This window comes from Planotetraspora phitsanulokensis, from assembly GCF_016863295.1.
GTDB lineage: Bacteria > Actinomycetota > Actinomycetes > Streptosporangiales > Streptosporangiaceae > Planotetraspora > Planotetraspora phitsanulokensis.
The window spans coordinates 57672-171239 of record NZ_BOOP01000001.1; the positions used below are offsets into that span (position 1 = coordinate 57672).

The 113568-nt window shown below is 69.4% G+C and carries 104 protein-coding genes, 4 tRNA genes and 2 pseudogenes (2 of these 110 running past the window's edge); 59 read left to right on the forward strand and 51 right to left on the reverse strand.

What is annotated here, in order from left to right; all coding sequences use genetic code 11:
• From Pph01_RS00260 to Pph01_RS00280, 5 genes are all read left to right on the forward strand, one after another.
• On the forward strand, positions 1 to 609 hold the final stretch of the coding sequence (locus Pph01_RS00260) for a galactose-binding domain-containing protein (RefSeq protein WP_204070839.1). Its footprint begins 2697 nt before the window's first position; the window shows 609 of its 3306 coding nt (coding positions 2698-3306); the start codon falls outside the window, past its left edge; it ends in the stop codon at positions 607 to 609.
• Between the two features lie 596 nt (positions 610 to 1205).
• Positions 1206 to 2492 carry an L-fuconate dehydratase gene (locus tag Pph01_RS00265; RefSeq protein ID WP_204070840.1) on the forward strand — a complete coding sequence of 429 codons (1287 nt, stop codon included), beginning with the start codon at positions 1206 to 1208 and terminating at the stop codon, positions 2490 to 2492.
• 153 nt (positions 2493 to 2645) lie between these two features.
• Complete coding sequence (locus Pph01_RS00270; protein ID WP_204070841.1) at positions 2646 to 3692, forward strand: sugar ABC transporter substrate-binding protein; 1047 nt, start codon at positions 2646 to 2648, stop codon at positions 3690 to 3692.
• A complete protein-coding gene (locus Pph01_RS00275; RefSeq protein ID WP_204070842.1) occupies positions 3692 to 5188 on the forward strand; it encodes a sugar ABC transporter ATP-binding protein in 1497 nt (498 codons plus the stop codon). The genes Pph01_RS00270 and Pph01_RS00275 overlap by 1 nt, the downstream gene beginning before the upstream one ends.
• Positions 5185 to 6198, forward strand: a complete 1014-nt coding sequence (locus Pph01_RS00280; RefSeq protein ID WP_204070843.1) for an ABC transporter permease — start codon at positions 5185 to 5187, stop codon at positions 6196 to 6198. Before Pph01_RS00275 ends, Pph01_RS00280 begins: the two co-directional genes overlap by 4 nt.
• A gap of 109 nt (positions 6199 to 6307) precedes the next feature.
• Here the strand turns inward: Pph01_RS00280 and Pph01_RS00285 are convergent, their stop codons facing one another.
• The 7 genes from Pph01_RS00285 to Pph01_RS00315 form a co-directional block, all read right to left on the reverse strand.
• Positions 6308 to 8110, reverse strand: coding sequence for a discoidin domain-containing protein (locus Pph01_RS00285; RefSeq protein WP_204070844.1), 1803 nt, complete (start codon positions 8108 to 8110; stop codon positions 6308 to 6310).
• Between the two features lie 131 nt (positions 8111 to 8241).
• Positions 8242 to 9219, reverse strand: coding sequence for a substrate-binding domain-containing protein (locus tag Pph01_RS00290; protein WP_204070845.1), 978 nt, complete (start codon positions 9217 to 9219; stop codon positions 8242 to 8244).
• A 28-nt stretch (positions 9220 to 9247) separates the two neighbouring features.
• Positions 9248 to 10240 (reverse strand): ABC transporter permease, encoded by a 993-nt coding sequence (locus tag Pph01_RS00295; protein ID WP_204070846.1) that lies wholly within the window; start codon positions 10238 to 10240, stop codon positions 9248 to 9250.
• Positions 10237 to 11724, reverse strand: a complete 1488-nt coding sequence (locus Pph01_RS00300; RefSeq protein ID WP_204070847.1) for a sugar ABC transporter ATP-binding protein — start codon at positions 11722 to 11724, stop codon at positions 10237 to 10239. The genes Pph01_RS00295 and Pph01_RS00300 overlap by 4 nt, the downstream gene beginning before the upstream one ends.
• Positions 11721 to 13130: an aldehyde dehydrogenase family protein gene (locus Pph01_RS00305; protein WP_204070848.1), complete on the reverse strand. Its 1410-nt coding sequence runs from the start codon at positions 13128 to 13130 to the stop codon at positions 11721 to 11723. The genes Pph01_RS00300 and Pph01_RS00305 overlap by 4 nt, the downstream gene beginning before the upstream one ends.
• Before the next feature lie 13 nt (positions 13131 to 13143).
• On the reverse strand, positions 13144 to 13971 hold the full coding sequence (locus Pph01_RS00310) for an IclR family transcriptional regulator (protein ID WP_204070849.1): 828 nt from the start codon (positions 13969 to 13971) through the stop codon (positions 13144 to 13146).
• Positions 13972 to 14749: 778 nt separating this feature from the next.
• On the reverse strand, positions 14750 to 15502 hold the full coding sequence (locus tag Pph01_RS00315; RefSeq protein WP_239116311.1) for an AAA family ATPase: 753 nt from the start codon (positions 15500 to 15502) through the stop codon (positions 14750 to 14752).
• An 88-nt stretch (positions 15503 to 15590) separates the two neighbouring features.
• Between Pph01_RS00315 and lepB the strand changes: the two genes are divergently transcribed.
• On the forward strand, positions 15591 to 16127 hold the full coding sequence (gene lepB, locus Pph01_RS00320) for a signal peptidase I (protein ID WP_204070851.1): 537 nt from the start codon (positions 15591 to 15593) through the stop codon (positions 16125 to 16127).
• 3 nt (positions 16128 to 16130) lie between these two features.
• Here the strand turns inward: lepB and Pph01_RS00325 are convergent, their stop codons facing one another.
• Positions 16131 to 16823: a putative DNA-mimic protein gene (locus Pph01_RS00325; RefSeq protein ID WP_204070852.1), complete on the reverse strand. Its 693-nt coding sequence runs from the start codon at positions 16821 to 16823 to the stop codon at positions 16131 to 16133.
• Between the two features lie 133 nt (positions 16824 to 16956).
• Here Pph01_RS00325 and Pph01_RS00330 point away from each other — a divergent pair, with 133 nt between their 5' ends.
• The 8 genes from Pph01_RS00330 (at position 16957) to Pph01_RS00365 (ending at position 25337) form a co-directional block, all read left to right on the forward strand.
• Positions 16957 to 17832, forward strand: coding sequence for an FAD binding domain-containing protein (locus Pph01_RS00330; protein WP_204070853.1), 876 nt, complete (start codon positions 16957 to 16959; stop codon positions 17830 to 17832).
• A gap of 1 nt (position 17833) precedes the next feature.
• On the forward strand, positions 17834 to 18319 hold the full coding sequence (locus tag Pph01_RS00335) for a (2Fe-2S)-binding protein (RefSeq protein WP_204070854.1): 486 nt from the start codon (positions 17834 to 17836) through the stop codon (positions 18317 to 18319).
• Entirely contained in the window at positions 18316 to 20706 is a 2391-nt protein-coding gene (locus Pph01_RS00340) for an aerobic carbon-monoxide dehydrogenase large subunit (RefSeq protein ID WP_204070855.1), read from the forward strand. The genes Pph01_RS00335 and Pph01_RS00340 overlap by 4 nt, the downstream gene beginning before the upstream one ends.
• A 15-nt stretch (positions 20707 to 20721) precedes the next feature.
• Positions 20722 to 21636, forward strand: a complete 915-nt coding sequence (locus tag Pph01_RS00345) for an XdhC family protein (RefSeq protein ID WP_204070856.1) — start codon at positions 20722 to 20724, stop codon at positions 21634 to 21636.
• Entirely contained in the window at positions 21623 to 22537 is a 915-nt protein-coding gene (locus Pph01_RS00350; protein WP_239116312.1) for an AAA family ATPase, read from the forward strand. The genes Pph01_RS00345 and Pph01_RS00350 overlap by 14 nt, the downstream gene beginning before the upstream one ends.
• A 122-nt stretch (positions 22538 to 22659) precedes the next feature.
• Positions 22660 to 23529: an SRPBCC family protein gene (locus Pph01_RS00355; protein WP_204070858.1), complete on the forward strand. Its 870-nt coding sequence runs from the start codon at positions 22660 to 22662 to the stop codon at positions 23527 to 23529.
• Between the two features lie 63 nt (positions 23530 to 23592).
• A complete protein-coding gene (locus Pph01_RS00360; protein ID WP_204070859.1) occupies positions 23593 to 24795 on the forward strand; it encodes a vWA domain-containing protein in 1203 nt (400 codons plus the stop codon).
• A gap of 5 nt (positions 24796 to 24800) precedes the next feature.
• Positions 24801 to 25337 carry a hypothetical protein gene (locus tag Pph01_RS00365; RefSeq protein WP_204070860.1) on the forward strand — a complete coding sequence of 179 codons (537 nt, stop codon included), beginning with the start codon at positions 24801 to 24803 and terminating at the stop codon, positions 25335 to 25337.
• A gap of 6 nt (positions 25338 to 25343) precedes the next feature.
• Here Pph01_RS00365 and Pph01_RS00370 read toward each other — a convergent pair whose 3' ends face one another.
• The 6 genes from Pph01_RS00370 to Pph01_RS00395 all read right to left on the reverse strand — a co-directional run bounded on the left by Pph01_RS00370 (position 25344) and on the right by Pph01_RS00395 (position 30009).
• Complete coding sequence (locus Pph01_RS00370) at positions 25344 to 26300, reverse strand: LysR family transcriptional regulator (protein WP_204070861.1); 957 nt, start codon at positions 26298 to 26300, stop codon at positions 25344 to 25346.
• Positions 26301 to 26380: 80 nt separating this feature from the next.
• Positions 26381 to 26839 carry a hypothetical protein gene (locus Pph01_RS00375; RefSeq protein ID WP_204070862.1) on the reverse strand — a complete coding sequence of 153 codons (459 nt, stop codon included), beginning with the start codon at positions 26837 to 26839 and terminating at the stop codon, positions 26381 to 26383.
• Between the two features lie 69 nt (positions 26840 to 26908).
• A complete protein-coding gene (locus tag Pph01_RS00380) occupies positions 26909 to 27493 on the reverse strand; it encodes a hypothetical protein (RefSeq protein WP_204070863.1) in 585 nt (194 codons plus the stop codon).
• 10 nt (positions 27494 to 27503) lie between these two features.
• Complete coding sequence (locus Pph01_RS00385) at positions 27504 to 27827, reverse strand: nuclear transport factor 2 family protein (protein ID WP_204070864.1); 324 nt, start codon at positions 27825 to 27827, stop codon at positions 27504 to 27506.
• Positions 27824 to 29032, reverse strand: coding sequence for a hypothetical protein (locus Pph01_RS00390; protein ID WP_204070865.1), 1209 nt, complete (start codon positions 29030 to 29032; stop codon positions 27824 to 27826). Before Pph01_RS00390 ends, Pph01_RS00385 begins: the two co-directional genes overlap by 4 nt.
• Before the next feature lie 170 nt (positions 29033 to 29202).
• A complete protein-coding gene (locus tag Pph01_RS00395; protein ID WP_204070866.1) occupies positions 29203 to 30009 on the reverse strand; it encodes an IclR family transcriptional regulator in 807 nt (268 codons plus the stop codon).
• A 272-nt stretch (positions 30010 to 30281) separates the two neighbouring features.
• Between Pph01_RS00395 and Pph01_RS00400 the strand changes: the two genes are divergently transcribed.
• From Pph01_RS00400 to Pph01_RS00420, 5 genes are all read left to right on the forward strand, one after another.
• On the forward strand, positions 30282 to 31352 hold the full coding sequence (locus tag Pph01_RS00400) for a polyprenyl synthetase family protein (RefSeq protein WP_204070867.1): 1071 nt from the start codon (positions 30282 to 30284) through the stop codon (positions 31350 to 31352).
• A gap of 87 nt (positions 31353 to 31439) precedes the next feature.
• Positions 31440 to 32375, forward strand: a complete 936-nt coding sequence (locus Pph01_RS00405; RefSeq protein WP_204070868.1) for a 4-hydroxy-3-methylbut-2-enyl diphosphate reductase — start codon at positions 31440 to 31442, stop codon at positions 32373 to 32375.
• Between the two features lie 62 nt (positions 32376 to 32437).
• Positions 32438 to 33829: a family 2B encapsulin nanocompartment shell protein gene (locus tag Pph01_RS00410; protein WP_204070869.1), complete on the forward strand. Its 1392-nt coding sequence runs from the start codon at positions 32438 to 32440 to the stop codon at positions 33827 to 33829.
• Between the two features lie 11 nt (positions 33830 to 33840).
• Positions 33841 to 36084, forward strand: coding sequence for a family 2 encapsulin nanocompartment cargo protein terpene cyclase (locus tag Pph01_RS00415; protein ID WP_204070870.1), 2244 nt, complete (start codon positions 33841 to 33843; stop codon positions 36082 to 36084).
• Positions 36081 to 37487 (forward strand): family 2B encapsulin nanocompartment shell protein, encoded by a 1407-nt coding sequence (locus tag Pph01_RS00420; protein ID WP_204070871.1) that lies wholly within the window; start codon positions 36081 to 36083, stop codon positions 37485 to 37487. The genes Pph01_RS00415 and Pph01_RS00420 overlap by 4 nt, the downstream gene beginning before the upstream one ends.
• Before the next feature lie 86 nt (positions 37488 to 37573).
• On the opposite strand, the gene Pph01_RS00425 is transcribed toward Pph01_RS00420, so the two are convergent.
• Positions 37574 to 38095 carry a TrmH family RNA methyltransferase gene (locus Pph01_RS00425; RefSeq protein ID WP_204070872.1) on the reverse strand — a complete coding sequence of 174 codons (522 nt, stop codon included), beginning with the start codon at positions 38093 to 38095 and terminating at the stop codon, positions 37574 to 37576.
• A gap of 210 nt (positions 38096 to 38305) precedes the next feature.
• Between Pph01_RS00425 and Pph01_RS00430 the strand changes: the two genes are divergently transcribed.
• Genes Pph01_RS00430 through Pph01_RS00440 form a run of 3 tightly spaced genes read left to right on the forward strand, consistent with a single transcriptional unit; the run spans position 38306 to position 43194 of the window.
• Entirely contained in the window at positions 38306 to 40144 is a 1839-nt protein-coding gene (locus tag Pph01_RS00430; protein WP_204070873.1) for an HSP90 family protein, read from the forward strand.
• A complete protein-coding gene (locus Pph01_RS00435; protein WP_204070874.1) occupies positions 40141 to 42750 on the forward strand; it encodes a hypothetical protein in 2610 nt (869 codons plus the stop codon). The genes Pph01_RS00430 and Pph01_RS00435 overlap by 4 nt, the downstream gene beginning before the upstream one ends.
• Positions 42751 to 42810: 60 nt before the next feature.
• Positions 42811 to 43194 (forward strand): VOC family protein, encoded by a 384-nt coding sequence (locus Pph01_RS00440; RefSeq protein WP_204070875.1) that lies wholly within the window; start codon positions 42811 to 42813, stop codon positions 43192 to 43194.
• 200 nt (positions 43195 to 43394) lie between these two features.
• On the opposite strand, the gene Pph01_RS00445 is transcribed toward Pph01_RS00440, so the two are convergent.
• Complete coding sequence (locus Pph01_RS00445) at positions 43395 to 43946, reverse strand: hypothetical protein (RefSeq protein ID WP_204070876.1); 552 nt, start codon at positions 43944 to 43946, stop codon at positions 43395 to 43397.
• A gap of 73 nt (positions 43947 to 44019) precedes the next feature.
• Positions 44020 to 44568, reverse strand: coding sequence for a hypothetical protein (locus Pph01_RS00450; RefSeq protein ID WP_204070877.1), 549 nt, complete (start codon positions 44566 to 44568; stop codon positions 44020 to 44022).
• Positions 44569 to 44662: 94 nt separating this feature from the next.
• On the opposite strand from Pph01_RS00450, the gene Pph01_RS00455 reads away from it, so the two are divergent.
• On the forward strand, positions 44663 to 45136 hold the full coding sequence (locus Pph01_RS00455) for a GNAT family N-acetyltransferase (protein WP_239116313.1): 474 nt from the start codon (positions 44663 to 44665) through the stop codon (positions 45134 to 45136).
• A 26-nt stretch (positions 45137 to 45162) separates the two neighbouring features.
• Here the strand turns inward: Pph01_RS00455 and Pph01_RS00460 are convergent, their stop codons facing one another.
• A complete protein-coding gene (locus tag Pph01_RS00460; RefSeq protein WP_239116314.1) occupies positions 45163 to 45630 on the reverse strand; it encodes a MarR family winged helix-turn-helix transcriptional regulator in 468 nt (155 codons plus the stop codon).
• Between the two features lie 87 nt (positions 45631 to 45717).
• Here Pph01_RS00460 and Pph01_RS00465 point away from each other — a divergent pair, with 87 nt between their 5' ends.
• The 4 genes from Pph01_RS00465 to Pph01_RS00480 all read left to right on the forward strand — a co-directional run bounded on the left by Pph01_RS00465 (position 45718) and on the right by Pph01_RS00480 (position 48491).
• Positions 45718 to 46134, forward strand: coding sequence for an SRPBCC family protein (locus Pph01_RS00465; protein WP_204070879.1), 417 nt, complete (start codon positions 45718 to 45720; stop codon positions 46132 to 46134).
• 243 nt (positions 46135 to 46377) lie between these two features.
• On the forward strand, positions 46378 to 46902 hold the full coding sequence (locus Pph01_RS00470; RefSeq protein ID WP_204070880.1) for a HEAT repeat domain-containing protein: 525 nt from the start codon (positions 46378 to 46380) through the stop codon (positions 46900 to 46902).
• Positions 46903 to 47077: 175 nt separating this feature from the next.
• Complete coding sequence (locus tag Pph01_RS00475) at positions 47078 to 47845, forward strand: MerR family transcriptional regulator (RefSeq protein ID WP_204070881.1); 768 nt, start codon at positions 47078 to 47080, stop codon at positions 47843 to 47845.
• A 106-nt stretch (positions 47846 to 47951) separates the two neighbouring features.
• Complete coding sequence (locus Pph01_RS00480) at positions 47952 to 48491, forward strand: hypothetical protein (protein WP_204070882.1); 540 nt, start codon at positions 47952 to 47954, stop codon at positions 48489 to 48491.
• 40 nt (positions 48492 to 48531) lie between these two features.
• Here the strand turns inward: Pph01_RS00480 and Pph01_RS00485 are convergent, their stop codons facing one another.
• The 3 genes and pseudogenes from Pph01_RS00485 to Pph01_RS00495 all read right to left on the reverse strand — a co-directional run bounded on the left by Pph01_RS00485 (position 48532) and on the right by Pph01_RS00495 (position 50921).
• Entirely contained in the window at positions 48532 to 49602 is a 1071-nt protein-coding gene (locus tag Pph01_RS00485) for a M48 family metalloprotease (protein WP_204070883.1), read from the reverse strand.
• Between the two features lie 293 nt (positions 49603 to 49895).
• A pseudogene (locus Pph01_RS42555) lies at positions 49896 to 50429 on the reverse strand (hypothetical protein); the annotation flags it as partial.
• A 126-nt stretch (positions 50430 to 50555) separates the two neighbouring features.
• Positions 50556 to 50921, reverse strand: coding sequence for a MerR family transcriptional regulator (locus tag Pph01_RS00495; RefSeq protein ID WP_203882966.1), 366 nt, complete (start codon positions 50919 to 50921; stop codon positions 50556 to 50558).
• Between the two features lie 210 nt (positions 50922 to 51131).
• Here Pph01_RS00495 and Pph01_RS00500 point away from each other — a divergent pair, with 210 nt between their 5' ends.
• From Pph01_RS00500 to Pph01_RS00510, 3 genes and pseudogenes are all read left to right on the forward strand, one after another.
• Positions 51132 to 52349 carry an alpha/beta fold hydrolase gene (locus Pph01_RS00500; protein ID WP_204070884.1) on the forward strand — a complete coding sequence of 406 codons (1218 nt, stop codon included), beginning with the start codon at positions 51132 to 51134 and terminating at the stop codon, positions 52347 to 52349.
• 238 nt (positions 52350 to 52587) lie between these two features.
• A pseudogene (locus Pph01_RS00505) lies at positions 52588 to 53025 on the forward strand (transposase); the annotation flags it as partial.
• A 256-nt stretch (positions 53026 to 53281) separates the two neighbouring features.
• Positions 53282 to 53737, forward strand: coding sequence for a VOC family protein (locus Pph01_RS00510; protein ID WP_204070886.1), 456 nt, complete (start codon positions 53282 to 53284; stop codon positions 53735 to 53737).
• Between the two features lie 50 nt (positions 53738 to 53787).
• Here the strand turns inward: Pph01_RS00510 and Pph01_RS00515 are convergent, their stop codons facing one another.
• The gene (locus Pph01_RS00515; protein ID WP_204071264.1) at positions 53788 to 54213 is read right to left on the reverse strand and encodes a VOC family protein; all 426 of its coding nucleotides are present in this window, start codon (positions 54211 to 54213) and stop codon (positions 53788 to 53790) included.
• 171 nt (positions 54214 to 54384) lie between these two features.
• Complete coding sequence (locus tag Pph01_RS00520; protein WP_204070887.1) at positions 54385 to 54579, reverse strand: DUF1737 domain-containing protein; 195 nt, start codon at positions 54577 to 54579, stop codon at positions 54385 to 54387.
• A gap of 204 nt (positions 54580 to 54783) precedes the next feature.
• On the opposite strand from Pph01_RS00520, the gene Pph01_RS00525 reads away from it, so the two are divergent.
• Positions 54784 to 55248, forward strand: coding sequence for a hypothetical protein (locus Pph01_RS00525; RefSeq protein WP_204070888.1), 465 nt, complete (start codon positions 54784 to 54786; stop codon positions 55246 to 55248).
• Between the two features lie 352 nt (positions 55249 to 55600).
• Positions 55601 to 57253 (forward strand): ATP-binding protein, encoded by a 1653-nt coding sequence (locus Pph01_RS00530; RefSeq protein WP_204070889.1) that lies wholly within the window; start codon positions 55601 to 55603, stop codon positions 57251 to 57253.
• Between the two features lie 139 nt (positions 57254 to 57392).
• Here the strand turns inward: Pph01_RS00530 and Pph01_RS00535 are convergent, their stop codons facing one another.
• The gene (locus Pph01_RS00535; protein WP_204070890.1) at positions 57393 to 57647 is read right to left on the reverse strand and encodes a hypothetical protein; all 255 of its coding nucleotides are present in this window, start codon (positions 57645 to 57647) and stop codon (positions 57393 to 57395) included.
• Between the two features lie 300 nt (positions 57648 to 57947).
• Between Pph01_RS00535 and Pph01_RS00540 the strand changes: the two genes are divergently transcribed.
• On the forward strand, positions 57948 to 58163 hold the full coding sequence (locus Pph01_RS00540; RefSeq protein WP_204070891.1) for a hypothetical protein: 216 nt from the start codon (positions 57948 to 57950) through the stop codon (positions 58161 to 58163).
• A gap of 419 nt (positions 58164 to 58582) precedes the next feature.
• Here the strand turns inward: Pph01_RS00540 and Pph01_RS00545 are convergent, their stop codons facing one another.
• The 5 genes from Pph01_RS00545 to Pph01_RS00565 form a co-directional block, all read right to left on the reverse strand.
• Positions 58583 to 59113 carry a GNAT family N-acetyltransferase gene (locus Pph01_RS00545; RefSeq protein ID WP_204070892.1) on the reverse strand — a complete coding sequence of 177 codons (531 nt, stop codon included), beginning with the start codon at positions 59111 to 59113 and terminating at the stop codon, positions 58583 to 58585.
• 273 nt (positions 59114 to 59386) lie between these two features.
• The gene (locus tag Pph01_RS00550) at positions 59387 to 59749 is read right to left on the reverse strand and encodes a hypothetical protein (protein WP_204070893.1); all 363 of its coding nucleotides are present in this window, start codon (positions 59747 to 59749) and stop codon (positions 59387 to 59389) included.
• Positions 59750 to 59829: 80 nt separating this feature from the next.
• Positions 59830 to 59906 (reverse strand) — tRNA-His (locus Pph01_RS00555).
• A gap of 2 nt (positions 59907 to 59908) precedes the next feature.
• Positions 59909 to 59981, reverse strand: a tRNA-Arg gene (locus tag Pph01_RS00560).
• 9 nt (positions 59982 to 59990) lie between these two features.
• Positions 59991 to 60063: transfer RNA gene (locus Pph01_RS00565), tRNA-Met, on the reverse strand.
• A 280-nt stretch (positions 60064 to 60343) separates the two neighbouring features.
• Here Pph01_RS00565 and Pph01_RS00570 point away from each other — a divergent pair.
• On the forward strand, positions 60344 to 61138 hold the full coding sequence (locus tag Pph01_RS00570) for a class I SAM-dependent methyltransferase (protein ID WP_204070894.1): 795 nt from the start codon (positions 60344 to 60346) through the stop codon (positions 61136 to 61138).
• Here the strand turns inward: Pph01_RS00570 and Pph01_RS00575 are convergent.
• Positions 61131 to 61961 (reverse strand): helix-turn-helix domain-containing protein, encoded by an 831-nt coding sequence (locus Pph01_RS00575; protein ID WP_204070895.1) that lies wholly within the window; start codon positions 61959 to 61961, stop codon positions 61131 to 61133. The genes Pph01_RS00570 and Pph01_RS00575 overlap by 8 nt on opposite strands.
• Positions 61962 to 62262: 301 nt before the next feature.
• Positions 62263 to 62511 (reverse strand): hypothetical protein, encoded by a 249-nt coding sequence (locus Pph01_RS00580; RefSeq protein WP_204070896.1) that lies wholly within the window; start codon positions 62509 to 62511, stop codon positions 62263 to 62265.
• Between the two features lie 250 nt (positions 62512 to 62761).
• Between Pph01_RS00580 and Pph01_RS00585 the strand changes: the two genes are divergently transcribed.
• On the forward strand, positions 62762 to 64018 hold the full coding sequence (locus Pph01_RS00585) for a serine hydrolase domain-containing protein (RefSeq protein ID WP_239116376.1): 1257 nt from the start codon (positions 62762 to 62764) through the stop codon (positions 64016 to 64018).
• Positions 64019 to 64079: 61 nt separating this feature from the next.
• Here Pph01_RS00585 and Pph01_RS00590 read toward each other — a convergent pair whose 3' ends face one another.
• Together Pph01_RS00590 and Pph01_RS00595 are read right to left on the reverse strand one after the other, a co-directional pair.
• Positions 64080 to 65447: a sensor histidine kinase gene (locus Pph01_RS00590; protein ID WP_204070898.1), complete on the reverse strand. Its 1368-nt coding sequence runs from the start codon at positions 65445 to 65447 to the stop codon at positions 64080 to 64082.
• On the reverse strand, positions 65444 to 67060 hold the full coding sequence (locus Pph01_RS00595) for a sensor histidine kinase (RefSeq protein ID WP_204070899.1): 1617 nt from the start codon (positions 67058 to 67060) through the stop codon (positions 65444 to 65446). The genes Pph01_RS00590 and Pph01_RS00595 overlap by 4 nt, the downstream gene beginning before the upstream one ends.
• A 324-nt stretch (positions 67061 to 67384) precedes the next feature.
• Here Pph01_RS00595 and Pph01_RS00600 point away from each other — a divergent pair, with 324 nt between their 5' ends.
• On the forward strand, positions 67385 to 70219 hold the full coding sequence (locus tag Pph01_RS00600) for a helix-turn-helix transcriptional regulator (RefSeq protein ID WP_204070900.1): 2835 nt from the start codon (positions 67385 to 67387) through the stop codon (positions 70217 to 70219).
• Between the two features lie 28 nt (positions 70220 to 70247).
• On the opposite strand, the gene Pph01_RS00605 is transcribed toward Pph01_RS00600, so the two are convergent.
• The 3 genes from Pph01_RS00605 to Pph01_RS00615 form a co-directional block, all read right to left on the reverse strand.
• Entirely contained in the window at positions 70248 to 70973 is a 726-nt protein-coding gene (locus Pph01_RS00605; RefSeq protein WP_204070901.1) for a hypothetical protein, read from the reverse strand.
• A gap of 137 nt (positions 70974 to 71110) precedes the next feature.
• On the reverse strand, positions 71111 to 71821 hold the full coding sequence (locus Pph01_RS00610) for an IclR family transcriptional regulator (RefSeq protein ID WP_204070902.1): 711 nt from the start codon (positions 71819 to 71821) through the stop codon (positions 71111 to 71113).
• Positions 71822 to 71945: 124 nt separating this feature from the next.
• On the reverse strand, positions 71946 to 73214 hold the full coding sequence (locus Pph01_RS00615) for an MFS transporter (RefSeq protein ID WP_204070903.1): 1269 nt from the start codon (positions 73212 to 73214) through the stop codon (positions 71946 to 71948).
• A 51-nt stretch (positions 73215 to 73265) separates the two neighbouring features.
• Here Pph01_RS00615 and Pph01_RS00620 point away from each other — a divergent pair, with 51 nt between their 5' ends.
• Positions 73266 to 74162, forward strand: coding sequence for a winged helix-turn-helix transcriptional regulator (locus Pph01_RS00620; protein WP_204070904.1), 897 nt, complete (start codon positions 73266 to 73268; stop codon positions 74160 to 74162).
• 61 nt (positions 74163 to 74223) lie between these two features.
• Here the strand turns inward: Pph01_RS00620 and Pph01_RS00625 are convergent, their stop codons facing one another.
• Positions 74224 to 74808 carry a GNAT family N-acetyltransferase gene (locus Pph01_RS00625; RefSeq protein WP_204070905.1) on the reverse strand — a complete coding sequence of 195 codons (585 nt, stop codon included), beginning with the start codon at positions 74806 to 74808 and terminating at the stop codon, positions 74224 to 74226.
• A 319-nt stretch (positions 74809 to 75127) separates the two neighbouring features.
• Here Pph01_RS00625 and kdpA point away from each other — a divergent pair, with 319 nt between their 5' ends.
• The 9 genes from kdpA to Pph01_RS00670 all read left to right on the forward strand — a co-directional run bounded on the left by kdpA (position 75128) and on the right by Pph01_RS00670 (position 86204).
• Positions 75128 to 76807, forward strand: a complete 1680-nt coding sequence (gene kdpA, locus Pph01_RS00630) for a potassium-transporting ATPase subunit KdpA (protein ID WP_239116315.1) — start codon at positions 75128 to 75130, stop codon at positions 76805 to 76807.
• Positions 76808 to 76883: 76 nt separating this feature from the next.
• Positions 76884 to 78971, forward strand: coding sequence for a potassium-transporting ATPase subunit KdpB (kdpB, locus tag Pph01_RS00635; protein ID WP_204070906.1), 2088 nt, complete (start codon positions 76884 to 76886; stop codon positions 78969 to 78971).
• Positions 78971 to 79501, forward strand: coding sequence for a potassium-transporting ATPase subunit C (locus Pph01_RS00640; protein WP_204070907.1), 531 nt, complete (start codon positions 78971 to 78973; stop codon positions 79499 to 79501). The genes kdpB and Pph01_RS00640 overlap by 1 nt, the downstream gene beginning before the upstream one ends.
• Positions 79498 to 80745, forward strand: a complete 1248-nt coding sequence (locus Pph01_RS00645; protein WP_204070908.1) for a universal stress protein — start codon at positions 79498 to 79500, stop codon at positions 80743 to 80745. The genes Pph01_RS00640 and Pph01_RS00645 overlap by 4 nt, the downstream gene beginning before the upstream one ends.
• A 20-nt stretch (positions 80746 to 80765) precedes the next feature.
• The gene (locus Pph01_RS00650; protein ID WP_204070909.1) at positions 80766 to 82292 is read left to right on the forward strand and encodes a sensor histidine kinase; all 1527 of its coding nucleotides are present in this window, start codon (positions 80766 to 80768) and stop codon (positions 82290 to 82292) included.
• Between the two features lies 1 nt (position 82293).
• Entirely contained in the window at positions 82294 to 82983 is a 690-nt protein-coding gene (locus Pph01_RS00655; protein WP_204070910.1) for a response regulator transcription factor, read from the forward strand.
• Positions 82984 to 83101: 118 nt separating this feature from the next.
• Positions 83102 to 83623 (forward strand): nucleotidyltransferase domain-containing protein, encoded by a 522-nt coding sequence (locus Pph01_RS00660; RefSeq protein WP_204070911.1) that lies wholly within the window; start codon positions 83102 to 83104, stop codon positions 83621 to 83623.
• Between the two features lie 639 nt (positions 83624 to 84262).
• On the forward strand, positions 84263 to 84766 hold the full coding sequence (locus tag Pph01_RS00665; RefSeq protein ID WP_204070912.1) for a SigE family RNA polymerase sigma factor: 504 nt from the start codon (positions 84263 to 84265) through the stop codon (positions 84764 to 84766).
• On the forward strand, positions 84753 to 86204 hold the full coding sequence (locus Pph01_RS00670; RefSeq protein WP_204070913.1) for a hypothetical protein: 1452 nt from the start codon (positions 84753 to 84755) through the stop codon (positions 86202 to 86204). Before Pph01_RS00665 ends, Pph01_RS00670 begins: the two co-directional genes overlap by 14 nt.
• A gap of 346 nt (positions 86205 to 86550) precedes the next feature.
• Here Pph01_RS00670 and Pph01_RS00675 read toward each other — a convergent pair.
• Positions 86551 to 86627 (reverse strand) — tRNA-Ile (locus Pph01_RS00675).
• Between the two features lie 442 nt (positions 86628 to 87069).
• Here Pph01_RS00675 and Pph01_RS00680 point away from each other — a divergent pair.
• Positions 87070 to 88149: a substrate-binding domain-containing protein gene (locus tag Pph01_RS00680; protein ID WP_239116316.1), complete on the forward strand. Its 1080-nt coding sequence runs from the start codon at positions 87070 to 87072 to the stop codon at positions 88147 to 88149.
• Positions 88150 to 88333: 184 nt separating this feature from the next.
• Positions 88334 to 88804 carry an ester cyclase gene (locus tag Pph01_RS00685; protein ID WP_239116317.1) on the forward strand — a complete coding sequence of 157 codons (471 nt, stop codon included), beginning with the start codon at positions 88334 to 88336 and terminating at the stop codon, positions 88802 to 88804.
• 225 nt (positions 88805 to 89029) lie between these two features.
• Here the strand turns inward: Pph01_RS00685 and Pph01_RS00690 are convergent, their stop codons facing one another.
• Genes Pph01_RS00690 through Pph01_RS00700 form a run of 3 tightly spaced genes read right to left on the reverse strand, consistent with a single transcriptional unit; the run spans position 89030 to position 91699 of the window.
• Complete coding sequence (locus tag Pph01_RS00690) at positions 89030 to 89449, reverse strand: nitroreductase/quinone reductase family protein (protein ID WP_204070914.1); 420 nt, start codon at positions 89447 to 89449, stop codon at positions 89030 to 89032.
• Between the two features lie 52 nt (positions 89450 to 89501).
• The gene (locus tag Pph01_RS00695) at positions 89502 to 90329 is read right to left on the reverse strand and encodes a patatin-like phospholipase family protein (protein WP_204070915.1); all 828 of its coding nucleotides are present in this window, start codon (positions 90327 to 90329) and stop codon (positions 89502 to 89504) included.
• 41 nt (positions 90330 to 90370) lie between these two features.
• Complete coding sequence (locus Pph01_RS00700) at positions 90371 to 91699, reverse strand: transaminase (protein WP_204070916.1); 1329 nt, start codon at positions 91697 to 91699, stop codon at positions 90371 to 90373.
• Between the two features lie 271 nt (positions 91700 to 91970).
• Between Pph01_RS00700 and Pph01_RS00705 the strand changes: the two genes are divergently transcribed.
• The gene (locus Pph01_RS00705) at positions 91971 to 92393 is read left to right on the forward strand and encodes a TIGR02611 family protein (protein ID WP_204070917.1); all 423 of its coding nucleotides are present in this window, start codon (positions 91971 to 91973) and stop codon (positions 92391 to 92393) included.
• 21 nt (positions 92394 to 92414) lie between these two features.
• On the opposite strand, the gene Pph01_RS00710 is transcribed toward Pph01_RS00705, so the two are convergent.
• The 4 genes from Pph01_RS00710 to Pph01_RS00725 form a co-directional block, all read right to left on the reverse strand.
• A complete protein-coding gene (locus Pph01_RS00710) occupies positions 92415 to 93593 on the reverse strand; it encodes a M20 metallopeptidase family protein (protein WP_204070918.1) in 1179 nt (392 codons plus the stop codon).
• Positions 93594 to 93747: 154 nt separating this feature from the next.
• Positions 93748 to 95754 (reverse strand): ABC transporter ATP-binding protein, encoded by a 2007-nt coding sequence (locus Pph01_RS00715; RefSeq protein WP_239116318.1) that lies wholly within the window; start codon positions 95752 to 95754, stop codon positions 93748 to 93750.
• An 833-nt stretch (positions 95755 to 96587) separates the two neighbouring features.
• Positions 96588 to 96908: a GroES family chaperonin gene (locus Pph01_RS00720; RefSeq protein WP_204070919.1), complete on the reverse strand. Its 321-nt coding sequence runs from the start codon at positions 96906 to 96908 to the stop codon at positions 96588 to 96590.
• Between the two features lie 60 nt (positions 96909 to 96968).
• On the reverse strand, positions 96969 to 97418 hold the full coding sequence (locus Pph01_RS00725) for an RlpA-like double-psi beta-barrel domain-containing protein (RefSeq protein WP_204070920.1): 450 nt from the start codon (positions 97416 to 97418) through the stop codon (positions 96969 to 96971).
• Positions 97419 to 97804: 386 nt separating this feature from the next.
• Between Pph01_RS00725 and Pph01_RS00730 the strand changes: the two genes are divergently transcribed.
• Positions 97805 to 98350 (forward strand): DUF1349 domain-containing protein, encoded by a 546-nt coding sequence (locus Pph01_RS00730; RefSeq protein ID WP_204070921.1) that lies wholly within the window; start codon positions 97805 to 97807, stop codon positions 98348 to 98350.
• Positions 98351 to 98440: 90 nt separating this feature from the next.
• Complete coding sequence (locus Pph01_RS00735) at positions 98441 to 99724, forward strand: ArgE/DapE family deacylase (protein ID WP_204070922.1); 1284 nt, start codon at positions 98441 to 98443, stop codon at positions 99722 to 99724.
• Positions 99725 to 99793: 69 nt separating this feature from the next.
• Here Pph01_RS00735 and Pph01_RS00740 read toward each other — a convergent pair whose 3' ends face one another.
• A complete protein-coding gene (locus Pph01_RS00740) occupies positions 99794 to 102172 on the reverse strand; it encodes a helicase-associated domain-containing protein (RefSeq protein WP_204070923.1) in 2379 nt (792 codons plus the stop codon).
• A 394-nt stretch (positions 102173 to 102566) separates the two neighbouring features.
• Positions 102567 to 103076: an ATP-binding protein gene (locus tag Pph01_RS00745; protein WP_239116319.1), complete on the reverse strand. Its 510-nt coding sequence runs from the start codon at positions 103074 to 103076 to the stop codon at positions 102567 to 102569.
• A gap of 199 nt (positions 103077 to 103275) precedes the next feature.
• Between Pph01_RS00745 and Pph01_RS00750 the strand changes: the two genes are divergently transcribed.
• The 3 genes from Pph01_RS00750 to Pph01_RS00760 all read left to right on the forward strand — a co-directional run bounded on the left by Pph01_RS00750 (position 103276) and on the right by Pph01_RS00760 (position 104711).
• Positions 103276 to 104097, forward strand: a complete 822-nt coding sequence (locus Pph01_RS00750) for a Sco1979 family transcriptional regulator (protein WP_203951066.1) — start codon at positions 103276 to 103278, stop codon at positions 104095 to 104097.
• The gene (locus Pph01_RS00755; protein WP_239094529.1) at positions 104097 to 104330 is read left to right on the forward strand and encodes a DUF397 domain-containing protein; all 234 of its coding nucleotides are present in this window, start codon (positions 104097 to 104099) and stop codon (positions 104328 to 104330) included. Before Pph01_RS00750 ends, Pph01_RS00755 begins: the two co-directional genes overlap by 1 nt.
• A gap of 108 nt (positions 104331 to 104438) precedes the next feature.
• Positions 104439 to 104711, forward strand: a complete 273-nt coding sequence (locus Pph01_RS00760) for a hypothetical protein (RefSeq protein WP_204070925.1) — start codon at positions 104439 to 104441, stop codon at positions 104709 to 104711.
• A 40-nt stretch (positions 104712 to 104751) separates the two neighbouring features.
• Here the strand turns inward: Pph01_RS00760 and Pph01_RS00765 are convergent, their stop codons facing one another.
• Positions 104752 to 105342 carry a histidine phosphatase family protein gene (locus Pph01_RS00765; RefSeq protein ID WP_204070926.1) on the reverse strand — a complete coding sequence of 197 codons (591 nt, stop codon included), beginning with the start codon at positions 105340 to 105342 and terminating at the stop codon, positions 104752 to 104754.
• A 98-nt stretch (positions 105343 to 105440) separates the two neighbouring features.
• Between Pph01_RS00765 and Pph01_RS00770 the strand changes: the two genes are divergently transcribed.
• The 4 genes from Pph01_RS00770 to Pph01_RS00785 all read left to right on the forward strand — a co-directional run bounded on the left by Pph01_RS00770 (position 105441) and on the right by Pph01_RS00785 (position 110570).
• Positions 105441 to 106310, forward strand: coding sequence for a Gfo/Idh/MocA family protein (locus tag Pph01_RS00770; RefSeq protein ID WP_204070927.1), 870 nt, complete (start codon positions 105441 to 105443; stop codon positions 106308 to 106310).
• 372 nt (positions 106311 to 106682) lie between these two features.
• On the forward strand, positions 106683 to 108779 hold the full coding sequence (locus Pph01_RS00775; protein WP_204070928.1) for a DUF6421 family protein: 2097 nt from the start codon (positions 106683 to 106685) through the stop codon (positions 108777 to 108779).
• A gap of 31 nt (positions 108780 to 108810) precedes the next feature.
• A complete protein-coding gene (locus tag Pph01_RS00780) occupies positions 108811 to 109464 on the forward strand; it encodes an SDR family NAD(P)-dependent oxidoreductase (RefSeq protein WP_204070929.1) in 654 nt (217 codons plus the stop codon).
• Positions 109465 to 109496: 32 nt separating this feature from the next.
• The gene (locus Pph01_RS00785) at positions 109497 to 110570 is read left to right on the forward strand and encodes a threonine aldolase family protein (protein ID WP_204070930.1); all 1074 of its coding nucleotides are present in this window, start codon (positions 109497 to 109499) and stop codon (positions 110568 to 110570) included.
• 86 nt (positions 110571 to 110656) lie between these two features.
• On the opposite strand, the gene Pph01_RS00790 is transcribed toward Pph01_RS00785, so the two are convergent.
• Together Pph01_RS00790 and Pph01_RS00795 are read right to left on the reverse strand one after the other, a co-directional pair.
• Positions 110657 to 110953, reverse strand: coding sequence for a DUF3467 domain-containing protein (locus tag Pph01_RS00790; RefSeq protein WP_204070931.1), 297 nt, complete (start codon positions 110951 to 110953; stop codon positions 110657 to 110659).
• A gap of 59 nt (positions 110954 to 111012) precedes the next feature.
• Entirely contained in the window at positions 111013 to 111693 is a 681-nt protein-coding gene (locus Pph01_RS00795) for a DUF305 domain-containing protein (RefSeq protein ID WP_239116321.1), read from the reverse strand.
• A 111-nt stretch (positions 111694 to 111804) separates the two neighbouring features.
• On the opposite strand from Pph01_RS00795, the gene Pph01_RS00800 reads away from it, so the two are divergent.
• Complete coding sequence (locus Pph01_RS00800; RefSeq protein WP_204070932.1) at positions 111805 to 112500, forward strand: thioredoxin-like domain-containing protein; 696 nt, start codon at positions 111805 to 111807, stop codon at positions 112498 to 112500.
• Between the two features lie 102 nt (positions 112501 to 112602).
• Here the strand turns inward: Pph01_RS00800 and ald are convergent, their stop codons facing one another.
• On the reverse strand, positions 112603 to 113568 hold the 3' portion of the coding sequence (ald, locus tag Pph01_RS00805) for an alanine dehydrogenase (protein WP_204070933.1). Its footprint extends 153 nt past the window's final position; 966 of the gene's 1119 nt are visible here — the last part of the coding sequence; its start codon lies beyond the right edge, outside the window; its stop codon occupies positions 112603 to 112605.

A 113568-nucleotide genomic window follows, 5' to 3' on the forward strand; every position in this document is an offset into this window, starting at 1 on the left:
GCGGCGTACGGCAGGGCCTACCAGGTGCAGGCGTCCACGGACAACGCCACCTGGACGAACGTGTACTCCACCACCAGCGGCGACGGCGGTGTGGACGACCTCGTGGTCTCCGGCACCGGGCGGTACGTCCGGGTCTACGGCACGCAACGCGGGCTCACGCAGTACGGCTACTCGTTGTGGGACCTCAACGTCTACGGCACGCCCGTCTCCGGCGGAGGCACGCTGCTGTCGTCCGGCCGCCCGACGGCCACGTCCAGCGTGGAGCCGGACAACGGGCGGGTGGGGTCACTGGCGGTCGACGGCGACGCGGCGACGCGGTGGAGCAGCGCGTACAGCGACCCGCAGTGGATCTCGGTGGATCTGGGCGCGTCCCGTTCGATCAGCCGGGTGCGGCTGAACTGGGAGGCGGCGTACGGCAAGGCCTACCAGATCCAGACATCTCCCGATAACGCCACGTGGACGAACGTGTACTCCACCACCACCGGTGACGGCGGTGTGGACGACCTGGTCGTCTCCGGCACCGGGCGGTACGTCCGGATGTACGGCACGCAACGCGGGCTCACGCAGTACGGCTACTCGCTGTGGGAGTTCGAGGTCTACGGCACCTGAACGGCGACCGGGCCGGAGTCCCTCGCGGACCCCGGCCCGGTCGTGCGGCGCACGAGGAAACGCCAGTGCGAGGACGGCGGCCCGCCCGTGGAAGGCCAGCGGCGCGGCCCGCTCGGGGAAGGCAGCTCCCGGGTCCGGTGGCACGGTCCGCGCGACCCTGCCGGGCTCCACTCCAAGAAGATCCGATGTCCGCCTGACTCTTCCGCCTAACATGGCCGCTCGCCGTCGAGTTATCCGATGTATTCGTCCCGGAAACCTCTTGACTTGCACGCGACCAGCGGACATTCTTGGCGAAACATCGGATGTATTGGAGGCGTTGTGAAGCTGCTGCCGGTTGGTCCGGGTGGCCTCGCCCATCCACGCTCGGCCACGTCCATCGGCTTCTCGCAGCTCGATCACCGCCGTGCGGCGAGTTCTCCGGTGCCGGTGGCACCGGCCGCCCGCCCTGCTAGCCTCGTCGATCATGCGGAAGCCCTCGTGGGTGCCTCTTTCGGGGAGAATAACCCAAAGGCGTCCTTCGGGATGAAGGTGACGGCGTCCATTGGTCGGATGGATCGCTCCCACGAGTCCGTCGCCGTCCGGACGGCGGGACGGGCGTGAAGATCACCTCCCTGGAGACGTACGACGTCCGCTTCCCCACGTCGCGGGAGCGGGACGGCTCCGACGCCATGAACCCCGATCCCGACTACTCCGCCGCCTACGTGGTGCTCCGGACCGAGGACGGTCACGAGGGGCACGGGTTCGCCTTCACGATCGGCCGCGGCAACGACGTGCAGACGGCCGCGATCAGAGCCCTCGAGCCCTACGTGGTGGGGCGGGACTGCTCCGACATCGGCGCGCTGTCGCGCGGCATGGTGGGCGACTCGCAGCTGCGCTGGCTCGGCCCGGAGAAGGGCGTCATGCACATGGCGATCTCCGCGGTCGTCAACGCCCTGTGGGACCTCAAGGCCAAGCGGGAGGGCAAGCCGCTCTGGCTGCTGCTGGGCGAGTTGTCGCCCGAGGAGATCGTCGAGCTCGTCGACTTCCGTTACATCACCGACGCGCTCACCCCCGGCGAGGCGCTGGAGATCCTCCGCAAGGCCGAGCCCGGCCGGCAGGAGCGGATCGCCCGTCTCCAGGCGGACGGCTATCCCGCCTACGCGACCTCGCCCGGCTGGCTCGGCTACGACGACGACAAGCTGCGCCGCCTGTGCAAGGAGGCCCTGGCCGACGGCTTCACACAGATCAAGCTGAAGGTCGGCGCCGACCTCGACGACGACATCCGCCGCATGCGGGTCGCCCGCGAGGTGTGCGGCGTCGGATTCCCCATCGCCGTCGACGCCAACCAGCGCTGGGACGTGGACACGGCCGTCCAGTGGGTCGAGGCGCTGGCCGAGTTCGACCCGTGGTGGGTCGAGGAGCCGACCAGCCCCGACGACGTCCTCGGTCACGCCGCCATCGCGCGCAGGATCGCGCCCATCCCGGTCGCCACCGGCGAGCACGTGCAGAACCGCATGGTCTTCAAGCAGCTGCTCCAGGCGGGCGCGGTCTCCTACCTCCAGCTCGACGCGGCCAGGGTCGGCGGGGTGAACGAGAACCTCGCGATCCTGCTCCTCGCCGCCAAGTTCGGCGTGCCGGTCTGCCCGCACGCCGGGGGAGTCGGCCTGTGCGAACTGGTCCAGCACCTGGCGATGTTCGACTATGTCGCGGTGAGCGGGTCCATGGAGGGCCGGGTCATCGAGTACGTCGACCATCTGCACGAGCACTTCGTGGACCCCGTCGTCATCCGGGGCGGCAGATACGCCGCGCCCGCCGCGCCGGGCTTCGGCTCCACGATGCGCCCCGAGTCGATCGCCGAATTCTCCTACCCCGACGGTCCCGTCTGGAGGGGAGCCGATGGGTGAGTTCGGCGAGTCGTGTTCTCCGGCTGGACGCGACCCCGCACGGTCACGCCGGCCGGCCTGCTTGTCGGTGCCATCCAGGCACCTGACCGGCCGCGGGCGAGGACACCTCGTGTCCCCGCCTTCTACCCCCCACGTCATGAAAGGCCAGATGGCATGAGACATTTCCTCAGCGCGGCGGGCGTCGCCGCCCTCGCGCTCGCGCTCGCCGCATGCGGCTCGACCTCCGACACCCCGGCGTCCTCAGGCGGCGGCTCGACCGCGGCCGCGGGCGGCAAGATCGGCGTCGACTTCCCCCGCGCCGACTCCGACTTCTGGAACTCCTACAACAAGTACGTCCCGGAGATGGCCAAGGAGCTCGGCGTCGACCTGATGCCGCCGACCAACTCGCAGAACGACATCGCCAAGGTCGTGGCGAACACCCAGGCGCTCGTCAGCCAGGGTGCCAAGGCCATCGTGATGGCTCCGCAGGACACCGGCGCGATCGCCTCGACCCTGCAGTCGCTCGACAGCAAGAAGATCCCCGTCGTCTCGGTGGACACCCGGCCGGACACCGGCAAGGTCTACATGGTCGTCCGCGCCGACAACCGGGCGTACGGCCAGAAGGCGTGCGAGTTCCTCGGCGACAAGCTCGGCGGCAAGGGCAAGATCGTCGAGCTCATGGGCGCCCTTTCCTCGATCAACGGCCGTGACCGCGCCGAGGCGTTCCGCGAGTGCATGAAGACCAAGTTCCCCGGGATCACCGTCTTCGAGGAGCCCACGGAGTGGGACGGCACCAAGGCCGCGTCCATGCTCCAGACCCGCCTCGAGCAGAACCCGGACATCAAGGGCATCTACATGCACGCGGGCGGTGTGCACCTGGCCCCGACCCTGCAGGTGCTGAAGGCCAAGAACCTGATCGTCCCGCCGACGGACCCCAAGCACATCTTCGTCATCTCCAACGACGGCATCCCGCAGGAGTTCGCCGCGATCCGTGACGGCTCGATCGACGCCACCGTCTCGCAGCCGGCCGACCTGTACGCCAAGTACGCGCTCTTCTACGCCAAGGCCGCGGTCGAGGGCAAGACCTTCCAGCCCGGCCCGACGGACCACGACAGCACGATCATCCAGCTGCCCAACGGCCTCGAGGACCAGCTTCCGGCTCCGCTCGTGACCAAGGACAACGTGGACGACCCCGCGCTCTGGGGCAACCAGGTCAAGTAATGACAGTTACTGAACCGGCGGCGGTCGAAGCGCGTGGCATCACCAAGCGCTTCGGCCCCACCGTCGCCCTCAACGACGCCGGAATCGTGATCACCCCCGGAGAGACCCACGCGCTGGTGGGCCGGAACGGCGCGGGCAAGTCGACCCTCGTCTCGATCCTGACGGGGCTCCAGCGCGCCGACCTCGGTGAGGTGCTCTTCGCGGGCGAGCCGGCGCCGCCGCTGACCGACAGGGACGCCTGGCGGCGCCGTGTCGCGTGTGTGTACCAGAAGTCGACGATCATCCCCTCCCTGACCGTCGCCGAGAACCTCTTCATCAACCGGCAGACCGAGCGCGGCCCGATCAACTGGCGCGCCCTGCGCGCCCGCGCCCGGCAACTGCTCGACCAGTACGGCGTGGCGGTGGACGCCGACTCCCTCGCGGGAGATCTCAACGTCGAGGAACGGCAACTGGTGGAGATCGCCAGGGCGCTGTCCTTCGGCGCGAGGTTCATCATCCTCGACGAGCCCACGGCCCAGCTCGACGGCCCGGCCATCGAGCGGCTCTTCGAGCGGATGCGCGACCTGCGGAGCCAGGGCGTGACGATGATGTTCATCTCGCACCACCTGGAGGAGGTCTACCAGGTCTGCCAGAGCGTCACGGTCTTCCGCGACGCCCGGCACGTCGTCACCGCAGCGGTGGCCGATCTCCCGCACGACGAGCTGGTCAAGGCGATGACCGGCGAGGAGACCCAGGCGTACGAGTCGAAGGCCCGGGAGATCGGCGACACGGCGAAGGTCGTGCTCTCCGCGTCCGGACTGCGGCTGAAGGACCGTTACGAGGACATCGACCTCGCCGTGCGCTCGGGGGAGATCGTCGGGCTGGCGGGCTCCGGCAGCAGCGGGAAGGTCGGCCTGGCGGAGACGCTGGTGGGCCTGCGCAAGCCGGACGGCGGCGACGTCACGATCAACGGAACGGCCGTCCGCCCCGGAGACGTGTCCGCCGCGCTGAAGGCGGGCCTCGGGTTCGTCCCGCAGGACCGCCACCACGAGGGCTTCGTCCCGTTGTTGTCGATCGCGGAGAACGCGACCATGCCCATCGCGCACAAGCTGGGCAGGTTCGGCACGATCTCCTCCGAGCGGCGCCGGGACAGGGCCACGACGATGATCAAGGATCTCGACATCAAGACCACCGGGCCCGACCAGCCGGTGGGAGACCTGTCCGGCGGCAACGCGCAGAAGGTCGTGCTCGCCCGCGCGCTGGCGGACAACCCGGTCGCGCTCGTCGTGATCAACCCGACCGCCGGCGTCGACGTCAAGGCCAAGCAGTCCCTGCTGGGTGCGGTCGAGGACGCGACGGAGAGCGGAACGGGCGTCCTGCTGGTCTCCGACGAGCTGGACGACCTGCGGATCTGCGACCGGGTCCTGGTGATGTTCCACGGCAGGGTGGTCAAGGACGTGCCGCGAGGCTGGAGTGAGAACGACCTCGTGGCGGCAATGGAAGGTATCGACTCATGACCGAATCGGCCGTGCCCGACTCCCTGGCAGTCGGGTCACGCGGGGTGGGCTTGCGACTCGGCAGGTTCCGGGACCTCACGCTGGTGCCGGTGATCGTCCTGCTGCTCGTCGTGGGCGCGATCATCGACCCGGTCTTCCTGACGACCGGCAACCTGACCAACGTGCTCCAGCAGCAGTCGGCGCTCGCCCTCGTGGTGCTCGCCGAGGCGCTGATCCTCATCGCCGGGAAGTTCGACCTGTCGCTGGAGTCCACAGTCGGTCTGGCTCCGGCCCTCGCGGTGATGCTGGTCGTCCCGACGACGGCCGGCGGCTTCGGCATCGAGCTCCCCGTGGCGCTGGCGATCCCGTTGTGCCTGCTGATCGGCGCCGCGGTCGGCGCCTTCAACGGCTTCCTCATCCTGCGCTTCCAGTTGTCGGCGTTCATCGTCACGCTGGCGATGCTGATCGTCGTGCGCGGTCTCCAGACCGGCATCACCGGAGGCAAGAGCCTCTTCGCCCTGCCGCAGTCGTTCCTTTATCTCGGCAGCGCCACCTGGCTCGGCGTCCCGGCGGCCATCTGGATCACCGCCGTGCTCTTCGTCGGCGGCATCGTCGCGCTCCGCTATTTCCGGGTGGGCCGCTCGTTGTACGCGATCGGCGGCAACGCCGACGCGGCCAGGGCGGCGGGCATCCGGGTCGAGCGGGTGACCTGGGTGGTCTTCGTGATCGCCGGCACGCTGGCGGCCCTCGCGGGCCTGCTGGAGACCGGACGGCTCGGCGGCATCAGCGCCAACCAGGGCAACGGCTGGATCTTCATGGTCTTCGCCGCGGCCGTGATCGGCGGGGTCAGCATGGACGGCGGGAAGGGCACGATCCTCGGCGCCCTGACCGGTGTGCTGGTCATCGGCCTGGTGGAGAACATCCTCACACTCAAGGGTGTCCCCGGCGAGTGGAAGCAGCTCGTCTACGGCGGCATCATCCTGGTGGCGCTCATGATCAGTCGCCTGGCCGGAGGCAAGGCGCAAGATTGATCCCGACGCGGCGCCGCGATCGGGGCGCCGGCCGTACAGGCGGAAGGGCACCGGCGCCGGTCGAGGCGCCGGTGCCCTCGTCGTTTGGCACGGGCAGCCGGGACGGCCGTCAGGAGGCGTAGGCCTCCAGTTCGAAGATCCGGGCCGCCTTGTCGGTGTCGTTGGTCGGGGTGATCACGTTGACGCGCAGGTATCGCGCGTCGACGGGCGTGAACGTGTGCGTGGTGACGTCCGAGGTGTTGCCCCGCACCGACGCCACCGTCGTCCAGGTCGTGTCGTTGACACTCGTCTGAAGGTCGAAGTCGCGGGTGTTCCAGGCCGCCTTCTCACCTCCGGCGCCGGAGTGGCGTACGACCAGCCGCCCCACCTTGGTGGTCGACTGCAGGTCGACCCGCAGCCACTTGCTCGCGCCGAGCGAGCACCACTTGTCGGACGTGCCGCCCGTCCAGCTGCCGTTGACGGCCTTGGCCGGGGCCTCCGCCGCCGCGCACTGGCTGTCGGCGGTGGCCGGCCTGTTCAGCGCGAGGTTGGTCGTGGACGGCTGCGACGGCACGTACAGCCGGATGTCGGTCAGGCTCGCGCTGCCCTCGTAGACGTTGGTGTAGAGGTCGCCGATGACGAAGTAGTCGGGGTACTGCGAACCCGCCGGCCACTGGTCCGGCCACGTCGTGCTGCCGTGAGCGTCGTTCTGCACGAGGCTCGCGTTGTAACGGCCGTCGTACTCACCCGGCTTGACGTTGTAGTGCCAGATGGGGTCGTTGCCGACGATGAAGTTCCGGTGGAAGCGCAACGTCTTCTGGCCCGCCCTGGCGAAGTTGCCGCTGGCCTCCAGCGTGTAGCCGGTGGCGTCCCGCTCGATCGCGAACGTGTAGAACTGGTTCGGCATGAGCTCGGGCTGCAGCTCGGCGGCCGACGACAGCTGCTGCTCGGCGACGCCGTTCGAGCAGCTCGTCATGAACCACTGGGAGTTGCCCGCCAGGCCGCCGGGACCGGGACGCCAGTTGGGCAGCCCGCTGATCCACATGTTGACCGTGTTGAAGCTGCTGTCGCGGTAGTTGTAGTAGGTGTTGTTCGCCGAGTTGCAGACCCGGCCGCCGGTGCCGGTCCCGACCCGGTCGGGGTGCTGGGAGAAGGCGTCCATCAGCACCTTGCGGTGGTAGTGCCAGAAATGGTTGTTGCGCGGCGCGGGGTCGGCGAAGTCGACGATCGACAGGAAGTGGTAGCCGTTGTAGCCGTAGGTCCCCTCCCTGACGTTCTGCCACTGGCAGTAGGGCACCGACGCGTCGCCCGTCCAGCCGGGGGACCGGGACCCCTCACCCCAGGGGTGCTGGGTCTTACAGCCCTGGGCGGAGTACCCGTTGATCCTGCCGCCGTAGTTGATCGTGCCGTTGCGCTTGCCGCCGAAGTCGATGGTCTTGAGCTTGTACTCGATGCGGTACTGCTCGGGCAGCTTGCTGGTGGGGCGGAAGATGGCGCCACCGGTGGACTCCGGCACGTTCAGCACGGCGACGTGCTCGTTGCCGAGCGCCTGGGTGGTGATCGACGGCGGCGACTCCAGCACGCCGTCCTTGTTGAAGTCTCGGGCCGACAACGAGGCCGTCAGCCAGCCGTTCTGGCCGAGGGTGAACTCCTTGCGGTAGGTCGCGAAGGAGTTGAAGGCGGTGTTCCACGCCGGGCCGTAGTCGTTCTGGTACCACAGCCCCGAGTCGTCCATGATCGTGTCGAACGGCCGGCTGTAGGTCTCCTTGACCCACGGGGCGCCGGCGCCGGTGAGCGGTGCGGAGAAGTCCTCCGAGTAGAGCAGGGTCCACCCCGGGCGGGTGGGGTCGTCGGCCGAGGCGGGGACGCCCGCGGCGAACGTCGCGAGGCTGATGACGGTGGAGGCGGTCGCGGCGAAGGCCGTCGCGCGCACGACCCTCCTGGCTTTCCTTCCCATGGTGCTGCCCTTCGGTGGGGGAGTGTCGCTCCTGCGTGACGCCAGGAGGCGGGATGCGGCCGGTCGGGGGTGGCGTCGCCGCACGCCACCTGACCGCGGGCCGTCTGTCAGAAACTTCCGTCGGGGTTCTGGTACTGGGCCGCGTTCTCCTTGGTGATCATCGGAGAGGGCACCACGGTGTCCTTCTCGACCGTGGCCCCGCTCAGGATCTCCACCGCGCGGTCGAGCCCCATCGCGCCGATCACGTCGGCGTCGTTGAGGCCGGTCACCAAGTAGTTGGTGCCGTCCAGGATCGCCTTGAGCGCCTCTGCCTGCCCGTCCACTCCGGCGATGATGATCTGATCGGCCTTGCCGGCGTCCGCGATCGCGCGCTGGGCGCCCAGGCACATCGCGTCGTTCTCGCAGAAGACGGCCTTCAGGTCGGAGTCGGTCGCCAGCAGGCTCTCCATCACGGTCAGCCCGCCGTCGGACCCCCAGTTCCCGAAGTCGGGAGCCTCGACCAGGGTGATGCCGGCCTTGCCCTGGAGCACCGACTTGACACCGTTCGTGCGGGCCAGGCCGATGCTGTTGTCGGCGGGGCCGCCCTTGATGATGGCGACCTTGCCGCCGTCGGGCAGCTTCTGCGCGAGGAAGTCGCCGTTCTGCCGGCCGATCGCCTCGTTGTCCGGGCCGATCCAGCTTGTGTACTCGCCGGTCTGGAACTTGCGGTCCACCAGGACCACCGGCTTGCCCGCCGACTTGATGGCGTTGAGCGCCGCGGGCGCCGACTCGAGCGGACCGCCGGAGATGATCACCGCGTCGACGTTCTTGCTCAGCAGGTCCTCGACGTTGGAGGCGAGCTTGGCCGCGTCCCCGTTGGCGTCGGTGCTGATGATCTCGATCTTGCCCTTCTTCTTGGCCTCCGCGGCGATCGCCTTGTCCATGCCGCTGAAGTAGGGCCCGCCGAGCGTGAAGTTGGCCACGCCGATCGTGTAGGAGCCGTCGCCGCCGGCTGCGCCGGTCTCGCCGGACCCGGATGAGCAGCCGGCCAGCCCGACGGCGAGAACGCCGGCGACCAGCAGACCGCTGAGTTTCTTCCCGTTCATGCAAGGGCCTCCCATTGGTGGTGACTTATCAGGAGCGCACCCGGTTGGTGCGCTGGACGAGGATGACGGCGATGATGATCAGTCCCTTGAGGACCTGCTGCCAGAAGCTCTGCACGCCGTACAGGTTGAGCAGGTTGTTGATCAGCACGAGCACGAGCACGCCGCCGAACGTGGCGCGCACGGAACCGCGCCCGCCCGCCAGGCTCGCGCCGCCGATGACGCAGGCGGCGATCGCGTCGAGCTCGAACGCCACGCCCACGCTGGGCTGGGCGATGCCCACCCGGCTGGCCAGGACCACGCCCGCCAGCCCGGCGCACGCGCCGCTGATGGTGTAGGCCAGCACCACGTGCCGGCGCACGTTGATGCCGGCGAGCCGTACGGTCTCGGCGTTGCCGCCGATCGCCACGATGGATCGGCCCGGTGGAGTGCGGGTGAGGAAGACGCCTCCCACGGCGAAGACGGCGAGCATGATGAGGGTGCTCACCGGCACGGGCCCCAACGTCGCCGAGCCGAGCGTGAAGAACCCCGGGTCCTCGGGGGCGATGGGCACCTCGGAGTAGACGAAGGCGAGCCCGCGGATCGTCGTCAGCGCGGCCAGTGTGACGACGAACGGCGCCAGCTCGAACCTCGCGATCAGCGCGCCGTTGACCAGGCCGAAGCCGATGCCCGACACGACGCCCACCGCCATGGCGACCGGGATCGGAAGGCCGGAGACGAGCCCGGCGGTGACGATGCCGGAGAAGGCCACGATGGAGCCCACCGACAGGTCGATGCCGCCGGTGAGGATGACGACCAGCATCCCGAACGACAGCAGGCCGGTCGTCACCATCTGCTTGAGCAGGTTCGTCAGGTTGGTCGGGGTGAGGAACGTGTCCGCCGTCAGCGCGGCCACCACCACGAGCAGGGCGATGAGCGCGACGAACGCGGTCGCCACCGTGATGTCGCGTCCGGCGAGGACCAGGCGGGGGAGCCTGCGGGGGTCGGTCGGAGTGAGCGCCGGCTCGGTGAGCTGCCCGGTCATGCGGCCTGTCCAATCGCGTGCGCGAGGATCTCGTCCTCGGTGGTCCGGTCCGAGCGCAGCTCGCCGGTGACGCGGCCCTGGTTCATCACGAGGATCCGGTCGGTGGCGCCCAGCACCTCGGTGAGGTCGGAGGAGATGAGCAGGACGGCGAGGCCGCCGCGGGCGAGATCGTCGATCATGCGGTAGATCGCGATCCGGGTCGACATGTCCACGCCTCGCGTCGGCTCGTCGAGGATGAGCACCCGGGGCTCGGCCAGCAGCCACTTGGCCAGGACGGCCTTCTGCTGGTTGCCGCCGCTGAGGTTGACGACGCGCATCGAGGCGCAGTGTTCCGGCTGGATGCTCAGCCGCTCGATCATCTCGCCGACCCGCTCGCGTCGCCGCGCGGCGTCGATCAGCGGGCCGCGCCGCATGCCGTACATCGTGGTGAGGCCGATGTTGTCCAGCACGCTCATGCCGCCGACCAGGCCCGTGCGCTTGCGGTCCTCGGTCACCAGCGCGAGCCCGGCCGCGATCGCGTCGGACGGCGCGCGGAACCGCACGTCCCCGCCCGCGATCTTCACCTGGCCGGACGTCGCGGGCTCGGCGCCGAACACGCAGCGGGCCAGCTCGCTGCGGCCGGAGCCGACCAGGCCGAACAGTCCCACGATCTCCCCGGCGCGCAGGGCGAAGGAGACGTCCTCGAACTCACCCCGGCGGGTGAGTCCGTGGACGCTCAGCCTGACCTCGCCGGGATCGGCGCGGCGGTCGGGGTAGATCTGCTCCAGCCGCCGTCCCGCCATGAGGCCGATCAGCTCGCTCTCGCTGGTCCGCGAGGGCTCGGTCGTCGCGATCACGCGGCCGTCCTTGACGACGACGATGGTCGTCGCCAGCTCCATCACCTCGGCGAGCCGGTGGGAGACGTAGATCACGAGCACTCCGCGCTCGCGCAGCCGCCGGACGAGCGCGAACAGCGACTCGAGGTCGCTTCCCGCGAGTACGGCGGACGGCTCGTCGAGCACCAGCACCCGGGGCTCGGCGACCAGGGCCTTCGCGATCTCCACCATCTGCTGCCTGGCCACCGACAGCCGCCCGGCGAGGGAACGCGGGTCGATCGCGCCGAACCCGATGCCGTCGAGCAGCTCCTTCGCGCGGGCGTGCGCCGCCGTCCAGTCGATCAGCCCGCGCCGCTTCGGAAAGCTCCCCATCAGCAGGTTCTCGGTGACCGAGAGGCCGGGGACGATGGACAGCTCCTGGTAGACGGTGCGGATGCCGCGGGCGTGCGCGTCGTGCGGGGTCCGCAACTCCACCGCCTCGCCGTTCAGCCGCATCTCGCCCGCGCTCATGGGCTGCGCACCCGAGAGGATCTTGATGAGCGTCGACTTGCCGGCCCCGTTCGCGCCGACCACGGCGAGCACCTCACCGGGACGTCCCACGAGGTCGACCCCGTGCAGCACCTCGACGCCGCCGTAGTCCTTGCGCACGCCCCGGAGCTCGAGGGTCATCCGAACGCCTCCATCACGAGCACCGTCTTCTGCCTGGTGAAGTCGAGGACCGTCTCGTGCAGACCCTCGCGGTGGCCGCCGGTGTCCTTGGTGCCGCCGAACGGCAGGTTCTCCGCGCGCAGCGCGGTCGAGCCGTTGATGACCACGCCGCCCACGTCGAGGTGTCTGGCCAGGGTGAACGCCCGGGAGACGTCCCGGGTGAACACCGCGGCGTGCAGGCCGTACGGCGACTCGTTGGCCATCCGCACCGCCTCGGCGGGATCGGCGAAGCGGGCGACGGGCGCCACCGGGCCGAAGATCTCCTCGGCGAACGCCGGGCTGGCCGCGGGGACGTCCACCAGCACGGAGGGGTCGACGAACGCCCCGCGCCTGGCGCCGCCCGCGACGAGCCGCGCGCCGTCCTCGACGAGCCTGCCGACCGCGGCCTCCACACGTTCGGCCGCCTCCTCGGTGATCAGAGGGCCGACGTCGGTCGACTTGAGCAACTGGTCGCCCACCGTGAGCTTCGCGGTCTGGGCGAGCAGCGAGGCGACGAAGGCGTCGTGCACGCCGTCCTGCACGTAGACCCGCTTGACCGCGCAGCAGATCTGGCCGTTGCCGCGGGCGAGCCGGCCGAGGACGACCGCCTGGGCGGCCTCGTCGACGTCGGCGTCGTCGCAGACGATGAGCGCGTCGTTGCCGCCGAGTTCCAGGAAGACCTTCTTCAGCGTGCCCGACGCCAGGCGGGCGATCTCGCGACCGGCGTGGGTGCTGCCGGTGAGGCTCACCGCCGCGACGCCGGGCGACTCCGCCAGAGCCTGGGACACCTCCACCCGGCCGGTGACGAGCCGGTGGGCGTGCGGTGGCGCCCCCGCCTGCTCCACGAGCTCGGCCACCCGGATCAGCGCGAGCGGGCAGTGCGCGGGCGGCTGGACCACGACGGCGTTCCCGGCCGCGAGCGCCGCGGCCGCCTTGTGCGCGTAGAGCTCGACGGGGTAGTTGAACGGCACGAGTGCCGCCACCACGCCCAGCGGCTCGCGCATGGTCACCGCCAGGTGCCGCTCCAGGCCCGGCACGGCGTCGAGTGGGATCTGCCGTCCGAACAGCCGGGTGGCCTCGCCCGCATATCCCCGGAAGATCCGGACCGCGGCCTCGACCTCGCCCCTCGTCTGCTGCACCGGCTTGCCGTTCTCCTCGGCGAGCAACGTGGCGAGGCTCTCCTGTTCCGCCTCGATGAGGCCGGCCACCCGGAACAACAGGGCGGCACGCTCGTGGGCGGGCATGGCGGCCATCGCGCGCTGCCCCTCCTGGGCGTCGCCGACGACCCCGGCCACCGCCTCCGGGGTCATGGCCTCCACTTCCCCGAGTGCTCGTCCTGTGCCGGGATTGCGGACGGTGATGGCCGGCCCCGCTGACGATTGGGACATCCTGGTCGACTCCTCAGATGAGTGTGCTGTCTCGTCCGTTGGGTGTTCTGGTGCCTGTTCTGGCGTCTGCTTTGGTGTGCCGGGGGATCACGTAGCCGATCCGGCGGCTGATGTCGGCGGCCATGGCGAGCGCGGTCGGCGCCAGGCGATGGCAGTCGTCGAGGCTGAACCGGTTGGCGGGGGCCGAGACGCTGAACGCGCCCACGGGCTGGCCGGAGGCGTTCATGAGGGGCAGCCCCACGCAGCGCACGCCCTCCTCGTTCTCCTCGTCGTCGATCGCGTAGCCGCGCTCGCGCACGACGCGCAGCTCGGCGAGCAGGGCGTCGCCGGTGAGCGTCCTCGGGGTACGCCGTTCCAGCGGGCCGGCCAGGATCTCCTCGGCCCGCCGCTCGTCGAGGGACAGGACGGCCTTGCCCATCGCGGTGCTGTGCAGCGGCGACGTGCTGCCGATCCGGGAGACCAGCCGGACGGACTTGGCGCTCTCGACCTTGTCGACGTAGACGATCTGATCGCCGACCGGGACGCCCAGATGGACCGTCTCGCCGCTCAGCTCGACCAGCTCGACCAGGTACGGCCGGGCCGCCGCACGCAGGCCGTCCTCTTCGAGGTACTGACCCGCGAGCGTGATCAGCGTGACGCCCAGGTGGTACGAGCCCGCCGCGTCGCGGTCGAGCACGCCCAGCTCGAGCAGCGACGTCACATATCTGTGCGCCGTGCTGACCGCGATGCGGGCCTGCCCGGCGAGCTCACCCAGCGAGACGCCGGCCGGGCCGGCTTCCGACACGGCATTGATGAGCTCGAAGGCCTTGTCGACACTCGAGGATTTCCGCCCGCTCTTCATTCGAGTAACTCGAATCCATTTTCATATTTCTGGAATATTTTGCGATGGTTACACCCGGAATCGGTCATGTCAACCCTTTGATGGCGGGGGTATTCGACCGGATATGAGGGGTGTCGCCGGCGGTGCCGTACAGGCCTGCTGAGCTGGGGGGACGATGTCGTGCGGAGATATGCGATCCGACCCGTCCACATGGTGGGCCGAATTTCTCCAAGCGACTGAATTATGTCGCTATGTACGATCTGTCATGGCGAGTGCGTTGATGAAATCGACCGTCCTCTGTGCTGCTGGATAATTACCCTCGGAACGTATGGTTTATGGCCGACCACTAAATTCGATAAATGGTGCCGCGCTTTCGGCTCGAGATCATCCGCAAGTTGTCGATCAAGAGGAAGATCTGATTCGGCGAGGGCATAATGGGCGACATGGCCATGCCGTTGCCCAGCCGATACGCCGATCTTCCTGACAGGGTTCCGGAGTCTCTGGCGGCACTGCACGGCCCAACTGAGGGCGTGGTCTCCCTGCCGATTCACCTGTGCTGGTCCGTCTACCGGACATCTGATGGACGTCTGGCCCAAACTGCGCAGGCTTCTCGGTCCCGCCTACCGAGACGTGTGGGAGAGCCGCTTTCCGGAGTTGCGAGAGATCGCTGAGGCGTGCGAACCCGAGCTGCGTGCAGAGCTTCACCGGGCACGTGAAGCCGTTCGCGAAGCGCTGACGACCTGATGGACATGCCGCCGGCGGGCTCGCCGGCGCATATGACGATCTGGGCTGAAGAGGCTCAGAGGCCCTCGGCGAGCAGGTGGCGGAGGTAGCGGTCGGGAGCGGCGAGGAAGTCGCGGGTCAGCGTGACGGGCAGCGACTCGTCGTAGACGACCGGCGCGATTCCTTCACCGTCCAACTGCAGGATCGTGGCACCGGGAAGGGCCAGCAGGATCGGGGAGTGGGTCGCGATGACGAACTGCGAACCCTGGCGAACCAGGTCGGCGATCCTTGCCAGTACGGCCATGCAGCCGCGTACCGAGAGCGCGGCCTCGGGCTCGTCGAGGATGTACAGGCCCTGCGGCCCGAATCGATGGGTGACCAGATCGAGGAACGACTCGCCATGAGAGCGCTCATGGGGGGATACGCCGCCGTACGACGGCAGCAGCGGTACCGGGCCGATCTCGTCGAGGCGCTCGATCTCCGTCGCGACGTTGTAGTAGGACTCGGCGCGCAGGAAGTATCCGGTCCGGGGTTTCCTCAGCCCCCAGCCGACGACGAGATGGTCCGCGAGTCGCGATTCGCTGGCCCGTGTCGCGAACTGGAAGGACTGCGAGCCGCCCTCCGCGTTGAAGCCGCAGGCCACGGCGACGGCCTCGACGAGTGTCGACTTGCCCGAGCCGTTCTCGCCGACCAGGAACGTGACGGCGGGTGAGACCTCCAGGCCGGGAGACCGTGCCAGCCAGGCGACCACGGGCAGGTCGAAGGGGTAGCCCTCGTGAATCCGTCCTGTGTCCAGACGGATGTCGCGGATGAATCCGGCGCCCTTCACCGTCACGAGGATAGCCACGCCGCGGCGGGCTGCCGAGGATCAGGGGACCCGCGTCCGGCGGCGCGCCCGGACCTCGATAATGCCCCGCGTGAACCTTCGCGGATTGTGCGTCCTCCTCCTCACGGCGCTGACAGCCGTATCCGTCTCCGGGTGCGGCGTCGCCTACCGGCTGACGGGACGAGAGGCGTTCGATATTCCCAGCATCTCGATGGAGCCGACGATCAAGAAGGGCGACCACGTCGTCGCGCGCCTCACAGACGGCGGCTACGCGCCCCACGAAGGGGACGTCATCATCTACAAGGCCCCGCCGTTCTGGGCACCCGCCATCCCGGGTGAGACGCACATCGCCCGAGTGATCGGCACGCCGGGCGTCGACGTGCGGTGTTGTGACGACGCAGGGCATCTCGATCTGGACGGCAGGCCGCTCGATGAGCCGTACATCGCGTCGGCGAAGGCGTCCGCCGCCGCGTTCGACGTCACCGTGCAGCCCGGGCATCTGTGGATCATGGCGGACAACCGCGACGTGGCCATCGATTCGCGCGCCCACCAGGCCGACGCGGACAAGGGCACGATTCCGCTGTCGGACGTCGTCGGCGTCGTCGACGTGCCCGATCAGGCGGGATGACGCCTACGCGAACGTGAGCGCAGCCCCTGTTCTGATCGACGTACGGGCGGCGGCGATCAGCCGCAGACAGGTGAACGACTCCACTCCGTAGCGCTGCCACCCTGCCGAGGGGTCGCTGACGTCGCCCTCCGCGGCGTCGCACACGGCGTCCGACCACGGGTCCAGGTCGTCGGGAAGCTCGAGCAGGCGCGCGAGCCGGAGACATTCGTCCAGCAGCCGATGGGACGAGCCGAGGTAATCGCCGACGACCCGTTCACCGATGATCACCGGCTGGAAGTCGAGGGGAACGTAGTACCCCTCGGCGTCGCTGTGGTGCACAAGGTGGTCGAAACCGCCGCGGGCGGCTTCCGGAGAGCCGACGACGGTCACGGTGTCCGCGACCACGACCGCGTGAGACGGGTCTCCCTCGTATGCCTGCAGTAGGAGGGGGTCGTGGCTCGCGTCCTCGCCGCCCGGGGGCGGCAGCACGCCTGTGGCGGCGACGTGCACGGCGAGCCTGCGCAGGTAGTGAAGGCCGCTGTACCCGTACATCTGCTCTTCGAAAGCGCCCGCCGGATCGACGGCCGGCTCGTGCCAAGCGGGGAGGCCGGCCGCCTTCAGCGTCGCCGTGACCATGGCGAGCTCGCCCCGATAGTGGTCGATGCCCTCCTCGTCGTCCAGATAAGTGAGGATGCCGACGAACACGTCCAGTCCCATGGCGCAGATCATGGCCGAGGCCACCGACAAATCGGGCCCGCACCGGATTAAGTGAATCCTTAGGTGCCCGTTGACAGTGCCGCCGCACGGGAGTCCACTTGGCCGACCACCCACAAGTCACAGGGGGTCCGCCATGCAGGTTCCCGCGCCGGTGGAGTACGAGCGCGCGACCAGCGTCGATCACGCCATCGGTCTGCTGGAGCGGCTGGGAGGCGCCGCCCGCATCGTCGCGGGCGGCCACAGCCTGCTCCCCATGATGAAGCTCCGGCTGGCGAGCCCGGAGTACCTGATCGACATCAACGACCTCCACGGCGAACTCGGGTACATCCGGGTCGAGCAGGCAGAGGTCCGCATCGGGGCGATGACCCGGCACCGGGAGCTCCTCGAGTCCGGCGAGCTCGCCGAGGTGTTCCCCGTCTTCCGGGACGCCGAGCGCGTCATCGCCGACCCGGTCGTCCGCAACCGCGGCACCCTGGGCGGCTCGCTGTGCCAGGCCGATCCGTCCGAGGACCTGTCGGCCGTCTGCACCACCCTCGGGGCGAGCTGCGTCATCCGGGGCGGCGCGGGGGAGCGGGTCGTGACGATGGAGGAGTTCTACCGCGGGCCGTACGAGACGGCCGTCGAGGACGCCGAGATGCTCGTCGAGATCCGCATCCCGGTACGGCCAGGCGGGTCCAGCGCGTACGAGAAGGTCGAGCGCCGCGCGGGGGACTGGGCGATCGTGTCCGCGGGAGCCGCGGTGTGGCTCGACGGCGGGCTGATCGCCGACGCGCGGGTCGGTCTGGCGGCGGTCGGGCCGAACACGACGGGTCTGCCGGCGGTGTCGGACGCCCTGCGCGGCAGGGAGCCGTCGGAGGAGCTCTACGAGCAGGCGGGCACCCTCGCGGCCGAGAACTGCAGCCCCGTCACCGACATGCGCGGCAGCGCCGACTACAAGCGGCACCTCGCCAAGGAGCTCACCGGCCGCGCCCTGCGCCGGTCCGTCGCCCGGATCAACGAGAGGGGCTGACATGCAGGTTTCCATGATCGTCAACGGTGAGGAAGTCACCAGGGAGATCGAGGGCCGGCTGCTCCTCGTGCACTTCCTGCGCGACCATCTCGGCCTGACCGGCACCCACTGGGGATGCGACACGAGCAACTGCGGCACCTGCGTGGTGTGGCTCGACGGAGAGCCGGTCAAGTCGTGCACCGTGCTCGCCGCGATGGCCGGAGGCCACGAGGTGCGCACGGTGGAGGACCTCGAGCGGGGTGGTGAGCTCGATCCCGTGCAGCGCGGCTTCATGGAGTGCCACGGCCTGCAGTGCGGATTCTGCACCCCCGGCATGATGATGACGGCCCGGGCCCTGCTCGACCGCAATCCGGATCCGTCGGAGGAGGAGATCCGCGAGGCCATCTCCGGGCAGATCTGCCGGTGCACCGGCTACGCCACCATCGTCCGCTCGGTGAAGTGGGCGGCCGCGCACGAGGCGAGCACACCCGCTGGAGGTGCGTCATGACCACCACCGACGAACGGCCGGCCGGATTCGAGAACAACGACCACAAGCCGATCGGCCACGGCCGGATGCTCCGCAAGGAGGACCCGAGGTTCATCCGCGGCAGGGGCAACTACGTCGACGACGTGCAGCTGCCGGGCATGCTGCACTGCGCGATCCTGCGCTCTCCCGTGGCGCACGCGAGGATCGTGAGCATCGACACCAGCGCGGCCGAGGCGCATCCCAAGGTCAAGGCGGTCGTCACCGGGGCCGCGCTGACGGAGCTGGGCCTGGCGTGGATGCCCACGTTGTCGGGCGACGTGCAGGCCGTGCTCGCGACGGACAAGGTGCGCTTCCAGGGGCAGGAGGTCGCGTTCGTCGTGGCGGAGGACCGTTACGCCGCGCGCGACGCGCTCGAGCTGATCGACGTCGAGTACGACGTGCTCGACCCCGTGGTCGACGTCCGCACGGCCCTCGACCCGAGCGCGCCGGTGATCCGCGACGACCTGGACGGAAAGCAGAACAACCACATCTTCGACTGGGAGACCGGTGACGAGGCGGCCACCGAGGCGGTGTTCGCGAGCGCGGACGTCGTCGTCAGCGAGGACATCGTCTACCCCCGTGTGCATCCCGCCCCCATGGAGACGTGCGGCTGCGTCGCCGAGTACGACCGCATCGACAGCCGGCTGACGTTGTGGTCCACGAGCCAGGCGCCCCACGCCCACCGGACGTTGTACGCGATCGTCGCCGGGCTGCCCGAGCACAAGATCAGGGTCATATCGCCCGACATCGGCGGAGGCTTCGGGGGCAAGGTCCCGATCTATCCCGGGTACGTCTGCGCGATCGTCGGATCGATCGTCACGGGCAAGCCGGTGAAGTGGATGGAGGACCGCTCGGAGAACCTCACGAGCACGGGCTTCGCCCGCGACTACATCATGCGGGGTGAGATCGCGGCCACCAGGGACGGGAGGATCCTGGCCGTCCGCACCAACGTGCTCGCCGACCACGGAGCCTTCAACGGGGTCGCCGCCCCGGTCAAGTACCCCGCCGGGTTCTTCGGCGTCTTCACCGGCAGCTACGACCTGCAGGCCGCGTACTGCAAGATGACGGCCGTCTACACCAACAAGGCGCCGGGCGGCGTGGCCTACGCGTGCTCGTTCCGCATCACCGAGGCGGTCTACCTCATCGAGCGCATCGTCGACTGCCTGGCGTACGAGCTCGAGATGGACCCGGTCGAGCTGCGCATCAAGAACTTCATCCAGCCCGACCAGTTCCCGTACCGGACCAAGACCGGGTGGGTGTACGACTCGGGCGACTACGAGCCCACCATGCGCAAGGCGCTGGAGCTCGCCGGGTACGAGGAGCTGCGCAGGGAGCAGGTCGAGCGGCGCGCCCGCGGCGAGCTGATGGGCATCGGCGTCTCGTTCTTCACCGAGGCGGTGGGTGCCGGTCCCCGCAAGGACATGGACATCCTGGGCCTCGGCATGGCCGACGGATGCGAGCTGCGGGTGCATCCGACCGGCAAGGCGGTCGTGCGGCTCTCGGTGCAGTCGCAGGGCCAGGGACACGAGACGACGTTCGCGCAGATCGTCGCGGAGGAGATCGGCATCCCGCCCGCCGACATCGACGTCGTGCACGGCGACACCGACCAGACCCCGTTCGGCCTGGGCACGTACGGCAGCCGATCCACCCCGGTGTCCGGCGCGGCGGCCGCCCTGGTCGCGCGCAAGGTGCGCGACAAGGCGCGGATCATCGCCTCCGGCATGCTGGAGGTGTCGGTCGCCGACCTCGAGTGGGTGAAGGGCGCCTTCCACGTCAAGGGCGACCCGGAGAAGTCCGTCACCATCCAGGACATCGCGATGAGGGCGCACGGCGCGGGCGACCTGCCCGAGGGGATCGAGGGCGGGCTGGAGGCGCAGATCTGCTACAACCCCGAGAACCTCACCTACCCGCACGGGGCCTACATCTGCGTCGTCGACATCGATCCCGGCACAGCCCAGGTCAAGGTCCGCCGGTTCGTCGCGGTGGACGACTGCGGCACCCGCATCAACCCGATGATCATCGAGGGACAGGTGCACCGCGGCCTGACCGACGGCGTGGGCATGGCGCTCATGGAGATGATCGCCTTCGACGAGGACGGCAACTGCCTGGGCGGATCCCTGATGGACTACCTCATCCCGACCGCGCTCGAGGTGCCGGACTGGGAGACCGGCTTCACCGTGACGCCGTCGCCGCATCACCCGATCGGCGCGAAGGGCGTCGGGGAGTCCGCCACCGTCGGCTCCCCACCGGCGATCGTCAACGCGGTCGTCGACGCGCTCAAACCCTTCGGCATCCGCCACGCCGACATGCCGCTCACCCCCTCCCGGGTGTGGGACGCCATGCGCGGCGTGCCGCGGCCGCCGGTCTGACCGGGCGGAGCACCGATGGCCCCCACCATTTCCGCTCGGATGAAGGAACTGACCGACGACCGGGTTCCCTTCGTCCACGCGGTCGTGGTCCGCGCCCAGTTCCCGACGGCCGTGAGCGCGGGCGACGACGCGATCGTCCTGCCCGACGGCTCCATCGAGGGGTTCGTCGGCGGCCAGTGCGCCGAGAGTTCCGTACGGACGGCGGCTCTCGGCGCGCTCCAGGACGGGCAATCCGTGCTGCTGAGGGTGCTTCCCGAGGATGATCTGGACTTTCCCGAGTCCCCGGGGGCCCGGATCGTGGTCAACCCCTGTCTGTCCGGAGGCGCCCTGGAGATCTTCCTCCAGCCCCAGTTGCCGCCGCCGGTGCTCTGGGTCGTCGGCGACTCGCCCATCGCCGAGGCGCTCGCCGCGCTCGCGCGCTCGCTGGACTTCTCCGTACGGAGGACCCGGGATGAGCGGGGGCCCGCCGGCGCGACCGCGGTCGTGGTGTCGAGTCACGGACGCGATGAGATCCCGGCCGTCCGCGCGGCCCTGGACGCCGGGGTCGGCTTCGTCGGGCTGGTGGCCAGCAGCAGGCGCGGCGCGGCCGTGCTCGCGGAGATGGGGCTGAGCGAGGCCGAGCGCCGGCGGATTCACACGCCCGTCGGTCTCAGGATCGGCGCCCGGACCGCGCAGGAGATCGCGCTGTCGGTCCTGGCGGAGATCGTCGCCGCCGTCCGGACCCAGGGGCTCGCCCCCGCCCACAGGGGCGGTCAGGCGGAGGCGCTGGAGCCCGGGCCCGCGTACGGCACGCAGGTGGTCGATCCGGTCTGCGGCATGACCGTGACGATCGCCGCGGACACGCCGCACCTGGTCGCCGATGGCGAGCACGTGTGGTTCTGCGGCACCGGTTGCCGCGACCGGTACGCGTCGTCCGGTGGCGGGCGGTAGGGACGTGGGGGATCGCGTCGTCGGCGACACCGCCGACATCAGGCGGCGGCTCGACGAGGTCGGGTACCTCGTCGACGAGGGCACGGCGTCGGCCCTGTTCCTCGCGCTCAGCCTCGGCAGGCCGCTCCTGCTCGAGGGTGAGCCGGGTGTGGGGAAGACGACGGCGGCCAAGGCGCTGGCCCGCGCCCTCGACACGCCGCTGATCCGGCTGCAGTGCTACGAGGGGCTGACGGTCGGCGAGGCGCTCTACGAGTGGAACCACCAGCGCCAGCTGCTCGCCATCCGGCTCGCCGAGTCGCGGCAGGACAGGCTCAGGGACGCCGACCTGTTCACCGCGGAGTTCCTGCAGGAGCGGCCGATCCTGCGGGCGGTCAGGCATGACGGGCCGGTCCCGCCGGTGCTGCTCATCGACGAGATCGACCGGGCCGACGACGAGTTCGAGGCGCTGTTGTTCGAGTTCCTCGGCGAGTCCGCGATCACGATCCCCGAACTCGGCACGTTCACCGCGAAGCGTCCGCCGATCGTCGTTTTGACCTCCAACCGCAGCAGGGACCTGCATGACGCGCTCCGGCGGCGTTGCCTGTACCACTGGATCGACTTCCCGTCGCCGGAGCGGACGGTGGAGATCCTCCGGCGTTCCGTGCCCGCCGCGAACGAGCCGCTGATCAGGTCGGCCGCCGAGTTCGTCGGCCGGGTGCGCGGCTACGACCTCGACAAGGCGCCGGGCATGGCGGAGGCCATCGACTGGGTCTCGGCCCTGTCCGCGCTCGGGGCCACCGAACTGGTCCGGGAGGACGTCGTCCGGACGCTCAGCGCCGTCGCCAAGACTCCGGACGATCGGGAGACGATCACCGGTGCGCTCGACCAACTGGTGGGAGGGGCCCGTGGCGCGACCGCCTGAGCGACGGCGCATCGGACGGGGCGGATCCGGACGTGGCGGATCCGGACGGGGCGGATCCGGGACGGGCGTCGCGGGAGAGGACTCACAGGAGATGCCGGGAGAAGGCACAGGGAGAGCTGCTCATGAAGATTGCCCATGACTTCACCGTCAGCGTTCCGATCGAGCGGGCGTGGGCGGTGCTGACCGATCTCGAGGCCGTCGCGCCCTGCATGCCCGGAGCCCAGCTGACCGGCGTGGACGGCGGGGTCTACTCCGGGAAGGTGAAGGTCAAGGTCGGCCCGGTCGTGTCCGAGTACGCCGGGACCGTCCGGTTCGCCGAGAAGGACGACGCCGGCCACCACGCCGTGATCGACGCCAAGGGGCGCGACTCGCGGGGTGCGGGAACCGCGGCGGCGGTCATCACCGCCCAGCTCACGGCCCAGGGCGAGCAGACCGTCGTCACCGTCGACACCGATCTGAAGATCTCCGGCAGGATCGCGCAGTTCGGCAGCGGGATGATCAAGGAGGTGTCGCAGAAGCTGCTCGGCCAGTTCGTCGAGCGGCTAGAGGACAAGCTCGCCACCGACCTCTCCACGGCCTCGGCCGATTCGGAGGGCATCCCGGCAGCAGCGGAGACCGTCTCCGCGGAGGGCGCGCCGCTAGAGCTCGGCACGGGGCAGGCCACCGAGGGCCGGCCTGCCGAGGGACAGATCGCCGAGGGAGGGCCTGCCGAGGGGCGGCCCGCTGAGGGGCGGCCCGCTGAGGGTTCGGCCACGCCGCCCGCCGGCGCCCCGTCCGGCGAGCCGGAGCGAACGGGCACGGCTCCCGGGAGCTCGGACTCCGGCGCGGCGGGCGCGGAACCCGGGACGACCGCCAGGCGGGTGGTCGCGCCGGAACCGGAGCCGCTCGACGTGATGAGCGTGGCGGGCGGGTCGCTCTACAAGCGGGCGATTCCCGTGCTCGTCGTGCTCATCATTGTCGTGGTCGTCGCCGTCTATCTCCTCGTCTCGTGAACCCGCCGGGCGGGCCCGAGCCGTACGGCGCCGCGTCGAAGGCGGTGCGCGAACCGGCGCGTCATGCCCGCTGACCGGCGGGCCGGCCTGTTGCCCGGCGTCGACCGCGCGGCGCTCGCCGTCGCGCTGGCGGACCGTCTCCGGCGACGGGGCGTCCCGGTGGGGTTCACGGCGACGGAAGACTTCGTCCGCGGGCTCGAGGTCTCGCCGCCGGACTCCGTTTCGGACCTTTACTGGACGGCGCGCATCACGTTCGTCCGGCGGCACACGGAGCTGGAGGCCTTCGACGCCGTGTTCGCGGCCGTGTTCGGCGGGGTGGTGACGGCGCTCGACCCGAACGCGCGGCGGCGCAGGGTCCCCGAGCCCGGTGGTGACGACGCCTTCGCCCCCGTCCCCGCGCCGTCCGCCGAGGTCGAAGGCGGGGGCGGGCTGCCGTGGGTGACGTTGCCGCCGGTGACCGCCGAGGCCGAGACGGCCTTCACCGCCCAGGCCGTGCCCGAACGGCTCCCCAGCGACGTCGAGGGGCTCGCCGACGTGCCGTTCGAACAGCTCGACGAGCGGGCGGCCGAGGTGCTCGGCGAGTGGCTGCGGGCGGCCGTGGCGGCCTGGCCCACCAGGCGCAGCAGGCGGACGGCGACGGGTCCCCGGGGACGCCGCGTCTCGGTGCGCGCCACGGCCGAGCGGTCCCGCCGCACCGGATGGGAGCCGTTCCACCTGGTGCGGGAGCGGCCCGTCGACAAACCGCGCCGGGTCGTCATGCTGTGCGACGTCAGCCAGTCGATGCAGGCGCAGGCGGCGGCCTACCTCCACATGATGCGTGCTCTGGCGCTGGTCGCCGGCGCGGAGGTGTTCGCGTTCGCGACGTCCCTGACCCGCCTGACCCCGGCGCTGACGCACCGGTCGGCGGCCGTCGCCGTCGAACAGGCCACGGAGAAGGTCGCCGACCGGTTCGGCGGGACCCGGATCGCCGCGAACGTCCACGCGCTGCTGGCCTCCCACCACGGGGCCAAGCTGCGCGGCGCCATCGTGATCATCGGTTCGGACGGATGGGACAGCGATGATCCGGAGTCCCTGGCGGCCGGGATGGCTCGGTTGCGCCGGCGCGCCCATCGCGTGATCTGGATGAACCCCCGGGCCTCCGCCCCCGGCTTCGAGCCGACCGTGGCGGGCATGGCGGCCGCCCTGCCGTACTGCGACCGGCTGCTGCCCGCCGACACCTTCCGGTCCTTGCGGCAGGTGATCGACGAGGTCTCCCGGATCCGCTGAGGGCCGTGATGGCAGGGCTGGTCGGCGCGATCGGCGCCATCGTCGTCTTCACGCTGGCGGTGTATCTCCCCTCCCCGGACCAGGCGTCCGTTGGCGCGACGACCCTCTCCGCCCCGCCCTCCCCGCCGGCGGGGCAGAAGACGCCGGACGAGCAGGAGCGGGAGCCGGAGGAGCAACGCTTCCCCGCGGGGACCGTGATCCCGCTTCCCATCGGCCGAGAGGTGCGCGACCAGCTGAGCGCCGCCGCGCGGGCGGTCGTCGACCCCTCGGGACCCGCGAAGGGAGCCGTGGACGTGGCGACGAGCGGCACGATCTATTTCGGGGTGGTCTACGGCGAGACCCCGGAAACCGACACACGCTACGTGTTCGCACAACTTGATCGAGAGTATCTCTGGAGCCAGGAAGGCGACCGCCCGTGGCGGTATCTGGGCGACCGGGACGGGAGCCGGTGCACTCGGACCGTCTCGTCGGTCTCGTTCGTCCCGCGTGTGGTCGCCAGAGCCTGGGGCCTCAATCTCGATCCCCCCGTACTCGACTGCTGACGGGTTCTAGCTCCACAGCGTGACGTGGATCGACGGGCGGAACCGTCCGATGTTGACCCCGGGGCCGCGCAACATGGCCTGCGTGGCGCGCGGGGTGGTGACGAACCGGACGAGCTCGTCGGCCGCCGTGGAGGCGCCGCGCTCATCGAGCGTCAGCGTGGCCCAGGAGCCGTCGAAGCGGAGCGACGGCCCGGCGAGCCGGACGAGGCGGCCGTTCGCCAGATCGCGGGACACCGCGAAGGAGACCGTCGGCGCGACGCCGTTGCCCCGCATGACCTCCTCGAGAGCCGCCGCGTGGCTCTGGAAGATCTGCTGGCGCGACTCGGGGACGTTGATCCGGCGCAGAACCGCGGGGATGGCGCCGATGTCCACCGCGGCCGACGGCCCGAGCAGCCACGTCTCGTCCCGCAGCCGGCGGGGGGTGACGTCGGTCTTGGCGAGTGGATGGTCGGGGGAGGCCACCACGATCACCTGGTAGTTGAGGAACGGCCGCCGGACCAGCGAGTCGTCGGCGTTCCCCGCGTTCGGGCCGATGGCCACGTCGACGGCCCGCGAGTTCAGCAGGGTGCCGAACTTCCGCGGGTCGTGCACGCTGAGCTCCACGTCGAGGTCGGCGGCCCGTCCGGCGAACAGGCCGATCAGCCCGGGCGCCGCGTGCTCGGCGAACAGGCTCGACGCGCCGATGCGCAGCAGTCGCCTGCCCCGTGAGGCCTGGCCGACCTCGATGATCGTGCGCTCCTGGAGGCTGAGCATCTCGGCCGCCCGGCTCGCGAGCCGCAGGCCGCCGGGAGTGAAGGCCAGCCCGGACGCGGTCCGTGCGTAGAGCTGGTCGCCCAGTTCCTTGCGCAACTGGCTGACGTGCAGGGAGACGGCGGCTTCCGACACCTCGAGCTCCGCCGCCGCGTGCTTGACCGATCCGAGCCTGACCACGGCGGCGAACGCGCGGAGCTGGGTGGGCGTCATGGGGCAAACGCTACGTCGTACGGCGGTCCGCGCTCTACTGGCTGATCGTTTTCCGCGGCCGCCCGCCAGGGGCCGGCGGGTCAGGCGAGTTCGGCGCGGGCGGCGTCGAGGAAGGCGACCTTGGGGCCCTGCAGGTGGTCCCAGATCGGCTCATCCGCCTGCTCCTCCCAGAGGATGTCGTTGATCGCGACGACGTAGGCGCGGGCGCGCTCGTGGAGGGACGCGCCGAACAGAACATGGATCATGCGTTCGCGGACCCACAGCTCGTCCATGACGTCCCTGGCGTCCGCGAGCCATTCGGGCGTGGGTGTGGCACGCCGTTCCTCGGCGGTGCGCTCGCCCTGCTGGGTGACCTGGATGAACCGGCGCAGCTCTTCGAGCCGCTCCGCCCTGCGCGCCTCGGCCGTCTGGGCGGTGGCGCGCCACTGCTCGGTACGGCCGGCATGACGCAGGGAGGTGATCTGGGCAAGGTAGGACAGGCCGCCGCCGAGGCCGACTCCGGCCAGGGACGCCACGGACACCAGAACGTCTGCCGCCATGAATGGTGCGTATCAAAGATCACAATGCCGCGCCAGTGGTCCGTCCGCGGGGCCCGCGGACGGGTGCGGTCAGGAGGCGGTGCGCCTGACCAGCGCCCAGGCGGCCATCGCCACGACCCCCGGCACCGCGACGTTGAGCAGGAAAACGGGGATCTCCTCGGCGACCGTGTATCCCGCGGCCCGCACCCCGATCACCAGGTTGACCAGGCACAGCAGCACCCACAGGGGGGCGAGGACGGCCGCCGCGGTCGCCGCGCTCCGGGCGGGGGACGGCTTCGGCGTAAGGAGACCGGCCAGGAGCAGGATGGCGCCCCACAGGGCCAGCCCGGCCGCGAACACGGCCGGAGCCCGGCCGGTCTGGATGACCGGGCCGCCGTCCCAGAGCGTCGAGGAGGCGAGCGCGCCGAGACCGGCGACGACGGCGGGGACGCCGAACACGGGAAGCAGGGCCAGTGCCTCCTCCGCGGGGCGGTAGCCCGCGGACACGACTCCGAGCCAGGTGTTGACCATCGAGACGACGAGCCAGACGACGAGGAAGACCGCGGCGGCCGTCACGCCGACCCCCTCGAAGGGGGCCCGGACGAACAGCGAGGTCAGCAGGAAGAGCGCGGCGAACAGTAGGACGCCGGCCAGGAGGAATCTCGGAAGGCGCACGCCTGTCCCGCTATGCCCGGATCGTCATGCGGGAGACGCGGTCACCCGCGACGCGGAAGGAGAAGTGGCTCGGGCCGTTGAAGCCGTTGCCGCCCACCTGCGCGGTGACCACGGTCTCGTCGCCGCGCCGCTCGACCCGCTCGACGGCCAGGGTGACCTGCTTGCCGATGAACTCCGCGTCGCTCCACGCCTGGATCCGGCTCGCTCCACGGAACTCGCGGCCCCAGTCGTCGACGACGCCGTCATCGGTGAAGCCCGCGAGGAACGCGGCGAGGTCGCCCTCGTTCGCGGCGTCCAGCAGCGCCTGGACCGCCGGTTCGACCTCGTACGTCATGTCGGTTCCCCTTCTTCTGACCGCCTTTCGGCGGGCGGTTGTGTTCCGTCGGCCTGACCGGCCGGTCCGGTGATCACCGGCCAGCGCCGCCAGATCGCAACATGCAGGATGATTCCCGCGCCGATGCCGTTGAGCGCCGCGAACGTGACCCATTCGTCGGGCGTCGCGTGTTGCCAGCCGACGCCCCGCGCGTATGCGGACAGCGCCCAGTACAGCAGGGCGGCGACGGCGCCCATGAGGGCCAGGGCGCAGGTGCGGCCGGGCAGTGGCCGCAACCTGGTCGCCGGCCAGGCCTCGAAGAGCATCCCAACAATGAGGACGGCGGTGATCACCGTACCGCAGAGCGCCGTGATCCGGCCGGGCTCCCACCCGAGGGGGTGACGCAGCACGGCGTAGGTCGCCCAGCCGAGGAGGATCACCGCCGCGTTGCCGGCGGCCAGCCGCGGTCCGCGCCGCCGGATGGCGGTGAACGGCCGGCCGCGCAGGGCCACGAAGAACACCATCTGCCAGACGCCGAGAGCCGTCAGCCAGGCGCCGTAGACCCCGGCGGGGAACGGCCCGCCCGGGTCGTGGAGGGATGTACCGGCCGCCGCCGCGTCGTCCACGTCGACGAGGAGCAGGTATCCGGCGGTGCCGACCACGTAGCACAGCACCACGGCCGCGAGGCCGGACCGGAAACGGCCGAGGCCGCGCAGCGGCCAGCCCTCCGACACCAGGGTCAGCTGGAGGATGGCCGTGAACACGCCGACGGCCAGCGGCATCGTGCTCGGGAACGTCGGGACGTGCCCGGCGCGCGGCCGGGCGTCCATGAGCACCCCCAGATCGACGCCGCTCACGATGGCCTGGCCGACCACGGTGAGGCACGCTCCGGCCGCGACCACGATGAGCGTGTCGGTGAGACCGGACCAGCCGGCGCGCAGCGCGCTGCCCGGCCAGTCCTCCCACCAGAACGCGATCATCGCGACGGCCGGCAGGGCGAACGTGGTGAGCGGCCCGAGCACCCGCAGCGACGCCTCCGCGCCACCCGCGCCGAAGGAGATCAGGAAGGAGAGCGGGATCACGAACGTCAGCCCCGCGAGGCCGAGCAAGGGCTGGACGCGTCCCTGTGCGGGTGCGGAAGCCGTTTCCGGAGCGCTCAGGGCCGGCTGCGCCGGCAGGGGCGCGGCGCCGCGGTAGGCGGGCCGGGAGGCGGTGCGAGATGGCACGACAGCAGGATGGCCGGTCGGGGTGGCCGGCTTCTTTCCTGAAGTTGCTCAAGGAGCCGGGAAAATTGCCCTCTGCCGGGCGCGGAAGGCGATGATCTCGGCCGGGCGCCGTCTCGGACCTCTCGTCAGACCTTCGGAGAAGGGAGGCGCCCGGGGTGCCCGGGCCGGCGTCAGAGGAGGGAGGCGCCCGGGGTGCCCGGGCTGTCGGCTTTCGCCCTGCCCGCCATCCCGGCGATCGATCGGGTGATGCTCGCGGATATGGCGTGCGCCGTCTTCCTGACCATTCCCGCGACCTCCGGGGTGACCGTGCTCACCGACGGCCCCGCCACGCCCACCGCCATGCAGATCCTGCCGTCGGGCCCGAAGACGGGAGCGGCGGCGCAGGCCACGCCTTCGGCGAACTCCTCCCGCGAGAAGGCGAGGCCGCTGCGCCGTACCGTCTGGAGTTCGCGGTCGAGGGCGGCCGGCCCGGCGAGCGTCCTGCGGGTCATCCTCTGCATGGCGCCGAGGTCGCGGAAGCTCGTATTGAGCTCGTTGTTGAACGCGAGGAGCACCTTGCCCGTGGCGGTGCAGTGCAGCGGCGCCCGATCGACGTCGTCCGAGGGCGAGCTCACACGGGTGTGACCGTAGACGCGCTCGACGTAGGCGACCTCCAGCCCCCGGGAGACGGCCAGGTTCACCGTCTGACGGGTCAGCTCGTATAAGCGGATCATGTACGGCAGGACGATGCGCCGGGTGCCCGGAATGGTCCGGGGCCCGGGGCCGGTCAGGCTGATCAGCTGGTCTCCGATGGCGTAGTCGATGCCGATCCGCCTGGCGAACCCCTTCCTGCACAGCACCCCGAGCAGGCGATGGGCGGTCGTCTTCGGCAGCCCCGTCCTCCTCGACAACTCCGCCAGGCTCACCGGCTGAAGAGCCGTGCTCAGCGACGTGATGATCGTTATGGCCTTCTCCAGACTGCTCGGCTGGTCAGGCATCAGATGTCGTGACAGTGGTGATTCCTCGTCGACTACGCTTCGCGGCATTCTTCGCTCGGCACCCGTCCGGTGATGGGAAGGCATGCTCCTGGTGCGGATCAGCCCTGTGGATCAGCAAAGCAAAGCATGACTACCCCCGGCAACGTAACACCACTCTCAGTAGTGGCGGGCCGGTCATGACATGTTCCGTTCTCCGGAATGGAACCTTCAACTTTCCGTAGTCAGTCAATAGCTTGCTGTGTGCATCGGATCTTCTTCGAGGAGGGCGAGCCATGACGGTGGGAATCGAGCAGGCGTCGAGCGAGCGGACCGCCGAGCGGGTGCGGGCGCTGGTCGACCACCATCTGGAGAGGTTCCTCGACGATCACGCCGCGCCGGTCGCCGACCCGGAGGTGACCGGGGCCTACCGTCTGCTGCGCCGGTTCATCCTGGGCGGCGGCAAGCGGATCCGCCCCCTGCTGTGCTACTGGGGATGGCGGGGCGCCGGCGGCGAGGAGTGCGACCAGATCATCTCGGCGGCCTCCGCCCTCGAGCTGTGCCACGCGGGACTGCTCATCCACGACGACATCATGGACGGCAGCGAACTGCGCCGCGGCAGCCCCACCATGCACCGCAGCCTGGCGGGCATGCACGAAGGGCCGGGGGCGAGGTCGTTCGGACGGGCGGCGGCGATCCTGATGGGCGTGCTCACGCTGGCCTGGTCCGACGAGCTGCTGTCGGCCGGAGACGTCGAACAGGCTCGCCTGCGCACCGCGCGCGGGCTGTTCGACCGGCTGCGCACCGAGGTGATCACGGGGCAGTACCTCGACATCCTCGCCCAGGTCCGTGACCTGTCCACGGTCGAGCAGGTCCTGACGGTGATCCGCTACAAGACGGCCAAGTACACCGTCGAGCGCCCGCTGCAGATCGGCGGCGCGCTGGCCGGAGCCGACCCCGTCCTTCTCGAGACCTACTCCCAGATCGGCCTTCCGCTGGGCGAGGCCTTCCAGCTCCGCGACGACGTCCTCGGCATGTTCGGCGACCCGGCCGTGACCGGCAAGTCGGTGCTCGACGACCTGAGAGAGGGCAAGCACACGATCCTCATCGCCCACGCCTTCCAGTACGCGTCGCCCGGCGAGGCGGACCATCTCCGCGCCTGGCACGGCAACGCCGAGCTGACCGAGCAGCGGGCGGCGGAGTTGCGGGAGATCGTGGTGACCACTGGAGCCCTGGCGCGGGTCGAGGCGATGATCGACGAACGCGCCCGCGACGCCCTCGGCGTCCTGTACGCCGCGCCGATCGGCCCCGAGTCCATGAGCGGCCTGGCGGTCCTGGCGGACGGACTCATCAACCGCACCCGGTGACCGCTCGCAGAGCCGGAGATCCGTGACACCGGTCAACTCAGGTAAGCCCAGGTAAGCCCGATAAACCGGACAAAGGGGAACCAGTTCATGGGGCGTGTACTGCTGGCTGCCCCGCGTGGCTACTGCGCGGGCGTCGAACGGGCCATCCTCACCGTGGAGGAGGCCTTACGGCGGCACGGTCCGCCGATCTACGTCCGAAGGCAGATCGTGCACAACACCTTCGTCGTGGACGACCTGTCCCGGCGGGGCGCCGTGTTCGTCGAAGAGCTCGACGAGGTGCCCGACGGCGCGATGGTCATCTTCTCCGCGCACGGCGTCTCCCCGGTGGTCAGGCGGGAGGCCGAGCAGCGAGGGCTCCGAGCGGTCGACGCCACCTGTCCGCTCGTCACCAAGGTTCACAAGGAGGCCGTCAGGTTCGCGGAGGCGGGCCACCGAATTCTCCTCATCGGCCACGCCGAGCACGAAGAGGTGGAGGGGACGCTCGGCGAGGCCGCCGACCGGATCCACGTCGTCGATCCCGCACGGCCGGACGACGTCCACCTGCCCGAGGGTGCGCCGGTGAGCTGGTTGTCCCAGACCACGCTGTCGGTCGACGAGACGATGGGCGCCGTCGCCCGCCTGCGCGAGCGGTTCCCCGGCCTGATCGACCCGCCCAGCGACGACATCTGCTACGCGAGCCAGAACCGGCAGGAGGCCGTGACCGCCATCGCGCCCCGGTGCCAGCTCGTCATCGTGGTCGGCTCGGCGAACTCCTCCAACTCCCAGCGGCTGGTCGACGTCGCCCTCGGCGCGGGCGCCGGCGCGGCTCATCTCGTCGACCGCGCCCACGACGCCGACGAGCGCTGGCTCGAGGGGGTGGACACCGTCGGCGTCAGCTCCGGCGCCTCGGTCCCCGAGCGTCTCGTCGTGGAACTGCTCGACTGGCTCGCCGCACGCGGATTCGCCGACACGACCCCGGTCACCCTCGCCGAGGAGACCCTGACGTTCTCCCTTCCCCCTGGGCTCCGCGACCGGAGCCGGTAGTCCACGCCGGGGCCACGCCTGGGCCCCGGCGGTCCCACCACGAGAGAAAAGGTGATTTCGTCATGACCGAAGCAGCCCCCACGAGTGAGCAGTCGCAGCTGAGCCTCGGTACGGCCGCCGCGCGCAATCTGGCGACGACGACCAAGTCGGTGCCGCAGATGCAGGAGATCACCTCACGTCATCTGCTGCGGGTGCTCCCCTGGGTGCAGGTGGTCGGCGGGGCGTACCGGGTGAACCGGCGGCTCAGCTACGGGGTGGGCGACGGGCGGATCACGTTCGTCTCCACGGGTGCGGAGGTCAGGGTCATCCCGGCCGAGCTCTGCGAGCTGGCGGCCCTGCGGCGGTTCGACGACACCGATGTGCTGTCGGCCCTGGCCCGGCGCTTCGTCCAGCGTGAGTTCGAGCCGGACGAGGTGATCGTCTCCGCGGGCACCCCGGTGGACCAGGTGGTCCTGATCGCCCACGGCAAGGTGAACAAGCTGGGGGCGGGCGCGTACGGGCACGAGTCGACCCTGGCGGTCCTGGCGGACGGCGACCACTTCGGCGAGCAGTTGCTGACCGAGGAGTCGGACACCTGGGACTTCACCGTGAGGGCCATCACCCCGTGCACGGTGCTGATCATGACGCGAGAGGCGTTCCAGGACGTCGCCGCCCAGTCGCCCGAACTGCGCGCCCACCTCGCGGAGCTCCGGTCGGGCTCCCACCGGGCCGCCAACGCCCACGGCGAGGCGGAGATCGAGTTGGCGGCGGGTCATGTGGGGGAGGTGACGTTGCCGGGGACGTTCGTGGATTACGAGGTGTCGCCTCGTGAGTATGAGCTGAGTGTGGCTCAGACGATTTTGCGGGTGCATTCGCGGGTGGCGGATCTGTACAACGAGCCGATGAATCAGACCGAGCAGCAGTTGCGGTTGACGATCGAGGCGTTGCGGGAGCGGCAGGAGCACGAGTTGGTGAACAACCGTGAGTTCGGGCTGCTGCACAACGCGGATCTGGGGCAGCGGATCCACACCCGGACCGGCCCGCCCACCCCCGACGACATGGACGCCCTGCTCGCCAAGGTGTGGAAGGAGCCGGCCTTCATCTTCGCCCACCCGAAGGCGATCGCCGCCTTCGCCCGGGAGTGCAACAGCCGGGGCCTTTACCCGCAGAGCACGGAGCTGAACGGCAACAGGGTCCCGGCCTGGCGCGGCGTACCGATCCTGCCGTGCAACAAGATCCCGGTCAGCGACCGCGGGCTGAGCTCGATCATGGCGATGCGGGTGGGCGAGGCCGAGCAGGGCGTCGTCGGCCTGCACCGCACCGGCCTGCCCGACGAGTACCAGCCGGGGCTGTCGGTCCGGTTCATGGGGATCAGCGACAAGGCGATCATCTCCTACCTGGTCACGACGTACTACTCGGCCGCCGTCCTGGTGCCCGACGCGCTCGGCGTCCTCGAGAGCGTCGAGATCGGCTAGCGGAGCGGATCATGCAACCCTTCACGCTTCCCGACTTCTACGTGCCGTATCCGGCCAGGCTCAATCCCCACCTGGAGACGGCCCGGGCGCACACGAGGCGATGGGCCCGTGGCATGGGCATGCTCGACCCCGGACTCGGCGTCTGGGACGAGGCGCAGCTCGACGCCATGGACTACGGGCTGATGTGCGCCTACACGCACCCGGACGCCCCCGCCCCCGAGCTCGACCTCATCACCGACTGGTACGTGTGGGTGTTCTTCTTCGACGACCACTTCCTGGAGCTCTTCAAACGCAGCGGGGACACGGAGGGCGCGAAGGAGTACCTGGACAGGCTGCCGGCCTTCATGCCCGCCGACCCCGGCTCGGACATGCCCGAGCCGGAGAACCCGGTGGAACGCGGCCTCGCCGACCTGTGGACCAGGACGGTGCCCGGCATGTCCGTGGACTGGCGGGTGCGCTTCGTCGAGAGCACCAAGAACCTGCTGGACGAGTCCCTGTGGGAGTTGTCCAACATCAACGCGGGCCGGGTCGCCAACCCGATGGAGTACATCGAGATGCGGCGACGGGTCGGCGGGGCGCCCTGGTCGGCCAACCTGGTCGAGCACGCCGTCGGCGCCCAGATCCCGGCCCGTGTGGCGCGGACCCGGCCGTTGTGCGTGCTCAGGGATGCCTTCTCCGACGCGGTGCATCTGCGCAACGACCTGTTCTCCTACCAGCGCGAGGTCGAGGAGGAGGGGGAGCTCAGCAACGGCGTCCTGGTGTTCGAGCGCTTCCTCGGCCTCGACACGCAGCAGGCCGCCGACGCCGTCAACGACCTGCTCACCTCGCGGCTGCACCAGTTCGAGAACACGACCCTCACCGAGCTGTCCCCCCTCTTCGACGAGCACGCGCTCGACCCGGGGGAGCGCCTCGCCGTACTCGCCTATGTCAAGGGACTGCAGGACTGGCAGTCCGGCGGCCACGAGTGGCACATGCGCTCCAGCCGGTACATGAACGGCGGCACCGCCGCCGACGAGCCCGTGCTCGGCGGGCCGACGGGACTGGGGACCTCGGCGGCGCGGATCAGACTGGCGGCGGGTCTGACCGGAGCCGGGGGCCCCCGGAACCACACCCACGTCCCCTACCAGGACGTGGGGCCGTTGCCCCTTCCCGAGATCGTCATGCCGTACGGCGTCAGGGTGAACCCGCACCTGGACGCGGCGCGGCGCGGCAGCTGGGAATGGGCGGGCCGGATGGGTTTCTACGACCCGTTGCCCCAGCTCGCGGGCGCCGGCCTGTGGACCGCCAGGAAGAACGAGGGCTTCGACTTCGCGTTGTGCGCCGCCGGGATAGATCCGGACGCGCCCGGCGAGGAGCTGACCCTGGCGGCCCAATGGCTCACCTGGGGGACCTACGCCGACGACTACTACCCAGCGGTCTTCGGGCCGTCCCGGGACATGGCGGGCGCGCGGGTGTTCACCGGGCGGCTGCCGCTGTTCATGCCGCTGGACCTCGGCGTCACGCCCGAGCCGGCCAATCCGGTGGAACGCGCCCTCGCGGACCTGTGGGCGCGGACCGCGTCGCCCATGACCCCCGAGGGCCGCGACCTGTTCCGCGCGGCGGTCGAGCAGATGACCGGCAGTTGGCAGTGGGAGCTGGCCAACCACATCCAGAACAGGATCCCCGATCCGATCGACTACATGGAGATGCGGCGCCTGACCTTCGGGTCGGACCTCACCAGGGCGCTGGCCCGTCTGGCGCACGGCCGGCACGTCCCCCGGGAGGTGTACGAGACCCGCACGATCCTTGGGCTCGAGAACGCGTCCGCCGACTACGCCTGCCTCGTCAACGACCTCTTCTCGTACCAGAAGGAGATCCAGTTCGAAGGTGAGCTGCACAACTGCGTCCTCGTCGTGCAGAGCTTCTTCGGCTGCGACGCCCTGCGGGCGGCCGACATCGTGGCCGACCTGATGACGTCCCGCATGCGGCAGTTCGAGCACCTCGTCACGGCCGAACTGCCCGTCCTGTTCGACGACCACGACCTGGACGCCGAGGCGAGACAGGTCCTCATCGACTACACCGAGGAGCTGAAGGACTGGATGGCCGCCGTCCTCCTGTGGCACCGGGAGACCAGCCGTTACGTCGAATCCGAGCTGGAACACGTTCGGGTGGCGCGGCCGGTCGGCGTTCCGAGCGGGCTCGGGACGGCGACGGCCCGGCTGGCCTGCCTCGCCGGCTCCGCGCGTCCCGGCGCCGGATCGGCGGTGTGCGCATGAGCGTGCCCGGCACGGAGGATCCCGCCCTGAGCTCCGCGCCCGATCCCGCCCTGAGTCTCGGTACGGCCGCCGCGCGCAATCTGGCGTCGACGACCAAGTCGGCGCCGCAGATGCAGGAGATCACCTCACGTCATCTGCTGCGCGCGCTGCCCTGGGTGGAGGTGAGCGGCGGCGCCTACCGGGTCAACCGCCGGCTGACCCACCGGGCCGGGTCCGGGCGCGTGGCGTTCGTCTCCACCGGGTCGCGGATCGACGTCGTCCCCGCGACCCTGGGGGAGTTGCCCGCGCTGCGGGGCTTCCCCGACGACGGCGTGCTGGGCGAGCTCGCGGAGCGGTTCGTCCAGCACGAGTTCCAGCCCGGCGAGCGGATCGTGTCAGCGGACACCCCGGTGGACGGGGTGGTCCTCCTCGCGCACGGCAGGGCCGACGCGACGGCGGCCGGGGAGTACGGGCGGAGCAGGGAACTGCGGGTCCTGGCCGACGGCGACCACCTCGGGCAGCAGGCGCTGACCGGGCCCACCATGAGGTGGGGGTTCACCGCGACGGCCATCACCCCCTGCACCGTCCTGATCCTCTCGCTGGGGGAGTTCCAGGAGGTGCGCGACCGGTCGGAGGCACTGGAGGCCCATGTCCGGCGGGCCGCGGCCGACGCCCGCGCACCTCAGAACAAGCACGGCGAGGCCGGGATCGAGTTGGCGGCGGGTCATGTGGGGGAGGTGACGTTGCCGGGGACGTTCGTGGATTACGAGGTGTCGCCTCGTGAGTATGAGCTGAGTGTGGCTCAGACGATTTTGCGGGTGCATTCGCGGGTGGCGGATCTGTACAACGAGCCGATGAATCAGACCGAGCAGCAGTTGCGGTTGACGGTCGAGGCGTTGCGGGAGCGGCAGGAGCACGAGTTGGTGAACAACCGTGAGTTCGGGTTGCTGCACAACGCGGATCTGGGGCAGCGGATCCACACCCGGACTGGCCCGCCCACCCCCGACGACCTCGACGAGCTGCTCTGCAGGCGAAGGAAGTCGCAGTTCTTCGTGGCGCATCCGGCGGCCATCGCCGCCTTCGCCCGGCAGTGCAACTGCAGGGGCGTCTATCCCGACACCGTGGACTTCGGGGGCTCCAGGGTGATGGGGTGGCGGGGGGTGCCGATCCTGCCGTGCGACAAGATCCCGGTCAGCCGCGAAGGACTCAGCTCGATCATGGTCATGCGGGTGGGGGAGGACGACCAGGGGGTGGTCGGCCTGCACCGCACCGGCCTGCCCGACGAGTACGAGCCGGGGCTGTCGGTCCGTTTCATGGGCATCGACGACAAGGCGATCACCTCCTATCTGGTCACGACGTACTACTCGGCCGCCGTCCTGGTGCCCGACGCGCTCGGCGTCCTCGAGAGCGTCGAGGTCGCCTAGCCTCCGTGCCGAGCAGGCGGACCGGTGGTCATCCCGCCGGTCCGCCTGCCGTTCTCAGGCGAACCCGTTCTCAGGCGAACCCGGTCTCAGGCGAACCCTGCGAGCTTGTAGAGGACGAGTGAGCCCGCGACCGCGACGTTGAGGCTCGCACCCGTGCCGATCATCGGGATCTCCACGACGGCGTCGAGGAGGTCGAGCGCCTCCGGCGGGATGCCCTCACGCTCGTGGCCGAGGACCGCGATCGTCGGCCTGCGGGCCATCGGCAGGTCGGCCAGCCGTACGGCCTCCTCGGCCAGTTCGACGCCCACCACGTGATGCCCCGCCTCACGCCGGCGTTCCAGCCAGCGCAGGGCGTTGCCCACCCAGTGCACGCAGGCGGGCCGGCGCAGCGTGTTCCCGCGTTCGAGCGCCTCGGGCACCCAGGGCAGGCGGGGTACGGCGAGGCAGGCCCCCACGGCGTCGCAGGTGCGCAGGAGGGTTCCCAGGTTGACGCCGTGCAGCGGCCACAAGGGAGCGACGGTCAGGTGGTCGAGGCAGCGGGGCGGACGGCGCCGACGCTCACCTCGGAGGTCCTTGCGGGTCCGGACCCGTACGGCGGGCCCGCTCATCGGGAATCGCGGAGGTCTCCCGCGAAGAGGTGAAGACACATGAACAAGGGCGCTTTCAGCGGCACGCCCGGGCCATCGGCGAATCGACGTTCGTGCCCAGGATAGAGGCACAGAGGAGGCACAGAGTAGAGGCGTGCGGCGCGCGAGGGGAACGCGCGGGAACGCGATATCGATCGAACCGCTTCGCCGGCCGCCGCTACGATCGTCGCCATGTTGGACGATAAGTCGGCCAAGTCGCATTCGTTCCAGGTTGATCTGCGCGGTCTCGTCGATCTCCTGTCGCACCACCTGTACTCGAGCCCCCGCGTCTACGTGCGGGAACTGCTGCAGAACGCGGTCGACGCGGTGACCGCGCGCCGGCGGATCGAGCCCGCCGCGCCCACGGCCATCCGGATCGCCGTGGACCGGTCGGGTCTGCGCATCGACGACCCGGGGATCGGCCTGACCGAGGCCGACGTCCACCGGTTCCTCGCGACGATCGGCCGCTCGTCCAAGCGCGACGATCTCGAGGGGGCCCGCAGGGAGTTCCTCGGGCAGTTCGGCATCGGCCTGCTCGCCTGCTTCACCGTCGCCGAGCGGATCCAGGTGCTCACGCGCCCCGCCACGAACCCTGAGGACCCGGGGGTCGAATGGCTGGCCGCGTCCGACGGGACGTACTCCGTACGGCGCCTCGAACCCGGCGAGCGCGCGGAACCGGGGACGACGGTGCGCCTGACGCCGAGGCCCGGGGCGGAGCGCTGGTTCGCGCCCGAGCTCGTGGCCGGGCTCGCCCGCGACTTCGGCGCGTTGCTGCCGTACGAGGTGACGGTCGAGGCGGACGGGCGGACCACCACGACGACCGACGGCGTTCCGGTGTGGGGTCGCACCCATTCCTCGCCCGCCGCCCGCAGGTCGGCGCTGATCGAGTACGGAGAGCAGGTGCTCGGCTTCACCGCGCTCGACGTCATCGAGCTCGACGTCGAGCTGGCGGGAGTACGGGGCGCCGCGTACGTGCTTCCGCGGGCCGCCAATCCGGCCGACAGCGGCCGGCACCGCGTGTACCTCAAGGGCATGCTGCTCAGCGACGTGACGACCGGCCTGCTGCCGGACTGGGCGTTCTTCGTCCGCTGCGTGATCGACACGGACACGCTCCGCCCGACCGCCTCCCGTGAGGGGCTGTACGAGGACGAGACGCTGGCGGCGGTCCGCGAGGCCCTCGGCGTCCGGGTGCGCGACTGGCTCACCGGGCTGGCCGCCCAGGACCCGGGCCGCCTTGCGGCGTTCCTGTCCGTCCACAGCCTCGGGGTCAAGGCGCTGGCCCGGCACGACAGGGACCTGTTCCGGATCATGTTGCCGTACCTCGCCTTCGAGACGACCGACGGGCGGGTCACCCTGGAGGAGTTCGCCAGGAAGCACCCCGTCGTCCGGGTGACGTCCACCGTCGAGGAGTTCCGCCAGATCGCGACGATCGCGTCCGCCCAGGGCGTCGGGGTCGTCAACGGCGGCTACACCTACGAGACCGAGCTGGTCGCCCTGCTCCCGGAGGTCATGCCCGGCGTGGCCGTCGAGGAGCTGGGCGCCGACGTGGTCACCGCGGCGCTCGATCCGGTGGACGGCGCCGACGAGCTCGCGATGGCCGGGTTCCTCGCGACGGCCCGCGCCACGCTCGATCCGCTGGGGTGCGACGTGATCCTCCGCGCGTTCTTCCCCGCGTCGGTGTCGGCCCTGCACCTGGACACCCGCGAGGCGCGCAACGAACGCACCCGGGCGGAGACGGCGGCCGACGCGGACGACCTCTGGGCGGAGATCCTCGGCGCCCTCAAGTCAGCCGAGCCGCGCGCGCAGCTCGTCCTCAACCACCGCAGCCCGGTCGTGCGCCGGCTCGCGGCGATCCGCGACCAGACGCTGCTCGTCTCCGCGATCGAGGCCCTGTACGGCCAGGCCCTGCTGATGACCCACAGACCCCTGCGGCCGGTCGACACCGCGCTGCTCAACCGGGCCTTCGACGAGCTGCTCGGCTGGGCCTCCCACAACCTGACCGAACCCCCCCAAGAGGATGACCAGGCATGAACGTCGCAGAGATCCGCGCCGGGCTCGACGAGAGCCACACGCTTCCCGACGGCCGTTTGAAGGCCGAACGCCTCGAGACGCTCGCCGCGGCCGCCCGCACCGCCGAGGACCGGGGCCTTGAGGCCGAGGTGCTGCTCAACCAGATCAAGGCGTACGCCTACGGCGGCGAACGCGACCGCATGCCCGTGGCCTTCGGACGGCTCCTGCGCATCTACGACGACCACCCGGCCGAGGTGGGCGGGTGGTCGCACTCCATCCACTGGACGCTCAAGTGGATGACCGCCAACCTGGTGAACAACCCGTCGGTGCCCCTAGCGACGGTCTACCGCTGGCTCGACGAGCTGGACGGCCGTTATCGGCAGCGCGGGTTCAGCACCCGGCCGGTGCTGGCGCTCCGCGCGCAGCTGGCCGAGCTCATCGGCGACGACGAGGGCGCCGCCACCGCGATGGAGGCGTCCATCACCGCGCCCCGCGACGAGATGGCCGACTGCGACGCCTGCGAGCGCAACACCTGGGGCTGGTGGCGGACGACCGTCGGCGACGACGACGGCGCGCTGGACTACTGGGCGCCCGTGCTCGACGGTGAACTGGCCTGTGCGGAGGAGCCGCACCATGTGCTGGCGCAGTCGCTGCTCCCCTTCCTGCGCACCGGGCGCGTCGAGGAGGCGCGCGGCGCCTTCCTCAAGGGGTACCGCCTCGTCCGTCACAACGTCAGCCTGCGCGCGTCCGTGGGCAGGCACATGGAGTTCTGCGCCCTGACCGGCAACGAGGCGCGCGGGCTCGAGATCTTCACCGAGCACGCCGCCTGGGTCACCGACCAGCACGAGGACGCGTCCCAGCGGGCCGGGTTCCTGTCGGGGGCCGCCGTCCTGCTGCGCCGCCTGGTAGCGCTCGGCCACGGGGACGTGCCCGTCGGCGCCGGCACGGTCGAGACCATGCTCGCCACGCTGGAGCGGGAGCTCGGGGACGTGTCCGCCCGTTACGACGCGCGTAACGGCACCACCGCCTACAGCGAGCAGCTCGCCCGGCGGCTCGCCCAGGAACCGCTGCTCGAACGGCTGCCGCTCGGCGTGCCGCTGACGTTGCCTGTCCCGCGGCCGTCCGAAGCCGTCGTGCCCGTCCCGGCGACCGGAACGACCCTGGACGAGATGGTCGCCGAGGCGCGGCGGCTGACCACCGTCCGCCACCCGCACGCGGAGCAGGCCTGGGACCGGGTCGCGGACAGCGGCGAGGAGTTGCCGGAGGACGTGGTCGCCGAGATCGAGCGCACCAGGGCGGGGGAGCTGATGGGCTCCGACCCCGGCCGGGCCCGTGACATGCTGCTGGCGTCGGCGGAGCGGTTCGCGCGGTTCACCCGCGTGGGGGACGCGCTGGAGGCGCGGGCGGTCGCCGCCGTGACACTGCTCATGGCGGGGGACCCGGCCGCGGCGGAGGCGTCGCTCGCGGGCGTCGTCGCGGAAGCGGAGCGCGAATACGCGGCCGGGGCGCTGACGCCCGCCGAGTACGCGGCCGTGCGGAAGGGCGGGCCGTTCTCCGCGATGAACGCTCTCGCGCTGCAGGAGGACCCGCCGGCCGCCGAGGTGGCGGCGGCGCGGGCGCTGATCGAGGCCGAGCTCGCCCTGACCGAGGAGCTCGGCGTCGCCGACCGCGCGTGCCGGTATCACGACATGCTCGCCCAGCTCTGCTTCCGGCTGGAGGACGGGGACGCCGCCCGCGCGCACCTGTCGTCCGCGCTGAACGGCTACGTCGACGCCGGGCAGCCGTGGTACGCCGCGAACCCGGCGGCCATGCTGGCGCAGCTCGCTCTCGGGGACGGCGACGTCAAGGCGGCGGAGGACCTCGCCTCGCGGGCGATCGAGTACGGCGGCGGCCTCCTCGACCGCGAACAGGCCGCGCATCTGAGCTCGCTGCTCGTCGAGGTGATCTCCCGTCAGGAGGGGCGTGAGCTCGAGCTCGTCACCGCGGCGCTCGCCGCCGCCGCACGCTGGGACGGCCTGTCCGAGCCGGACACTCTGCACAACACCTTCACGGCGGCGCGCGCCTATCACGTCCTCGAACGGCACGCGGAGGCCGCCGCGCTGTTCGAGGAGGCCATGCCGAGGGTGGAGATCCCGTACGACGCGCACGGCATCGCGAACACCCGCAGGCAGTACGGCGACTCGCTGGGCGCCGTCGGCCGTCACCACGAGGCGGCCGAGCAGTACCTCGAGGCCGCGCGGCTGTTCCAGGACGACCCGCAGAACCAGGTCCCGCACGCCCAGCTGGCCTGGGCGGCGGCGGAGGCGCTTCGGGACGCCGGGCAGGGTGAGGAGTCCCTGGCGGCGTACCGGCGTGCCGCCCTGCTCTGGGCCGAGATCGGCGCGGTCACGCCGCGCGTGCGCTGCCTGCGGTCGGCCGCGTGGTTGCTGAACGCGATGGACGACGCGGCCGCCGAGGAGGCCGGGACGACCCCCGACGCGACGGGGCCCGGGGTCGTCGCCATGCGGGCGGTGCTGAACGAGCTGGAGTCGCTCGCGCAGAGCGATCCCTCGGAGGAGGTTCTCGACGAGCTCGCGGAAACCAGGAGGCAACTCGGCGCCATGCTCGGCGAACCCGGCGACGAATAGTCCGGACAGCGGGGACAGTGAACCTGGTGGTTTCGGGCGACTTCGGGAGTATGTGATCTCATGGCACGGATTCACGACGTCGTGGTCGACTGCCGGCATCCGGCCTCTCTGGCCCGGTTCTGGGCGGCAGCACTCGACGGCTATGAGGTCGCCCCGTACGACCAGGCCGAGCTGGACCGCCTGCGCGGCGACGGCATCGACGATCCGGAAGACGATCCGAGCGTGCTGGTGGAGGCCGGACCGGGGGTCAGGCCGCGTTTCTTCTTCACGCTCGTACCCGAGTCGAAGGTCGTGAAGAACCGGATGCATCTGGACCTGACGGCCGACGACACGGACGCGGAGGTCCGGAGGCTGGTCGGGCTGGGCGCGCGTGTGCTGGCCGAGCACAAGGACTGGGTGACGATGGCTGATCCCGAGGGCAACGAGTTCTGCGTCATGCGCTGACCTCCAGGAAGCAGGACTGTTGATGAGAAAACTCACGGCCGGCGACGTGCCGATCGCGGCAGAAGACCTTGGCGGGCATGGCAGGGATGTCCTCCTGCTGCACGGCGGCGGGCGCACGCGCAGGGACTGGGACGTCTTCGCGGGGCTTCTCATCGACAACGGATTCCGCTCGACCAGGGGGAGTGGAGCCGGTAGCGCGGTCAGCCGACCGCGCCGCCCTGCAGGTCCTTCCGGCATGCGGTGAGGAACGCGTCGCCCGCGACACCGAGTCGGGCCACGCCCTCCCTGATCGTCCGAACCGGCTCCTCGGGAGCGGGATGGTCGATCGAGGGAAAGAGGTAGTCGTTCCCTGTGTCGCGCGCTGCCCGCCACAGGGTGAGCGCCTCCGCCCGGGCCTCGTCCGCCCCGAAGATGGCGACCTGGTTGTACGCCTTGCGCAGCTCGGTCCGAAGGAGCCGCCACTGGGCCGCGGCCTGTTCGCGCGCCTTCTCGTCGCCTGACGCCGCGATCTCGAGCAGGTCGTTCCGCATCCACTGCTGGACCTCTTCGCCGGCGATCGACATGCCGCTGTACGCCCTGTGACGCTCTTCGCGTAACCACTTGGCGTGCTCTGAGGTGACGCGATGGGTTTCGAGCTCGTGGCCGTCGTGCGCCCGCCGGCGCTCCAGGAACGCGTTCGCGAGCAGGGTCAGGACCACACCGCCCAACGTGGCGGACGCTGTGATCAGCTGAGTCGCGATGTCCGCTTGCATGGTTCCCCTCGTGATCGGCGGTAGCCGAAGAGCGGGACCGGGCCGGTGAATGCGGAAGCGGCCCTACGGTCCCTCAGGCGGGCCGATGACTCGGCGTCCACATCGGTTCGTAGACGCTTTCGCCCTCGTCGTGGTGGGCGATGGGCAGGAAGTCGGGAACGGTGCGGGACGCCGACGCGCGTAGGAGCGTGACCGCTTCCTCCGCGGCGGGCGGAGTGACGCCGAGAAGCTCTATGAGCCTGGCATGGGCGGGTGCGTAGTCAGGGTCGTCGTCACGGATCTCCTCCTCCAGCTCCTCGGCTGAGTGTCCGTGCAACATGTCCTGCCAGTAGGGGAACGCCGCGACCACAGTGAGCGCCTCCACCAGGTCGGCGGCCACCAAGGTGGCCTGGCCCTCGGAATCGGCGTACAGGACCGGGCGCGTGGTGCCGGGCGTTCCGCACAGGAAGTAGGTGCCCCCGCTGGCGTCTCCGGCTATCGGCGTCAGCGACAGTCCGGACGGCAGCCTCAACTGCTCGACGGGGTCACGCCGCTCGATGTCGAAGTCACCCGGCCACGACAGCAGATCGGCCAGCTCCGGGGTCGTCTCGACCCGCCGGAGAAGATCATCGGCTCCGCTCATGGGCGGACCATAGCGCACAAGAGCGGGTGGTCGCCGACCGTATGAGCACAAAAAGGGCATGCAAGTCAGCGCACCGGCCATGAACAATGGCGATGTGATCGATGTTCTGATCCGCCCCGCGCGTGCGGAGGAGGCGGATCTGCTCGGCGACCTGGCCCTCCGATCCAAGGGGTACTGGGGTTACGACCGTGACTTCATGGAGGCGTGCCGGGCGGAGTTGACCTTTCCGCCCGAACAGGTGCGAGCCCAACGGATTTCTGTCGCCGAGTCGGCCGGACGAGTACTGGGCTTCTACAGCCTCGCCGGCGAGCCGCCCGACGGCGAACTGGGCAACATGTGGGTCGAGCCCGACGCCATAGGCGGAGGAGTCGGGCGCCGTCTGTGGCACCACGCGATGCGAACGGCTCGAACGGCCGGCTTCACGAACCTGCGCATCGACGCCGACCCGTTCGCGGAGGGGTTCTACCTGGCGATGGGCGCCGAGCGCGTCGGCGAAACGCCATCGGGCTCGATACCCGGCCGCGTCCTGCCACTGCTGCGGATACGGGTCCCCTCGCAACCGTCATAGCCGATACCGCCGTTGCGGCGGGTCGCCTACTGCCGCCAAGCGCGCTGGGAACGTGTGATGTGTTCGAGGGCTGTTTTGAAGACCTGATAGACCTCGCTCCCCAACTCCTGGCGATGGCGCTGTTCGACCTGGGCGAGGATGGTGCGCGCCTTGTCGACCTCGTCCAGGCCGGCCTCGGTGGGGACGACGAGCTTCGCGCGCCGATCGGCCGGGTCGGCTTCTCTGCGCACATAGCCGAGCCGCTCCAGTTCGTCGACGATGACCCCGACGATCTGCTTGTGCTGCCCGGACCGCTGTGCGAGTTCGGTCGCCCGCGCGCCCGTGGCGGGCAGTACGGCCAGCACCGTGCCGTGCCGCGGCTGCACCTGCGGATGCCCCTGCTCGGCCAGGCGGGAGAACAGCTCCTCCTGCAGCGCGCGTCCCAGCTGCCCGACCAGCATCCCCAAGTCCGGCTCCCTGCTGTCGGCGTCCATCTCTGCTCCGAATTTAATCACGATCATTGACTATCAATGATCCGTACTATACCTTGAGATCAGTTGATCCCCCAACCCCCTGGCAGGGGTCAGACAAGGAGATGCGCCATGAGCACCGTCGGATACGACTACACCCTCACCCGCACCCTCGACGCCCCGGTCGACAAGGTCTGGGCCGCGTGGACCATCGCCGAACACTACGGCACGTGGGCCAGCGCCGAAGAAGTCGTCTTCGACGTCCGGCCCGGCGGCGCCTGGAGCTCGGTCATGGTCATCCCCGGCGGCACCCGCGTCCCGTTGTCGGGCGGCTACACCGAGGTCGTGGAGAACAAGCGCCTGGTGATGAGCATGAACGTGCCCGGTCGCGACGAGCCCGTCCTGATGGCCGTCGACCTGACCGACGACGGCGAGCGCACCCAGATCCGTCTTTCCCAGACGCTCGACACCGCCGAAGACCGCGACCAGGCCGAGCAGGGCAGCAACTTCCTGCTCGACGGCCTGGCCGCCCATCTCGCCACGGCCTGACCGGACGAGCTCCCCGCGGCCCCGCCCCGTCCAACGGGGCGGGGCCGCGTCGCGGCGGTAGACGCACTCATCGCCCACGAACAAGCCAGGCGAACCAACCTGCCCACGTCCCCGTGATTTCCTGCGGCCGGCCGTACGGGTCACGTGGAAGCAGAAACGGAACTGGAGAGGGTGGGTCTCCTGCTTCAGTGAGTGGCGTTTATTCGATTGCCGGGCGCGAGTGGCGGTGATCGTATGGTGCCCATGCTGGGTCTGGCAGATCTCAGTGACGAACGCGTGGTGGAAGCGCTGGGCAGCGCGCCTCGGACCAGTTCGGCCTACCGCCACCTGCTCAACCGCGGTCGAGCGGCCGTGCCGGCGATCCGAGCAGGTCTGCGCCACCCTGACCCCGTGGTCCGTGAGCAGTGCTGCAGATTGCTCGACCACCTTCTGGTGGAGGACGCGGTCGAGGAAATGATCGCCATGTTGGAGGACCCGGTCCCGTCGGTCCGGGTGGCCGCGGTGCACGCGCTGTCCTGCGACCGCTGCAAGACCGATGCGTGCCGACCCGATGAGGCGTCGGTGCTGGCGCCGGGCCTGCGCCTGCTGCGTCACGACCCTGACGCACACGTACGGGCCATGGCGGTGGAGTTGGTCGGGCGCTTCGTGCACGCGAACGCGGAGGCCGAGGCCGCTCTCACGCTCGCCCACAAGGCCGATCCGTCTCCCGCCGTACGCAAGAAGGCGGGCTGGTACGCGCCGGGCGGCACGATCCATCGCCGCACCTGAGAGTCGTTGCGGCTTGGACGGGCGTCTTGAAGAGGCCCCTCGATCGCGCGTGCCTTTGCGAGACCCCGCGAAAGGCCGCTTCCTGATCACTGTTGACCTTCTCGTCACGTCAACTTCTAGTGTCGTGAGTCCGGAGAGCACCGGCTCGGCGGTGGGCGAGGACGGGGGAGCAGTCATGTCATGGTCGATCGCGCAGGTGGCTCAGATGTCGGGAGTGACATCTCGGACACTGCGCCACTACGACCAGATCGGGCTGCTGCCGCCCGCACGCGTCGGCCGGAACGGCTACCGCTACTACGAGGAGGACCAGTTGCTGCGCCTGCAGCAGGTCCTGGTGCTGCGTGAGCTGGGCCTCGGACTGACCGAGATCAAGGAGATCGTCGAGCGGCACACCGATCCCATCGCGGCGCTGCGTGAGCACCACCAGCGCCTGCTGGCGGAGCGTGACCGTCTGGACGGGGTGGTCCGCATGGTGGAGCGGACCATCGCCGAACTTCAGGAGAACGAAGGGAAGCCGACCATGTCCAAGATCAGTAGGCCGGAGAACCTGTTCGATGGATTCGACAGTGCACGGTATGCGGCGGACGCCCGCGAGCGGTGGCCGGAGCACTGGCAGCAGAGCGGGCGGCAGGAGCTCCTGGACAGCCGGACCCCGCAGGCGCTTGAGCGGATGCAGCGGGAGGCGACGGCGGGGATGATCCGGATGGCCGAGCACATGCTCGCCGCCACCCCCGTCGACGCCCCAGCTGTCTTCGCCGAGCTCGACATCCACTATCGGCACCTGAGTGAGTTCTGGACGCCGACCGCGGAACAGTATGCACAGCTGGCCCGGATGCAGGCGGAGGAGGAGCAGTTCAGGGCGAACTACGAGCAGGTCGCCGAAGGCCTGGCCGAATACATGCGCGACGCCATGACCGCCTACGGGCAGGCCCGGCTGAGCTGAACCCACAGAAGTCCGAGAGGCGCCGCGCGTCCCGGGCGGCACCGCACTTCTCGCGCGCGGGGAAAACCGATGGCCCTCTGGGGGCGGTCATTCGCATCATGGAGACATGCGACTTGTGTTCACGCCGGCCGAGGGGGATCGCTGCCGCGTCGTCGTGCATCGACGCGACGGCGTGACCTTGGAGATGCGCTCCTACGACCGAAAATTCCGGGTGCCTCACGACCTTGCCCATGCCGTGACCGAGCGTGAGCTCCGGTTGGGCGCGGGAGTCTTCGGCTGCATCGCCGCCGGAGCCCTCTTCACCTCGATGCGGGTGCTCACGGGTTCGCCACGGCATGACGCGGCGGCCCGCAGCGCTCGCATCATCAAGGCCAACGCCCGCTCGATCACCACCGCCGAAGCGCTCAGCGGTGTCCTGCACGAGGCCGCCAACGGCACCCTGTCCAGGCCCTTGTTCACCAAGGTGCGTGAGGTATGGGGGATCGTGGAAGAGCGCACCTTCCCTTACGACGAAGCCACCGTCACCGCGACGGCGGAAACCCTGAGAACACTGGCCGATGTCTGGAGCGGACTCACCGTCGGCGAGGAGCTCGCCTTCATGTGGCCTCCCGCTCTCACCGCGCCGATCCCGACCACCCGCCGCTGAAAACCGATCACCTCGGCATACCTGCTGGAAAGACTCGCGTTCACAGGGTGAGCGCCCGAACGGCGCGGGCGAGGTGGCGTGACAGCTCTGTGTCGATCCCCTCCGACTCGGCCTCGTCGACGCCGGTGGAGCCCTCCTCTGCGTCGCCCGCTTCCAGAAGGGCGGCGCGCAGAGCGAGGGGCGGCTCCAGATCCCGCCAGCTCCGCTGCGCCAAGGAAGCCTCGCGCTGGGAGGTCACCGTTTCGCGGTCGACCTCCCCGGACCGCAGCACGGTTCGTCGGATTTCGCCGATCGTCTCTCCGCGCCGGGCCGCTGACAGGATGGGCGTGAAGCGACTTTCGGCCATCACGAGGGCGTCGAGGTAGTGGAGGACGGCGGGCGTCGACACGGCCCGCGCGGCCACCTGGTCGGCGTAGTAACGGGCAACCTGTGATTGACCCGACACCAGTCGCGTCAGCGCGAACTCGGCGAGGAACAGCGGCGAGCCCAGCGCTGCTCCCATGATCTTCCCTACGACCTGGGAGGCCGACCGCTCCGCGGGGAATGGGTGGCCGAACAACTCCACGACTGGGTCGCCGTACCAGCTGTACTGCTGGACACGCACGTTCAGGAGGGCATTGCGCCACTCGCCGGCAGTGAGGAGTGCCGAACGCACGAACAGGCCCCTGGCGGGATCGCGGCTGACGTCCTCGGCGCACGCGACGCCCAGCATGCCCGCTCGCTCGCGCGGCGAAATGGCGAGCAGGAGCGGCAGGCCGATGAGCAACGTGGGCCGTCGCCGCGCGCCGACCCGTAAGTGGGCGCAACTGAAGAGTCGGTCGTGCAGGTAGATGGCGGCCGGAGGGACCGCTCCGACCGCGCGGGCGATCCGGTCGGCGGCTTCGAACAGGGCAGGTGCCTCGGCTCTGATGACCTCCTCGGCGTCGTCCGGGAGCCGGAGCGCTCGCGGCCGGGACCAGATCGCGACGGTGGCGAGCCCGCAGCCGCACAGCCAGGCCAGGACGTTGTCGTAGGAGCTGATCACAATGACAAGGGCGGCGGCCATGAGGGCGGCGGGGATCGCCTGGATCGCGGCCGACAGTAGGTAAGCGAGGACCCGGGCGGTTTCCAAGCCCGGACGTTCCAGTCGACGGCCCCTCAGACGGGTGAATCTCTTGCGGACGTCCCGTCGAGCGAATCCGGTGCCGGATTCGGACGTGGCTGGAGGGGTGATCATGGTGCGGATTATCAGGCAGAGGCGTGCCCTCGTCGAGAGGAGAGGATGAAACGCCCCGCTCATTCCCCGTTCGTCTGACCTGCGTCTGACCTCCAAAACAGGCCCTGAGCTGGGATTCGCTGTTCCGGCAGTCGCCAACCGTTTCGGGCATCGCTCATGCCCCGGCGGAACAGAGGCGTAAGAGGGTGTCAGCCGTGTTCCTTGCGATGCCGGGCAGTCGTGACTTCCTTACCTTCACCCGAATGCCGTGCGTCTGACGGTGGAGCCGCCTTCCTGATCCGCCGTACCAGCCACGTGATGGCGACCACGAATCCGAGCACGGTAACCAGACCGGTGATCGCCAGAATTGTGAAGTTCGAGTTCTCGCCAGTCACAAGCGCTCTGGTCAGCCCCGGGCGGTGCAAAAGGATGGATACCCCGACGACGACACCCGCTCCGATGATCGCGAGGAGGTCGCTGTGAGTGATCGGTGTTGGGCCCTTCTGCGGGGCGACCTCGTCTGGATCAGGTTCACGGATGAGGGTGGCCCGTGTGACGGCGAGGAAGGCCAGGGCGAGCATGGCCAGCGTCATGTACCGATACCAAGCTGGGTAGAGCCGGACCTGGTAGTGGTCGATGGCGGCCTCGTTCTTTCCGGTCTGGAAGCATTCCTCGATCGTCCAGCGGGCGCCGGCCACCGTGACAAGCCGGCTCAGCGGCACGGGGATTGCGGACCGCGGCGATCGGCCCACGCGCACGAGACCCGATTCGACGGCGGCCCGGGATGCTTGACGCGTACGCCGCCGATCCCGCCGCGCGGTCGACGACCTTCCTGGTGATGGACTTCGTTATCTGCCCAGAGCGGCGTTTCACACAGAGAGCTCTTGCGCCTCCACCGCCCGGCAATAGTCGAGTTGCTGCTGCGCCAGCTTCCGGACTCGTTTCAGTGATGCGATCCGCTCGTCGATGAGGTTGATCTTGGACTGCAGGCTCTCTTGTGCTCGCGCGTGATCTAGCACGCCGTCGGTCATCTCCTGGGAGAAGGCCAGGATCTCGCGCAGGGAGAAACCTATCGATTTCCCGGAGGCGATGAGGTCGGCCGTTTCGATGTCCTTCTCGGTGTAATGCCGATAGCCGTTCTCGCTGCGGCTGCTGGAGAAGAAGCCCACCTTCCCGTAGAAGCGGATCGTGTCGGTGCTGACGCCGACGCGTTTGGCGAATTCGCCGATCAACATACGCTGAGCCTCCCTGTCGATCCGAGCGGAGTGGAGTGAGACGCGGATCACCCTGGACCTTGGAGCATACTCCAAGGTTTACGTTCGAGCCGACCGACAATCAAGGAGGCTCCGATGACTGTGACTCATCCCGAACCGGAAACTGCGGTAGACGGCCTGCACGGCTTCCACCACCGCTACGCCGAAGTGAACGGCACCCGCATCCACTACGTGATCGGCGGCGCCGGCCCGGCGGTCGTGCTGGTGCATGGCTTCCCGTTCACCTGGGCGGTATGGCGTGAGCTGATGCCGATGCTGGCGGCCCAGGGCTACACCGTGCTAGCCCCCGACCTGCGCGGCATGGGCGATTCCGACCCAGCCGAGAGCGACACCTTCGCCAAGACCAACGTCGCCGAGGACATCCGGCAGATCGTGCTCGGGCTGGGTCTCGGACCGATCAACCTGGTCGGCATGGACGTGGGCGGCATGGTGGTCTACGCGTACGCGTCACGGCACCCTGACGAGGTCCGCCGGCTGGTGCTCTCCGAGACGCTGATCCCCGGCTTCGGCCTTGAGGAGATGATGAACCCTTCCGTCGAGGGCGGCACCTATGGCTTCGGGTTCCACGGCCAGGTCGACCTCGCCACGTTCCTCACCCAGGGCAAGGAAACCGAATTCCTCACACCGTTCTACCGGCTGACCTCGGTGCGGCCGGACGCCGAGGAATACGGCGTTGCCCACTATCTGCCGCATTTCACCGGCCCGAACGGCATCCGCGGCGGCTTCCAGCACTACGGCGCCATGATCGAGGACGGCAAGGCCAACCGGGCCGAGTTCACGACCCGGCTCCCGATGCCGGTCCTGGTGCTCAACGGCGACCACGGCTACTATCGCGGCCAGCTGCTGGCCGGCGCCCGGCAGGTCGCCGAGAACATCGAAACCGATGTCATTGCGCAGGCCTCCCACGCGTACGCGTTCGACAACCCGCAGGCCACCGCCGAGCGATTCCGCCAGTTCTTCGCGGTGTCCGATACTGAGCGGCTGGTCATCGTCGACGAGATCCGCCAGTTCATGGCCCGGTACGCCTACTACGCCGACCACAAACAGTTCGACCAGCTCGCGCGGCTGTTCGCACCGGAGGCGACCTTCACGATCTATGACCCGCAAGGCGTCCAGGTTATGCAGATGACCGGCCCGAAGGAGATCGAGGACGTCATCACCACCAGCGTCGGCGACGCCACCGCGATCCACCACCTGTTCTCCTTCACTACCGAGGTCCACTCGCCGGTGGCTGCGTCCTCGACCATCAACATGGAGGACTGGATCGACGGCAGCACCCTCAAGGTGCGCGGCTACGGCCACTATCACGGCGAGTTCGCCAAGGTCGATGGCTCCTGGCGGATAGAGAAGTTCGTCCAGACCCGCCTGCGCACGGATGTGCTCCCGTGAGCGGGGTCTGTCCATTGAACGGCTCTGTCTCTCTTTCGGTGGTGACGGAGCGTTAGTACTCCAGTCGCACATCGGAATGGGCGCTGAGCTGGGGGATCACTTCGAGTGCTGCAGCACGCTGCTGTATGGATGACCGTGCTTGTCCATGCTCGTCCACGGACGTCCCCGCGTGAGAAGCAGACGGCCACCGCTGTGATCATTCAGGTGTGATGGAACTGAAGATCATGCGGTGGCCGCGATGGCCAGATTAGAACACCTCGGCGCTGCCCGCTTCAAAGCTGGGTTGGATGACGCGTTCGCGCTGGTCGCGGGCCGATTCAGAAGGCGTGAGGTACGCCTGCGCGCCCGAGCCTGCATCGAGGGCTTGCTGTCCGGGTTGGAGCGAAAGAACGGCTGGTCGCCGGCCGAATATGCCGGGGAGCTCACCCCCGATGGCATGCAGCGGCTGTTCAATGCCGCGACATGGGACGTCGACGGCGTCCGTGACGATGTCCGCGACTGCGCGATCGACCATCTGGGCGACGCCGACGGTGTTCTGGTCGGTGACGACACGGGGTTCGAGAAGAAGGGCGTCTGCTCGGCTGGCGTGCAACGGCAGTACACCGGCACCGCCGGGAAGATCACCAACTGTCAGATCGGGGTGTTCCTCGGCTACGCCAGCAGTAGTTCGCGTGCTCAGCCACCCAAGCACCGTGGTTCTCAAGGTCCTGCAGATAGAACTGACCGTGATCAGCCTCAACGGTGAGTTCGTGGATCTCAGGGGAGGCGTTCGGCCGCAAATTACCTTACGCAGCCCTGGGCGCCCGGCACCGGTCTGCCGGCCGCCTCCGGCGCCAAGCCGCGTAGCCAGACCCCGCGCACTGGCCACGGCTCCCCACACTGGTGCATCGTGCCAGGGTCAGGCCGCTTGCCGAACCGAGGAGCAACGCGCGATGACCGACGAGGCTTCCTTCCGGGTAGGACTTCGCGTCGAGGATGTGACCGAGGCGGCCACGTTCTATCAAGGGCTCGGGTTCGAGCAGGCCGGGTCGATATCCCATCCCGACGGCCAGACGATCATGGCGATCCTTCGACGCGGCGACCTCCAGCTGCTCGTCGATGCCCTGGTCGGCATGCCGTTTCCCGACAGCGATCGCGAGCGCATGACCAGAACCGGCCCGCGCGGCCTTGGCGTGGTCATCGGCGTTGAGGTGGCCGACGTCGACACGACTGCGGACTACTGCCGCTCGTCCGGATGCACGGTCACCACTGGACCGGTCGATGCACCGTGGGGCGAGCGATACGTCGAATGCCTCGATCCGTACGGGTATGCGTGGAAGTTCTTCCAGCTGCTCCCGGACCCGCCGCCAGACAGCTTGAGCACCGCGCGCGAGAGTTGGTTCGCCTGACCCACTACCTTGCTCCTTGTTACTCGGGTGCACGGTCTCTTCGGCAGCCTTCAGTTGAGCTGTTCGGCCAGTCCGACGATGATGCCCTCGGGGCCGCGGACGTAGCAGAGCCGATAGCTGTCCTCGTAGCGCGCCAGGTCGCCGACGAGTTCGGCGCCGTGGGTGCGCAGGCGGTCAACGACGTCTTCGATGTCGTCGACGGCGAACATGATGCGACGAATGCCCAGCGTGTTCGCCGGTGCGTCCTTCGGCTCGGCGCTGATCGCCTTCGGCGTGTGGAACATCGCCAGCTCGATTCGGCCGTGGCCGTCCGGGGTCCGCAGCATCGCGATGTCCTGTCGGACGTCGTCGATCCCGATGACACGCTCCACCCAACGTCCCTCGACTGGCGCCTTGCCCTCCAACTCCATGCCAAGTTCGACGAAGAACGAAATGACAGCGTCAAGGTCGTCGACAACGATGAGGACGTTGTCCATCCGCTGGATCGCCATGCTGGATCTCCTTGGTGTGGGGCGGGCACCGCTGGCCGCATCTGCACCTGAGACGGAGCTGCGAGGCCGTTGTCGACATCCTCTGCAAGGTCTTCTTCGGGAACCTCTTGACGTGGCAGTGCCGTCACGCGCCAGGGCGTCCCTCCGGGTCGCCTCTCAATCGGGGACCACTGTGGTTGCCGGTCGGATGAGCGCCTGACCCACGATCACGCGTTCACCGTTGAACGTCAGCGAAGGCGACCCGTGCAACTCGTAGCCGAGATCCAGCATCTCGCTGACTCTTCGGCAGAAGGCAGCGTCGTCGGGGCCGGTGAGGACGCGGTATCTCGGGAGATCTTCGGCGTGGGTCATGCCGCGATCCTAGAGTCAGGCGCAGCGGGCAGCGTCGGCGCTGTCAGCGTGGGAATCGGCTAGTGGCCCCCTCTCTGAGCTGGGAAACAGGGGGCTCAGGTCAGGGAAGGTCGAGTCCCCGTGGCTCCCCGTCAGTCCCCGCTGATAAGCCACGTCCGGCAAGTAGGCTGCCTGCGGTAGCGCGCGACGGCGAAGGAGCCGCTGATGACCACCGACCCAACGATGACCCGGATCGGCCAGGGGGTGGAGTTGCATCACCACCGAGGTCAGCGTGAAGCCGCTCGCGACTTGTTCGCGCAGATCTGGGACGACATCGGGGGCGAGCAAGGCGACCCGCTGCATGTTTGCGTCCTTGCCCACTCGATGGCCGATGTGCAGGACGACGTGCACCAGGAGCTGATGTGGGATCTGCGAGCGCTCGCCGCCGCTGATCTGGTCACCGATGAGCAGGTGGCGCACGTAGGGGTGACGTTTCCGGTGGCCGGCTTGTATCCGTCGTTGCACCTGAACGTGAGTGAGTGCTATCGCAAGCTGGGCGATCTCGGTCGCGCCCGTGAGCACCTCCAGCAGGCGCGGGCCGAGATCGGTGTGCTGGGCGACGACGAGTATGGGCGGCTCATCAAGGGGGGTCTGGAGCGGCTGGCCGAACAGTTGGGTGAGGCCATCTGACTGCGAGCCCGGCGAATTCCCGCCAACACCCCGACCCCGGCGACGGCGTCACCGACGCCTTCCTCCGGGTCGTCCACCGGCTCGGCGCAGCGGCCGAAGGTGATTTCGCCCAGTTCGCCCACCTCTGCGAACCCGTCCTCCGCTCCTCGTCGACTGTGCCGCCCTTGCCGAGCAGAAACGAGCCATGTACGCCGTACAGCTCGACGTAATGGGGACGCTCTGCTCGTGGGTCGAGAACGATCTATGAAGGATCTCCCCGGCGCACACAGCAGTCTCTTTCGAGATACGTACTCTTAAGAGATTGTTCGCCGTTTGGGCGGATTGGGCAGGTGGTGGGTAAGGGGGAACCGCCATGACAGCCAGCGACAACCTGGAGGACTGGGCGGGGTATGGGTTCAGCGGGGAACTCGTCAGAGCCCTGTTCCATGGTCTGCGCGTGGGTCTGTACGTGGTCAGCCATACGGGGAAGATCCTCTTGGTCAATCCGTATGCCGAGAGGCTGCTCGATCGTCCCGCACGGCAGTTGATCGGGGCCGACCCCCACGACCTGCTGCACCGCAACGCCGACGGAAGCCCGATGCCCCGGGAGGACTGCCAGATTCTGGCCGCGTTTTCCGAGGGGGTGTACATCCGTAGCGAGGAGGCGTGGTTCACTCGCGGATCCGGAGACCTGGTCCCGGTGGGCGTGATGGCGGCCCCGCTCCCGTTGGGCGGGGGGAAGGACATGGGCTCGGTGGTCCTGTTCTACGACCTGAGCCGGCACAAGGCCGTGGAACACAAGCAGGCGGCCGCCCTGGCGGCACTGGAGAAGCTGACCGACCGGTTGTCGCTGATGGCCGAGACCAGCACCGTGCTGGCCTCCACCCTGAAGGTGGATGAGGCGCTGCGGCGGCTGTCTCGTCTGGTGGTGCCCCGGCTGGCCGACTGGGCGGTGATCGACCTGCTCGGCCCCAACGGCGACGGGGTGGACAGGGTGGCGGTCGTGGTCGAGCAGGGCCAGAGCGGTGTCGAGTGCAAACAGTGGGAGGGGCCGCTTCCGGCGTTTCCGGAGACCTCCCAGGCGCCGATGGCGCGAGTGCTGCGCGGCGGCCCCGCGGTGCTGTTCGGCCCTAAGGATCTGGCCGAGCGATTTGACCCGGAGGAGTACAACGTCCAGCGGCGGCGGCCGTACGACGAGTTGGGTGCCCATTCGGTCATCGTCGCGCCGCTGCGTACGCCGCGCCGGGTGCTGGGTGCGCTCGTCCTGGCCCGGTACGAGACCTCCCCGGTGTACGACTCGGCCGACCTATCCCTTGTCGGCGACATCGCCAGCCGGGCCGGGCTCGCCGTGGACAACGCGGACATGTTCAAGGAGCAACGTCGGTTCGCCTCCTCCACCTCTCACGAGCTCAGAACGCCGCTTGCCGGTCTCCGCGCCCGGCTCGAGGAGGCGCTGCTCTACCCCGCCGACGTCGACCCGCACGAGACCATCAGGGAGGCGCTGGCGGTCACCGATCGGCTGGAGACGATCGTCGACGACCTGTTGGTGTTGGCTCGGCTCCGTGCCGGAGGGCCGGCCGCCTACGAGCCGATCGACGTCGGCGCGCTGGTGGCGAAGGAGGTGGCGGCCATGGCGGGTGGCGTGCCGGTCCACGTCGACGCGGGCCGGGATGTGAACGTTCTCGGCAACCGGATCCAGCTGATCCGGGTCATCGACAACCTCCTGGTCAACGCCCGGCGGCACGCGGACAAAAGGGTCGAGGTCACCGTGGGACGAGTGGAGGGCTCGGCCGTCATCACCGTGTGCGACGACGGTGCCGGAATCGCGCCGCAGGACCGAGAGCGCGTCTTCGAGCGCTTCGTCCGGTTGGACGAGGGCCGGCGCAGGGAGCCGGGAGGCAGCGGGCTCGGCCTGGCCATCTCGCGCGACATCGCCCACGCCCACCACGGGACCCTCACGATCGAAGACTCACCGCGTGGTGCCCGCTTCGTCCTCCGGCTTCCGCTGACAGACAGGCGTCCGTAGCCTTCGCGGACCTCCGGCCGTCCTCGAGCGGCGGCTCAGGCGTGGGTCGCCTTTACTTACGTGCAGCTCAGCCATGAGTCTCCGCCAGTCCTCGCTGAACGCCGTTCAATCCGGCATGCATCTGGCATGACGATCCACGTCAGGCTGTGCCGAGGTCTTGATCCGCGGTTGCGAGTAGCTCGCGGAGCCGTCGGATCTCGGCGATCAGGCGTGGAACTTCGTGACGGGCTTCGGCGATGAACTGGGCATTCTCGTCCCAGCGTTCGTCGGCGACATCGACATAGCGGGGGTGCTGGATGAGGGTGGCAGCGACGATCTCGTAGTGGTCGTAGTCCGGCCAGCGCCTCTGGCTGGAATCGAACCGGCGACCTCCTGCTCCGCAAGCACTGGTCATGATCCTGGGACCTGGCGTTTCTCCAGGTGAGGGCGCATGTTCAGTGCACGGATGTGCATCGACGGGCGAGGCTAGGCACCCCGGAAGTCACTCAGTTTGACACTCACTCGGGGCGGGGAGAGGCCTGTGAGGTTACGGTCCTCAACTATTCAGACCCTGTCGCTACCGTCGTGGATTGGACTCGATGACATAGCGGAGTTCTGCGGGCCGGCCCGTCGAGCGGAGTTTCACGACCTCGTATACGAGGCCTGGCCCCGGGGGCGTTCGGGGCGAAGCGTCGCTAGGTGTTCGCGGAAGGTAGTGCGTGCTGCGGTCACCGAGTTCGTTGATCGCGTAGGTGAGAGTGCCCTCAAGGGGCCCGTCGAGAAGGAGCCCAGCACAGAAATCGATCTTGGGCATGCGAGTGAGGCGGTTCAGCTCGAAGCGGTTCTTGATCTCTTCGTCGGTGAGAGCCGGATCGATGCGTTCGACGGCTCCATCGGAAATGGTCAGCAAGCAACGGCCGTGCGCGTCTAAGACGGCGCTGACGACACCGACCCGGTAAATCACCCTGTGATCATCGCATCCATGCGACTCCCGCCACGAGCGTGATCAGCTCATCCGGGCGGCGGAGCCGGGAAGTTGGGAGTCACGGGTGGCTCGTTGAACGAACTCCCGTCCGACCCCTCAGATGGACTCGGCGAGGATCTCAGCCTTCAGCCGGGTGTACTCCTCCACGGCGGCTCGTCCTCGACGAGAAGGCCACGGCCAGCACGTCCTCGTCGCCGCGGGCACCAACCTTCTCCGGCTTGCCGATCACGACATTCCGGGCGTCTACCCCCGACGGCGACTCGCTCTCTTCGACCGTTCGAACGCCTCATCCACGACCTGCCACCATCGTGAAGATCACCAACAGCATCCAGGGAAGGCGTCAGAGCCAAAATCGCGTAGTCCCATCACGTGGCCGGGGGCCGCAGGCCGAGCCACTGCTCGGCGTCCCAGGCCTGGAACCGCTCGACCTCGGTGAACCCCAGCTTTGCCGCGAGGCGCATCGAGCCGACGTTGGCGCTCTGGGTGGTGAGCACCACCGGCTCGCCGGGAAGGACGCCGTCGAACCAGTCGAGTGCCGCCGCGCACGCCTCGGCGGCGTACCCTTGCCCCCAGGCCTTCGGCAGGAACAGGTAACCGAGATCGGCCTTCCCCACGGCAGCCGGGCGACGGTGCCCGGCTGCTCTCCTGAGCAGGATCTGGCCGATCATCGCCCCGTCGAGCTCGACGACGAAACTCCCGGGCCATCGCTCGGGCACCTCAGGCGTCTCACGCTCAAGCTCGTCACGCGGGCGGGGACCGCCGAGGTAGGTGTGCACCTCTGGCGAGGCGAGCAGCTCGATGAACGTTGTACGGTCCCGCGCCTCGGGCTCACGGAGCACGAGCCGCTCGGTCCGGATCAGCTCCGGCGGCCAAGCCACATGTCCTAGATCTGACATGCGCGCACGCTAACAACCCTGTAGAACGACGTTCAACTTGGGCATGAACGTATGGCTCATCGGCCGAGCTATGGGCGCGGCTGGGTGAACAATCCCGGCTCGGGTGACGGGAATCGAACCCGCGCTGTCAGCTTGGGAATCGGCTAGTGATCTCCCCTCTCTGAGCTGGGAGACAGGGGGTGCAGCTCAGGTGTGGTCGAGTCCCTGTGACTTCCCGCCAGTCCTCGCTGAACGCCGTTCAAATCTGGCATGCATCTGACACGACGATCCACGTCAGGCTTCGCCGAGGTCTTGATCCGCGATTGCGAGTAGCTCGCGGAGCCGTCGGATCTCGGCGATCAGGCGTGGAACTTCGTGACGGGCCTCGGCGATGAACTGGGCGTTCTCGTCCCAGCGTTCGTCGGCGACATCGACATAGCGGGGGTGCTGGACGAGGGTGGCAGCGACGATCTCGTAGTGGTCGTAGTCCGGCCAGCGTTCACCGAGCCCGGTGTCGGGGGCGGTGCTGATGGCGACCAGGCTCATGGCGAAGTCGTCGTCGAGCCGACGCACATACCAGGGGCCCGGGGTCGCAGCGTTCGCCAGCGCCTCGATCTCGGCGAGATCCTCGTCGGTCATCGGTTCGGAGGTGTCCATCAGGCGGCGAGCTCCTCGCGTTCGACCGAACCGCATGCCTTGTTCGGCCACATCAGCACGACGACGAATGGTGGAACAAATGGGGTGACCGGTGGGACTCGAACCCACTTGCACCGGGATCACAACCCGGCCCCTCGTCCTCTTCGGGATCGGTCACAGTGCCTCTGGCTGGAATCGAACCGGCGACCTCCTGCTCCGCAAGCAGGCGCGCTTTCCACTGCGCCACAGAGGCGTGAACGAGTAGCGGGTGCGGGAATCGAACCCGCCGATAGCGGCGTATGAAACCGCCGGGCACACCAGCGCCCCCACCCGCCGGGAGCCCACCGGGTGAACGAGGCCGCTCAGGTCCGAGCCGGCTCCGCCACGGGGGCGTCACATATGGGTGTGGAAGGGCGTGCGCATTCGGCGAAGGACGCGGTGACCGCGACGACGGCAGTGATGGTGGCGCATGACCCGCTCCTTTCCGAAAGGTTCAATCGGTGTCCGCACTGAGCATTCCGTCCATCCGGCGCCGGGAGCAACGGGTTTTCCGGGTGGAGATCACGCGGCGGAAACCGGTTGAACGGGCTCGGCCCCCTGGGCATGCTCGACGCCATGAGGGAGCCGCGACAGCTCGCACCGGAGATCATGGACTACTACCTGAAGGGCCAGGAGGACGGCCGGCTGCGGTCGGGGCACCCTCGACTGGAGTTCTGGCGGACCCAGGATGTGCTGCGCCGCCTGCTGCCGGCCGTACCGGCGCGCATCCTGGACGTCGGCGGCGCCAGCGGGGTGCACGCCGAGTGGCTGGCCGCCGCCGGTCATCGGGTGGAACTGATCGACCCGGTGCCCGCGCACGTCGAGCAGGCGTCGGCCCTGCCCGGAGTGATCGCCCGTGTGGGCGACGCGCGGCACCTGGACGCGCCGGACGCATCCGCCGACGTGGTCCTGCTTCTCGGGCCCCTCTACCACCTGACCGAGCGGGCGGACCGGGTACGGGCGCTCACGGAGGCCCGCCGCGTCACCAGACCGGGAGGGCTGGTCGTGGCGGCGACGATCGCCCGGTGGGCGGCCGTGCACGACATGATCCTCAAGGGCCGCTACGTGGAGGAGCCCGTACGGCGGGTGGCCGACGAGTCGGCTCGTACGGGAGTGCTGAGGGGAGCGGCGGACACGGGCTTCACCACCGCCTATTTCCACGACCCCGCCGAGGTGCTCGCGGAGTTCGCCGACGCCGGTCTGCCGGGGGCGGAACGGTACGCGCTGGAAGGCGTCTTCGCCCTCTACGCGGAGGAATGGCTGGACGACCCCGAGCGCCGGGCCCTGCTCCTCGACGTCGCGCGCCGTACGGAGAACGAGCCGGCGCTGCTCGGATTCGGGCACATGCTCACCGTCGCGAGGGTCAGGTGAGGCTGGCGACCCGGGACCCCAGCTTGATCAGGGCCTGCTCCGACGTGCTGCCCGGCTCCGCCTGGAAGATGAACAGGTCCTGACCGGGACAGCTGTTCACGGTGAAGGCCTCGTACGAGAGGGTCAGGTCGCCGGCGAAGTGGTGATGGAAGCGCACCGAGTCGGTCGTCTTCGCCCGGACGTCATGGCGGGCCCACATGCGCCGGAAGTCCGCGCTCTCGCGGGAGAGCTCCTCGATCAGCTCGTGCAGGAGCGGATCGTCGTGGTCCGCCGCCGCGGCGGTGTGCAACTGGGCCGTCTTCGAGGCGGCGTCCTTCTCCCAGTCCCGGTAGAAGACCCGCGCATCGGGATTGAGAAAGGTCAGCCGCAGCAGGTTGTCGCTGTGATCGAGCCCTTCGTAGAGGGCGGCGCCCAGGGAGTTGCCGGCGAGCACGTCCAGCCGCCGATTCACGACGACCGCCGGGTTGTTCCGCCAGCTCAGCATCAGCCGTTCCAGGGTCGGGCTCACCCGGTCGACGGGCACGTCCGCCGCACGCCTGATCGCCTTCGGGCGGGCCAGCTCGTGGAGATGATCGGTGGCCCAGGCGTCGAGCTGGAGCACCTGTGCGAGGGCGTCGAGCACCTGATCCGACGGGTGGCGTTCTCTGCCCTGTTCCAGCCGGATGTAGTAGTCCGTGCTGACGCCCGCCAGCATGGCCACCTCTTCACGGCGCAACCCGGGTGTCCGGCGACGATGGTCGCCGGGGGGCAGTCCCACCTGGTCGAGGGTGGTGGTCTGGCGACGAGCACGGAGGAAGTCCCCAAGGAGCCTGTCCGCATCCATCCCCGCCAGGCTACGCGGTGGGCGGGCGGCGAACGTAGCCGTGATGCACCCATGCAGGCCGTCCGCCCCAGGACCCACACCGCCGAGCCCGGCCTGTGGACAACGGTGTGGACGGCGGCTGGGGACCTCCCAATAAATAGGCGGACATGCTGGGGATATCTCTGTGGAAAATATTCTTTGCAGTCGGCTCGTCGGGCATGTGTTGATGCCCGCAAAGTGCCTCTGACCAGGATCTTTACCGCTATGTCACGTTCTGGTCTCGCCGCTCGCGATCACTCGAGGTCCGCCCGATCCCATTGGTCTAGTAGCGCGTCCTGGCGCGCATGCACCGCTTGACGAACTGGTGCTCGCTGACGGCGTACGTGCAGCACCGGTACGGGCCCTGCCACCAGCAGCGTCGCGCGGTGGCGGAGGCGCCGGCCGGAACGCCGCTGATCGCGGACGCGGTGCCGGAGCAGGGCGGGGAGGCCGTGGACGCCTCGGCCGGTGTGATCGTGAGAACCGTGAGCAACGCCGTGCCGAGAAGCAGGAACCGAGGCTTGCTGCGCATGGGTGCCCCCTCCCGACCGATCGGGGTCACCCGTGGCGTCGCCTTCCGGCGACGGTTGACCCGAAACGGTCAAACGGGATATTCCCCTCCGGCGTTCGGGGATTCGAAACGCCGGCCAAGAGGATGGGGTCCCAACTGCGGCTTCCTGGGTGTGGCCGCGGTTTTTGCGTAGTCGCCACGGGCCGGACTCAAGATCTCCTAGGATGCTGATCAATCTGACAGATCATGACTTAGGGGATTAAGGGTGACGATGCTCAGCCGCAGGAATGCCCTCAAGGTGGCCGCTGGAACCGTTCCCGCTCTGGCCTTGGGCACCCTTCCCGCCCGGGCGGCGAGCGCACCGGTCACGGGGGTCGTTCCCGCGTCGCTGGCCGTGCTCGACAACGTGGTGAAGACGTACATCGCCGAGCGGACCATCGACTGCGCGCAGCTGGCGGTCGTCAAGAACGGCAAGCTCGTGCTCGCACGCGGCTACGGCTCCTACACGAGCACCGCGACGATCGGGGGGCAGCCCGTTCCCAGCCTCGTCCAGCCGACGAGCCTGTTCCGGATCGCCAGCCTGAGCAAGCACATCACCTCGGCCGCGATCCTGCGGCTCGTCCAGGACGGCAAGCTCAGCCTCTCGGCTCCGGTCACCACGTTGCTCGGTCTGTCCACGTCCGGCGACACCCGGCTGAAGGACGTCACCGTGCTCCGCCTGATGCAGCACCTCGGGGGCTGGGACAGGAACGTCAGCGGTGACCAGCTCTGGCTGGACCACACGATCTCCGCCGTGCTCGACGCCCCGCTGCCGATCAGCCACGCCGACATCATCGAGTACGCCACCGCCCGGCCCCTGGACTTCGCGCCGGGATCGAAGATGATCTACAGCAACTACGGCTACCTGCTGCTCGGCAGGATCATCGAAAAGGTCTCGGGCATGAGCTACGAGGCGTACGTGAAGCAGAAGCTGCTGACGCCCGTCGGCATCAGCCGCATGATGCTCGGGGGCAGCCTCAGGTCGGAGGCCCCGCCGTCCGAGGTGCCGTATTACTCCCAGTACACGAACAAGACCGTCCTGGACGGCTCCGGCATCGTGGTGCCGTACCCGTACGGCGGTTTCAACATGCCCAACCAGGACGCCAACGGCGGCTGGCTCGCGTCCGCCGTCGACCTCGTCAAGTTCGCCGGCGTCTTCGACGCGGCGGGCCCGGTGCTCAACTCCGCCTCGATCGCGACGATGACGGCCAAGCCGGAGATCGGGATCAGCGCGGACGGCTCGTGGTACGGCTGCGGCTGGTACGTCCGTCAGGTCACCGGCCACCTCAACACGTGGCATTCCGGCTCGATGCCCGGGACCTACACCTACCTGGCCAGGCTCCAGAACGGCATCACCTACGCCGCGCTCTTCAACCGGCGTGAGGAGACCGGCACCCTCGACTACGACGTGCTGAGCACACGCATGAACGAGGCCTGGAGCAAGGTCACCACCTGGCCGACGACCGATCTCTACTCGCAGTACTTCTGACGCCGGCGCATCGATTCCGGGGGAGTGGGAGCCGCGAGCGTATGCAGGGGCGCGGTTCCCTCTAGGAGTCGACCGGGAGACGGACGACGAAGCGTGCGCCTCGATCGCTGTCCTGGATGGTCAGCGTGCCGCCGTGCCGTTCGGCGATCTGCCTGGCGATGGGCAGGCCGAGGCCGATTCCTCCGGCGTCCCTGCTGCGGGCGGTGTCGAGCCGGGTGAAGCGCAGGAAGACCGTTTCCCTCTGGTCGGCGGCGATTCCGGTGCCGTCGTCGAGGACCTCGAGTTCCACCATGGCCGCTGCGGATCGCGGGTCGCCGCCCCCGTGCCGAAGCGTGACCGTGACGGTGGAGGAGGCATATCGCTGGGCGTTCTGGAGCAGGTTGCAGATCAACTGGCGCAACTGTGCCCGGTCGCCTCTGACGATCACGTCCGGTGTCAGACGACGGACGACCTTCCTGCTCATCTGGTGACTGTTCAGCTCCACGGCGACCAGTTCGGCCAGGTCGACCGCACGCAGCTCAGACGGCTCGTCGGCGTCGAACCGAGTGAGCGTCAACAGGTCGGCTGTGATCGATTGAAGCCGCTCCACGCTCGGCAGGATGTCGTCGCACAGCCTGTTCAGGTCGACGTCCTCGGGTGCCAGGAGGGCGTCCTCGATCTGGGTGCGGATCGCCGTGATCGGAGTGCGCAACTCGTGGGACGCGTCGGAGCAGAACCGTCGCTGCTGTTCGAGCATGCTCTCCAGCCGGTTCAGCGTCTCGTTGACGCTCCGTGCCAGGCGGTGGATCTCGTCCCTGGCCGTGGGGATCGGGACCCGGCGGCTCAGGTTGGTGCTCCGGATGTGGTCGAGTTGGGCCCGGATGGCGTCCACGGGTTGGAGTGACCTGGTGACGGTGTGCCGCGCCCCGTAGGCGACCGCGACGGTGAAGACGGCCGTTCCCACGATCAGGAGGGCCGCCACACCCGGATAGACGAAGAACGGCAGCGTCGGAGCGGCGCTGTAGATGGTCCAGTCGCCGTCGCGATACACCTGCTGCGCGACCACGATGTGGCAACCTCCGGACGGGAAGACGGAGTCGCAGACGACGCCACTGGCCACACGACCGGGGCTCTTCGGCCGGAAATGCGCCATGGGGGGCCGGTTCTGCAGATCATTGGTCGCCGCGACCACCTGTCCGCGCGGGTCGACCACCTGGACGGGACGGATCAGGTTGTGCGGGATGGGCGGAAGCGGATTGACGAGCTCTCCACGGTCCACGTAGTAGGCGGTCAACTCACCCACCGCGGTCACCTCCTTGGCGAGGTTCTGGGTGGCCATCCTGTTGATGGCGAACAACAGGACGATGGAGAACACAATGCAGAGCGCACCCACCGCCGTGCCGGTGAACAGCGCCAGGCGGGCTCGGATCGAGTAATTCTCAAACCTCATGACGACCCCGTCCCATTCGACCGGACGCGGGGCAGTCGCAGGACGAAACGTGCCCCGCCGACGGTGCTTTCTTCGACGCTGAGGGTGCCCTGATGGGCCTGAGCGATGTCGCGGGCGATGGCCAGGCCGAGCCCGCTGCCGTTGTGGTCGAGCCGGCGGGCGTCCTCCAGCCGGGTGAATCGGTTGAACACCCGCTCCCGGTCGGCCTCGGCGATCCCCGGCCCGTCATCGCTGACCACGAGTTCGACCGCGCCGGGGGTGGAACGCACCTCGACGCACACCAGATGCGCCGAGTGCCTCCGGGCGTTGTCCAGGAGGTTGGCGAACAGGCGGCTGATCTGGGACGGCACGGCGATGACGGTGGTGCCATGGGTGAGCCGGAGTCGACCGGGAAGTCGATCCGTGCGCTGGGCGATCTCGAACTGGACGAGGGCCGCGAGATCGAGTCGCCGCCGTTCGGCGGGTGGGCAGGCACGCACCCGCCCGAGGCACAGAAGGTCGTCGGTGATCGTCTGAAGCCGGTCGACCTGGCCCAGCAACTTTCTCAGCAATTCGGGCAGCAGGGTGCGGCCGGGATCCAGTTGCTCGGCTTCCAACTGCGCCCGCAGTCCCGCGATGGGAGAGCGCAGTTCGTGGGAGACGTCCGAGGCGAACTGCTGCTGGCGGCGCGAGGTCTCCTCGAGTTCCTCCATGGTCGTGTTCAGGCGTCCCAGAACCTTGTTGATCGCGTGGCACAGACGGGTGATCTCTCGCGCGTTCCGCGGTTCCGAGACACGGGTGGTCAGGTCGCTGAAGTCGATCTCGGAGAGTTCGGCGCTGACCTCCTCCACGGGACGCAGCAGCCGGCCGGTCACCTTCCAGGTGGTCCACGTGTTCAAGGTGATCAGCTCGGCGGTCTCGAGCGCCACGATCAACTCGAGGAATCGGGGCCATGCGAGACCCGGGTGCCCGGTGTCGACGGTCACCCGCGTGGCCGCGTAAACCGGCACATGGAGGCGGCCTGCGTGCGGCTCCGGAGCCCGGCGGCCGTGTGAAGGCGGCCGGGCCGCCGCCGCGGCGCCCGCGCCCCGGCTCGTCGAGGACTCCGCATGGCGGCCCGGGACCACGACTGCGGCCGGGCCGGCATCGCGGACGTGTGATCGCACCTGGCCGTGCGTCATCCTCGGATGGTTCTCGGCGCTCGCCTGGGCGGCGCTGTGCGGAGCGGCCCGCCATCGGGGCGCACACGTCCGGGCCAGGAGATAGATCCCCGTTCCCGTGGCGAGCAGGGTCAGGACGGTGATGACGGTGGCCAGCAGGGTGATCTGTCCTCGGAGCGACCGCGGTGCACACCGCTGCCGCATCGGCGACCGCGTGGAGGCCGGCTGTCGTGCCGGACTGGGATGTGGTGAGGGACGCCGGCCGTTTCCACACAGCGTGGGGTCGGGCGGCGTCGCTCCGGCAGGGGTGTGGGTCTGTGGTGCGGACCCGGCGCGGCCTTGGCCGGCGTCGTCCCGCTCGGCCGCCGGCGATCCGCCGGCCAGCAGGCGTGCGAGGCATTTGGCGACGACCATCCACGTGATCAGCGTGAACAGGGGCCACAGGAGTATCGGCCATTCACTGCGCACGTCCACCATCGCCATCCTTTCGAAAAGAGAGATTCGAGGGATGCCGGGCTTCTGAGAGGGCCAGGAGCCGCCGAAAGCGGTCTGCCGCCGCTGAGTCTCGGCCGGGCTCAGCCCGAGGGGGGCCGTCCTCGTTTCATCTCAAAGCAGAGATGTGTGAACGGATTCGAGCCTGAAGCGTGGAGAAGGACGCCGTATCGCACATATGTGTACCGTTGGGCGCCCGCGCCCGGCGCAGGTGATCAACCGTGTGGCCTCGCACGCGTGTTGCGGGACCGCGCGCGCCTGGTGTCTCATGGATTCATGGGGGAGAAATCCCACCTTGTTCAGGAAATGGCAGGTGGGCCCGGCTCCCGTGGGCCGTCGTGGCCTGGTTGGCGTGGCCGTACACGGGAGTGGGAGCTCGTCGCCGGCCTGTTCCGGGCAGCTCGAGTCGGCAGGGGCGGGGTCCTACTGGTCGAGGGCCGGTCGGGCGTCGGGAAGAGCCGCATGCTCGACGTGGCCGCCGACGCCGCAGCGAGGTGGGGATTCCGGGTGGCCCGGGGCTGCGCGGACGAGCTGACCCAGCTGATACCGCTGGCCCCGCTGATGGCGGCGCTCGGGGCATCCGACGACTCCTTCGTCACGGGCGATGACGCGGCTCTTCCGCGTTCGGCCGACCGGCGACTGCTGATGCTCGAGCAGTTGCGGGAACCACTGGAAACGCTGGTGGCTCATGGGCCTGTGCTTCTCACACTCGACGACTTGCAGTGGGCCGACCCGATGACCCTGCTGGCCCTGCGGTCACTGACGAGAGACCTCGCCTCGTCCCCGCTCATCTGGATGCTGGCGCGCACGTGCGGCGGCGACGCCCCCCGGCTCGACCGCCTGTTCCATCTGCTGGAACGTGACGGCGCGACACGCATCAGGCTGGAAGCTTTGGACGGGGAAGCCGTGGCCGAGGTGGTCACCGATGTCCTTGGGGCGGTACCCGAGCCGGACGTGCTGGCCCTGGCCGCCATAGCGGACGCCAACCCCTTCCTGCTCGTCGACCTCCTCGAGAAGCTCAAGAGCGAGGGCGGGTTCCAGGTCGCCGACGGCCGTGCGCGGGTGGTCTCGACGCAACTGCTGCCCCGGGCTCAGGCGGTCACACGAGAGCGCCTGGAGGAGTTGTCCGTACCGACCAGGCATCTGCTCCAGGTCGCCGCGATCCTCGGCCGTTCGTTCCCGGTGAACGACCTGGCCGAAATGCTCGGCGAATCGACGGGCGACCTGCTTCCCATGCTCGAGGAGGCGATGTCGGCGGGCATCATCGAGTCCGCCGGGCACGAGCTAGCCTTCCGGCACGACCTGCTCTGGGAGGCGGTGACGGGGACACTGTCCAGCGCCGTGCGACGAGCCCTGCACCACGAGGCGGGGGAGATGCTGCTCAGGCGAGGGGGGTCGGCCGTCCCGGCCGCCACGCACCTCATCCGCGGCGCCGGCCGCGGCGACGCATCCGCGCTGCTCGGACTGGACCGAGCGGCCCGGGAGGTGCTGCGGTTCTCCCCGCAGACCGCTGCCGACCTGGCCAAACGGGCTCTTGAGCTGACCGACTCCACCGATCCCGAGTGGGTCGGCCGTACCGCCACAGCGGTCGACGCCCTGACGGCCATCGGACGGCTATCCGAGGCGGCCGATCTCGCTCGTCCCGCGCTCAGCAGGGCCGCCCCGATGCTGGAGCGCCGCCTCCGATGCGCGCTGGCGTACATCCTGCTCCTGAGCGGACGGCCGGCGGACGCGGTGTCGGAGGCCGAAAGCCTGCTCTGCCAGCAGGACATCTCAGACGACCTGCGCGGCGTCGCCGAATGGACCGTGTTCTGGGGGCTCATCTCGCTCAATGACCTGCGGAAGGGGCAGTTGCGAGCAGAGTCCATCCTCGCCGACCGCGACCGGCATTCCGATGCGGCCGTCGTCGGGGCTCTGCTGATGCTCTCCCGGTTCGCCATGGTCGACGGGCGAGTCGCCGACTCGTTCGCGCACGTGCACGAAGCTCTGCGGATCGCGGACAGAGGCGCCGTCGAGGCCATCCAGCGCCCGTACGCGCGGCTGTTGCTGAGCCTCAACTTCAGGTGCATGTGTCAGTTCGAGGCGGCCGAAATGGCCATTCAGGCCGCCCAGGGAGACATCGAAACCCTCGGGGTGACCGTGCTCGCCGCACAACCCGCGTTGTTCCGCGCCAGGGTGAAACTGGCCACCGGCCGACTCGACGATGCCGCGGCGGAGGCCCAGACCGCGATGACGATCGCCGACGACATGGGCACTCAGGGGTTCATCCGCGTCGGGCTGTCGATACTCGCCTACATCGCCGTACGGCGCGGCGACCTCGAAGACGCGGTCCGGCACGTCGAGAGATACCTGTCCGAGCCCGGCGCGCCCGGGATGTTGTTCGGATCGGCGTGGGAGAGGTGGGTGGAGGCCGTGGTCGCCGAGGCCCGAGGCGATCGCGAACGGGCGATGGAGCTTCTCGCCCCCACCTACGCCGACACGGAGAAACAACGCTGGACGCTCATCACCGTGCCCCTCGCGGCCCCCTGGATGACCCGGCTGGCGCTGGCGGCGGGGAACCGTCCGTATGCGCAGACGATCGTGGACACGGCCGAGCACCTCGCCGGGAAGAACCCCGACTATCCCATCCTCGCCGCCGCGGCCGCCCACGCCCGCGGGCTGCTCAGCCGGGACCCCGCCGCTCTCGCCTTCGCCGCCGCCAATCACCCGCAACCATGGGAGCGCGCCTCGGCGGCCGAGGACCTCGGGGCTCTTCTGGCCACCACCTCTGACGACTCCGTTCACGAGCAGGCCGTCAACTGCCTGGATGAGGCGCTCGACTGCTACCAGCGCGTCGGTGCGCTCCGCGACGCGGCCCGTGTCCGGGCGAGACTGCGCGCATCGGGCGTGCGGCGCCGTCACTGGGTCCAACCGGAGCGGCCGGCCTTCGGATGGGACAGTCTCACCGACACCGAACGCACGGTGGCGGAGCTGATCGCCCGAGGATTGACCAATCGTCAGGCGGCCGCGCGAATGTTCCTGTCTCCGCACACGGTCTCCACGCACCTTCGCCGGATCTTCGCCAAGCTCGACATCGCGTCCCGGGCCGAGCTGGCCCGTATCTTCGCCGAGAAGTGCCCGGGCCTGCTCGGGGACTCGTAGCCGGCCGCGCGACCATCTGTTCCGCTCGTCACGTGGTGCTGTCGTAAAGGGTGGCGAGGCTTCCGCACATCACATTCGACGAGCCGATCCACAGGATCGTGAAGCGATAGCCGTTGCTTCTCCTGACGACGGCGTCGGCGCAGAAACGGGGGGCGATCTGGTCAGGTGCGACCCCTGCCGTGGGGAGGGGAAGTTCCAGTCTTTTCAGCAGCCAGCAGACTCCGCCGTCGACCAGTGCGTCGAGGTCTCCCCGGACGACCGCGACCACGCCGATCGACCATGGGGTGTCCTCATGGTGATAGGCCCCGATCGCCAGGTGATCGGTCTCATAGGCGCACTCCGCCGCGTCGTTGACGGCGTTCACCCTTCCGATGAACTGCTCGAGCCCGCCTCGGAATCTCTTGAATTCATCGGATTCGCCTTCGGGGATGAAACCGACGATATCGTCGGCCAGACCCGCGATGCTGATGCAGGGGTTCTGAATGATCACACTGACCCCGTCAGCGGAGGGGAAAGCGGGGAGCTGGGACCTCGTGATGGGGCCCGGCTGAGGACAGACCGGGCCTTTGGCTTCCTTGGACTTCTTGGGCTGCTGAACCTGCGCGTTCTTGGTCTCGGACGTATTCGAGCCTCCGCCGAACTCCTCGTCCAGGCAGGCTGTGGCGGATAAGGAAAGCGACAGGAGAACGACCAGAAATCCACGTGTGGCGGAACCACGAGCGGTGAATGCTGAAATACGAGAACGACGACGCATCGGGCTTCCCCACCCACCTGTTTCCGGTATTCGCCCCGGCCTGATTGCCACCGTCGCATTTTCATTCAGGCAGACCACCGAAGCGGCATTCCGGTTCGCTCAGCGGACCGCCCGCGACAGCCGTCGCGTGACCGTGGTCAGTGCAGGGCCGCGGTGACGGCCTTGCTCGTCCTGACCAGGTTCTGAGCGAGGTCCGCGAGTGGGCGTACGGCCTCGACCGGTGAGCAGATCGCGGCGACCAACGTGCCACTCCTGTCGAGCACCGGGGTCGCGACGCAGGAGACGCCCGGCGTGTTCTCCTCGCGATCGAAGGCGATCCCCGCGTCGCGGATCGTGGCCGCGTCCTTCCGCCATCGCGAAGACTCCAGCGCCAGCCCGGAGGCCTCCCGTGAGCAGACCGCCAGCACCTTCGCGACCGCCGTCGGCCAGCCCACCACCGCGCCCGGATGCGGAGGCCAGAAGTACGGGACCCGGCCGGGCGCACCGCCGACCGCTATCGTCTGCCCCGAGGACAGCAGGCACAGCCAGACCGCCGCTCCCGTCGTCCGGACGAAGTTGCGCATCGGCGTCTGAACCGCCTTCTCCAGAACCGGATCCGGCCGCCACGAATGCCCTAACCTGCGCATCCTCGGGCCGATGCGGTAGTGAGGTCCGACCTTCTCCGCGGCGCCCAGAACGGTCAGCTGCTCCAGCAACCGATACGCCGTCGCCTTGGGAAGGCCGCTGTCCGCCGCCAGCCGGGTCAGCCCCGCCTCACGTACCCGTTCCAAGCTGTCGAGTAGGGCGAAGGCGCCTTCGAGCACACCACGCCCGCCCGGCGGGCGTGCCTCGCCCTCGCCGCCGTTCATCGAAGTTTCCACCGCATCACCGGTTCTCAGCCATCGTCACCCGTTCCGCCACCTGCAAGACTGCTCGGCGATCGGGCTCCGATCAAGAGGGTGGATTTCGCCGCCGGTGAGGAACGAATGAGGGCTACGCCGAGAAGACGACGCGGTGGGGTTGCGATTCGTCGCCTTGCTGGTGATCGGTGAGATCGCGCAGGTGCCGGATCGGCGACGCCAGCAGGACCAGCGGGATGCAGGCGGCCGCGACGACGAAAATCATCAGGGTGGCCCGGCCGCCGAGGACGCCGGCGATCACTCCGGCGATCAACCCGCCGACCGGGATCGCGCCCCAGGAGACGAACCGGACCGTCGCCATCACCCTCGGCAGCAGTTCGGGCGGGCTGGCGATCTGCCGGTAGGTGCGGGTCACCACGCTGATCACCACCACACCGGCGGAGAAGACCACGTTGCCGACGGCGAAGGCGGCGAAGCCCCGCCATCCGGTGCCGAGGGGAACGACGGCCGCCCCTGCGACCGAGACGAATCCGGCGAAGATCAGGGCGCGGGCCGTCCCGAGCCTGGCCGTGATCCGGTTCGTCGAAGCCGCGCCGATCAGCGTGCCGACCCCGTCCGCCGCCAGGAGCAGGCCGACGAGACCGGGTCCGGCGTGCAACTCGCGTACGAGGTACAGCGCGTAGAGCGCGTGTTGTGCGCCGCAGACCGTGTTCGCCGCGGTGGCGGCCCACATGCACGGGCCCATCACGGGGTGGCGCACGACGAAACGCCGGCCTTCGCGGATCATCGCGCGCACCGGTGGCCGGCCGTCGGGGGCTTCGGCGCGGCGTTCGGGCAGGGTTCGCAGCAGCAGGGACGAGACCAGGTAGCCGGCCGCGTCGACGAGGAGCGTGGGCACCGCCCCGAGCACCTGGACGACGAGCCCGCCGACGGACGGCCCGCCGAGTTGAGTGGTGGCGTGGGTGCCGGAGGTCAGGCTGTTGCGGGACTGCAACTGCTCCCTGCTCACGATCGACGGCAGGAAGGTCGAGTTGGCGACGTCGAAGACGACGTCCGCGAAGCCGACCACGAGGGCCACGACCACCAACTGCGCGACCGTCAGGATGCCCGACCACCAGGCCAGCGGGATCGAGGCGATCGCCGCCGCACGGGCCAGGTCGGCCCAGATCTGAACTCTTCGCAGGGGTAGTCGCTGCACCATCACCCCGGCGGGCAGGCCGATCACGATCCAGGCGACGTAACCGGCGGCGACGATCATCCCCATCTCGAACGCGGAGGCGTCGAGCACCGTCAGCGCCGTCAGCGGTAGCGCCACCGCGCCCACCGCCGAGCCGACCGCGCTGGTCGTGCCGGCCGTCCACCACCTCCAGAAGCTCGCGCCACCCGCACCGCCGACTGCCATCCCCGCGCCTCCCAGTAAGTTTCAAAATGGAACGCACGTATTATGGACCACGTGAAGCGCGCTGATCTACCCGATTCCGACTGCGGCATCGCGCAAGCGCTCGGAGTGATCGGCGACTGGTGGACGTTCCTGGTGGTGCGGGACATCGCCGGAGGCACCACCCGTTTCGACGGCCTCCAGCGTGAGCTCGGCGTCAGCCGTCGAGCCCTGGCCGAGCGTCTGGCCAATCTCGTCGCACACGGGGTACTGGAGAAGCGGCCCTATTCCGATCACCCGCCGCGCTACGACTACCTGCTGACCGCGAAGGGCGAGGGCCTGCTGCCCGCGCTCATCGCGCTCCAGGACTGGGGCACCCGGCATGTGCTGGGCGACGGGGCCCTGACCGCGACCAGCGAGGAGGGGTCCGCCGAGGCACACCGGGCGCACGGGCTGGTCGATCGGAAAATGCCGGATGTCGTGCTGGAACGCCACGACGGCGAGCCGGTCGCGCCCGCCGCGGCGGGCGGCGCCTGGACCGTGCTCTACTTCTTCCCCGGCGCCTTCGCCCCCGGCGCACAGGGCTACCCGCCCGGTTGGGCCGACATCCCCGGCGCCCCGGGCTGCACTCTGGAGTCCCTCACCTACGCGTCACGGCAGGCCGACTTCGAGGCGTCCGGTGCCACGGTCAGAGGTGTCAGCACGCAGCGGCCCGACCAACTGGCCGCCTTCGTCGAGCACGCGAGACTGCCTTTCCCTCTGCTGTCCGACCAGGACAGCAAGCTCGCGGCCGGACTGCTGCTGCCGACCTTCCGCGCGGCCGGCGTCGACCGCTTCAAGCGCCTCACCCTGCTGGTCGACCCCGACGCGATCATCCGGGCGGTGCAGTTTCCGATCAGTGATCCGGCCGGTTCGGTGGACGAGATGCTCGCCTTGGTCCGCCGTCGATCCGCCGATCCCGCCCGGACCTGAGGACGGCCGGGCGGACGACCGAAGGCCCTTCAGCGAGTCCGGTCCGGTGCCACGGCTCCGGTCACGGCAGCCTGCGGACACGGGCGTGAAGGTGCATGTCATGCCAGCCGTCCATGTGCAGTGCCGCGCCGCGGCGTACGCCCTCCGCTTCGAAGCCGGCCTTGGCCGCGACGCGGCAGGACGCCTGGTTGGCCGTCGAGTGTTCGAGTTCGAGGCGATGGAAGCCGCGGTGCTCCAGCGCCCAGTCGGACAACGTCGTGACCGCTCGGGTGCAGACGCCACCGCCGCGGGCCGCGGGCACCATCCAGTAGGCCACCTCGGCCGTGCCGTCCACCAGGTTCAGCGACTTCAGGGAGACGCGGCCCAGCAGTCCGTCGTTCTCTGATCCGGCCACTGCCCAGTGGCCGGCCGTCTCGCTGTGCCAGCCGCTCTGCCAGCCTTCGATCCACTCCCGTGCCTCGTTCCCCGAGTCGGCCCTGCGCACATGCCAGCGCTGGATCTCCGGGTCCTGGAACGCCTCCCGCACGGCTTCGGCGTCATCGAGCCGCCAGGGGCGCAGCCGCGCACCGTCCCCGAGCGACAGCGTCGGCTGGCCGGATGCGGCAAGGGTGCCGGCCGGTATGGCCGGAGTCACCAGGAGGGGCATGATCGACATTGTCCCTCGGGCCGGGTGAAGGCCCGGTGCCAGGCGGTTCCCTGGAGCATCCGGCGGTCGGCGTTCACCGTTTCTCCACTGGGACGGGCTGCGACTCCACCTCGCCTCCACCAGCCGCTTCACAACACTGTCCTCGTGGCTGACGTGTTCGTAGTGCTCGGAATCATCGGCTTCACGCTCGCGATGATGGGCCTGATCTGGGGGCTTGATCGCATATGAGCGTAAGCATCCTCTTACTCGGAATTTCTATCGCGGTGTTCGTTTACCTGGGCATCGCGCTCTTCAAAGCGGAGTGGTTCTAGTGGCCTTCGTGTGGACGATCGTCGCGATGGTCGTCGTTCTGGCGTTGTGCTGGCGGTACCTCGGCGCCTACATGGTCGCGGTGTACGAGGGCCGGGTCAGGTGGCTGGCCAAGGTCGAGCGGCCGATCTACCGAGTGATCGGAGCAGATCCGAAGGCCGAGCAGACCTGGAAGCGATACGCCTCATCAGTGATCGTCTTCTCGGCGATCGCGCTGCTGTTCAGTTACGGCATCTTCCGGCTGCAGGAGCATCTGCCGTTCAACCCGGAGCACATGCCCGGCGTCGAGTGGCATACGGCCTGGAACACCTCTGTGTCGTTCGTGACCAACACGAACTGGCAGTCGTACTCGGGCGAGACCACGATGTCGTACCTGTCGCAGATGGGCGCCCTGGCGGTGCAGAACTTCGTGTCCGCCGCGGTGGGCATGGCGGTCGCGGTCGCGCTGATCCGCGGGTTCGCCCGCAAGGGATCGAAGACGATCGGGAACTTCTGGGTCGACCTGGTGCGCGGCACCATCTACGTGCTGCTGCCGATCGCGTTCGTCGCCGCGATCGTGTTCATCTCGCAGGGTGCGCTGCAGACGCTGGCCGGACACGCTGAGGTCCACAACGCGCTCAACGGCGCGAGCCAGACGCTACCCCGCGGCCCCATCGCCTCCCAGGAGGTGATCAAGCAGCTGGGCACCAACGGCGGCGGGTTCTTCAACGCCAACGGCGCCGGACCGTTCGAGAACCCGACCGGGTTGACGAACTTCCTGTCCATCGTGCTGATCCTGTGCATCCCGGTGGCGCTCACCTACACCTTCGGCAAGATGGTGTTCAGCGTCCGCCAGGGCGTGGCGATCCTCGCCGTCATGACGGTGCTGTTCGGCGGGTGGCTCACGATGGCCGCGGTCGCCGAGCAGCAGGGCAACCCCGCTCTCGCCGAGACCGGAGTGTCGCAGCCCCTCGGCAACATGGAGGGCAAGGAGACCCGGTTCGGCGCGCTGTCGTCGTCTCTGTACAACGTGACCTCGACGCAGACCTCCACCGGAAGCGTGGACTCGGCGGCCGACTCCTACACGCCGATCGGCGGGATGGCGATGCTCACCGGGATGATGCTGGGTGAGGTCAGCCCGGGCGGCGTCGGAACGGGCGTCTACGGAATCCTGATGTTCGCGGTGATCACGGTGTTCATCGGCGGGTTGATGGTCGGGCGAACACCGGAGTATCTCGGCAAGAAGATCCAGGCCAAGGAGGTGAAACTCGCCGCCCTTGGAGTGCTGGTCATGCCGATCACGGTGCTGGTGCTCACCGCGATCGCCACGGCGGTGCAAGCCGGGAAGGCCGGCCCGCTCAACGCGGGGCCGCACGGGTTCTCCGAGATCCTCTACGCCTACACCTCGCAGACGAACAACAACGGCTCCGGGTTCGGCGGGCTGAGCGCGAACACCCCCTTCTACAACGTCACCGGGACGATCGGCCTGCTGCTGGGCCGGTTCGCGATCATCATCCCGGCGCTCGCGCTGGCGGGCAGTCTCGCGGAGAAGAACGCCGTGCCCACCTCGCTGGGGACCTTCCGCACCGACAAGCCGATGTTCGTCGGACTGCTCACAGGCGTGGTCCTCGTCATCGGCGGCCTGACCTTCCTCCCGGCGGTGGCCCTGGGCCCGATCGTGGAGCAGCTCAGTCACGGGATGTTCTGGTGATGTCCCACCTGGTGCCACTGAAGCAGGCTCGATTGGTGCCTGACGTGTTCACGTCTGTCTGTGAAAGGAAATCGTGATGCCGGACCTCAAGGTCCTCGACGCGGGCCACTCTGGCGCCCCCGATGAACTGGGTGTTCCAGGCGGGCGCGGCGTGGTGAGCCGGCGCAGCCTGTTCGACGGGCGGATCATGCGCGTTGCCGCTGTGGACGCACTGCGCAAACTCGATCCCCGTGTCCAGATCAAGAACCCGGTCATGTTCGTGGTGCTCGTCGGCACCGTGATCACGCTGTTTGAGGCGATCGCCCATCCCAGCGTCTTCTCGTGGTCGGTGATGATCTGGCTGCTGCTCACGGTGTTGTTCGCCAACTTCGCCGAGGCGATGGCCGAAGGGCGCGGCAAGGCGCAGGCGGACACGTTGCGCAAGACGCGCACCCAGACCGACGCGCGTCGGCTGCGGCCCGACGGCACCGAGCAGCGGGTGCCCGCCGCCGAACTGTCGCTGGGCGACGTGGTGGTCTGCGAGGCAGGCGACGTCATCCCCTCCGACGGTGAAATCGTCGAGGGAGCGGCCTCGGTCGACGAGTCCGCGATCACCGGCGAGTCCGCTCCGGTGATCCGGGAGTCCGGCGGTGACCGGTCCGCGGTGACCGGCGGCACCCGGGTGCTCTCCGACCGGATCGTGGTGCGGATCACCGCCGAGCCGGGGAAGACCTTCCTGGACCGGATGATCGGCCTGGTCGAGGGAGCGAAGCGGCAGAAGACGCCGAACGAGATCGCGCTGACGATCCTGCTCTCCGCGCTGACGCTCATCTTCATCCCGGTCGTGGTCGTGCTGCAGCCCTTCGCCGAGTTCGCCGGCGGTCAGGTGGAGGTGGTCATCCTCATCGCGCTGATCGTCTGCCTGATCCCGACCACCATCGGAGCGTTGCTGTCCGCGATCGGCATCGCCGGCATGGACCGGCTGGTGCAACACAACGTGCTGGCGATGAGCGGCCGTGCGGTCGAGGCCGCCGGCGACGTGCAGACGCTGCTGCTGGACAAGACCGGCACCATCACCATGGGCAACCGGATGGCCTCGGAGTTCTACCCGGTCGGGGGGTGCAGCGAGCAGGATCTCGCCGGCGCCGCCCAGTTGGCCTCCCTCGCCGACGAGACCCCGGAGGGACGCTCGATCGTCGTGCTCGCCAAGGAGCGCTTCGGGCTGCGCGAGCGCGACCTGGGACCCGATCACGTGTTCGTGCCGTTCAGCGCCAACACCCGCATGTCCGGCCTGGACACCGACGGCCGGTACATCCGCAAGGGAGCGGCCGACGCCGTCAAACGGTGGGCGACCGAGCAGGGTGGCACGCTGCCCGCCGAGCTCGACGCCATCGTCGAACGGATCTCTCGCGCCGGCGCCACCCCGCTCGTGGTGGCCGACCAGGCTCGCGTCTTCGGGGTGATCGAGCTCAAGGACGTCGTCAAGGAGGGCATCGCGGAGCGCTTCGCCGAACTGCGCGGGGTCGGCATCCGCACGGTCATGGTGACCGGCGACAACCCGCTGACCGCCGCCGCGATCGCGCAGGAGGCCGGGGTCGACGACTACCTCGCGGAGGCGACGCCGGACGCGAAGATGCGGCTGATCAAGGCTGAGCAGGAGGGAGGCAAGCTGGTCGCGATGACCGGTGACGGCACCAACGACGCGCCCGCGCTCGCGCAGGCCGACGTCGGGGTGGCGATGAACACCGGCACGTCGGCCGCCAAGGAGGCCGGCAACATGGTCGACCTCGACTCCAACCCGACCAAGCTCATCGAGATCGTCGAGATCGGCAAGCAGCTGCTCATGACCCGGGGCGCGCTGACGACCTTCTCGATCGCCAACGACATCGCCAAGTACTTCGCGATCATCCCGGCGCTGTTCATCAGCACCTATCCGCAGCTGGACGGCCTCAACATCATGAGGCTGCACAGCCCGCAGAGCGCGGTGCTCTCCGCGGTGATCTTCAACGCGCTGGTGATCATCGCGCTGATCCCGCTGGCGCTGCGCGGAGTCCGGTTCCGGCCCTCCGGAGCGACCGCGATCCTGCGCCGCAACGTGCTCGTCTACGGCCTGGGCGGACTGATCGTCCCGTTCGTAGGCATCAAGCTGATCGACCTGATCCTCACCGCGCTCGGAGCGTACTGATGTTGCTGGACCTGCGACGGGCGATCACCGTCTCGATCATCTTCTTCGTCATACTCGGCCTGGCCTACCCGCTGGTCGAGACCGGCATCGGGCAGGCGCTGTTCAACCACCAGGCCAACGGCTCGCTCTCCGCCAACGGCTCGGAGCAGATCGGGCAGACCTGGGACGGACCCCAGTGGTTCCACGGTCGCGCCGACGGGGACGACCCGACCGCCACCGGCGGGTCCAACCTCGGGCCCCGCTCGAAGGAACTGCTGGACAAGTACAAGGAGCGGATCGCCGGGCTGGAGAAGGAGGGCGTCACCCCGCATCAGGACCTGGTGTCCGCGTCGGGCAGCGGTGTCGACCCCGACATCAGCCCTGAGGCCGCCTACGCCCAGGTTCCGTCGGTGGCGAAGGCCCGCGGCAAGTCGGACGACCAGCTGCGCGCCCTGGTGGAGCGCCACGTGGAGGGGCCGCAGTTCGGATTCCTCGGCGCTTCCCACGTCAATGTGCTCGAGCTGAACGAGGAGCTCGCGACGTTGAGATGACGACTCAGCGCGCCAACGACGACTCTCGTGCCGAACCGTCCATCAGTTGCCCTGTCGACGACAGCCATGCCGGCGTCGAGGCGGCCGGACGGTTCCGGATCTACCTCGGCGCGGCGGCCGGCGTCGGCAAGACCTACGCCATGCTCGACGAGGCCCAAATCTGCAGGCGGCGCGGCGACGACGTGGTCGTCGCGCTGGTGGAGACACACGGCCGGCCCGGGACCGAAGCCCATCTGGCCGGCCTGGAAGTGGTGCCACGAAAGATCGTCGAATACCGGGGCGCACGATTCGAGGAGATGGACCTGGAGGCCGTGCTCGCCCGCCGGCCCCAGGTCGCCCTGATCGACGAACTCGCGCACACCAACGTCCCCGGCTCGGGGCGCAACGAAAAGCGCTGGCAGGACGTTCGCGACCTGCTCGCCGCCGACATCGATGTGATCACCAACATCAACGTCCAGCACATCGAAAGCCTTGCGGACGTGGTCGAGCGGATCACCGGCGTCGCAGTCAGGGAACGGGTTCCCGACGCGGTGATCCGCAGCGCCGACGAGATCGAACTCGTCGACTCCTCACCCGAACGACTGCGCCGCCGCCTGATGCACGAGAACATCTTCTCTCCCGACCGGGCCCGTGAGGCGCTGCGAGGGTTCTTCACGACCGAGACCCTCACTGTGCTGCGCGAACTGACGCTGCGGTTCCTCGCCGACGGGATGAGGGGCGATCCTTCCGGGCAGCACGGCCGTACCCGCACGCGAACGCGGTGGGAAACCGCCGAACGGGTGCTCGTCGGGGTGAGCACGGCGCCCGGAAGCGACGCGGTGCTGCGCCGTGCCGCCCGGTTCGCCGCCCGGCTCGAGGCCGATCTGAACGTCGCCCACGTGCTGGTCGGCGACGCCGATCCGCTCGACGTGAAGATCGACGCTCTGCGCCGTCTGGCGGATGGTCTCGGCGCCGACTGGACCGACCTGTTCGACGATGACCCCGCCGCGGCCCTCGTCGACTTCGCCGGGCAGCGGCAGATCACCCAGATCGTCGTGGGCCCGGGCCGGCGCAGCCGCCGGCTCGAGATGCTCGGTTCGGGCTCGACGATCCGGCGCCTCAACAGGCTGGCCGGCGACGCGGGCATCGACGTGCATGTCATCGCCCGTGCCGGGTCTTCGGCGACGAGTCCGCCGGAGGGAAAGCCGGACTCGGCCCGTCACCTGAGGGGACCGGCCGCGGACGGCGATCCCCGGGCGATGTGATGCCGACCTCAGGGGCGATGATGGACAGCACCATCACATGGCAGGAGGATCGCGAAACGAAGCCCGCTCGAAGGCTGACCATCGCCGGGTCGTCCGCGGCCCTGGCGACCATGGCCGTCCTCACTTTCGCCATGCTGCCGTTCAGGGGCGACCTGAGCATCGCCACCACCGCGCTGGTGCTGGTCGTGCCCGTCGTGGTCGGCGTCGTGATCGGCGGCTTCCAGGCCGGCGTGATCAGCGTCGTCGGCGGCTTCCTCGTCTACGACTTCTTCTTCATCCCGCCCTACCTGACGCTCGATGTCGGCGCGAGCGAGAACTGGGTCGCGCTCGGCGTGTACGCGGTGATCATGGTCCCCGTCGCTCGAGTGGTGGCCAGCATGAACGTCGCCCGCGCGCAGGCCCGGCAGCGGGCGGCGCAGATCCGGCAACTGTTCGAGCTGTCCGCGCTGCTGGTCGAGGACAAGCCGCTCGAGGAACTGCTCACGGTCATCGTGACCGCCCTGCGGGACGTCTTCGACGCCCACCAGGTGGCCCTGCTGCTGCCCCGCAACGACGACCTCGAGATCGCCGCCTCGGCCGGGGCCCCGCTCACCGAGGACGACCGGCGCAGGATCCAGCCCTCTCCGGGACGGCCGGCCAGCCTGGACGCCGAACGGCCCGACGGCGCCAACCCGTTCGGGATCGCCCTCGTCGCCGCCGGACGGCCGGTCGGCATGCTGACCGTCTCCGGCACCGAGATCACCGGCCGGCAGCGCGAACCGCTTCTGCTGTTCGCCAACCAGATCGCCCTGGCCGTCGAGCGCGCGCAGTTGCGCGAACACGCCCTGCGCGCCGGGCTGACCGAGGAGGTCGAACGGCTCGCCCGCACGCTCGTCGCCGCGGTCTCCCACGATCTGCGAGCCCCGCTGGCCTCGATCAAGGCGTCCTCGTCCATCCTCGCCGACCCGCAGCTGAGCGGCGGGCTCGACCACGACGCCCGGCACGAACTCGCGGTCCTGGTCGACACCCAGGTCGACCGGCTCGCCGCCCTGGTCACCAACCTGCTCGACATGAGCCGCGTCCAGGCCGGCATGCTCCAGCCCCGCGCCGCCATCACCCGCCTGCACGACCTCGTCGACACCGTCCTCGCCGACCTGCCGGCCGGCCGCCGCAACGGCCTGCCCGTCCTCGACCTGCCCGACGACCTTCCGCTCATCGACGTCGACGTCGTGCTCATCGCCCGGGTGCTCACCAACCTGCTGGAGAACGCCATCCGGCACTCGCCGAAGGACAGCCCGATCACCATCGCGGCCCGGCGCGCCGATCCCACAACGATCACCGTGTCCGTCGCCGACCACGGTCCCGGCATCAGCCCCGACCGGCGTGGAGAGATCTTCGGACTGTTCCTCCGCCGGCAGGGGGACTCCGGCTCAGGACTGGGACTGGCCATCGCCAAGACATTCATCGACGCCCACCGGCAGCGCATCTGGGTCGAAGACGCTCCGGGGGGCGGAGCACGCTTCTGCTTCACCCTGCCCGTCGCCGCGCCACTACAAGAGAGGTCCTGACATGCCGGCCGTGCTGATCATCGACGATGACATCGCGCTCCTGAACGCCTGCAGGGTCGGCTTGCAGGCACTCGGCCACGACGTCAGCACCGCTGAGACCGGCGGGGAGGGACTGTCCTCCGTCGCGTTACGGCGACCCGACGTCATCGTTCTCGACCTCGGGCTGCCCGACCTGGACGGAATGGACGTCTGCGCCCGTGTCCGCGGGTGGACCGACACCCCCATCGTCATCCTCTCCGCCGACGGCGCCGAGGACCGCAAGGTCGAAGCGCTCGACGGGGGCGCCGACGACTACATGACCAAGCCCTTCGGCATGCGCGAACTCGACGCCCGGCTGCGGGTCGCGCTGCGCCACCATCACAACGCCGGCGCCGGAAACGACCACGGCAGTCAGCTCGAGGTCGGAGCCCTCGTCCTCGACCTCCAGCACTGCGAGGCGACCTTCCACGGTGCGTCGCTCGACCTCACCCCCAAGGAGTTCGACTTCCTGGCGTACCTCGCCCGGCACGTCGGCAAGGTCTGCACCCGCCGTTTGATCATGGAGCACGTCTGGGGACCCGCGTACGCCAACGAGACCCACTACCTCAAGGTCTACGCCTACCGGATCCGCAAGAAGCTCGGCGACGAACAGGGCCGCTTCCTGCAGACCGACCCTTCTGTGGGCTATCGCCTCAAGGCCACCGACATCTGACGCGCCGTCGTGCCGGTGGGGCCGCGGCGGATGGTCTCGCGTTGACGGGATTCGCGTGCGTTGACGGGCGGAACTATTGAGATGCGAGCGCAGGGAACCGGCGCGTAGCGTCCCGGGCGTGGACGGAGAACACGCGGCTCGGCAACTACAGGCGATCGCCGAGGTGGTCGGCATCGCGGGGGAGATCGGCGTCCAGATCTGGCTCCGCGGCGGCTGGGCGATGGACTTCTACCTCGGTGAGATCACCCGCGACCACAGGGACGTCGACTGGTTCGCATGGGCCGAGGACGTGCCTGAGCTGGCCGGGAAGTTGATGGCGCGCGGTTTCGAACCGATGCCCGGACCGCCGCCCGATCAGCAACTCGACTTCGGCCGGGGCGACGTGGAGCTGAGCTTCGCCCTGCTGGCGAAGGACGGAGATGGGCGGGTGGTGGTCGGGGGCGGACCCTGGAAGGGGGAGCCCTGGCCGGCGGGGATGCTCGATGCGCCTCCCGGGTGGCTGAACGAGTTGCAGTGTCCGATCATCAGTCCCGCCGCGCAGATCGAGATCAAGCAGATGATGCCGGTGTGGGTCCCCGGGATGCCGCGCCGCGACAAGGATCTTGAGGACATCGCCCGGCTGCAAGCCGCGCTCCGCTGACCCACTCTGAACACGCTCGCGAAGCTGAAGGTCCGGGATCGCTCCGGATCTCCGGGTCGAGTCTCATCCCATGCAGGACCCGGAAACCGCGAAGATCGCCCCCGGAGGTGCCCACGTGAAGACCAGGATTCGGACATTGCGAATTGGCGATCAGGTATTCGCATGGACAGGGCGGGTGGGCCACACGACAGGCGATGGCGCCTGTCGGCGATATGTCCGCCTTCGTGTCTGGGGCGGAGGAAAGAACGGTCGACCGTTGCAGGCGGATCTCCTCTCCACCTTTGAGGGTGGCCCGTGGGGCTACTGCGCAACCGATACGGCGTTCCCAACCCCAAGGGACGTGCGAGTGGTCGTGGACCACGCCCTGGCGAGCGGCTGGGATCCTGCAGCTCGCGGCGGTGTCTTCCTCGTACAAGACAACCCTTCGGCCCTCACAGGCTTCGTGATCACTGACCGATGAGATGGCGGATGAGCGTCAGTCGCCGTCCAAGTGGAGTTCCGTCATCGGGTCGGCGGCGCACTCAGCCTGACTGACTCCCTCGCCGTCAGCACCGCGCTGCCGCAAGGGCGCTTCCCGTGAACGGCGGGCAACCTTTCTCTCTGATCACGCGTATATGAGGGCATGACCCGAGGAGCATTATGACCCCGTCCGCGGAGGGGTTCGCCGACTTCGTCGCGGCCAGGGCAACCGCTCTGTTGCGTACGGCATATCTGACCTGCGGATCGGCGGCCGACGCGGAAGACGTGCTGCAGAGCGCGCTCGAACGGGCCTACCGCAACTGGCACCGGCTGCACCGCGACGCCGATCCGGAACCGTACGTGCGGCGGATCATTGTCAACCTGGCCATTAACCGGGCCCGCCGCCGCGCGATCCTGCGGCTGATCCCCGTGCACGCCCCGCCCGACAGGCCCGCTCCCCGCGGGGACGTCGAGCTTCGTCAGGTGCTGCTCGACGCGCTTCGTGTGCTGCCGCCCCGTCAGCGGGCGGTGATGGTGCTGCGGTACTGGGAGGACATGACCGAGGCGCAGACGGCCCAGATCCTCGGGTGCTCGGTCGGGACGGTCAAGAGCCAGGCATCCAAGGCCCTGGCGCGGCTCCGCATGCTGCTGGACCGGGAGGTGGTCACGAATGTCGAGGCTTGAGAACGAACTGCGCGCGGCCATGGCGGAGGAAACCGCCACATTGCGGGCCGCATCCGATCTGGCCGACCGGGTCGTACGGCTCTCGCGCCGCCGCAAGTCCCGCCGCATGAAGCTGGTGGCCGCCGCTGCCGCCGCCGTCGTCGTCGCGGCGGGTGCTGTGCCGGCCTTCGTGACGCTGTCGCGATCCGACCGGTCTGTTTCTGACAGGGTCGTCGCGGAGGTTGATGGGGTCGAGGTGCACTATTTGCCCGGCGACATGGGCAAGCCGGAACGGCTGTCGCTGGAGGAGCGCGACCGCGGGGGCACGATCCGCCTTTGGGGCGAAGGGCTGACGTGGTCGGAGGGAGACCGGTTCGTCCAGGTGTCCGTCTACCGGCCCAAGGACAAGATCACCGATGTGATGGACATCTGGGCGCTGAACGTGCTGAGTGACGTGGACGAGTCGACGGGCAACCAGGGCTTCGCCAGCACCGTCGACCACACCGACCGGATATGGGTTGCCCAGCCGGGCGTCCTGCTGAGGGTCACCACCTCGGTATCGATGAAGGGCGAGCTCGACCGCATCGCCAAGGGACTGCGCGTGAGCCGGTCCTCCCCGAGCACGCAACCCACCGTCGCGCGGCCCCGCCGCGCCGAAGATCCCCGCTCGTTCGGAGGCATACGGCTCGGACGCCTGCCGGACGGCTTCACGGCCGAACAGGGGGATGCGTCCATGATCACCGACGGCATAGGCCGGTGGTTCAACCGCGGCGGCGGGAGCCTGTCGGTGGAGGTCGTCTGGGGCGACACGGCGCACGACCTTGGCAGCTTGCGCGAGGTCACGGCGTGGCCGACGGACGAGCGGCTTGTCAAGGTGCGCGAGACCGAGGTGCGCGAGATCGCCATGCGGGGCACGCGCGCGCTTGACGGGCGGGTCCTGTCGGCGAACGGGTTCGGGGACAAGGGCCGGATGCTCCTCTGGGTGATCCGGCCGGGCCTGGGCGTGCGGATATGGGCGTCACCGGATCTCGTGGACACCATGCCGGAGATCGCCCGCGGCATCGCCCCCATCGCGCCGCTGAAGGGAGACGCGGTCGACGAGGTGCGGGTGCCCTACGTACCAGAGGGGCTCCGCCTGGGCACGACGCGTTCGGCGACGGGACCCGACTGGGTCATGACGGCCCGGCGCTGGCGCTCGCCCGACGATCCGGCGCGCCAAGTGTCTGTGGAGGTGTATCACGGAGCCGCCGTCGAAAATCGGGACTGGGCGGGCGGCACCGCCGGCGTCGACGCGGAGCCGGACGTCATCGGCGGAGTCGAAGGCATGGTGTGGCGCTCGGCGCGGGAGCAGAGGTTCGCCTGGCGGGAGGACACGGGCCTGGGCGTCGCCGTCACCGTTGCGGCGGGTTCTCAACCCGAGCTGGCCCAGGTGGTCGAGGGCATTCACACGGGGGGCTGACGGCCGTCTTCGGCCTAGGCGGGAACATGGGCGTAATCGACAGGGCCCCCAGGCCGCGCGACTTTGGTAAGCCCAGTGCTCGTGAGTCTCGGAAAACGACCGTCTGCCGAGACCGCAGGTCCGTGTTCTGTTGGTGCTGCGAAGCTCCATCTGGGATGGAATCTTGCGGCCTGGCGGGATCGCGCCGGGAACCGCAATGCGACCTGCGGAAACGCGACCAACATCATCCCGCCTATGTTCCGCGACCACTGGCATATGGCTGCTTTTGGCGGCCTTCGGCTGCATGTCCCCGTAATGGAGATCAGGAGAGAATCCGCAGCTCACGCAAGGGATCCCTGATCAAACTTGGTAGGGCGGGTGGGACTTGAACCCACGACCCACGGATTATGAGTCCGATGCTCTGACCGGCTGAGCTACCGCCCCGCAGTGAACCCCGCAGTGAAGGAGTCTCTCACAACTTAGTCGGTGTGTGGATCGTCCCAAAGGAGGACGCGCGCTGATCGTTATCAGCCCGGGCCGACTCTGTCGTCCGAGGAAGAAGCGTCAGGAACCCGGCGTGGCGGCCGTACGGGCAATCGGGCGGGAGATCCGCCGGAAGCCGGATCCCGGACCGGCGGCCGCCCGGCTTCCGCCCACCGTGACGTTCGCCCGTCAAGGAGATCACCGGGATTCCCCCTCAGCTCGGCTGCCCGGAAGCCGCGGTTGCGCCGTGACTCGGGTGATCAGTGCCAAGAACGGCCCAGCGGGCGGCCTGCACGAGGTATGCGTGGGCGTTATGCGGCAAATGCTCGGGTACGGCCTGGAGTGACTGCTCTTGCGGCTACCTGGGGGTTTTGCTGTGGGGAGACAGGGGTTTCGCTTCGCGGTGCCAGGTGTCTTCCTCATCTTCCTCATCGGACTCGCGGCATGCGGTGCCCCACGGCCGCTCGGCGCGGTCGGCACGATCCACGAAGGCTTCAGGATCGGCCTGCTGCTTCCCGAGAAGGGCGAAAGCCGCTACGAGAAGTACGACCGGCCGTACATCACCAGGGCCCTGGCCGCCCTGTGCCCCCGGTGCGAGGTTGTCTACGCCAACGCGGGGCGCGACCACGTCCGGCAGGAACGGCAGATGGACGCGATGCTGGCCGAGGGGATCAAGGTGTTCATCCTCGGCGCCGTGGACGTGAACGCGATCGCGTCGGCCGTCGCCCGGGCCAAGTTCCACGGGGCGAAGGTCGTCGCCTACGACCGACTGGCCAACGGGCCGATCGACGCCTACGTCTCCTACGACGACCGCCAGATCGGCCGGATGCAGGGTCAGGCGCTGCTCGACGCGATCAGGGCCCGTGGCGACCTTCGCCGCGGCGCGATCGTGATGATCAACGGGTCGCCGGTCAACCGGGCCTCGGCCGACGTGAAGGCCGGCGCCCACGCGGTCCTGGACGGTCAGGTGATCATCGGGAGGGAGTACGACATTCCGTCCCGCAGCCCGGAGACGGCCGCCGCTGCCGCCGCGAACGCGTTCGCCGTCCTCGGCGCGCAGAAGGTGGTCGGCGTTTACGTGGCCGACGACCGCATGGCTGCGGGGGTGGCAGCGATCATGGTGCGGGCACGTCTGAGGCCCGGAACCCCGCTGACCGGTGAGGGTGCCGAGGCCGCGGCCGTCCAGCGCATCCTGGACGGCGCGCAGACGATGACCGTCTACAAGCCGGTCGCGCCGGAGGCCGGCAACGCGGCGCGGCTCGCCGTCGACCTCGGGGCAGGCCGGACGGTGTACGGCACGGCCACCGTCGTCAACGGGACCACGGTGGCGATCCCGGCGATGATCACCTCTCCGGTCGTGGTCACGAGCGCCAACGTCATCGCGACCGTCGTCAAGGACGGTCTCCTGGCTCCCGCCGAGGCCGTGCGCCGTCCGGCCGGGCCGGTGCGGCCGGCGAAGCCGGTCGTGGAGGCCACCCACTGATCGGCCCGTCCGGCTCCTCCTCCGGAGACACCGTGGACCTTCCGACCCGGCTAATACGGGACGTCGCCTTCCCGGACGTGACCGAGCACGCTCGGCGGGGATCAGCCATGTTCATCTGCCTTCCGGCTGATGGGCGCAGGTTGGGCCCGGGAGTGCCGCGTTAGCATGGGTGTCATATGAGCTGGTGACGCTCGCATCGGGGGGAGCGAAGATGATGATCACCGCTCGAGAGTTGAAAGATCGTGTGATCGACGCTCTGAACAAGCACGATCTCGAAGCGACCAAGCAGTGCTTCGCCCCAGACGCCGTCTATGTCGGCCCGGTGGGCACAGCTGAAGGGCACGAACAGATCGGCTGGTACTTCGAGCATCTACTCGAAGCCTTTCCAGATCTACATCTCACACCGTGGTGCAAGGTCCCTGTTTACGACCCGGCCGTCTCGGCCGTCTCCGAGTACGTCATGACGGGGACGCATCTCGGGCCGTTCCTGCTGCCCGGAGGGTCGGCGCTGCCCGCTACCGGGAATCGCATCGCGGTTCGCGCAGCCGGGATGTGCACCATCGAGGACGGACTGATCATCAGCGATCGCGAATACTACGATCAGCTGGAGTTGCTCAGTCAGCTCGGTCTTTGCCTGCCGGAGTCCGTCGCCTGACCGCCCTCAACCTCGACTGGCCGGCTTTGACCTGTCCGGCCCGTTCCTCTTACTGCGCGCCATCGGCGGCTACGCCGAGGAAGCGCGGCGCCAGGATCGTGTAGTCGAGGACGTCGACGCCGAGCCGCGGATCCGGCGCGTCGAGCACAAGGTGATCAGGCACGGGAGGCCGGCCCCCTCTCCCACCTGCCCCCGTCGAATCGTGTTGAGCAGGTGCCCGCCTGCTCAGATCTCTGGAAGGCGCTCCAGGACGACGACCGGGATCTCGCGCGGGGCGGCCGACTTCTCATGATCGGAGAAGAAGGAGTAGTCCCGCTTGGCGGCCGTCCAGAGGCGGTCCCGCTCCTCGCCCGACGTGACCGTGGCGGTCGCGATGTACACCTCCGGCCCGATCTCGACGGTGACCTTGGGCTCGGCGAGGAGGTTGTGGAACCAGTCCGTATGCGCGGCCGCGCCCGCGTTGGAGGCGAAGGCCACGAGCCTGTCGCCGTCCCGCATGTACATCATCGGGGTGGTGTGCGGCCTGCCGGTTCTGCGTCCGCGCGTGGTCAGCAGCAGGATCGGCCGGCCCTCGAAGGGCCCGCCGCCCTCATGGGCGCGAAAGTCGTCGATCGTCTTCCGGTTGATCTCACGGATGTCGTCCATGAGGGCATCCTGACCTGAATTCCTGTCACCATGTGTCAGGCGCGGCCTGCTTTCACGCGCTCCACACCGCGGCGACGGACTCGGCCAGCGTCTCGCTCTGGGCCAGCCCCGCCTTGTACGCCGGGCCCCACAACCCCGGATCAAGGACGTTGTCCCCGAAAACGGCCACGGTCGCCTCGTCCGGCTGGACCACGAGCGTCTGCGCCGTTCCGACGGCGAGCAACTCGGCCTCCAGCATGGCGCGGGGGGACATGGCGCCCAGCGGCTCCAGCACCAGCACGGTGCCGGCGCCGGAGGCCAGGTCGGCGTTCGTGGGGGAGCGCACCCCGCCGTCCACGTAGCGCCCGCCCGAGATCTCGACGGGCGGGTAGACCATGGGCACCGCGCAACTGGACGCGACGGCGAGCACCAGAGGGACGCCGGACTCCTTGTCCCAGACGACGAACTCGCCGGTCGCGGCGTTCACCGAGGTGATCAGGAGTTCGCGGTCGGGCCACTCCTTGATCGGAAGCCGGTCGCCGATCCTCTCGATGCGGGCGGTCGCGGGTCCGGTGGGTGCCGCGAGGGCCATCTGGCCGACCCTTCGCCGCGCCTCCTGGGGGTCGAGACTCGGGTCGAACAGGATGGCGAAGGCCTCCATGACGGCCTCGGAGGCGACCGTCGGGGCCGGTCCGGTGTCGACGTTCGCCTGGCGGCCGACGGCGGCCTCCAAGTCGGCTCCCGTGGCGAGGAGCGTGCCCGTGACCGAGCCCGCCGAGGTTCCGATGATCCGGTCGGCGGTGCCGAGGTCAACCCCGCGCTCGCGCAGGCCCACGACGACTCCGGCCTCCCAGGCGATCCCGGCGACTCCTCCGCCGCCGAGCACCAGTGCACTAGTCATATCCCGATTATGTGTGACGTGATCGCCGAAAACAGGGCTCCTCAACCTGTGAGTTCCGTGACGGCCGCCGTGAACAGCTCGGTGTGCAGGTCGACGTCCTCGGCGGTGGTCGAGGGGCACATCAGGGCCATGTTGTGGAAGGGCGTCATCAGCACGCCGCGGTTGTGCATGAACAGGTGGAAGTAGTCGTCCAGTTCGTCGTCCGACAGCGCCGCGGACTCGCCGCCGTTCTTCGGCGCTCCGAAGCGATATTCCGTACGGGCGCCGAGCTGCGTGACCGACCACGGCAGCCCCTCGATCGCCTTGGCCACGCCGTCCGTGAAGCGGGCCGCCAGCGTGGTCATGTACGCGAAGGCGTCCTCCGTGAGCACCTCCTCGAGGGTGGCCCGCGCGGCGGCGATGGACAGGGCGTTGCCCGCGAGCGTGCCGCCGACACCGCCCACGTCGACGAGGTCGGCGTCCTTCTCGGCGAGGATCCTGTCGGCGACCTCCCGCGTGACGCCGTACGCGCCGATGGGGACGCCCCCGGCGATCGACTTGCCGATGGTCACGATGTCGGGGTCGAGGTCCCACGCCCGGGTGCACCCTCCGGGGCCGGCCGAGAACGTGTGGGTCTCGTCGTTGATCAGCAGCGTCCCGTGCCGCCGGGTCAGTTCCCGTACGGCGGGCAGGAACCCCGGCTCCGGCAGAACGATGCCGATATTGGTCAGCGCGGGCTCCATCAGCACACAGGCGACGTCGCCGTGGGACAGCGCCCGGTCCAGCGCGTCCAGATCGTTGAACTCGACGACCCGGGTGGTCAGCGCGGGATCGACGGGCGGGCCGACGTTGCCGGGGCGGGGCAGTGTGACGCCGCCGGGGCCGAGCGTGACCACCGTCTCGTCCACGCTGCCGTGATAGCAGAAGTTGAACACCAGGATCTTGGGCCTGCCGGTGATCTGGCGCGCCAGCCGGATGGCCCACCGGTTGGCGTCGGTCGCGGTCAGGCTGAAGCTCCACAGGCCGACCTTGAACCGGCGGGTCAGCTCGGCTCCGACCCGCTCCGCGTCCTCGCTCGGGAGCATCGCGGTCAGCCCCAGCCGGTTCCGTACGGCGCGCATGACGGGCTCGGGGGAGTGGCCGGCCATCGCGCCGGTGTCGCCGAGGCAGAAGTCGACGTACTCGAAGCCGTCGATGTCGCGGACGCGTGCGCCGCGCGCCTCGTCGAGGTAGGCGGGGAACCGCCCGGCGGACTTGTTCATCCAGGTCATCGGCACACGACCGAGAAGGGAGCCGGCGTTGTCGTAGGCCGCCCGGCTGCGCGGCAGCCGGGTCTCGTAGGTCTGGCGCTCGCGTTCGAGCAGGACGTGGAGGCGGTTCCGGTCGAGCATGTAAGGCATGCTGCCTCACCCGAATCCGACAAATCCACCCCCCAATTATTTTGGCCGTGATCACGCACGGGTTTGGCCAGGTGGGGGAATGCTTCTTCGAACGCGTGCATGATCACGGCCGGGGTTGGCGCAGGTCGGGGCGTACCTTCCCGAACCCGTACATGATCACGGCCAGGGTTTGGGCGGGTCGGGGGGCACTTCTCCGAGCTCGTGCATGATCACGCGCGGGAGGGTGGGGCGTCATTATCCTTGTTTGTGGGGGGTGAGCCGTATGGCGACGACCGAGGAGCACGGCGGCACGGGGAAGGTCGTTCTAACGGAGGAGATGAGCTTTCTCGATCGCATACGTGCCACTCCGGCGGGCCGGCTGACACTGAAGATCGTCATCGGAGTGCTCGGCGCGGCCATCATCGTCACCGGGCTCATCATGGTGCCGTTTCCCGGCCCGGGCTGGCTCGTGGTCTTCGCGGGCCTCGCCCTGCTGGCCACGGAGTTCGCCTGGGCGTCGAGGCTGCTGCAGGTCGCCAAGGACAAGGTGATGGCGGCCACCGGCTGGTTGAAGCGGCAGAACTGGTTCGTCCGCATCGTGGCAGGGGGGCTGACCCTGATCGTGGCGGCCGCCATCGTGTGGGCGACGATCAAGTTCACCATGGGGATCGACCTGATCGAGGAGGCACGCGACCTGCTCGCGTGACTCAGGGGGACGCGGCAGGCCTCAGCCGCCGGCCAGGGCCAGCCGCCGCACGGCGAGTTCGGTGAACAGCGTGGCGCCGTCCGAGAGGACGGCGTCGTCGAACATCGCCTCGGGGGAGTGGTTGGCGGCCGCCGACGACGGGTCGCGGTCGGGCGGGCAGGCGCCGACGAGCAGGAAGGCGCCCGGCACCTCCTGGAGCACGTAGGAGAAGTCCTCCGAGCCCGGAGTCGCGTGCGGCAGCGGGAAGTAGCTGCCCTGCCCCAGGGTCTCCCGCACGGTCTGCGCCGCGAAGTCGGCCTCGGTGTGGTCGTTCACCGTCACGGGGTACCCGATGCCGAACTCGCACTCGACGGTGAGCCCGTGGGCCTCCCCGATGCCTCGCGCGAGCCGTACGAGCCCGTCCCTGACGCGGCCGCGGGCGTCGCCGGAGAAGGTCCGGATGGTCGTCGAGAACCGGGCCTCGTCGGGGATGACGTTGTCGGCCGTTCCGGCGTGGAAGCTGCCCACGGTGACCACCACAGGGTCGTACACGTCGAACGTCCGCGTCACGTGCGTCTGCATGGCCGTCACGATCTCGCAGGCCGCGGGGATGGGGTCGAGCGCGGCGTGCGGGCTTGAGCCGTGGCCGCCCCGACCGCGCACGGTGACGAAGAGCGTGTCGGCCGCCGCCATGATCGGCCCGCCCTTGGTGAGGACCAGGCCGTGGGGGATCGTCATCGAGAAGACGTGCATGCCGTACGCCGCGACGGGACGCGACCCGGACGCGTCGAGCACGCCCTCCTCGATCATGATCTTGGCGCCCTCCTGGCCCTCCTCGCCCGGCTGGAACATGAAGACGACGTCGCCGGCGAGGTCGGAGCGTCTTCCGGACAGCAGGCGGGCCGCGCCGGTCAGCATCGTCATGTGCAGGTCGTGGCCGCAGGCGTGCATCTGGCCGTCGATCACCGACCGGTACGGCACGTCGGCGTTCTCGTGCACGGGAAGCGCGTCCATGTCGGCCCTGAGCAAGACCGTCGGACCGGGTCGTCCACCCCGCAGGACGGCGGTCACCGACGTCAGCCGCTCACCCGTGGTGATCTCCAGAGGAAGGCCGTCGAGCGCGGAGAGGATCTTCTCCTGAGTGCGGGGGAGGTCCAGGCCCACTTCGGGCTCACGATGTAAGGCGTGGCGGAGCTCGGCCAGCTCATCCTGAAAAGTCATGGCACATCCTCATCAGAGCGGAAGGCGACCTTGTCGCCATCGTCACCCTAGTGCGCCGTGTACCACGGAGTAATCGCATGTGGCCGTGCGGCGAAGGGCGGGCGACACCTCCGTGTCGCCCGCCCCCATGTACGGCCCGCGGCCTCCGGCTCGGTCAGGAGACGCGCATCGGCGTGCCGAGGCGCCGCCGCGTCAGCCGGACCGATCGTCCCCGCCCCGTCGCGGGCGCGGGCCCGAGCACCACCTTCTCGGCCGCGTCCGGCATGAGACGGAGGTCGTGGGTGATCAGGATCGTGGTCCGCCCCGACATGAGCCGGCCCAGCGGCTCCATGATGCGAGCGGCCGTCGCCTCGTCGAGCCCTGTCATCGGCTCGTCCAGGATGAGCACGGGAGCGTCCCGGAGGACGGCGCGCGCTATGGCGATGCGCTGCCGCTGACCGCCGGACAGCAACCGGCCCTTCTGACCTACGGGTGTGTCGTAGCCCTCCGGGAGCCTGCGAATGAAATCGTGCGCGCCCGCCGTGACCGCGGCCCGCACGATCTCGGCCGGGTCCGCCCCGGACCTGCCGTACGCGATGTTGTCGCGGACGGTCCCGGAGAACAACATGTTCTCCTGGGTGAGCAGGGTGACGCGCTCGCGCAGGGTCCGGTGCGGCAGGTCGCGGATGTCCACTCCGTCGAGCAGGATGCGCCCGCCTGAGGGGTCGTAGAACCGCAGCAGCAGCTTGGCGATCGTCGACTTCCCCGCTCCGCTCGGGCCGGTGCACACGATCAGGTCACCCGGCCGCGCGGTGAACGACAGGCCGGCCAGAGTCGGCCGGGTCCGATTGGGATAGGTGAAGTGCACCCCGGCGAACTCGATGCGCCCACCGGTCTGGTGGACGGAGGGCTGCAGGGCCCCTCCCGCGACCGTGGCGGCGGTGCCCTGCCGATCCGCGGCCGTGCCGACCGTGCCGGACGCGGTGGTCGCGGTGGTCGTGCCGGCCTCTGTGCTCGTGATGGGCCGGTCGACGACGGTCGGCCGGGCGTCGAGCACCTCGAGGATGCGGTCCGAACCCGCGGCCGCCTCGGAGACGGTGAGCGCGGTCTCCCCGAGCCCGCGGACCTGCGGATAGAGGTAGGCCAGGTACGCGGCGAAGGCCAGCAGCCCGCCCAGCGTGAGCCGCCCGGAGGCGATCTCCCACGCGCCCACCCCGATGATGGTGAGCAGGCAGCCGGTCTCGATGACCTGTACGGCGGGGCCGTACAGGGCGGACAGCCGCGCCTGTGCGAGGTTGGCGCGCAGCCAGCCGCGCCCCGCGGTGTGAAGCCGCGCGGCCTCGGTCTCCTGACGGTTGTACGCCTGCACCAGCGCCTGGTTGGACAGCGCCTCCTCGATGGCGCTGTTCATGGCCCCGTTGCTGAGGCGTTCGCGTGCGGCGGCCTGCCGGAAGCGCCCGGCGAAGCCCTTGGACACCAGGACGAACGCCGGGATGAGCGCGAACGTCACCAGCGCCAGGTCCCACCGGATGAAGACGGCGGCCGTCGCGAAGAAGACCACGCTGATCAGCGCCGTGATCAGCTTGATCAGTCCGGAGACCACCAGTTCCTCGATGGCCTCGATGTCGTCGGTCAGCCTCGCCATGAGGTCGCCGAGTCTGCGGTTCTCGAAATAGTCGGGTGTCAGTGTCTGCAGGTGCTCGAACACGCCGTCACGCACACGCAGCAGGAACCGTTCTCCGCCGAGGGCGGCGGTGTAGGCGCTGGCGAAGGCGGCGCCACCGGCGAGCGCGGTGAGACCCAGCCAGGCCGCGGCGGGCGACCAGAACGCGGACAGGTCGCCGCTGCTGAGCACCTCGTCGGTGATGCGGCCGAACAGCGCGATGGCCGCGACCTCGCACGCCGTGCCCACCATCGCCGCGACCACCCCGACGGCGAACAACCGGCGCAGGCCCCGGGTGTAGGGCCAAAAGCGCCGGAATGTCGCCCTGATCGAGATGAACGGCGCGATATCGGCCGATGCGCTCGTTCGTCCCGACTCCGGGAAGCGGGGGAGCCGGCGGGTGACCCGCCGGCTCCCATCCTCTTGTGGCAGGGAACTCACCACCAGCACCGGCGCCGCCTGCAGCGCCAGCGTCGCCGGCACCCGCACCGTCGCCAGCCGCCGCCCCAGCTGCCCCAACTACTGGGGGTGCGAGCCCCCGTCGGGAAGACGTTGCTTATGCTCATCGATCCCTCCCTGTGGCAGTTTCTCTAACTATGACGATTCGGACAATACCCCCGATAACGGCATAAATCGCCGAATGAGCGCCGCTTGGCGGCTGTTTTTGTCCGTTCATTCCTTAGGCCACTTCAATACGACCGGAGAAACCGCCGGGACTGTACCCGGTTGGAGGTTTAGCCCTGGTGCAACAAAGCGGAGATCAAAGGGTGTTCACAACACGCTCGGTAATTTCGTGCCGGGCATTCGCCCGAGTAGGGAATGGGAGGCCCTGAATCCCCGTCCCGCGCGGGCCTCCCGCCTCTTGCCGGCCCCGCGGGCGCCGATCCGGCATCTCCCGCCCGCGCGTAATAGAGCCGGTCACCGCCTTGAAGACGAGTCGCCTGGCCGAACGCCGGAAGGGGGGACACGCTCATTCGCGCAGTTGTCACCGGCACGTAGTCCGACTTCCGTTAAGCCTGGCCACTCGGCGGCCCGGCCGCGAAAAAGCCGCTGTGGACGGGAAAGCGCTATACCGAAGCGCCCTGGTACGGCACGCGTCCGCATTCTAGAAACAGATTCGAATTCCACTCTTGGCGTCTAAACACCCGGAGGCGAGAGCGTGCCGCCAGAAGGCGCATGAGGATGAACGCCGGAGGCACGCCAGTCCGGTGAGCGGTCGCGGGGCATTGGGCGCGGGCGCAGGGAACGAGCGAAGCGTGGGGCGGGCATGGGTCCGGACGCAAGCCCACGGGCGCGTGGGCAGATGGGCGGGCGTCATGAGGCCTCCGCGATGCGGCCGAGGGGGCCTGTGCCTAGAGGTAGAGGCCGGTGCCGTGGTCGGTCTGCTGCGTGGCGACGGCGTGCAGGTCGCGCTCGCGCATCACGAGGTAGATCTGGCCCTGTACCTCGACCTCGAACTGCTCCTCGGGGTTGAACAGGACCTTGTCGCCGGCCTTGACCGCCCGGACACTGGAACCGGCGCCGCAGACCTCACCCCAGACGAGCCGGTTGGCCAGTTTGACGGTGGCGGGGATGACGATGCCCGCGCTGCTTCGCCGTTCCTCGGTCTCCGGCTCCACCCTGACCATCACGCGGTCGTGCAGCATCTGGATCTCGAACTTCGGGTCGGCCACGGTGGAAGTGTACGCGCGGCGGCCGCGGCGTCCGTCACGACGGTCAGGGCGCGGGGTGCGTCAGCCCCGACCCATCGCGAGGTCGTAGCCGGTGCCCGCGCCGCGGAAGACCCGGCCGGCCCCCCAGGAGAGCACCTGGAACCGGACGTGCACGCTGTTGGAGCGCGCACCGGTGAGGTCCGCCATCATCTCCGCGGACAGGTCGACGATGGCCGGGATGTCGTGCTGGGCGACGGCCCATTCCGCCGGGCCGAAGTCGTCGACGATCCCGATCGCGCTCCTGTCTCCGTAGGTGATCTTGACGGTGGTGCCGAGCGGCCAGTACGGGCTGGCGACCGTCTGGTACCGCATGGGCCGGCCCGACGCGGTCACACCGTCCCAGAACGAGGTGGCGGTCGCCGTACCGGACGGCAGAGCGGTGGGGGAGGGGGACGGTTGCGCGGCCGGGCCGGTCGCCGCGGCGTGCGCGGCCTGGGCCGTGCCGGCGGACAGGGCCGCGCAGCATGCCATCGCGGCCAACGTCTGAGAGGTTCGCTTCCGCATCGGGGGGCCTTTCGCTTCGATCGCAAGAGCCCGCGGGGGAGCGGGCGACCGTCGCGGAAAGCCTCCGGAGGGATCGGCGGGCGTTTCGGCGAGCGCCGTGTAGGCCTGAGTCGGGCGTACGGCCCCGCGCGAAAGACGCGGGCGGGTCACCGGCCGGGGCGGACACGTTCCCGTGGGGGTGGGAACACGACGGCTTTGCGATGTGGGGGATTACTTGACCGAAGCATGACTTCTGTCACAACAATAGCGAAAGATGGACGAAATAGTGCAAAGCACTCAAATGGTATAGTAGATCTTATTTGGTGCCATGCCTGGCCTGGTATCGCCGGCCTGCCCCATGGCAAGATCGCAGAATGTCATTCGACGCCTACAAGTGGATCAACGAGCCTCGCGACTGGGCCGCGGAAGACGGCCTGCGCGTGGTCGCGGACCCCGACACCGACCTGTGGCAGAAGGCCCACTACGGCTACTCCTTCGACAACGCCCACATGTTCGTCCGCGAGATCGAAGGGGACGCGCGCGTCACGGCGACCTTCTCCGCCGACTACGCCGACCAGTACGACCAGGCCGGCGCCATCCTGCGGATCGACGAGGAGAACTGGGTCAAGGCCGGAGTCGAGTTCGTCGACGGGGCGCACCAGCTCAGCGTGGTCGTCACCCGGGGCTACTCCGACTGGTCGGTCGTCCCCGCGCCGGGCACGCCGGAGTCGGTGACCATCGACATCGCGCGTGAGGGCGACACCGTCATCGTCCGGTACGGCCTCGACGGGGCCGAGCCGGTGCACATGCTCCGCCTCGCCTACTTCCCCCCGGAGGTCGCGGCGGTCGCGGGAGCGATGTGCTGCGCGCCGAGAGGCGGCGGCTTCGCGACCCGGTTCACCCGTCTGTCAGTGGTCTGACCCGCTCAAAGTGGTCTGACCCGCTCCACGGAACCCGTCTGACCCGGTCCGCGGAACGCGATGGCGACCCGAAAGTCGTACAGTCGCCGCATGAACGACGAAGCACCCGTAGACGCGCGTTCCGCGAGCGCGGAGGCGGCGGTCCTGAACGCCGTCGACGAGGCGGGCACCGTCCGCCTGCTCGCCGACCTGGTACGGGTGCCGAGCGTGACGGGCACGGACGCCGAGTCCGAACTCCAGGACGGGCTCGCCCGCATGCTGGCCGAATGCGACCTCGACGTCGACATGTGGAAGCTCGACCTCGCCGACCTCCGGTCCAGAGAGGGCTTCCCCGGCACCGAGGCGGAGCGGGCCGAGGGCTACGGCGTCGTCGGGGTCACCGAGGGGGAGGGAGCGCCCGCTCTCGTCCTCCAGGGCCACGCCGACGTCGTGCCGATCGGCGACCCCGCCAAATGGGAGGGGCAGGACCCGTTCGGCGCCCGCCTCACCGCCACGACCCTGCACGGCCGCGGCGCCTGCGACATGAAGGCGGGCCTCGCGGCCAACCTCGCCGTCGTCCGGGCGATCCGCCAGGCGGGGGTACGGCTCGCGCGCCCGCTCGCCCTGCACTGCGTGGTGAGCGAGGAGGACGGCGGGCTCGGCGCGTTCGCCACGCTCGCCCGCGGGCACACCGGCGAGGCCGCGGTCATCACCGAGCCCACGAGCGGGAAGGTCATCACGGCCAACGCCGGGGCGCTCACCTTCCGCATCGAGGTCCCGGGCCGGGCCGCCCACGGCGCGACCCGATACGAAGGGGTCAACGCGATCGAGGCGTTCTGGCCGGTCTTCCAGGCGATCCGCCGCCTGGAGGCGGAGCGCAACCGTGACGTCGACCCCCTGTTCGTCGGCAACCCGATGCCGTATCCGATCGAGATCGGCACCATACGGGCGGGCGACTGGGCGAGCAGCGTGCCCGACCTGCTGGTCGCGGAGGGCCGCCTCGGCGTGCGGCTCGACGAGGACCCCGCCGACGCCAGAGCCGCCCTGGAGGGCGCGCTGGCAGACCTCGGCGACCCGTGGCTGCGGGCGAACCCCGTCACGGTCACCTGGCCGGGGGGACAGTTCGCGAGCGGCCGCCTCCCGGAAGGGCACCCCCTTCTCGGCCAGCTCGGCCGGGCCGTCGCCGACGTGACGGGGGACCGGCTGGCCACGACGGCCGCGCCGTACGGGAGCGACCTGCGGCTGTACGCGGCGGGCGGGATTCCCACGCTGCACTACGGCCCGGGCGACGTGCGGTTCGCCCACGCGCCGCGCGAGCAGGTCGAACTGCGCGAGATGCACGAGGTCACGCGGGCGCTCGCCCTCCTCGTCCTGCGCCGCTGCGGCACGCTGTGACGCCTACGGCACGCCGGACTCCGGCGCGAGGTCAGCGAGGTCGGTGAGGTCAGTGCGGTCCGAGCGCGGTCAGTACGTGCTGGTGACGGAGGCGATCTCGTTGAGGGGGAACTCGAGGTAGTCGCCGGCCTCCTCGCACCAGGCGTCCAGCACCCCACTGCGCAGCTCGCCGTGGCTGATCGTCGCCGTGACGCCGTCGGACAGGGTGATCAGCGCGCGGACGTCCCGGTCGACCACGAAACCGAGCAGCGACTGCTGTGCGGTCGGCAGGCGGGTCGCCATCCGGCCGATGACGGCCCACGTCTGCCCGCCGGGCCCGGCGGAACCGCCGTTCACGAGCAGCCGCCTGGCGTGCTCGCGCGGATCGGGCGGCGGCTCGAGCAGCGAGGGCGGCGGGTCGAGTTCGGCCACCCGGCCGCCGGGAAGCAGGGTCAGACGGCCCGCGTTGGGCGCGCGCCGGATGGTGATCCCCGCGCCGTCGTCGACGGGCACCGGGGCGTAGCCCGCCTCGCGCAGCGCCGTCAGGACCGTCGCCGCAGGCGCGGATCCGGCGAGCACGGTCGGCGCGAGCAACCTCAGCCCGAGCTTGGCCAGCCTCCGGTGCGCGACGATCTCCGCCAGCAGAACCGGGTCGGAGCCCTGGATGATGCAGCCGACCGACGACACCGTGACCTCGCCGTGTCGCCTGGCCACGTCATGGACCAGATAGGTGAGCGGCTGGGGAAGGGTTCCGGCCGCGGACAGGTCGGCCAGCAGGGAGTCCGCGGTCTCTCCGGCGTCCAGCGCCCGCCGTACGCTCGCGGGGCTGAACCGCCACACCGACGCCGCGCCCCGCGACTCGCGGTCGGCGGCCCGGTCGAGCAGGGAGGAGAGCTCCACCGACGGCGGGCCGGTGACCACCGCCGTCAGGTCGGCGCCGAACAGAGCGGTGCGCTGCGCCCCGGCGAGGGCCGTCATCGAGCACTTGGCGAGGACCGGATCATGCTCTATCTGGGGCGCGGTCTCGTCGCTCTCGTTTCCTGCGATCGCGCCGAGGGCGGCCAGCGCCCGCCCGAGGTCGGTGAGCGTGTCGTGCGCGCACAGGCCGAGCAGCCGGGACTCCTCGATGATCGCGGGCGCGCAGTCGGCGAGGAGTTGCCTGTCGAGCAGCGGCGCACGCCAGTGGACCGACTGCACGAGCTCGGGGAGCGTGGCGAACCCGCGGCCTTCGGGGACCAGCGCGAGCGCGCCGAGCATGGCCCGGCGGATCCGGGCGATCGTCTCTCCCGCGGGGTCGTCGCCGAGCACGGTCGGATAGCGGTTCTCGGTCCGCCGCAGCGACGAGCGCTCCATGCGCCACCACGCCGCCAGCAGCACACGTAACCGCATCGAGGCGTCCTCCAGCCGCCAGGCGTCGAACCTGTCGGTAGGCACCAGCCCGCCGGCGCCGTCGTCGAGCGAGATCAGCCGGGCGACGGCGCAGATCTCCAGCAGCAGCCGGGTCTCCTCCTCGGAGCAGCCCGTCTCCCGGGCCACCCTCTTGACCTCGCGCACGCCGACGCCGCCGTTCTTCAGCAGCGGCAGCGGGGTCTTGTCGGTGTTCTCCAGCAGCGCGGTGGCGCGGTCGACGATGTGCGGAGCGGCGAGGCACATCGCGTGCTCGACGGCATCGGGGTCGATCCGCGTGGTTCCCAGGTCGGGCGGGTCGGGGGTGAAGGGGCCGTGATAGTCCGGCCCGCGTAGGGCGAGCGCCACCTCGCGCGGCATCTCCGCCACGTCCCACTGCGTGCGGAACAGCAGGCCGTGCTCGGCCGCCCACTTCTCCGGCTTCCCCACGGTGACGAAACGGTTGCCGTCGACGCTGCGCACCGGCCCGTCCCAGGCGAAGTCGTCGAGCATCTCCATCGTGCCGTCCGGCGCCCGGTCCACGAGGTCGGAGAGGCGTTCCGGGTCGCCCAGCAGCGCGGTGATCCGTACGGCCACCTGCCGCCTGCCGCCCTGGTACGGCAGGTCCAGGACGCGGCAGAGCCGCCGCAGCGCCTCGGTGTTGAGCATCCAGGAGTCCAGATAGACGGCCATCGGTTCGCCCAGCCCGCACGGCGCCGTCCACCACTGGGCGACCGCCTCGGCGAGGTCGATCCTGCCGTCGGGGGCCGGCCAGGCGAGGGCGTGGTCGTAGAGGCGGTCGAGCCACGGGATGACCTCGGAGGTGCTCACACCCAGGAAACGGGCCAGCTCGTCCTCCGTGGGCCGCCCGCCGATCACCAGGCACGCCTGCAGGATCTCCAGGGGCGGCAGCGGAAGGCCGCGCATGACCTCCATGAGGGCGAAGCCGTTCGTCAGCCGGTGCGCGAGGGCGTCCAGCCTGCGGGGCCACGGCGCGGCGATGGCGTCCGGGCGGTTGGCCAGGACACGAGCGAGCCGGTCTTCATCGAGAGCGGTCAGCCAGCGGACTAGGTGATCGTCCATCACAGATCTCTCGGAAGTCTCAGGAAACCACCGTAATGCGGATCACACTCTTGACGGGGGTCGCGAGCCAGGATACAGCGCGCGGTCACGAGCCCCGAGATCACGAAATTTCTCCATCGATCGCTGCGAAACGGCCATGCCGTTCGCCTATTACGGTTCGATCTCAGCACATCTGATGCCGCCGTGCCGAGCATTCGCGCCATCGGGCCGCCGGCCGAGGGGCGCTCCCGTGCATTCCGGGCTGCACGGGAGCGCTCCGCGGCAGGCGGACCGGGTCCGGCGTCACTGAGATATGACTGTCAGGACAGGCGCCGGGTTCGCTGCCGGGACAGTTGGCCGGGGCTCCGCGGAAGTGCGGATCGGAGCCGGGGCGTCGGGGACGGAGGGACGGAGGTCAGGCGGACAGGACGGCCCAGACCGCCTTGCCCTGAGGGGCGAGGGGGCACCAGCCCCAGCGCACGCTCAGCGATTCGACGATGTGCAGCCCCAGGCCGCCCGGCTCGAAGGGGGCCGGATCCCGCATCACCGGGGCCTGAGCTCCCGGGTCGGTGATCGCGCAGGTCACCAGGGTGCCCCTGCGGATCAGCGACAGCCGGATGACCTCCCTGTCACGGGCCGCGCTGAGGATCAGCCCGTGCCGCAGGGCGTTCGTCGTCAGCTCGGAGACGACCAGTTCCATGCTGTCGTGCAACTGGCTCATGTCCCAGCCGGAGAGGGTCCCCGCGGCGAAACTGCGTGCCGAGTGGACCGACTCCGCCTTCGGGGGAAGGGCGAAGGTGGCGCTCGTGGTGGTCGATCCGGGATCGAGGAGATCGCGGGCGGGCTCCGGCCACCAGCCGATCGGGGGCCACCAGTCGAGCCCCGACCACTGATTTCGGCCACGAGTCACGTTCGTGGACTGCACGAGATCATGATGCTGGACACTCCTGTGCATGTGCAAGAGCGAATGCACGTGCAAGCGGCTGTTGCAACCGCTACGGTTACCCGAAACAATCCTGGGACGAAGGGGGCGATCTTTGACAGACTGTGAACCAGTCCACAAAGCGGAGGAATAGCACGTGTCGATAGATCCGCCGGGATCAGGATCCACCGTTCGGCGAATCATGCTCGGTGCCAGCCTTCGCCGGTTGCGCGAGGCACAGGGACTCACGCGCGAGGTCGCCGGATTCCACATCCGGGCCTCGGAATCGAAGATCAGCAGGATGGAGCTCGGCCGAGTCGGGTTCAAGACACGTGACGTCGAGGACCTGCTCACGCTGTACGGCGTCAGTGACGACGCGGAACGGCGCGGGCTGCTGGAGATGGTCCGCGAGGCGAACACGCCGGGATGGTGGCACAAGTACGGCGAGGTGCTGCCGAACTGGTTCATCACCTACGTCGGCCTGGAAGAGGCGGCCAGCGTGATCCGCACCTACGAGGTGCAGTTCGTGCCGGGCCTGCTGCAGACGGCGGCGTACGCGCGGGCGGTGATCCAGCTGGGCTACCCCGACGCTCCGGACGGAGAGATCGAACAGCGCGTGCATCTGCGCATGCAGCGCCAGGAGCGGCTGACCCGCCCGGACGGCCCACGGCTCTGGGCCGTCGTGGACGAGGCGGCGCTCAAGCGTCCCATCGGAGGCGGAGGGATCATGCGGGAGCAGCTCCAGCACCTGCTAGAGGTCGCCACGCTGCCCAACATCACCCTGCAGGTGATGCCCTTCCGCTTCGGCATGCACGCGGCCGAGGGGGGCGCGTTCACGATCCTTCGTTTCCCGGAGTCCGACCTGTCCGACGTCGTCTACGTCGAACAGTTGTGGGGCGCCCTATACCTGGACAAGCGTGAGGACATCGATCCATACCTCACGGCCATGGAGCAGTTGTGCGTGGAGAGCACCACGCCCGGGGGCACCGCCGAGATTCTCGGCGAATTTCTCAGAGAGACATGATGCAGACTTATAACGGGATGCCCGCAAACAGCCTGACCGGGGTCACCTGGCGGAAGAGCGTCCACAGCAACTCGACCGGCAACTGCGTGGAGCTGGCCGAGCTCCCCGACGGCGGCGTGGCCGTCCGCAACTCGCGTTTCCCGGACGGGCCGGCCCTCATCTACACGCGCGACGAGATCCGGGCCCTGGTGCTCGGAGTCAAGGACGGCGAGTTTGACGGCCTGCTGGTTTAACCCGGTGTTTACACGCCGCGCACGCGTGTAACAGGCGCGCGCAGGCGGCGTAACACCGGTCCGGCAGATTTGGACCCTGAGAACGTTGAGGTATCAAGGGGGACCGCGGTGCTGGACCAGATGACTCTCTACCCGGTGGCCGACGACGTGCTGTTCGCACCCGGCGGCCGCGTGGTGATCCGCACGTACGGCGTCGCCTCCACGGCCGCCCCCGAGGAGGGGGAGCCGCGGAGCGTGGCGTACCGGACGTGGGTCACCGGAGTCCGCGACCAGCCTCGATGCTGGCGGTGGGGGCACTTCGAGGACGCACGGCGCGGCCACCACAGGGTCATGGAGTGGCTGACCGGCCGGGGCCCGCAGCCCCAGCCCGTCGCCGGCTGACCGGCCGCCGGGTCTTCCGGCGGCCCGCTGCGCGCCCGTCTCAGGCGGGGTCCTGAACGGGCGCGTTCCACCGCATCAGGACGGGCTCCTCGTGCTCGTAGCCCAGAACCGAGTAGGTGCCGGTGTCGAGGCGCAGATGCCGCCCCTCATCCGCCGGCAGCCCCAGCCAACGGGCGGCGAGCACACGCAGGAAGTGGCCGTGGGCGACGATCAGCACGTCGCCCTCCGCGGGCCGGACGTGGGCGATGACCCGGTCCGCGCGATCGCCCACGTGGCCGACCGTCTCACCCGGGTGCTCCGCGTCTCCCGGGATGATCCCGTCACGCCACAGGTACCACCCCGGACGGCTCTCGCGGATCTGCGGGGTGGTGATCCCCTCGTAGCCGCCGTAGTCCCATTCCCAAAGGTCCGGGTCCACGTCGTAGGAGGCGGCCCCGGCGAGCTCCGCCGTACGGCGTGCCCGCTGCGCGGGGCTGACGAGGGTCAGCGCGAACTGCCTGCCCTTGATCACTTTCGCCAGGGCGCGGGCCTGGTCCTCGCCCCTCTCGGTCAACGGCAGGTCGGTCCGGCCCGTGTGCCGCCCCGCCCTGCTCCACTCCGTCTCGCCGTGCCTCAGCAGAATGACTTCCATAGGACGACCATCATGCCCGTACGGCTTTCGCGAGCCAGTGGTGACCCTGTGGCGTTCGAGTACCCGCGTGCTGCAGTAAGGTCGCCGCGGAGGGTATGATGGAGCCGGTTTCGGTAGGTTTGGTCGGTGCGGGACCGTGGGCGGAGATGGTGCACGCCCCTGCGCTCGCGGCGGGGCCGCACACGCGGCTCGCGGGCGTGTGGGCGCGCAGGCCCCAGGCGGCCGACGAGCTCGCGGGCAAGCACAGGGTCCCCTCGTTCGAGCGGCTCGAGGAGCTGTTCGACCTCTGCGAGGCGGTCGCGTTCTGCGTGCCGCCGGGGGTGCAGGCCGAGCTCGGCGTCCTCGCGGCGAAGGCGGGCAAGGCGGTGCTGCTGGAAAAGCCCCTCGCGGCGGACCTCGACGGCGCCAGGCGCCTCGCCGACGCGATCGGTGAGGCCGGCGTGGCCTCCCAGATGTTGTTCACCTTCCGCTACGCCCCGGCGACGACGGCCTTCCTCGGCAGGGCCCGTGCGCTGCGGCCGTTCGGCGGCCGCGCCGCCGACACCTCGGGGGTGCTGTACGGCGGTCCGTTCGCCACGCCGTGGCGGCTCGAGCGGGGAGCCCTCCTCGACATCGGTCCGCACATGATCGACCTGCTGGACGCGGCCCTCGGGCCGGTCGTCTCGGTCAGGGCGCACGGCGACCCGCTGAAGTGGGTGGGCCTGCTGCTCGAACACGAGGGCGGCGCGGTGAGCGAGGCGTCGCTGACGATGGCGGCGGGCGGCGACCTGCCGCCCGCCCGCGTGGAGGTCTACGGGGTGGAGGGCAACGCCTCGCTCCTCGGGTCCGAGGTCGGCGACGACGCCTTCCCGGCCGTGGCGCGGGAGTTCGCCCGCACCGTCCGCAGCGGCGGCGGGCATCCGCTCGACGCCCGCCACGGGCTGCGGATCCAGGAGATCATCGCGGACGCCGAGCGACAGCTCGCCTGAGAGCCCTCCGGCCCGTCGCCGGGCCGTGAAGATCCACACCCCTGGGCGATGCCCCCACCCGGGCGATCCCTGAACTTTTCTGGCCCTTCGGCCTGGGTTCTCTTGATTTGGGGTCTCAGCCGGGAGCTGCCGCCGAGTCTTGCATGATCGCGACCGGGGTTCCGGAGACTCCGGGATCTTCGGCATGCCCGGGATTTCCGGCGTATCCGCCATCCCGGACGACCCATGGGTGGTCGCTCGATGGCGGCCATCGGTCCTCCGGCCCGTCGGCCGTGGGGTGACAGGGCCTCCTCGTCGCGGGTGACTTATCGGTGCATGCGTAGCCTTTGTGTATATTTTTGTGCAGATGGCGCAAAGTGCAGGAGATATTTCATGAGGGCATTCCCGTCAGTCCTGTTCGATGAGGCGCACAGCGAGGCATGGAGCATCAGGCGGGAAGTCGCCGAAGCCATGAATCCCGCGCATCCCGACGACAGCGGCTACTCGACGGCCGCCGCCATCCTGCGGCGGCTCGGCCAGACGGTCACCGCGCACACCCAGGGGCCGGTGACCACGTCCGTGCTCGACCCCCACGACGTGTTCGTGATCGCGCACCCGTCAGGGGATCACTGGGAGCGGACGACCGGCGCGGGCAGCCCTGTGTTCACCGACGCGGAACTCGACGCCGTCGAGGACTACGTGGCCGCCGGTGGGGGGCTCGTCGTGCTCGCCGAATGCGAGCAGGACAAGTACGGGAACAACCTCGCCGACCTGCTCGGCCGCTTCGGCGTCGGCATCGAGCACACCACCGTCCAGGACCCCTCCGGCTCCCACAACAAGGTCGCGACGTGGGTCCTCGGCGTCCGCGGGGCCGGTGCCGCCGACGGGCCGGGCCTGCGCCAGGACCTGCTCGCGGGCGTGCGGCAGGCCTGCTTCTACCGGGCCGGCACGCTCGTCGCCCCGGAGGGCGCGGAGGTCCTGTTCGAGACGTCGGGGACCGCCGATCCCGCGGGCCGTCCGCTGGCCCTGGCCGTACGGCACGGGCGCGGGCGGGTCGTGGCGCTCGCCGACTCCGACCTGTTCGGCGACGACTCGATCGGCGACTTCGACCACGCGCAACTCTGGACCGACCTCGTCACCTGGGCCGCCAGGATCCCGGACGTCGCCGCCGGCCACACGGCCGGCTCGGAGGCCCCGGAAGGCCTGGGCGCCGCGTGGGACGGGCTCAAGGCCGCCGTCGAGGCCCTGCGGCCGCTCCAGGCCAAGGACGGCTCCATCGCGGAGGACCGCGACCGCGCCGTCGAGCTGATCTCCGAGATCAGCGACAACGTCGTACGGCTCGCGCCCGGGTTCCCGCACGACAAGGACTACCTCGACGCGGTCGTGGCCGACCTGCGTAAGTGGGTGGCCGACGGGCTCGGCGTGCCCGACTTCCTCGACTCGCTGAACCTCTTCCACCCCGACGCCCAGCGGGTGGACGGGCTCGAGCACCTCGTCGTCTTCCCGATGTACACGCAGAACGGGAACCCGAACCGCAACGTCGAGGCGGTCTGGATCCGCGTCGTCTGGCCCGACTGGCTGGCCGAGCTGGAGCGGAACGGCTACGACAACCCGATGTTCGTGCCGATCGCCTTCGCGGACTTCACCTCCGGCTACGACACCAACTCGGCCGTGCTCTTCCCCGAGACCGTCGCCGTCCGCGAGACGCCGCCGCGGTTCACGTGGGGCGGCATCTTCTGCGACCGGGAGGCCGCGCGGTTCCGCGCCGTCAGCGAGGCGGCCGCCGCCACCCTCAAGCTGGCTCTGCCGCCGGACGCGGCCCGGCTGCTCGCATCGCAGGAACTTGCCCAGGACACCTTCGTCCTGTGGGATCTGGTCCACGACCGCACCCACAGCCACGGCGACCTGCCGTTCGACCCGTTCATGATCAAGCAGCGCATGCCGTACTGGCTCTACACGCTGGAGGAGCTGCGCTGCGACCTGACCGCGTTCGGCGAGGCGGTGAAGCTGGAGGTCGACGGCGTGCCGCACGCGCGGTACGTGCAGTACGCGATCCTGTTCGACCGGCTGTTCCGCTTCCCGATCACCGGTGAGCGGGTCCGGAACTACGACGGGCTCGGCGGGCAGCTGCTGTTCGCCTACCTGCACCGGCGCGGCATCGTCCGCTGGACCGACAACAGGCTCTTCGTCGACTGGGCCAAGGTCGCCGACGGGGTGGCCGACCTGCGGGGCGAGGTCGAGACCCTCTACCGCGACGGCATCGACAGGTCCAAGGTGGCCCACTGGCTCGCCGCCCACTCGCTCGTGGCCGCGTACGTCGCGCCGCATCCGGCGTCGGTGTGGAGCCAGGGCGTCCAGGCGCTGCCGGAGGAGCAGAAGGAGATGGTCAACGCCGTCCTGCCCGATGAGTTCCCCCTGAGCATGTTCTACGAGGCGCTGCGTCGTAAGCTCACCGACGTGGTCGAGTCCACGCGGGGCATCAGGGCGTGAACCCTGGCCCGTTCGAAAGGTGGGTCATCGTTTGAGCAGGGTCATTCTGGTCGCAGGCACGGGCAGCCCGTCGGGGCGGGCCGTCGTCCGGCGGTTCACCGAGCTGGGTGACACCGTCATCGCCGTGAACAGGTCGGGAGGCGACGGCGCCCTGGCCGTCGACCTCCAGGACGCGTCAGCCGTACGGAGGCTGGCGGAGCAGGTCGAGGCGGAGCACGGCCGGGTCGACGGGATCGTGCACCTCGTCGGGGGATGGCGCGGGTCCAAGACCTTCGCCGGCACCTCGCTGGAGGACTGGGACCTGCTGCACGGCCTGCTGATCCGGACCCTGCAGAACGTCTCGCTCGCGTTCGAGCCGTTGCTGCGGGCCAGCGAGAACGGCCGGTTCGTCATCGTCTCGGCGAAGGCCGCTCAGGCGCCGACGCGGACGAACGCGGCCTACGCGGCGGCCAAGGCGGCGGCCGAGGCGTGGACGCTGTCGCTCGCCGACGCCCTGAAGGGCACGTCGTCCGCGGCCGCGATCCTGGTGATCACCGCACTGGTGGACGATGGGATGAGGGCGGCGAACCCCGGCAAGGAGTACAAGGGGTTCACCGATGTGGACGATCTGGCGCGCTCCGTCGAGGCGCTCTGGGACAGGGATCCCGCCGAGGTCAACGGGCAGCGGATCGACCTCACCGCCTGACGTCTATTTTTTCGACTAAACGGAGATATTTCGTGACAACGGATGCCGTGCGGCGGCACGAGCCGGAGATCAAGACCTTCGCCAGCGACAACTACGCCGGGATCCACCCGGAGGTGCTGGAGGCCATCGCCCTGGCCAACGGCGGGCACCAGGTCAGCTACGGAGACGACGCCTACACCGAAGCCTTGCAGGGCGTCTTCCGGCGGCATTTCGGCGACCACGTCGAGGCCCTGCCGGTGTTCAACGGCACCGCCGCGAACGTGCTCTCGTTGCGTTCGATGTGCGCCCCGTGGGAAGCGGTGGTCTGCCCCGACAGCGCGCACATCAACACCGACGAGGGCGGCGCGCCGGAGGTCACCGGCGGTCTGAAGCTGCTCCCGGTGGCGACCCCGGACGGCAAGCTCACGCCCGAGCTGATCGACCAGCAGGCGTGGGGGTTCGGGGACGTGCACCGCGCGCAGCCACGGGTGGTCTCGATCTCCAACGCCACGGAGCTCGGCACGCTGTACACGCCAGCCGAGATCAAGGCCGTCTGCGACCACGCCCACGAACTGGGCATGTTCGTCCACCTGGACGGCTCCCGGATCACCAACGCGGCGGCTGCCCTCGACGTGCCCCTCCGCGCGCTGACCACGGACGCCGGGGTCGACATGTTGTCCTTCGGCGGCACCAAGATCGGGCTCATGCTGGGGGAGGCCGTCGTGGTCCTCAACCCCTCGGCCGCGAAGGGCCTGCCGTACCTGCGCAAGACCGGCATGCAGCTCGCCTCGAAGATGCGGTTCGTGTCCGTGCAGTTCGAGGCCCTGCTCGGCGGCGACCTGTGGCTGCGCAACGCCCGCCAGGCCAACGGGATGGCCAGGAGGCTGGCGGACGCCGTACGTGGTCTTCCGGGTGTCAGGGTGGCGCGCGAGGTGGAGGCCAACGCGGTCTTCGCGATCCTGCCGGGAGATGTGGCCGACCGGCTGCGCAAGCGGTTCCGGTTCTACAACTGGAACGAGCGGATCGGCGGCGGTGAGGTCGAGGTCCGCTGGATGTGCGCCTTCGACACCACCGAAGCCGACGTGGACGCCTTCGTCGCCGCCCTGACCCAAGAACTCCACGCCTGACCCTCCCTCTCCCGCGTGATCATGCACAGGCTCGGCGATGGTTGTACCGCCGAACCTGCGCATGATCACGGGCAAGGGGCGAGAGGTCAGACTTTTTGGTTGGTTTCCTTCTCGTAGGCGGTGAGCTGTTGCTCGAGGGCCTTCATCAGCTCGAACACCTGCGCCGGAGGCAGCCTGACCCGACTGACGATCCTGGTCGGCACGCTCACGTACCGGTCCCCGGAAAGAGGATCGTCGGCGAGCGCCGGCGGCCGTGTGATCACGGCGAAGTCCAGGACGAATCCATCTTGGGTGTGCCAGACCGAAGCGAAGTCGGCGTAGTGCCCTGACTCGACCTCAGGTGTGATGTGCACCTCGAGGCGGCTTTCCGGGTCGTCGTTCAATCTCTTCTCCTCTGGCCACGGCACCTCCATCGTGCCCCGGCCGGAGACCTTGTGCGCGCCTATCCCGCCGGACTCTGGAGGATGCTCGGCAACGGCTGCGCCCCACGCTCGGCCAGCAGACCCTTCATCAGCCTGATCTCCGCCGTCTGGCCGTCGACGATGTGCTGCGCCAGCGACCGCACCTCGGGACGGTCGGACAGTCGGAGCAGACCCTGCGCCATCTCCACGCCGCCCTCGTGATGGCGGATCATGAGCTGGAGGAAGAGGATCTCGGCGTCCTTGCCCTGCGCCGTCCGCAGCCGGTTCAGCTCCTCCTCCGAGGCCATGCCCGGCATGACGCCGGAGGTCGCGCCCGGGGCCGCGCCACCGTGGGCGTGCCCGGACATCCACGCCATCGGCGGCTGGGACGACGACTGGTCGAGGTTCCACTGCTGGAGCCAGCCCATGAAGATCCCGCGCTGGGCCGTCTGGGTGGTGATGATGTCGTACGACAACGTCCGAAGCGGACCGTCGGAGGTCTTGTCCCATACGACGAAGGCCATCTCGACCGCCTGGGAATGGTGGACGGCCATGTCCCTGGCGAACCCCGCCTCGGGCGAGGTGTCTCCCGGGGTCCCCGACCTGGTCGCGAACAGCACCAATGCGCCCGCGGCGAGGACGAGGGCGACCAGCGCCACGAGGGGAAACCGCCTCCTGGGCTGCGGCGTGGTGTCGAGCATGACGCTCGTCTCGGTGGTCATCGCCCCACAGGCTACCTGTCCTGTCTGACCGGGCTGAGCCAAAGGTGCATCTCACCCACTATTCTCCATACCGCAGCGGGGATGTCAGTGAACCGGTGGGTGGAGGGCTTGATGGCGAAGGGCAAGACGCAGGCGAGACGCGAGCACCTCGAGCGCATGCGTGCCGAGCAGAGGAGCAAGGAACGGCGTACCGCTTTTCTCATGTGGGGAGTCGGCGGTCTGGTCGTCCTCGCGGTGGTCGGTCTGGTCGGCTTCTACGTCGTCAACGACCGGTCGCAGAAGTCCCTGAGCGCGGTGAAGACCTACGACTACAAGGGCTCCGACCACGCCTGGACCAAGATCTCCTACAAGGAGAACCCCCCGGTGGGCGGCCAGCACAACTACTACTGGCAGAACTGCGGGATCTACGACAAGCCGATCCACAACGAGCACGGTGTCCACTCGCTGGAGCACGGCGCCGTCTGGATCACCTACAGCCCCGACCTGCCCGCCGCGGACGTTGCCAAGCTGAAGACGCTGGCCTCCTCCGACTACATGCTGCTCAGCCCGTACCCGGGCCTGCCGGGCAAGGTCGTCGCCAGCTCGTGGAACCACCAGATCGTCCTCGACGGGGCCTCCGACCCCCGCCTGTCCGAGTTCATCAAGAAGTACAAGCAGAACCCCACCTACACCCCGGAGTTCGGCGCGGCCTGCGACCAGGGCGTCAGCACGACGGCCGACCAGCCGCTGCCGCCTGAGCCGGCCCCCACGGCCAGCCCCAGCGCCGGCGCCTCCACGGAGCCGACCCCGACTCCGGCGGCCTCCTGACCCACGGTGGTGTACGGCCCGGCGGTGCGGCAGTGCACCGCCGGGCCGTACCGTCTTCGGGTCTTCTCGCGGACGCCAGGACGGACGGGCGCGGACGGAAGGTCAGGAGACGAGCACCCGCGTGACCGGCACCGCCTCGAGCCCGTGTGCCTCGGCCACGGGGCGGCTGGTCAGATGGCCCTCATGGGTGTTGAGTCCCAGAGCGAGCGCCGGATCGGCCGTGAGAGCCTCCCGCCAGCCCCGGTCGGCGATGGCCAGGGCGTACGGCAGGGTCACGTTCGTCAGCGCGTACGTCGAGGTGTGCGGCACCGCCCCCGGCATGTTGGCGACGCAGTAGAACACCGAGTCGTGCACCCGGTAGACCGGGTCGGCGTGGGTCGTGGGACGTGAGTCCTCGAAGCAGCCGCCCTGGTCGATCGAGATGTCGACCAGCACGGAACCCGTCTTCATCCGCCCGACGAGCGCGTTGCTGACGAGCGTCGGCGCTTTCGCGCCGGGCACGAGCACCGCGCCGACCACCAGATCGGCGTCCGTGACCGCACGCTCGATCTCGTACGCGTTGGACGCGACGGTCCCGACCTTCCCCTGGTAGATCATGTCCGCCTGACGGAGCCTGTCGACGTTCAGATCGAGCAGCAGCACCTGCGCCTGCATGCCCGCGGCGATCGCGGCGGCGTTCATCCCGGACACGCCCGCGCCGATGACGACCACCTTCGCGGGATAGACCCCGGGCACGCCGCCCATCAGCACGCCGCGCCCTCCGCCCTGCCGCATCAGGTGGTACGCCCCGACCTGTGGGGCCAGCCTGCCCGCCACCTCGGACATGGGCGCGAGCAGCGGCAGGGCGCCGTCGGCCGTCTGCACGGTCTCGTAGGCGATCCCGGTGACCCCCGAGTCCAGCAGCGCCCTCGTGCACGACTCCGACGCCGCCAGGTGCAGGTAGGTGAACAGCACCTGCCCCTTGCGCATCCGGTGGTACTCGGCGGGCACGGGCTCCTTGACCTTGAGGATCAGGTCGCCTTCCGCCCAGACGTCGTCGGCCGAGTCGATGATCGTGGCGCCCGCGGC

Excerpts from the sequence above, each read along its gene's own strand:
- Pph01_RS00600 (WP_204070900.1), top strand. The coding sequence starts at position 67,385 with ATGGCAGGTGGGCCCGGCTCCCGTGGGCCGTCGTGGCCTGGTTGGCGT.
- Pph01_RS00665 (WP_204070912.1), top strand. The coding sequence starts at position 84,263 with ATGACCCCGTCCGCGGAGGGGTTCGCCGACTTCGTCGCGGCCAGGGCA.
- Pph01_RS00310 (WP_204070849.1), bottom strand. The coding sequence starts at position 13,971 with ATGAAGAGCGGGCGGAAATCCTCGAGTGTCGACAAGGCCTTCGAGCTC.
- Pph01_RS00800 (WP_204070932.1), top strand. The coding sequence starts at position 111,805 with ATGGCGAAGGGCAAGACGCAGGCGAGACGCGAGCACCTCGAGCGCATG.
- Pph01_RS00280 (WP_204070843.1), top strand. The coding sequence starts at position 5,185 with ATGACCGAATCGGCCGTGCCCGACTCCCTGGCAGTCGGGTCACGCGGG.
- Pph01_RS00420 (WP_204070871.1), top strand. The coding sequence starts at position 36,081 with ATGAGCGTGCCCGGCACGGAGGATCCCGCCCTGAGCTCCGCGCCCGAT.
- Pph01_RS00495 (WP_203882966.1), bottom strand. The coding sequence starts at position 50,921 with ATGTTGATCGGCGAATTCGCCAAACGCGTCGGCGTCAGCACCGACACG.
- Pph01_RS00525 (WP_204070888.1), top strand. The coding sequence starts at position 54,784 with ATGACCACCGACCCAACGATGACCCGGATCGGCCAGGGGGTGGAGTTG.
- Pph01_RS00535 (WP_204070890.1), bottom strand. The coding sequence starts at position 57,647 with ATGACCAGTGCTTGCGGAGCAGGAGGTCGCCGGTTCGATTCCAGCCAG.
- Pph01_RS00605 (WP_204070901.1), bottom strand. The coding sequence starts at position 70,973 with ATGCGTCGTCGTTCTCGTATTTCAGCATTCACCGCTCGTGGTTCCGCC.
- Pph01_RS00770 (WP_204070927.1), top strand. The coding sequence starts at position 105,441 with ATGGAGCCGGTTTCGGTAGGTTTGGTCGGTGCGGGACCGTGGGCGGAG.
- Pph01_RS00690 (WP_204070914.1), bottom strand. The coding sequence starts at position 89,449 with ATGGACGACATCCGTGAGATCAACCGGAAGACGATCGACGACTTTCGC.
- Pph01_RS00590 (WP_204070898.1), bottom strand. The coding sequence starts at position 65,447 with ATGAGGTTTGAGAATTACTCGATCCGAGCCCGCCTGGCGCTGTTCACC.
- Pph01_RS00550 (WP_204070893.1), bottom strand. The coding sequence starts at position 59,749 with ATGGACACCTCCGAACCGATGACCGACGAGGATCTCGCCGAGATCGAG.
- Pph01_RS00425 (WP_204070872.1), bottom strand. The coding sequence starts at position 38,095 with ATGAGCGGGCCCGCCGTACGGGTCCGGACCCGCAAGGACCTCCGAGGT.
- Pph01_RS00445 (WP_204070876.1), bottom strand. The coding sequence starts at position 43,946 with ATGCAAGCGGACATCGCGACTCAGCTGATCACAGCGTCCGCCACGTTG.
- Pph01_RS00415 (WP_204070870.1), top strand. The coding sequence starts at position 33,841 with ATGCAACCCTTCACGCTTCCCGACTTCTACGTGCCGTATCCGGCCAGG.
- Pph01_RS00610 (WP_204070902.1), bottom strand. The coding sequence starts at position 71,821 with ATGAACGGCGGCGAGGGCGAGGCACGCCCGCCGGGCGGGCGTGGTGTG.
- Pph01_RS00580 (WP_204070896.1), bottom strand. The coding sequence starts at position 62,511 with ATGCGCAGCAAGCCTCGGTTCCTGCTTCTCGGCACGGCGTTGCTCACG.
- Pph01_RS00750 (WP_203951066.1), top strand. The coding sequence starts at position 103,276 with ATGCTCGGTGCCAGCCTTCGCCGGTTGCGCGAGGCACAGGGACTCACG.
- Pph01_RS00570 (WP_204070894.1), top strand. The coding sequence starts at position 60,344 with ATGAGGGAGCCGCGACAGCTCGCACCGGAGATCATGGACTACTACCTG.
- Pph01_RS00345 (WP_204070856.1), top strand. The coding sequence starts at position 20,722 with ATGGCCCCCACCATTTCCGCTCGGATGAAGGAACTGACCGACGACCGG.
- Pph01_RS00515 (WP_204071264.1), bottom strand. The coding sequence starts at position 54,213 with ATGGACAACGTCCTCATCGTTGTCGACGACCTTGACGCTGTCATTTCG.
- Pph01_RS00270 (WP_204070841.1), top strand. The coding sequence starts at position 2,646 with ATGAGACATTTCCTCAGCGCGGCGGGCGTCGCCGCCCTCGCGCTCGCG.
- Pph01_RS00450 (WP_204070877.1), bottom strand. The coding sequence starts at position 44,568 with ATGAGCGGAGCCGATGATCTTCTCCGGCGGGTCGAGACGACCCCGGAG.
- Pph01_RS00360 (WP_204070859.1), top strand. The coding sequence starts at position 23,593 with ATGCCCGCTGACCGGCGGGCCGGCCTGTTGCCCGGCGTCGACCGCGCG.
- Pph01_RS00585 (WP_239116376.1), top strand. The coding sequence starts at position 62,762 with ATGCTCAGCCGCAGGAATGCCCTCAAGGTGGCCGCTGGAACCGTTCCC.
- Pph01_RS00465 (WP_204070879.1), top strand. The coding sequence starts at position 45,718 with ATGAGCACCGTCGGATACGACTACACCCTCACCCGCACCCTCGACGCC.
- Pph01_RS00640 (WP_204070907.1), top strand. The coding sequence starts at position 78,971 with ATGTTGCTGGACCTGCGACGGGCGATCACCGTCTCGATCATCTTCTTC.
- Pph01_RS00275 (WP_204070842.1), top strand. The coding sequence starts at position 3,692 with ATGACAGTTACTGAACCGGCGGCGGTCGAAGCGCGTGGCATCACCAAG.
- Pph01_RS00290 (WP_204070845.1), bottom strand. The coding sequence starts at position 9,219 with ATGAACGGGAAGAAACTCAGCGGTCTGCTGGTCGCCGGCGTTCTCGCC.
- Pph01_RS00510 (WP_204070886.1), top strand. The coding sequence starts at position 53,282 with ATGACCGACGAGGCTTCCTTCCGGGTAGGACTTCGCGTCGAGGATGTG.
- Pph01_RS00480 (WP_204070882.1), top strand. The coding sequence starts at position 47,952 with ATGCGACTTGTGTTCACGCCGGCCGAGGGGGATCGCTGCCGCGTCGTC.
- Pph01_RS00575 (WP_204070895.1), bottom strand. The coding sequence starts at position 61,961 with ATGGATGCGGACAGGCTCCTTGGGGACTTCCTCCGTGCTCGTCGCCAG.
- Pph01_RS00470 (WP_204070880.1), top strand. The coding sequence starts at position 46,378 with ATGCTGGGTCTGGCAGATCTCAGTGACGAACGCGTGGTGGAAGCGCTG.
- Pph01_RS00755 (WP_239094529.1), top strand. The coding sequence starts at position 104,097 with ATGCAGACTTATAACGGGATGCCCGCAAACAGCCTGACCGGGGTCACC.
- Pph01_RS00765 (WP_204070926.1), bottom strand. The coding sequence starts at position 105,342 with ATGGAAGTCATTCTGCTGAGGCACGGCGAGACGGAGTGGAGCAGGGCG.
- Pph01_RS00775 (WP_204070928.1), top strand. The coding sequence starts at position 106,683 with ATGAGGGCATTCCCGTCAGTCCTGTTCGATGAGGCGCACAGCGAGGCA.
- kdpB (WP_204070906.1), top strand. The coding sequence starts at position 76,884 with ATGCCGGACCTCAAGGTCCTCGACGCGGGCCACTCTGGCGCCCCCGAT.
- Pph01_RS00735 (WP_204070922.1), top strand. The coding sequence starts at position 98,441 with ATGAACGACGAAGCACCCGTAGACGCGCGTTCCGCGAGCGCGGAGGCG.
- Pph01_RS00435 (WP_204070874.1), top strand. The coding sequence starts at position 40,141 with ATGAACGTCGCAGAGATCCGCGCCGGGCTCGACGAGAGCCACACGCTT.
- Pph01_RS00370 (WP_204070861.1), bottom strand. The coding sequence starts at position 26,300 with ATGACGCCCACCCAGCTCCGCGCGTTCGCCGCCGTGGTCAGGCTCGGA.
- Pph01_RS00430 (WP_204070873.1), top strand. The coding sequence starts at position 38,306 with ATGTTGGACGATAAGTCGGCCAAGTCGCATTCGTTCCAGGTTGATCTG.
- Pph01_RS00300 (WP_204070847.1), bottom strand. The coding sequence starts at position 11,724 with ATGACCCTCGAGCTCCGGGGCGTGCGCAAGGACTACGGCGGCGTCGAG.
- Pph01_RS00530 (WP_204070889.1), top strand. The coding sequence starts at position 55,601 with ATGACAGCCAGCGACAACCTGGAGGACTGGGCGGGGTATGGGTTCAGC.
- Pph01_RS00375 (WP_204070862.1), bottom strand. The coding sequence starts at position 26,839 with ATGGCGGCAGACGTTCTGGTGTCCGTGGCGTCCCTGGCCGGAGTCGGC.
- Pph01_RS00325 (WP_204070852.1), bottom strand. The coding sequence starts at position 16,823 with ATGGGACTGGACGTGTTCGTCGGCATCCTCACTTATCTGGACGACGAG.
- Pph01_RS00340 (WP_204070855.1), top strand. The coding sequence starts at position 18,316 with ATGACCACCACCGACGAACGGCCGGCCGGATTCGAGAACAACGACCAC.
- Pph01_RS00545 (WP_204070892.1), bottom strand. The coding sequence starts at position 59,113 with ATGTCAGATCTAGGACATGTGGCTTGGCCGCCGGAGCTGATCCGGACC.
- Pph01_RS00670 (WP_204070913.1), top strand. The coding sequence starts at position 84,753 with ATGTCGAGGCTTGAGAACGAACTGCGCGCGGCCATGGCGGAGGAAACC.
- Pph01_RS00475 (WP_204070881.1), top strand. The coding sequence starts at position 47,078 with ATGTCATGGTCGATCGCGCAGGTGGCTCAGATGTCGGGAGTGACATCT.
- Pph01_RS00725 (WP_204070920.1), bottom strand. The coding sequence starts at position 97,418 with ATGGCATGCTGCGCGGCCCTGTCCGCCGGCACGGCCCAGGCCGCGCAC.
- Pph01_RS00330 (WP_204070853.1), top strand. The coding sequence starts at position 16,957 with ATGCAGGTTCCCGCGCCGGTGGAGTACGAGCGCGCGACCAGCGTCGAT.
- Pph01_RS00700 (WP_204070916.1), bottom strand. The coding sequence starts at position 91,699 with ATGCTCGACCGGAACCGCCTCCACGTCCTGCTCGAACGCGAGCGCCAG.
- Pph01_RS00395 (WP_204070866.1), bottom strand. The coding sequence starts at position 30,009 with ATGCCTGACCAGCCGAGCAGTCTGGAGAAGGCCATAACGATCATCACG.
- Pph01_RS00355 (WP_204070858.1), top strand. The coding sequence starts at position 22,660 with ATGAAGATTGCCCATGACTTCACCGTCAGCGTTCCGATCGAGCGGGCG.
- Pph01_RS00705 (WP_204070917.1), top strand. The coding sequence starts at position 91,971 with ATGGCGACGACCGAGGAGCACGGCGGCACGGGGAAGGTCGTTCTAACG.
- Pph01_RS00645 (WP_204070908.1), top strand. The coding sequence starts at position 79,498 with ATGACGACTCAGCGCGCCAACGACGACTCTCGTGCCGAACCGTCCATC.
- Pph01_RS00385 (WP_204070864.1), bottom strand. The coding sequence starts at position 27,827 with ATGACGTACGAGGTCGAACCGGCGGTCCAGGCGCTGCTGGACGCCGCG.
- Pph01_RS00405 (WP_204070868.1), top strand. The coding sequence starts at position 31,440 with ATGGGGCGTGTACTGCTGGCTGCCCCGCGTGGCTACTGCGCGGGCGTC.
- Pph01_RS00400 (WP_204070867.1), top strand. The coding sequence starts at position 30,282 with ATGACGGTGGGAATCGAGCAGGCGTCGAGCGAGCGGACCGCCGAGCGG.
- Pph01_RS00615 (WP_204070903.1), bottom strand. The coding sequence starts at position 73,214 with ATGGCAGTCGGCGGTGCGGGTGGCGCGAGCTTCTGGAGGTGGTGGACG.
- Pph01_RS00740 (WP_204070923.1), bottom strand. The coding sequence starts at position 102,172 with ATGGACGATCACCTAGTCCGCTGGCTGACCGCTCTCGATGAAGACCGG.
- Pph01_RS00655 (WP_204070910.1), top strand. The coding sequence starts at position 82,294 with ATGCCGGCCGTGCTGATCATCGACGATGACATCGCGCTCCTGAACGCC.
- Pph01_RS00305 (WP_204070848.1), bottom strand. The coding sequence starts at position 13,130 with ATGTCCCAATCGTCAGCGGGGCCGGCCATCACCGTCCGCAATCCCGGC.
- Pph01_RS00710 (WP_204070918.1), bottom strand. The coding sequence starts at position 93,593 with ATGACTTTTCAGGATGAGCTGGCCGAGCTCCGCCACGCCTTACATCGT.
- Pph01_RS00795 (WP_239116321.1), bottom strand. The coding sequence starts at position 111,693 with ATGACCACCGAGACGAGCGTCATGCTCGACACCACGCCGCAGCCCAGG.
- Pph01_RS00440 (WP_204070875.1), top strand. The coding sequence starts at position 42,811 with ATGGCACGGATTCACGACGTCGTGGTCGACTGCCGGCATCCGGCCTCT.
- Pph01_RS00335 (WP_204070854.1), top strand. The coding sequence starts at position 17,834 with ATGCAGGTTTCCATGATCGTCAACGGTGAGGAAGTCACCAGGGAGATC.
- Pph01_RS00625 (WP_204070905.1), bottom strand. The coding sequence starts at position 74,808 with ATGCCCCTCCTGGTGACTCCGGCCATACCGGCCGGCACCCTTGCCGCA.
- Pph01_RS00650 (WP_204070909.1), top strand. The coding sequence starts at position 80,766 with ATGGACAGCACCATCACATGGCAGGAGGATCGCGAAACGAAGCCCGCT.
- Pph01_RS00730 (WP_204070921.1), top strand. The coding sequence starts at position 97,805 with ATGTCATTCGACGCCTACAAGTGGATCAACGAGCCTCGCGACTGGGCC.
- Pph01_RS00295 (WP_204070846.1), bottom strand. The coding sequence starts at position 10,240 with ATGACCGGGCAGCTCACCGAGCCGGCGCTCACTCCGACCGACCCCCGC.
- Pph01_RS00410 (WP_204070869.1), top strand. The coding sequence starts at position 32,438 with ATGACCGAAGCAGCCCCCACGAGTGAGCAGTCGCAGCTGAGCCTCGGT.
- Pph01_RS00695 (WP_204070915.1), bottom strand. The coding sequence starts at position 90,329 with ATGACTAGTGCACTGGTGCTCGGCGGCGGAGGAGTCGCCGGGATCGCC.
- Pph01_RS00520 (WP_204070887.1), bottom strand. The coding sequence starts at position 54,579 with ATGACCCACGCCGAAGATCTCCCGAGATACCGCGTCCTCACCGGCCCC.